The sequence below is a fragment of the Clostridium puniceum genome (genome assembly GCF_002006345.1).
Taxonomy (GTDB): domain Bacteria; phylum Bacillota; class Clostridia; order Clostridiales; family Clostridiaceae; genus Clostridium; species Clostridium puniceum.
Map to the genome: position 1 here is coordinate 1 of NZ_LZZM01000073.1, position 92,911 is coordinate 92,911.

Sequence of the window (92,911 nt, forward strand, 5' to 3'; positions counted from 1 at the left end):
TAAATGCCTTAATTGTGGAGTAGTTAAGTAAAAATCGAAATTTAATTGTTTAAAAAATTTGTATATTGATAATTCATTTGATATAATTGTGTTCTGAAACATTTATGTATAGCTCCTTGCTGTCATTTTTGTGTACAAACTCAATTATAACAAGGATTTATCATAAATGTTTTTTATTTTATTCATTTGTAAAATTATTCAAGCATTTTTGCACTATTATAGATTATTATTTTATTATTCCTGAATCTTGAAGCATCCATTCTATATATATTCCATACCCAGTATCAGGTTTATTAATTAATACATGAGTTACTGCTCCTATAAGCTTATTATTTTGGATAATTGGACTTCCGCTCATCCCTTGAACTATTCCTCCAGTTTTCTCTAATAATTTAGGATCAGTTATTTTTATTACCATACTTTTAGATCCAGGTGTTGGTTGATTTAAAAGTTTTTCAATTTCAATGTCAAATTCTTGGGGCCCTTTTTCATCTATTGTTGTTATTATCTTTGCTTTTCCTACAGATATTTCATCTCTAAACCCAACCTTTAACGGTTTAGTTTCTTTATTTAATACTTGAGTATTTTTAATTTCTCCAAAAATTCCACTTTCAGTATTTTTTTGAATATTTCCTGCTGGCAACTGCTCGTTTATAAAAATTCCTTTTAATTCACCTGGTGCACCTCTTTCACCTTTTTTAATGCTTATTATTGAGGATTCTAATAAATCTCCTTTTCTAATTAGAAACGGCTCATTAGTATCGCAGTCTGTAATTGGATGTCCTAATGCCCCAAATTTATTAGTATTTCTATCAAAAAATGTCATAGTTCCAACTCCAGCTGTAGAATCTCTTATCCACAATCCAATTTTATAATCCTTGTTATTTTCTCTTTTTAAATGAATGTTTTTAGTAAGTTTTTTTCCATTTCTTAAAATATAAACCTCTGCCTCTTCTTTTTCACATGATTTAATTGTTCGTAATAAATCAATAGAATTTTCCATATCTATGCCATTTATCTTTAATATTATATCTCCAATTTCAAGTCCGCCAGATTTTCCTGGACTTTCTTCCTTATTATTATTCACTTGTATATCTGAATATCCAACTATAAGTACACCTTCACTATTTACTCTTACACCAATTGGAATTCCACCTGGATATACCTCCAAATCTTTAATTTTTTGAACTTCTAAAGATTTTAGAGGAATAACACCCAAAAATTTTATTTCATATTTATTTTCATTTTCATTAATTTTATTTATGGTATTTCCTATAGGTGCAATTGATTGCACTGTTTTTTCATTTGCTGTGTAAATTTTATTTGGTATATTTATCAAACTAAATGCGGTAATTAAACTTAGAATTAGGATTGGAGCTATAAGTAGACTAGTTGTACATAAAAGTTTTTTCTTCATCTTTCTCTCCTCCTTTGCTTCTTTTATTTAATTTCCCCAATATACAAAAGTCTTATCCTATAGGAACTTTGTTATTGCAGACAAAAAATTTAGCATATTCTAAAATTTAATATTTTATATAAAAAAAATAAAACCATGGAATCCATGATTTTATTTTTACCAATTTTTATTTGTATATGTATTTATTTTTTAATTTCTATTTTTTTTAATTCACTTAAATTTATCATTTCTTTTACGTTATTTAATGTAGCTTCTGTTACATCATCACCAGCTAACATTTTACTTATTTCAAATTCTTTTTCTTCTTTTAATAAAATTTTTATTTGAGTAAATGTTTTATTGTCTATTACTTTTTTCATAACAAAATAATGATAATCTGATAATACTGCAATTTGTGGTAAATGCGTTATACATAAAACTTGGTGTGTCTTAGATAATTGATACATCTTTTCTCCAACTCTTTGTGCAACAGCACCACTTATTCCTGTATCTATTTCATCAAAAATTAAAGTAGGTATTTCATCTTTTTCAGCAAAAACACATTTTAAGGCTAACATAATTCTTGAAAGTTCTCCACCTGATAATACCTTTTCTAACGGCATAAGCGGCTCTCCAGGATTTGTAGATATATAAAAACATACATCATCAAAACCTTTTTCATTAAAAGCTTCTTGGCTTATAACTCTTATTTCCATCCTTGATTTTTCAAGACCTACAAACGTAAGTTCTTTTAGAATTTTTTCTTCTAAAAACTTACTTTTTTCTTTTCTAAGGTCATGAAGGACTAAAGCCTTCGCTTTCATTTTAGATAAAACTTCGCTTTCCTTTTCTTTAAGTCCTTCAATTATTTTTTCCGAGTTTATTATCTCATTATATTCTTTTTGTATTTTTTCATAGTACTCTAATATTTCTGGTATAGTTGCTCCATACTTTTTCTTATATACATTTATTTCATAAATTCTAGCATTTACCTTATCTAAAGCATCTTGATCAAAAACAATATCTTCAGCCATATCACGAAGTTCACGACTTGCTTCTTCAATTATATAAAATGCCCCTTCAATAATTTCTTTATTCTTTTTTATTTTTTCAAAATGATTTTCCACATTTGATAATTCTTGAATTACCTTAGAAATTGAATCAATCACGCTAAATTCTTCATTTCCACTTAATATTCCACAAGAAACCGCTAAACTCTTATTGATTTTTTCAGCATTTGCTAAAATATTATATTCTTCTTTTAGGCTTTCTTCTTCATTTTCTTTAAGCTTGGCTTTTTCAATATCTTCTATTTGAAATTTCAAATAATCAAGTAATTTTTCTCTATCTTGATTTCCTGAAATTCTACTAATATTTGCTCTTATTTTTAATAAATCATCTCTTAATTCACTATATTTATTTAATGGTTCTATTATTTGAACATCAATGAAATCATCTAAATACGAGATATGACTGCTTCTTTGAAGCAATTCTACATTTTGATGCTGCCCATGAATATCTAAAAGCTTTGCTCTTATCTGTCTTAACTGAGATGTAATTAAACTTTTTCCGTTAACCTTAATTAAATTTTTCCCATTTATATGACTTTCTCTTGAAACAATCAATACATCCTCATACTCAATCTCTAGTTCTTCTAAAACCTTTAATGCTTTATTTCCTTCAATAGTAAATAGAGCTTCTACATATGTTTTTTCTTCACCTGTTCTAATTAAATTTTTAGAAAATTTTCCACCAAGAACAAAGTCTATTGCATCTATCATAATAGACTTTCCTGCACCTGTTTCTCCTGAAAGTATATTAAAACCTTCACTGAAGTTTATCGTCATTTCTTCTATTAACGCAAAATTTTTAATATTTAGTTGAATTAACATTTCATCCCATCCTTATACCTTATGATGACATTCTTTTTCTTATTTTATCTACTAAACCTTCAGCACTTTCTATGCTTCTAACTAAAATAAAAATAGTATTATCGCCTGCTACAGTTCCTGCAATATCTGCACTTTCTAAGTTATCAATAGCCTCAGCTGTAATTGGTGCTGAACCAGTTATAGTTTTTATAACAACCATCTTATCTACATTTTCTACAGAAAGTACAGTATTAGCTAATATGTTGCTTAGTCTGTTAATTATATTTTTTTGTTCTCCTGTAGATACAAAATACTTAGATTTACCACTTGAAGATTGCATTTTTATTAATTTTAAATTTTTAATATCTCTTGATACAGTTGCCTGAGTTACATCAAAACCTTCTTTTTTTAACTCATCTGCAAGTTCTTCTTGAGTTTCAATTTCCTTAGTGCTTATAATTTCTAATATTTTTGTATGTCTTTTTGATTTCAAAATTTTTCACCATCACATTCTTTAGAATTATTCAAAATTTTGCTTCTTAATACTTTAAAATAATCATAATCATCAAATAAAAGCAACTTTACGCTTTTTTCATTTTTGCTTACTTTTATTGAAGTTTCATGATTAACGTTAATAGCTTTTTGACCATCTACCGTTAAATAAACTTTTTCCTCTTCATGATCTGTATATATTTCTATTATACTATCAGCTTTTAATACAATAGTCTGCATGCTTTTTGTATGCGGACATATAGGTGTTATAGTTATAAGTTCTAAATCTGGATATATAAATGGTCCGCCTGCTGAAAAAGAATATGCTGTAGAGCCTGTAGGAGTTGCTATAATAAGTCCATCACCTTTAAATGCAGAATATATTTTACCATCTACAAATATTTTAAATTTAACCATTCTGGATAAAGTCCCTCTTGCTAATACTACATCATTAAGCGCTTTAAGTTCTTCTTTACCATTTTCAGATTCAATTTTACAATTTAACATCATTCTCTCTGCAACTTTATATCTACCTTGTTCAAGTTTATCAAGAGCATTATCAATATCATAAATATCTACACTTGATAAAAAACCTAAATTACCTATATTTATTCCTAAAATAGGTGCTTTAAAGCTATCATTTAATGATCTTGCTATTCCAAGAAGGGTTCCATCACCACCAAGTACAACTAACAAATCAATATCATTTAAATCCTGCTTTTCTATATCAAAAGAACTAAAAACAACAATATCTTTAAATTTAAATTTATCTGTAAATTTCTTTGTAACCATATGCAATATTTCATTATCTTTGTCCTTTGATGGATTAATTGCAATTCCAATATTTTTCATAGCCCCTCCAAAGAAGTTAAATTTCTACATGCGATTCCTCAACTACCGAATCAATATCTTCTCTTTTAAAATTACTTTCTTTATTTTTATCTTTTGTAAAGTATACTAAATATTCTCTATTTCCTTCTGGTCCTTTTATAGGAGAATATCCTACACCTAAAACATTTAAATCTTGTTCAACTAAAAAGTCTATTATTCCATAAACTACTTCTTTATGAGTTTCCTTTTCTCTTATAACACCTTTTTTTCCTACCTTTTCACGTCCAGCTTCAAATTGTGGTTTTATAAGAGCTACAACTTCTCCATCTTCTTTTAAAAGATTTAATGTTGCTGGCATTATCTTTTTTAAAGATATAAAGGATACATCTATAGATGCAAAGTCTAAAGGCTCTCCAATGTCTTCTAAAGTTACATATCTTATATTTGTTCTTTCCATACAGACAACTCTTTCGTCAGTTCTTAGCTTCCATGCAAACTGTCCATATCCAACGTCTACTGAAAATACCTTTCTTGCTCCATTTTGAAGCATACAGTCAGTAAAGCCACCTGTTGATGCACCTATGTCCATACAAACCTTATTTTCTAATGAAAGGTTATATGAATTCATAGCTTTTTCTAACTTTAATCCGCCACGGCTAACATATTTAAGAGTATCTCCTCTATATTCTATATCAGCATCTGAATTTACTTTTTCTCCCGCTTTATCAATTTTTTGTCCATCAACATAAACTTTACCTTCCATTATGCATGCTTTTGCTCTTTCCCTAGAAGTAATTATACCCTTTTCTACTAAAAGTATATCCAGTCTTTCTTTTTTTTCTGCCATTTGTTTCTCCTTTTAATCATATAGATTTACAACAGCTTTACTTATACTTTCACAATCCAGCTTGTATGCTTTATATAAAGTATCTACATTTCCTTGTGGTATAAATTCATCATTATATCCAAGAGATCTAATAGTCCCTTTATAATCTATTTCACTCAAATATTCTTTAACAGATGAACCAAGTCCCCCTTTTAAAATATTATCTTCTATTGTTAAGATATTATATCCTTCTTTTTTAATATTTTCTAGTAAATTTTTATCAATTGGCTTAATAAAGGTTGCATTTATTACCATTGGATTTAATCCTTTTTCATACAATATATCTTTTACAAGCATTGCATTTTGAACCATTTTACCTGTTGCAATAATACATACCTTAGAACCGCGGTTTATTATTTCCCACTTTCCTTCTTCAATTTTTGTAATAGGAGAAAGAGTATTTATTATGTTTCCGCCTCTTGGATATCTAATAGCAACTGGCGCATTTTTATTTATTGCCCATTTTAATAATACTTCAACTTCTTCTAAACATTTTGGCGCAACTATATATATATTAGGAATAATAGATAAGTAAGACAAATCATTAATTCCTTGATGTGTTTCTCCATCTTCTCCAACTATTCCAGCTCTATCTATTGCAAATACTACTGGAAGATTTTGAATGCAGACATCATGTAGTACTTGATCAAAAGCCCTTTGTAAAAATGTAGAATAGACTGCAAATACAGGTTTCAACCCATTACTTGCCATACCAGCAGCTAAAGTAACCGCATGCTCTTCTGCTATTCCTACATCAAAAAATCTATCTTTAAATTTTTCTGAAAAACACTTAAGCCCTGTTCCTTCTGGCATTGCGGCTGTAATAGCTACAATTTTTTTATCTTCTGCACTTAAATTTATTAATGCTTTGCCAAAAGCTTTTGAATAGCTATTCTTTGGAGATACATTTAATTCTCCACTCTCTAGATCAAAAGGACCAACTCCATGATATTTACTTGGGCTTTCTTCAGCCAATGCATATCCTTTTCCCTTTTGAGTTAAAACATGTATTATAACTGGTCCATCTACTTCCTTAGACTTTAAAAAAACTTCAGTCATTGCATTAATGTCATGACCATCAATAGGTCCTATATACTTAATTCCCATATTTTCAAAAAACATAGATGATACTACTAATTGCTTGAGACTATCTTTAACTTTAGAAATTTTTCCTGCAATATTTTTACCTAAGTCTGATTGATTTAAAGAAGCTTGTATATCCGTCTTCAACTTATTATATCCAGGTGCTATTCTAAGCTTGTTTAAATATCTTGAAAGGCCTCCAACATTTTTTGATATTGACATTTGATTATCATTTAAAATAATAATCATATTTGTTTTTCTAAACCCTACATCATTTAATGCTTCAAGTGCCATTCCACCAGTTAAAGCACCATCACCAATAACTGAAATCACACTGTATTTTTCTTTATTTAAATCCCTTGCTCTTGCAATTCCAAGTGCAGCTGATATGGATGTACTGCTATGTCCTGTATCAAAACAATCGTATTTACTTTCATTTCTCTTTGGGAAGCCGCTCATTCCATTAAATTGTCTAAGCTTGTTAAATCCATCTTTTCTTCCAGTTAAAATTTTATAAACATAACTTTGATGTCCTACATCCCATACTATTTTATCTTTATCAAAATTAAAGGCTTTAAATAAACTTAAAGTAAGCTCAACAACACCTAAATTAGATGCTAAATGCCCTCCTGTTTTAGACACACTCTCTATTAAAAATTCTCTAAGTTCATCACTTAAGGCTTTAATATCTTTTTCATCAAGTTTTTTTAGATCTTTTGGGAAATTTAATTTATTTATTAATTTCATGACAATCATTCCCTCTATTAATTTTCTCTATTTAAAAGAGCATATGTTAGCTCAATCAGACATTCAGCGTTAACAGTTAAATTTTTAAGAATTTTAATACATTCTTCACTTAATGTCTTGCATAATTCATTACATTTTTCTAATCCAAAAATTGATATAAAATTAGTTTTATCATTTTCTTCATCCACATGCACATTTTTCCCTAGGATTTTTGCATCTCCAATAACATCTAATATATCATCTTTTATTTGAAAAACTAAGCCTAACTTTTCTCCATATTCTTCTAATGCATTTAAATCTGATTCAGGTGCATTGGCTAAAATTGCTCCTGCAAGCACTGAGCCTTTAATTAATGCACCTGTTTTCTTTGCATGCATATATTGAAGTTCCTCTTTTGAAATTGTTTTTCCCTCGGAAAGAATATCAACGACCTGACCGCCTATCATGCCTTCAGCACCCGCTGCCATCGCAATTCCATGGGCAGCTTTCAATGAATTTTGATTATTCTTTAAAGCGTAATCCATCATAATTATCATAGCTTCATTTAATAAAGCATCTCCTGCTAGAACTGCTATATTTTCTTGAAACTTTACATGATTTGTTGGTTTTCCTCGCCTTAGCTCATCATTATCCATACAAGGAAGATCATCATGAATCAAAGAATAAGTATGGATCATCTCTATAGCAGCCGCTATTGGCATAACTTTTTTGTAATCTTCTTTGTATATATAATAAGATAAGGAAAATAATATAGGACGAATTCTCTTACCACCTATATTTAAACTATAACTGCAAGAATCATATATAATTTTATTATATGTTCCTTTTTCTACGAAATAATTTTCTAAATAATCATTAATATCTTGCTTTAAATTATTTATCTCCATAACTATCTGTAAACTCCACTTCTTTTTCGTCTTTAATTATAGAAATTTTTGATTCATATGAATCTAATATCTTATAAATTTTATTTACAAGTTTAACTCCATCTTCATAAGATTTCATAGAATCTTCAAGGTTTAGCTCATCCGTTTCTAAATTGTTTAATATCTCTTGAAGTTTAGTTAACATATCCTCATAATTTTCTTTTTTAGCCATCTTTTAACTCCTTATTCTAATTACTTCAAAATAAACTTTCGTACTGAAAATGCTTCTTCCACAAAGCTTGTATGATATACTCATTTATAATTGCAACATATGCTTAACAATTTTTAAATTCCACTAAAATTGATCTATTGTTATTCATTTAATATATATTATTTTACTGAATATATACATATCAAATTTTACTTTTTATAAACATGACCAGATGGAATAAATTTTCCGTCTACTTTTCCATCTTTAAGAGAAATATTTAAATCTATTGTTTTCTTTAATTGTTCTTTTGATGTAATAAGATTGTTTTCATTATCCTCTATTATAGCATATCCTTTTGATATAACCTTAATTGGATTATGTGCTGAAAGTAAATTATTGAAATTTACTATTTGATCTTTTTCTATCTTAAGTTTAGTTCTTATTGCAAAATTCAATCTATCTTTTAATTTATCTACTTCTAAATATGAATTGGATATTTTAGCCATTGGAGAATGAATTTTTAATATTCTTTCTGCTCCTGCTAAATCATTTTTACATAGTTTTAACTTACTATCTATTTTCTTATCTAATATTCTAGAAATATCATAAAGTTTAGCTTCTATATCAGAACTTAATGGAACTGCTATTTCAGCACCTTGTGATGGAGTTGCTGCCCTAAAATCTGCTACAAAATCTGAAATTGTAAAATCTATTTCATGTCCTACTGCTGAAATTATAGGTATTTTAGAATTTAAAATAGCCTTAGCTAATTCCTCTTCATTAAAATTCCATAATTCTTCTATAGAACCTCCACCTCTACCTACTATCATTATATCCACAGACTTCTTTTTATTAAAATAATTAATACCTGATATTATTTCTTTATATGCACCAATTCCTTGTACTTTTGCTGGATATAATACTAGGTCAACCAAAGTGCTTCTTCTAGTTGAAACATTTATAATATCTTTAATTGCTGCTCCAGTAGGTGATGTTACTATTCCTATTCTTTTAGGATATTTAGGCAATGACTTTTTATTAGCTTCATCAAAATACCCTGCTGCAGACAATTTTTCTTTAAGCTTTTCAAATTTAACAAATAAATCTCCTAAACCTTGTTTTTCTATTTCATCACAATAAAACTGGAAACTTCCAGTTGCAGGATATATAGACGCTCTTCCCTTAACTATAACCTCCATACCTTCTTCTAAAGCAAATTTTAGCAAAACTGTATTTCCCTTAAACATAACGCAATTTATTTTTCCATTGCTATCCTTAAGTGTGAAATAAATATGTCCGCTACTGTGATATTTCAAATTAGAAATCTCCCCTTTTACAGAGAGATTGCTTAAAATAAAGTCATTGTCTAACATTCTTTTTATGTAATTCGTAACCTCAGATACAGTTAACGTCTTAATATTCATTGTCTTTTAAAGCCTCACATGCATTTTTAATTAAAAGTGTTGTTGTAAGCGCCCCAACTCCACCTGGAACTGGAGTTAAGAATTTACAATTATCAATAACCTTATCAAAATCTACATCACCAGTTATCTTACCTTCAAAAGATGATGTTCCTACATCAATTACTATAGCATGTTCATTTACATAAGTTTTATCAATAAATTTTGGCCTTCCAATAGCAACAACTAATATATCTGCTGCTGTGCAAACATCTTTTAAATTCTTTGTTTTAGAATGACAAATAGTAACTGTAGCATTCTCATTTAATAAAAGCTGTGCCACTGGCTTTCCAACTATATTACTTCTTCCAAGAACTACTACATTCTTACCTGCAATATCTATATTTAAGCTTTTAATTAAAGTAATTACAGAATTTGGAGTACAAGGTAAAAATTTTGGTTCACCCATATATAACTTTCCTTGGCTTTCAAATGTAAGACAATCAATATCCTTACTTGGCGATATTTCTCTAATTATCTTCTTTTCATCAAAATTATTTGGAAGAGGCAATTGTAAAATAATTCCTTGAACATTATCATCTTCATTTAATTTATGTATTTCAGCAATTACATCTTCATCTGTTAAAGTTTCAGGTAAAATCACCTTTACAAAGCCTGCTCCAAGTGATAATGAAACCTTTTCTTGACTTGCCATATAATAAATAGATCCACCATCATTTCCAACTAAAATAGATGCAATTTTAGGAGTTTTAAGATTATTTTCTTTTCTATTATTAATAAAATTTTTGATATCTTCTTTTACCTTTAATGCAACTTCTTTACCATTTATAATTTGACCCATTACAATGCCTACCTACTTTCACTTTATACTCATTTTATTACTTGATTTTATCTAAAACTCCATTTATAAAGCCTACGCTTTTTTCATCTGAATATCTTCTTGTAATTTCTAATGCTTCATTAATAGCAACACTTCTTGGGATTTCTTTATCATATAAAACTTCATATGTTGAAAGCCTTAATATGCTTAAATTGACCTTAGATATTCTGTCTAACTTCCAGTTATGTAAATTTTCTTCGATTACTTTATCAATTTCTTCTTTATTATTTTCTATTCCAATTAACGCTTGCTTAACATAAGTTAAATCAATTTCTTTTATGTCCCCTTCATAGTTATCTACAAAATTTTCTATTGTCACTTCAATTGTATCTTTACTTAGAGTCATTCCAAATAATAACTCCATAGTTTTTTCCCTTGATAATTTTCTATTCATATTATCCTCCTAAAATGTATCATAGTTAATTATATACTTTTATCATTATACACACTTTTGTTTTCTTTTAAACCCTATATTTACCTAATATCTAACTATTAGGTAAATATGCTACCTAGTCTAAGGTCAAATATATATTGTATCATAGACTTATTATTTCTTTCATATGCCTTAACTCACATAGAAACACCCTCTGAAAGCTTCAGAGGGTGAAAATCAAACTAGTTAGATTCACTTTCTTCCTTTTTTGGCAGATAAATATTTTGAACATAAATATTAACAGCTTCCACATATAATCCAGTCATAGCTTCAACAGTCTTTTTAACATTATCTTGAACCTGAGCTACAACCTCCATGATTTTTCTTCCATACTCAACTGCCACACTCATTTCTATAATAGCTTTATCTTCTTCTAATGTTACTTTACTTGCTTTTGCAGTATTTTTTTTACCTTTAAATATATTTGTCAAGTTACTTGCAACTCCCACTTGGTAATCTAATACCCCTTCTATTTCCTGAGCTGCAATTCCAGCTATAACGCTTACTACTTCATCAGAGATCTTAACGACTCCAATATTTTCTTCTCTAACTAAATCTTCCATGTTACTTAACCTCCTAGGTTTTGTAATAACAAAACATGATAATCTTGTGTTTATTATATCAAATATAATTTAACATTACAATTATATTATGGTTTTTATACTATTTTTGAACTTCTATTATAACATCTTTTATTTTTGAAATGTCTTGAACTATTTCTTGTATTGCAACACTTTCATTTTCTTGAAGCCCAGCTGGTGATTTAACTATTACTGTTGCTTTATTTGAGTCTAGTCTGCATAAAACATCTTCATAACCTTTATTTTTTATACTAAGTTCTATTCTTCCTTCATTATCCTTTACCATTGTTTTTTGAGTTAACTCTTTTGTAGCAGCTTCTTTTTGTTCTTTTGATGTATTTGAATCTGAAATTATAGAATTTAAAGTTTGGATTGTTGCTGAATCTTGCTGTTCTCTTGAACTTCTGGATTCATAAAAATAATTTTTTTGATTTAATGCTTCTGTATCTTCTTCATTTACTTTTTCAGTAGACAAAACTTGACTTAAATCTGTCGGATCATTTAATCCCCCATTATTAAGTTTTGCTGCTAGCATTCCTACACATAATATTAATGCTAGTAATGTAAATATAATCCCACATTGTTTCTTTGTCATAATAAATTACCTCCCATCCCTTTTCTATAAAATTATATGCTACTTCTTCATGCTATATACATTAACCTTATCTAAACTTAAGTTATATAGTTTAGATACAGCTTGCTCAATTTCATATTTTGTTTTACTATTTTCAGCTCCTTCCGCAATTATTATGACTCCACAAATTTTCGGCTTATATGTTGTTAATATAAATGGCTCATTATTACCATCAGATGTTGTCATGACAACCTTTGATCCATCCGTATCTTGATTATTCACCCTCTTTCCGCCTTCATTATCACTTTCTTCTGTAGTTGATTTCTGAGTACTCTTATCATAAGCTGGGACTTTTTGTTCCCCTTGTTCAAAAGACATCATTACCTCAACATCACCAATTCCATTCATTTTCTTTAATATATTTTTTAAATCTATTTTTTGTTTTTCTTCATAATTTTTTTCATCTACTTGAACTATTTCATTTCTATCTTTAGCAGTTGATATATTAATAGGATCACCTTGATTATTGTTTCCTGATAATTTATTGCTGATTAAATTTTTACTGTTTGGAACCAGCACATTAACTGCAATTAAAATAAATCCTAAAACTAAACATAAAGCTATTAAATTTTTCAATTGTTTTTGATCTAATATTTTCTTAATTTCTTCAATAATTTTATTTTTCCCCAAAGCTTATACCTCCTATTCCTCTAATTTATATACTTCTATTTTTTCCTTTGGAATCTTTAATTCTTTAGCTGCAAATTCAATTATTTCTGCATATTCTTTATTCACTTCCTTCTCATTATTTTGTTCTTTATCTTTTATCACTATTTTTTTTATCTTATTTATTTTATTTTCACCAACACCTATCTTTAATTTTTTTATCTTTAAAGTTATATTAGTGAAATTTACATCACAATCTATTTCACTCTTAAATATCATATTCTTAAATTGATTTTTAAGTAGACTGTCACAATTTTTATTAAAATTATTTATAAATGCTGTCTTTCTGCTATCTTCCTTCTTTTCATTTGCTTTTAGCATATCTATATTACCTAAATTAGTTTTATCTTTATTTTGAGAAAACACTGCTTCATAACTTTCTATACTACCTGCAATATTTTTTTCTCCATTTGATATAAATTCTATAATTGGATTTAAAATTACACTTATTAATATTAAACCTAAAATAAATTTAATATATTTTTTCATTTTGTTATTAGGTGATATAAGCTCTACAGCACTTATGAATATAAGCATAGTCACAAGGGTTATCACAATATTCTTAAGAGTTTCTATAAACATAAGTCCTATCCCCCAACTATAAATCTTCCAGATGATGCCATAATACCAATCAATATAAAGAACATTAAACTTACAGTTAAAACACATGATGTTATTAATACCATAGAATTTCCTGCTGCTTCCAAGGATTTTGTTATCCTTGAATCGCTTATTGGTTCAATTAATGATGCTGATAATTTATATATAAATGTAATTAATATAAGTTTAATCAATGGATGTAATAGAATTAAAATAATTACAACCAACCCAATGGAACTTATAGCATTTTTTATTACCAGTGAATATCCTGCAACAGATGTAATTGCATCTGAAAAAGCTTTTCCAACTATAGGAATAAAATTGTCTACTGCAAATTTTGCTGTTTTAAGTGTTACTGCATCCATAGTAGTTGCTGTTATTCCTCGAATTGTTAATAACCCTATAAAGACTGTCACTATAATCCCTTGAAACCATATGGTGATCTGCTTAAATAATTTACATAAATTTGTTATTTTGTGCTCTGAAGAGATATTATTTGCAAATTCTAATACAAAAATCATTAGTATCATTGGAATTATAATATTAGAATAAATTTTAGGTATAAATACAACTGCACCAAGTACAATTGGATCTAAGGTTACAGCTGATGTAATTCCTCCTGCAAGAGAAATCATAGTAATAAGTATTGGAAGCAGAGCACTCATAAAATCCGAAATATTGATTATTACTTCTTTTGCAACTGAAATTGAAATTATAAAACTCTTTGAAAGAATCATTATTATCAATGCATAACAGGCATAGAAAGCAACTTGAGATATGCTTTCATCTGAAAATGCATCTTGAAGATTTTTCAGTAGTGAACATATTATTGCTATTGTAACTATTGATAATGTGAGTTTTAAAACACTTTTAACTTCCTTAAAAACAATGCTTAAAACTGCATTTAAAATATTATGAAAAGAAAGATTCCCTGTGCCTTCCTTAATATATTCTTTTATATAATCCACTGGATTGAGAGTATCCATAAGTTCCTCATCTGTTTTCATCTTCTTTATATAATCATATAGGGAATTAATTTCTTCCTTTGCACTTCCTCCTAAATCATCTATACTGATTTCATTTTCGATAACTTGTTTTGCTTCTAATTTATCAGATCCATTTTTACTTTCTAATTTATTGACTCTAAATTTTTTACTTTCTGGTTCATTGGCTACACTTTTTTTAGTTTCTCCTTCACTAAATATATATTTTTTATTATCTAATTCTTTGTTTTCATTTTGTTTATTTTCTATTTGAATATCATTCTTTTCTTTACCTCCTAAATTACTAGCTTCATGTATACTACTGTTTATACTTATATTACTTTCAAATTCACCTGCATAAACATTGTCACCTTCAAAAAATGTATAATTCGGAATTATTTCCATAATCATATTAATTATAAAACCTATTATTAATATAAAAGTAACTCTTCTTATCTTCTTCATAAATAACACCTACATTATCTGTAATATAGAATTTAATACAGCCATAAGTATTGGAATAGCAAGTACTAAAATCATTATTTTCCCTGAAAGATCTATTTGTGCTGCAAGGCTATCTGCATTGGCATCCTTGCACAAAGCACTCGAAAATGATGCTATATATGCTATTGCCAAAATTTTTAATACTATCCCAATATAAACTGTATCTATATTGGCTTTATCAGCAATTTGTCTTAAAAAATCAATTATCTCTTTAAGTGGTTCTATCATAATAAGGAAAATTAATGATCCAGCAGTTAAAGTAAGTAATGTATTCAATTCACTTTTGGAATTCCTAAATAACAATATAACAAATAATGTTACATATGATATTCCTACTATTTTTATTATTAACATAACTACACCTACATTATGAACATAGTTTTAACAGTACTAAATAAATCTCCTATAATTGAAATTATCATTAGAAGAATTATTACAACTCCTGCAATATTAGTAATGGCTGCTATTTCCCCTTTTCCACTACTAGTTAATACCTTATCTAAAACCACCAGAAGTATTCCTGCCCCACCAATTTTAAAAAGAATACTTATATCATGCATTTACCTTCCCCCAATCCTTATTTGCTTCAATTGACAATTGACCATGGGTACTTGTCAATTGATTTTACATCTCTATGAAATTTTTTATATAATTTTTGAATATGCCTTATTAATTTATTTTTCTAAATTAAATACTTGAGAACTTTATATTATAAATATTATTATCATTGCACCTAAACAGATTCCAAGATACCTATAAAGCTTTATATTTTTTTTTGCAATTTCATCAGCTTCTCGTAAATTCATTTTTATCCCTTCAATTGCTAAAGAAAATATCTTTTCTTGTCCATAAACACCTGATTCACCAAGAGACTTAAAGAAATCTACCATTACTTTTTTATCCTCATCATATAAATAAAATTTATTTTCTAACAAAGCAAACTCTTCTATGGCACCTTCATATACACTTTCTACATCACCTTTTACCAACCTATTTGTAATAGCTTTAATAAATATACTGGAAGGTTCACATAACTTATTAGAAATTTTTTCAAAGGCCTCTGGCAAAGGTGTTGTTCCATATACAATTTCATTTTCAAGAATTATTAAGCCTTTTAAAATTTCTTTAAGCTCATCTTGCCTTCTTCTAAAAGTTTCTCCATATGCAAAGCCTATGTAGGTACTTATAATAAATATGCTAATTATAAAAATTATTTTAAGCATATATTTTCACCACCCTTTAGACTAAATACCTTTTCAATTGTTCCAATTCCATGTCTATTACTTAAAATTATAGATCGTTCTAAAATTTCATTGTCAAGCAAATCAGAAAAAACTTTTCGCTTATATAAATCTTCAACTGTAAAGCCGTGGATTGTAGTAATTATATTCACACCTGAATTAAAAGCCATCATAAATGCTTCAATATCACCTTTAGTTCCAATTTCATCGCAAATCAAAACTTCTGGTGAAAGACTTCTAATAGCCATAATAAGCCCTTCTCTTTTTAAACAATTATCTAAAACATCTGTCCTAATTCCTAAATCACTTTGAGGAATTCCAAAATGACAAGCTCCTATTTCGCTTCTTTCATCTATAACAACAACTTTTCGCCCTTTTACACCTAAGGAAGGTATTCCATTTGATATATTCCTTGCTATATCTCTTAAAATTGTTGTCTTACCACATTTAGGTGGTGAAATTATTATGGTATTATAAATTCTATGTTCAGAAACAATAAATCTAATAATCTTATCTGAACATCCTATAACTTCTCTGGAAATTCTTATATTAATAGATGAAATATTTCTTATAGTCTTAACTTCGCCTTTTTCCATAACACATTCACCGGCTATACCAATTCTGTGTCCACCCTTTATAGTTATAAATCCTTGTCGTATATCTTCTTCATAAGCATATAGTGAATAATTAGAAATTTTTTGAATCATACTTTTCAAGTCTTCCTTTGAAGGTATATAATTTATAATGCTTTCCCCATTTTTTGAATAAATTAAAATAGGTTTTTGAATTTTAATTCTAATTTCATATATTTGTTCTTTAAGAAATCTATCCTTAAGTAAATTTCCTATTTCAAGTGGAAAAATCCCTATGATTTCTTCTTCACCTTTCAAAATCCTCATTGCCTCCTCTCGCGTCTTTTATTTAATTAATATGTAATGTTAACCTAAATTATTACTGAAATATAATTAAACACATTTAAAAAAAAGCTATCTTAAATCAAATTTTAAGATAGCCCTTTAATATTTTAACATTTATATATTATTATATAGGTTCTAATTACTAAAATTCATAATTTGCAAATTTAACTTGTTTGCATTGCTAAAGAATATAAAATAAATTTAAATGAATAAACTTTTTTAGAACAATATATTTAATTATCTTTAAGATTTTTATTACAGTAAGGACATGGAATTTCATCATTGTTCGTTAATGTAGATTGTTCCATAAAAACTGGTTTATGACAATGAACACAAGTAATCTCTGTATATTCATCTTCAATGTCGTTTAACTCATCTATAGATAATTCTTCAAACAACTCATCTTGAATGTTACTTAAATCATCATCCATAAATTTAATATTTTCTTCAAGAGTTTCTTGATTTACAGCTAACTCTTCAATTTTTTCATTCATAATTTCTAAAATTGAAGTTACACTATTAAAGCACTCTTTATATTCCTCATTTTCTATTTTAGACAAACTATTTTTTAACTCTTCAATTTTGCTTTTAAGTTCTTCCATAGCTTCCCACTCCCTTTTTACTTATTCTTTATTTATTATAACGTAAATTTAAGATATCTAATATAACCATTATATATAAATAAAGTTGCTAAGCTTTATGCTTAGCAACTCATATATAAATACTAAACTCTTTCCATGTAATCGCCAGTTCTAGTATCTACTCTTATAACATCACCTTCATTAACAAACATAGGAACATTTACTATTGCACCAGTTTCAAGAGTAGCTGGTTTTAATGCATTAGTAGTTGTATTTCCTTTAACACCTGGTTCAGAATGTGTAATTAATAATTCAACAAAGTTTGGTGCTTCTACTGAGAATGCATCCCCCTTAAAGAACTTAATTGTGGCAAACATATTTTCCTTTAGGAATTTTATTGCATCTTCAACTTTTTCATAGTTTAAAGGAATTTGTTCATATGTTTCTTGATCCATGAAATAGTATAATTCTCCATCACTATAAAGGTATTGCATTTCTTTTCTTTCAATTACAGCTTCCTGTAATTTTTCAGTTGGGTTAAATGTTCTATCTGTAACCCCACCTGAAATTACGTTTCTAAGTTTAGTTCTTACGAATGCTGCACCTTTTCCTGGTTTAACGTGTAAGAATTCTGTTACTGTAAATACTGAATTATCATACTCAAAAGTTGTTCCTTTTCTTATATCTCCTGCTGTTATCATTAAATATCCCTCCAAATTTATAAAATAAGACATAAAATATAAAATAAGCTAATACTATTTACTATTATCTTTATTCATATGCCTATTAAAATGTAACTTTATCTTCAAATATTAAGTCTAAATGCTTAATCGTTGACATAACACTCATATTTTATCAAAAGACAGAAATAATTGCAATTATTTCTGCTTACTTTTTAATAAAAATTTATATTTTATTATGGTCAAACACTTTCCTTAGCACTTATTTCTAATACAACAGAATTTTCTCCTCTATTCTTAGTAATAATATAATCTCTTATTTCATAATTTTTAATTTTTGATACTTCATCTAACAGTTCTTGTTTATCACCTTCTATTTTTATCTTAACATACCATTTCCCATTAATTTCATTTGCTGATAAGATATTTTTTTCTTTTAAACAACTTAACTCTTCATTAATTTCCTTTAAACTTTTATATTTAGTTATAGTACTTTTAACATTATATACCGAAACATCTTTTTCCTTATTTGCTTTATTTATAAAAAAAGTTTGTGCAGCCATAAGCATAATCATTATGATTATTAAAACGTACTTAACTATCTTACTCATATAAATTTACTCCTAGTTTATATTTACCGTCATCTTTTAAATTAATATCACTTATTGATATAGACTTAGTACTCAAATTATTAATATCATCTAAACTATTAATTATGATTTCACCTTTATTTTTATTTATATATACCTCTTCTATATCCTCATTAAGAATATTTTCTATCCATAAATTTATTTGATTAAATTCAATTTCATTTGGTTTATTCCTTTCTATATTCATCTTATCAATTGCAGGTACTTTTTTCATATCCTCAACACTTTTTGCAGTGCTAGGAAGCAAAATCAAATTTAATATAAAAAATAGCAAAAGTATTCCCTTTTCTTTTTTATTTATATTAGCCTGCTTTTTTTTATAAAATTTTTCTGGAATAAAATTTTTGCTTCTCATATATTTTTTCATTAATTAATTCTCCTAAATTTATTTTTATAATTTTAAATTCATCTAATGAATTTAAATTCCCTTCTATATTATAATCAAAATATAGCTCTCCAAGATCATTATTTTCAATTATTTTATTAACTACGAGCTTTTTATCTTCATTAACAAAACCATTATAAAATAATCCCTTTTTAAACGACATGTAGTAATAACATTCTTGAAACTTCAATAAAATTCTGCAAGTAAAATTTTCGTTATTCAAAACTTTTCCCATAACATCTTTAGCAATAAATTGAATTGGTTTAACTTCGATATTATTTGCTGTTTCTGATAATTTTTCTATTCTTTTAGCACCTTTTATATAATATATAGCAATAACATTATTAATTTTCTCAAAGTCATATAATATATCTCCATTTTGCAAAAAATCATTATTTATCTTATATTCTACAAATTGATATATCTGATTTCTTTTTATATTGGTAGTGAATTGTTTTGCATAAAGCTCTTCTTCAAGGATTATTATTTTAAGATTAGATTTCAATAAATTATTAATTTCAGTAACCCTATCAAAATCATATTCTTCCCCATTATATATAAAGAAATTTTTCTTTATAATAACTATATCCTTATTCATTTAATACGCTCCTTATTTACTACTTATTTTAAATATAAATATCTTTTTACTTTCCGTTTTTAACCTAATTTTGTTCATCATCATCTTGAAATTTATATGTTGGAACTAATATTAATTTTTCATCTCTAAAAAAATATTTTATTTCTCGCGTTCTATTTACTTCATTATCTTTATGAGTTTTCAAAAACAACTTATCTTTAACCTTATAATATTCTAATATATTATCTTCTATATTCTTTTTAAAATCTTCAGAAAATATATTTTCATCCTCTGCATTTTCTTTATTTGCTTTGCTAATAGTTCTATTGATTTCAGTCATAAACTTGCTAAGGATTTCTTCTTCACTTTTATCTAAATCATATCTGTCTTTATCAAAGTTATATAAAGAGGTTATTTCAAGGTTATTTTTCATCATCCTAAACATAAAACATCCTAGCATGCTCATTAAGTACAATATTATCATTGTACTTATTAAAACAGTTCCTTTCTTTTTTAAATACATCTAATAAATTCCTCCCCCTCCTTATCATATATTATTAAATAAACTAACTTTCCTTTTCTCTTAACTTCAAACCTATCTATATCTTTCAGCATAGTATTTATAGCTTCTGTAACATCGAACCTCATATATTTAACAACAATTTTGCCTTCACTAGATTTAATTATCTTGTTTAAATTATTCGATTTATCATCCTTTGAGAAAAGAATAGACTTATCATCTACTATTATTTGTTCAAGATTTCCTTCTGATATAATAGTATCAAAATTTATATAAAAATTTTGATAATCGTTATATTTAATAGTTAATGCTCTTGCTTCTATATATGACTTATACATTGATACATATAAATTTATTCCTTCCACTAAAATTATAGTTGTTAAAAAAATATATACTAAGGATTCAATAATAGTAAATCCTCCGCTTTTCTCTAAATTAAAATATTTCTTAAACTTCATCCATCCACCAGCTTTTAGTAAATTCCTTTTCTATGGTTACTTCATTTTTTTCATTTTTAATATTAGTTTGAATCTTTAATTTTAAACCTAAATTATCTTCCTCAATCTTAGTTATTTCAATATCTTCTCCTTTCTCAAGCTCCTTAACAGATGAATTTAATAATTCCCTTGAAAAATCTTCATTATATTTAAATCCTATTTTCTCATCACTTAACAGTTCTTCTATTTCTTCTTTAGTCAGATTATATTTAAACTCATTTATCAGATTAGATACATCTCTATTAACTTCTTCTAATAAAATTCTTTCCTTCAATATATATATGTTTTGTATGCCTGTGCTTATAATAAAAGTTGTAGTTAAGGTCAAAATCATAATTGAGGCTGCCACTTCAATTAATATGCTTCCTTGCTTCTTCATACAAATTCACCATCTTTAATTACAATTAAATCCACACCGACACCTATTGTTATATCTTGTTTTTCTCTATGATCATCTACAAGTTGTATAGTTGTCCCCTTAGATATTTTCCCATTAGGAGTTATTGGGATACTTATATACCTATCCACTATTGAAATTTCTTTAGGCAAGTTTATAATCTTTTCTATTTTATCTGCTCCCTCTATAAATCTAATTTCATTTTTCCTAGAATCAACAGTAATTTTCCCATATTTATTTTTTTCCCTGCAAACAGCTTTTCCATAAGAAAATAAATTTTGTATTTCATAAACATACGCTGTATTTTTCATATCGTCTGATAAATTACCTCCAAATTTATTTAAGGATGTTCCTATGCTAAATAAAATAGTTAATATAAATATACTTACTACTGTTTCTATTAATGTAAAGCCATCTTTTTTCATTATCTAATTCCACTTTTCAAATTATTAAATAGAGGAAGTACAAATCCCACTAAAAATATGACTATAAAGCCAGCCATTATAACTACAAATATAGGACTAATAAACCCAAGATATTTTTTTATTTCCTCTGATAATTTATATTCTAAACTAGAAGCTAATTCCCTAAATCCCTCTTCTATAGCTCCAGATTCTTCTCTTATTTTAATTATTGCCAAGGTATATTTTGAAAACATTCCACTTTTCTCTAAAGCTTCTGCAAGAGTTCTTCCTCTTAATATATCTATATTTATGGTTCTTATTTTATTTTGTAAATAAACAAAGCTTATACTATCTTCACAATGCTCTAAACCCTTGGAAATATTTATTCCTGCACTTGTTATTATTGAAAAAAATAACACCATAATATACTCAAAAAACAACTTTATTATATGGAGTTTAGCAAACTTTTCCAAATTGATTTTCTTAGAAAAATATTTAAAAACTATTATAAGTATTAATAGCCATGAACTTATTGTTACCATAGTTAGAAAAGGATTCTCTTTTAAATTATTATTTAATTCATATATAAATTTACAGCTTGCAGGCAATTCTATATTCATAGCCTTATAAATTTCGCAAAAGCTCGGTACTATTTTACTAATAAAAAATATACTAAGTATTATCATTGATGAAATTATAAATAATGGATACATACTTGCATTTTTAATTTCTCTTTTTACAAAAGCACACTTATCATAAAAAATATTTAATCCTTTTAATACTGAATATAACTTTCCTGTATTTTCTCCTATAGCTATTATTCCTATAAAAAATTCAGGATATAAGGCTTTAAATTCAGAAAATCCTTCTGATAAACTCTTACCTTGTTTTATAAGCATTAAAACTTTTAATAAACTATCTTTATATGTTTTATTATGCATAATATCTGAAACCAATTCTAATGCTGTAGTTATTTGTATTCCATCTTTATAAAGCTGAGCTAAATTACCTGTAATTAAAGCTAATTGCTCTTCATTTGCTTTAGGTTTAAATAACTGCATTTCTTGTATAGTAGAAAACTTTAATTTCTCAGCCAATTTAATATGTGGGAAATTCAATTTATACTTTTTGTTAATTTGATTTTTTGTTTCACTATACATTCAGTCTTTCTCCTTCAACAAATTCCAAATAGTCACTATTTGATATTTTCCCTTCCATCAATAATTTTTCCAAATCCACTTTCATATTCTTATTTGATAAATAATCACTATCTTCATGTATTTCCTCTATAGTCTTATTATTTTCCCCACATAAAAAATACACTGCACTTACAATTTGTCTTCCTCCATATCCTGAGTAGTTACACTCCTTACATCCACATTTCTTATAAACCATTCTTTTATTAGATGAATTTTCATGATCTACAATTTTGCATTTATTACATAAAATTTTTATTAATCTTTGAGAGATTATTCCTACTAAAGCATCACTTAATAAATATTGTTTTATTCCCATATTCTCTAACCTTATATACACCTCTCTAGCAGATTTACAATGAATTGTACTATATACCTTATGCCCTGTAATTGAAGCACGTACTGCCATAGTTGCCGTTTCTTCATCTCTTATTTCACCTATCATAATAACATCAGGATCTTGACGTAAAATGCTTCGAAGTCCTGTTGAGAAATTTATATTTAATTTATTATTTAAGCTCATTTGATTAATATTCGGAAGAACTATTTCAACTGGATCTTCTAATGTCGTTATGTTCAAAACTTTTGAATCAGTTTCTTTTAATATTGTACAGAGTGTTGTCGTTTTTCCACAACCAGTCGGTCCGCTAATCAGAATCATCCCATTTTTCAATGCTATTATTTTTCTAATAATTTTAACTTGATCATCTGAAAAACCTAAGTCTTCCAGTTTATAATCAAAATTATCACAATATAAAATTCTTATAACTAACTTTTCACCATATACTAAAGGAATAGATGAAACCCTTAAATCATATTTTGTATTATTATGTTCAACGATAATCTTCCCATCTTGAGGTCTTCTTTTTTCTGTTATATCCATGTTAGCTTTTAATTTTATCTTTGATGCAAGTGTTATATATTCACTTGCATCTATTTTATGAACTAAAACTAAAGTACCATTTATCCTATATCTCACATTAACACAATTCTGCTGAGGCTCTAAATGAATATCACTTGCCTTATCCTTTATTGCATTAAATATTAAAACATCTTCTAAACTCTTGTCTTCCATTCCAAAAATTATATTCTTCAAATCTTCATAATTTTTTTCTTCTATTTCTTTAATAACAATATTTTTATTATATATAAAACTTAAGTACTCCTTAGCATCTTCTGTTTCATCATAAGTTAACACAATAACTTCATTTAAATCTTCCTTTATAGGAATAACCTTATACTTTTCACATATTTCTTTTTTTAAATTTTTTGCAGTGTTTAAATCTACATCTTTAATTTCATATTCTCTAATTTTGAACCCCACCTATCTTATTTGAATTTTTCTATATTATGCTATAGCAAACTGATATTCTATCTAGGATTCTTGACTAAAAATTTAATTAATATTCACATTTAACTCTTATACATAAAAATTCTCTGTTTTCATCATTCCTTCATACTTTTCTGCTATCAAAGCTTAATCTATATTAAAATTTTCTATCTGCTTTTCAACATTAAAAGCTTCATATTCCTAAATTTCTTTAAGATTATATTTTATTCTCTAATAGTTTGAATTTAATCAGATTCTGTAAAATCCAGATTATAATCATCAATTTTTAATCATTCCGCTTCTTTTAATAGTTTTTCATAGTTCCAGTTTACAATTAATATAATTTATTATCCTAACTGCTTTAATTCGTTGTTCTATAAAATCATCTGCTTTTATAACTGGAACAATTTCTAATCCTAATTTTACAGATGCTTTATATTTTGCATAACTAGCTATAATAGCATTTCTTTGTCCACTATTATTGGAATCTCAAATCTAAATTCTTTAGTACTATCAGCAACTTTATCTACTGCAGTATCATTATTCCTTGGATTATTTGAATATTGCGACACTTAAAACATATTGCTTTTCCTTTTATAAATTTTATATTTAGCTTCAATCTTTTCTTCTTAGCTTTACTCATGTTAAATCTTCCTTATACATGTTAAATCTCCTTATATTTGAATTTAAAAAATCAGTATCTTACTTTTATTGAACAAAAAAGTGGCTGCACCATGTCCACTTCATAATAACACTTTTGCCTTTCACACTGTTCAAACCATTGATATAACTAGCCTTTAAATTCAAAAAAATTTATAGTTTACATAAAAAGAACTCTATTTCTAGAGTTCTCAAAAAATTACGCTGTAATATCTATATATGCCTTTACTATGTAGATATTTCTACGTTCTACCTTTAATATTTTAACTAAGTTATTTTCCCATATATACTCAATAGCTTTATTAAAACTTTCAGCACTCAATTTTGCATCGTTACTAGATAATATTACTATTGATTTTTTACCAGAATAAATTATTGGTGTTATCTTTATTTTTTCTAATATTATATTTACGTCATTGCTCATATGCTTCACCTCATATAATAATTATATAAAATTTAATACAGCATTACATCTATATGAAAATTAAACAATTAGATATTATCTATTTAGATTATAGATGAATTCCGCTTTTTCCCAAAAGTATTTTTTGTTTTTATTGACTTATAAGCATATTTAAAATCTCCTGTATCGTCTACATATCTCACAAGTATAAACTTAAAATTTCGACTTCACAGGATATTTTATATCAGGTATTAAGTATTAAGAGTATTATACACTCAATATAATATTCGTTCTTGAATATTATTTTCTGACATGAAAATATGAATTTAATTTAATATTATTATGTATTGGAGCTAAAGCCCCTTTTTTAATTTATTTTTTAGTATTTTACATTACTTTGGTTCTATTCCCTTTTGTATATTTTGCAGCAATTCTTTTGCTGATATTTTAAATAAATTACAATACATTTCCATGCCCTTGTAAATAAAATATTGCTTTTCATTAGATTCTGTATATTTACTTGCCTCTTCTAATAAATCAAATATTATATCTAATCCATTTTTTAATGGATCTTCTTCATCCACTTCCACAGGTATGCATTTAATCTTTTCCTTTAAGATTTTCATCTCTTGTAGCAATTCGTCTAATTCCTTATAAGGCATTGTTATTGTTGCACTTTCTAACATCTTACTTCATCCTTTCTCTTTATATAGTGTAAAATCTATTATAATTATCTCCCACTAAAAACAATGCTATACACTTAACTTCATCCTCTAAATACTCTGTAAATGTTTCACTATTAAAATTATAACTGTCAGTATAGCCAGGTTCATTTTCTGTAAAAAATACTCTTCCTTGATCTCTTGTTTCTATAAAAATTTATTAGCTTCATAAGTTAAAATTCTTTCTATTCCAAATAATTCGCATATCAATATCAAATAAAAGTATTCTGCATTACAATCTTATATATATTAATTCTATATTGCAATTATTCTAAATATTACCCATTTACATTAATCCTCTTTTTGTAACTATGAGCTAATATCCATAAGACAAGTCATTCTAACTTTAAGCTTATGAAGCTATCTCTATACTCTTTTTCATTATTTCGTAAAATAATACTACTTTATAGAATATTGCTTCATAATTATCCATGTTACTTTCCCTTCTTTCTTCACGATTTATTAAAATTTCATATAAAAAATATCACAGATTCATTCTAAATAATGAATCTGCGATATTCTATACGATATAAATTGGGCCGTATATAATTTAATGTTGAAAATTTCTAATTAGCCTTAGACGAACTGTTCTCCGTTCAAAATTTGGGGAACCTTCAATTATATATTCATTCCCCAATTTATATTTATTAATATCTACAATTGATTTTTTTCTTCTCTAAATTAATTATTACTTAATTTAAGTTTATAAGAATATTGCAATATGAAATAACTAATAATAGTATTGTTCACAATAAATTTTTACTAAAAGTTATGTTAGGAGAGTCACTATGTTAGTTTATGCAATTATGTCTATTACATTAGCACTTATATTTTATACAATTGGTGTATGGATTGAAAAAATACAAAAAGAATTAAAAATATGGCACCTATTTACATTTTACTTAGGATTAATATTTGATACTTTAGGTACAACTCTTATGAGTAAAATTGCTATGGGAAGTTTTCAATTTAATTTTCATGGTATAACAGGTTTATTAGCTATAATTTTAATGCTTTTTCATGCACTTTGGGCAACAATTGTTTTAATTAAAAATAATGAAAAAACTAAAGCTAATTTTCACAAATTTAGTATCGTCGTGTGGATTATTGGGTTAGTACCTTTTGTTTCAGGTGCAATTTTAGGCATGTCAAAATAAATTTGGATTTATAAATATTCTTCTTAAATTAAAAAATAATAATTTGTTAGTTAACCTACCATATTCAATATTGTAAAATAAAAACACCACAAGTTCATTTATATAAATTTGTGGCATTTACATTTAATCTATCTCTAAATTTAATTACTACTTTGGCTCAATATAAAAGCTTCTTTGGGTTTACTTTCCCTATATTTCAATAATCTTAAACTCATATATCCACCAAAAATTATTGTATATGTACTTAATCTTAGCCAATCTATCTCTTTTTCATTTAAGAGTATTAGTAAGATATGAACATAAGCTAATAAATAAAATAAATATGCCCATCTTTGCAGTCTTTTCCATTGAAGTCCTTTTATTTTACATCTTACCTTTTTTAAGGATGTTATAAATAATGGTATCATTATAATAAATCCGATAATTCCAACAGCTATATAAGAAAAATATAATATTGGGAATGTACCTTCACTTATAATCTTTGGAAGTTTAAGTATTAAAAATCGAGCGAAATATATAATTCCGTGAGGCAGCATAGTAATAGATCCTAGTATTGCTAATTCTGCTCTAATACTTCTCAAATTCTTTGTAATTGTCCACTTTGAATTTAAAGCTCCTGCATACATTACTAATATAAAAAATGATATTGATATTAATCCTCTTATAGAAGTTTTTTCGAGAGTAAGAAGAAATCCCTCAATTTTCATATTAGATGTTATCCTTAAAATTTCATAAATAGATGTAATAATCGCAATAACTCCTGCACTTAAATAATAAATATAGGAATTCTTTTTAATAGATTTTGTAAAAAGTAGTGCTAAAAGTGTTACTAAAACAAATGTACAAATAAAAATCATGTTTCTACTCCTCAAAATATAATTGATAACGAATTTCATTATTATTATATTTTATTATTTTTATTAAGTCAACCTCAATACTCTTCATTTTCAAATTTAACAAAAAATACCACCATTCATTTCTGAATAACGTGGTATTTTTTAACGAATATTTTACTATAACTTAGTCTCTTCTAAACTCCAAGACGTTAAATATTCCTTTTCTTTAGCCTCTTGACTAACATGTTCATTTAAAGCTTTAAAATTATTGTTATAATAAAAATTCACTGCCTTTTCATTTTTTATAAAAACATCTAATATAAGATAGGGATACTTCAATTTACAATACTTCATTAACTTCTTCCCTATACTTTCTCCTTGATATTCCTTCTTTACAAAAAGTCCTGCTATATAACTTCATTCTATAATATCTATAAAACCTTTTATAATATTATCTTCTTCAAATACATAAATGTCATCATCTGGAAATTTTTACTTTACTATTTCAAAATTTTAAATCCAATATTCTTTTTGTATAAAATTATGAGCTTCTAAATTAGTATCAATCCAGATTTTCATTACATTATCTAGATTATTTAAATTAAAATTTTTAATCATGCTCTTCTCCTTAATTTCTATAATTATTAAAAATAAGAGTTATATCCCCTCATCAAGTTCACCTTTTCTATTAACTTCTATAATCTAAAAACACAAAATCTGTTGAATTTTTAGATACTGTGCTTATACTGCCATCTTGTGCATATGTGTAAACTTGTTCTTCATTAGAACTTGCATTATTAGAACCTACAAATAAGATATTTCCATTTTCATCTACTTTAAGTCCCTTTTTTATTTTAACTACAGTAGGAAAATCATAAACTAGTCTTTTTGCTTTATTATTATTTAATTCATACACTGAATTAATATTATCAGAAATTTTGCCAGTAAAATATATCTTTTCTTTATTTATAATTATGTCTGAAAGTTCCTCTATATTATCTGTTAAAAGCTTAACATCCTTTGTTTTCTTATCTATCATGATTAATTCTTTCTTGTTTTCTAATGTTAATTGTAAGAATATTACATTGTCTATAGTTCCTTTTATAAATGCCAAATATCCTTCTTTAATTTTATAAAGCAACTCTTCTGTATTCTCTTTTATATTATATGTGAATAACCCATTCACTCCATCATTACTGACTCCATAATATACTAAAGTATTAACATCATACCAATCATATAAAGTTCCTGATATTGAAACATTAGATTTCATTTCTATTTCTTTCTTTTCATTTATATCAAATATTTTTAACTTAAGTCCATTATCCTCAATAAAATATGATATATATTTTCCATCTTTAGATAATTTAAGCTGGCTATAACCTGAAGCTTTAATTTCAAACTTTTGTCCACTATTAATCGCATAAGCTTTGCTATCTTCAATTGATATATAGTTTGAGCTGCTTTTATCGTAGGCTAAAATAATATTATTTGTTTTAGTCTGCTCATATTTTCCATTTTCATAATTATATAATTTATAAGTTCCTTCTTCACTTTTTAATACAGCCCCCGCATTTAATTTTATTTCCTCTGTCACATCAGGTGGTTTTGGCTTTTTTTCTGAACAACCTAATATAAACAGAGGAAGAACAATGAAAGCTAAAATACTCAAACACTTTCGTTTTAATGATTTCATCTTACTCCCTCTTCTTTAATAATTTTCTATTAAAATTGAATTTTATTTTGCAATTAGAAATATATATAACTTTACTTACTATTTTTAAATTTGTATATAAATTATTTTGTAACATTACAATGAAATTTCTCCTACAAAAGATACCTCTGCTGGTCCTTTCATATATACATCGTCACTTAAAACTTCTATGACTAATTCTCCACCTGGTGCTTTCACAAAAATTTCTTTTTTATTATCTACAAGCCCTAATCTTTTAGCTACAACAACTGCTGCTGAACATCCTGTTCCACAAGCAAGAGTAGCACCTGCTCCTCTTTCCCATGTATTAACTCTTATATGAGTTTCATCTATTATCTTTACAAAATTAATGTTACTTCCTTCTTTAAATAAATCTAACTTTTCTAATTTAGCTCCTTCTTCTATAACTTTATATTCTCTATCTTTTTCAAATATAACTGTATGAGGTACTCCCATTAATACAGTTGTTATACTATAAGTTTTATCATCCACATTAATTTCATGTTCTATAAGTCTTTCTACATTATTCAAAGGTATATGAACTCCATTATAAGATGGTTTTCCCATATATACTCTTACATATTTAACCTTGGCATTTTCTAATATTATTTCAATTTCCTTAATTCCATCTCCAGTTTTAACAGAAAATTTAGTTCCGCTTGCTATTTTATGCTCATAAACATATTTTCCAAAACATCTTATAGCATTTCCACACATATTAGCTCTTGAACCATCTGCATTTATTATTACCATTTCTGCATTAGCTATGTCTGATTTTCTAACAATAACTAATCCATCACCGCCTATTCCAAAATGTCTATCACAAAGCTTTTTTGCGAGTTTACATTCATCTTTAATTTTATAATCAAAATCTTCAATAAATATAAAATCATTTCCTGCCCCTTGCATTTTAAAAAAATTCATTTTTACTTCCCCCTGATTAACAAATTTAATGTTATCTACTGTGCTAAAGATTCAATTATTACTAAAATATAATACACTAAAATAATTATTAGTTTATACGCATACTTTCATATTTTGCTAATAATTGATAATTATATACCTATAATGTTATACTATTCTTAGATTGGCACATTCAAAAAAATAACACGTCAGTATGCTAGTCCATTTTGTATCATACTGCATAGTCATTATTTCACCTAATAGTACGGATATGAGGTATCCATCCTCCTTGTCTGATGCAAAATATACATCGCATATTTGACTCGTTATTTTCTTTCATGAGCCTTACACTAAGAAAGGATGACACAACATGGCATTAGATGGTATCTACTTATATAGTTTAGTCAATGATTTACAAAAATCAATATTAAATTCTAAAATAGATAAAATAAATCAACCTGAAAAAGATGAAATTATTTTAACTATACGAAAAGATCGTAGTAATATAAAACTTTTGATTTCTGCATCTCCTAGATTTGCAAGAATTCATTTAACAAATTCTATTAAACCAAATCCAATAAAGGCTCCTATGTATTTAATGGTTCTAAGAAAATACATATTAGGAGGCAGAATTATAAGCCTTATGCAAAAAGATAATGATAGAATTATGATAATACAAATTGAAAATAGAGATGAATTAGGTTTTGATAGTGTATACTCCCTTATTGTTGAAATTATGGGACGTCACTCGAATATAACCTTAGTTAGAAATCGAGACAACAAAGTCATGGAATCTATAAAACATATTACACCTGATATAAATAGCTTTAGAGTATTATATCCTGGCGTTAATTATGTTTATCCGCCATCATCTACTAAATTAAATCCTATTTCTGCTACTTATGAAGAACTATCTTCTTATATAAGTAAAAATTCTATTATTTTTGATACTAACTTTTATTCTAATTGTTTTACTGGAATAAGTAAATTATTATCTAGCGAATTATATTATAACACTATTGAATCTAATAATTCACCTACAAGACCAGAAATTTATGAAAATTTTAAGAAATTCACAGATAATTTGCAAGAAAATATCTCTTATAATATATATACAAATAAAATAGGCGTATTAAAGGATTTTTATTGCTTAGATCTAAAGACTTTAAAAGATGAATTTTTGAAGATCCCATATAATAATCCTAATACTTTAATGGATGCTTTTTATCAAAAAAAAGATAAACAAGATAGACTACAAAATAAATCTATCGATTTACAAAAGCTTGTTAATACAAATATTGAAAGATGTAATAAAAAAACCCGTATCCTTAAAGAAACTCTTGTAGAATGTGAAGAAAAAGAGTCTTTAAGAATAAAGGGTGATCTTCTAACATCTTATATCTACACTATAAAAAAAGGCGATAAAGAATGTTCTTTATTAAATTTTTATAATGAAGAGAAAGAAGAATACCTAAAAATAACTTTAAATGAAACAAAAACTCCATCTGAAAATGTTCAGTATTATTATAAGAAATATAATAAGCTAAAAACTTCAGAAGAATATGCTAAGGTTCAGCTTGAAAAAAATATTGAAGAAATAGAATATTTAAGTTCTGTACTTATTAATATATTGAATGCTGATAACTATGTTGAAATTGAAGAAATAAAAAATGAATTAATTGAAACTGGATATGTACGATATAGAAAAAATAATAAAAATTCTAAAAAGCAAAAAACTTCAAAGCCTTTGCATTTTGTTTCTAGTGATGGAATTGATATCTATGTTGGAAAAAATAACTTGCAAAATGATTATTTAAGTTTAAAATTCGCAAATAAGAATCATCTTTGGCTTCATGCAAAAGATATTCCAGGTTCACATGTTATTATTTGTGCTTTTGAAATTCCAGATAAAACCCTCGAAGAAGCTGCAATAATTGCTGGCTTTTACAGTAAGGGTAAAGAGTCCTTGAAAATACCTGTTGATTATACAAAAGTAAAAGAATTGAAAAAGCCAAATGGTTCAAAGCCTGGTATGGTAATTTATCATACCAATAAAACTCTAATTATAAATCCAAATGATTTTAATAGTTTATTCAAATCATAATTTTGATATAAAGCTAGTAAAACTATAAAAGGAAATGTGGTTTTACTAGCTTTTTTATTTTCTTCCTTAGAGATTTCCTTTAATTGTGGTGATAGAATGTTATTAATAATGTATATTAAATAACTTAGATTTTAAGGATTAAATTTCCTATAAAATTCTCGTTTAATGAATATAATAAATAGAGATATGAGCTTTAATCATGAAAACTTAAGCTTATACCTCTATTGCATTGTAAATTAAATAAATAAGTCAAATTTTTTCCAAGCCTCTTCTAATAATTCTACATTAATGTTAAAGAAATCTTTCTTTTCTTTTTCAATATATACAATTAAAACATTAATTAAACTTAACGGCGCTGCAAAGGATTCTATAAATGCTGAACTTTTACTTACAGCTGTTAAGGTTACATCTGAATATGGCACAAGTGGTGATAACATGTTATCTGTAATTGATATAGTTGTAGCACCTTTTTTCTTTAAATGTGTAAAAATTTCTACGGTACTTCTAGCATATTTCTCAAAGCTAATACCTATAATTACATCTTCTTCAGTAAATTCATTAATTTGTTTTGGTATTTGCTCTATATTTTCAATTAAATGAACATTATTAAACATTAAATCAAGATAATATTTAAGGAATGTTCCGAGTGCAGACGAACTTCTTCTTGCAACTATATATACTCTTTTCGCATTTAATAATAAACTAACAGCTTTTTTTAATTCATCTAAATTTAATTCCTCCATAGTCAATTTAATATTATTTAAATCTTCTGAAAATACTTCGTAAATATCTCTTTCTTCACCACAGCTTTTTTCAGAATCTATTTTTATACGTTCAATATTATTTACTTGCTGCTTAATAGATTCTTGAGTATCCTTTAAAAATTCTGGATAACCCTTATATCCTAGAAAGATTACAAATCTAGTAACAGTTGCAATGCTAACTCCAGATAAATTAGCTAATTTTTCTACAGTTAGAAAAGGTGTGCTATTTAGATGTGATAGAATATATTTTGCTATTTTTTCTTGCGCCTTACTCATATTAGGCATTTTTTCTGCCATTTTTTGATATACTTCTGTCATTATTTGAACTCCTTCCCTTTTACAATATTTAAAATTTTTACCAAACTTGTCATATTATTTGCACTATATTATTAAAAACAAATTTTAATTTAACTATTTATTTAAGCCAAAAAAGGTGCTAACAACTTTATCAGATTGTTAGCACCTTTGCCATCAACATCTATTTACGTACATTTTATCATGTGAAAAAAACATTGTAAATATCTTTTCATATTTCTATTTATTTACTTCAATTAATTAATTTTCTAGCTAATAATCTTTAATTAATTAACTTAGAGTTTAATATTCTTTAATTAATTAATTCATCAATTGATTGATTAATGTATCTCCAAAATTCTTAATCTTATTATTATCAAAATATTGATAATAATAACATTTAATTTTACCATTATACAACTTTCTATTTTTAGTTGACTTAACTTCAAAAACTTTTTCAAAAGTTTCAAATGAAGTTAATATGTTAAAATCCCAGCTTTCTAACTTTTTCTTAGTAATACCCATATGCTTATAAAGAAGATTTAATGCTTTTTCCTCTCCTATTCTTTCTCCATATGGTGGATTAGAAACTATAAAACCATATTTCCTAGAAGTTGAAAACTCCATAAAATCTCTTTTTTGAAATTTTATATATTGATCAACTCCAGCTTTTTTAGCATTTTCCATAGCAACCTTAATAACTTTATAATCAATATCATATCCTATTAAATTTATATCTTTATACTTTTCTGATCTTTTAGCGCCTTCTCTCACGCTGCTAAAAACATCCTTACTTACAGATGGCCATGTTTCACACACAAAGTTTCTATTTATTCCTGGTGCAATATTTTGAGCTATCATAGCAGCTTCAATTAATATTGTTCCTGATCCACAAAATGGATCTATTAGTTCAAATTCATCACCCCATCTTGAAATTAAAAGCATTGATGCTGCTAGAGTTTCTTTTAACGGAGCAATTCCTGCAAGCTCTCTATATCCTCTTTTATGTAATCCTGGTCCTGTTGTATCTATTGTTAAGGTAACAATATCTTTTAATATCGATACTTCTATTTTATAAATTGGACCACTTTCACTAAACTTCTCAATTCCATAGCTTTCACTCATGCTCTTTACAACTGCTTTTTTTACTATGGACTGGCAATCTGGAACACTATGAAGTGTTGATTTAATACTCTTTCCAACAACATGCATAACACCGTCTATAGGTATTATTTTACTCCATTCTATTTTTTTCGTTCCTTGGAATAGTTCTTCAAAGGATCTTGCTTCAAACTCAGCCATTTTTATAAGAACTCTATCTGCAGTTCTTAAATGAATGTTAGCTATTGCAATATCCATTTCATCACCTTCAAAGGTTACTTTTCCATTTTCAATCTTTAAATCTTCATATCCTAGTGCTTTTAATTCTTTTGCAGTTATACTTTCTATTCCAAATGTGCTTGTTGCAATTAAATCATACATACTTCTATATTCTCCTCTATTCAAATTAACTACTTGAATTTTTTAGTATTATTTGAATCATATATTTTAACTGAATCTTCTCCATCAGTTTCCTTTAATGAAACTGCTATTATTTCATTTTTGGCTGTAGGAATATTTTTACCCACATAATCCGCTCTAATAGGGAGCTCTTTATGACCTCTATCAATTAATACTGCTAATTGAATAGCTGTTGGTCTGCTTACATCTATAATAGCATCTATTGCTGCTCTTACTGTTCTGCAAGTGTATAAAACATCATCTACAATAACTATTTTTTTATCTTTTATTTCTAAACCTAAATCTAAATTTCTAACTTCCAAATTCTCATTTACAATGGTTAAATCATCTCTATATAAGGTTATATCTACAGAAGCAACAGGAACTTCTTTTCCTTCTATTCCTTTAATATAGCTTGCAATTCTTTGTGCGAGTGGAAATCCTCGAGTCTTAATTCCAAGTAAAACTAAATCCTCCACCCCTTTATTTCTTTCTATAATTTCATGAGAAACTCTTATTAATGTCCTATTTATAGCCTTTTCATCTAATAAAACAGCTTTTAATTTCATATTATCCCTCCATAATCTTAAATAAGTAATAACCTAATTTTATTTCCTAAAATTTTTCGATTAAATTGAAAAACAAATATTGTCCTAATAGCATATAATCAAATTTTCACTTCTGTTTTTTTACAGCTTACCGTATTTATGAATACATTAATTAATCTTGTTATTTAAGTTCATTTCTTAATTTATCTATTAAAACCTTAAAATATTCTGGCAATTCTGTAGTAAATTCAACATATGTATTTTGAGTTGGATGAATAAATCCTAAAGTCTTAGCATGTAGCATTTGCCCATTTAACTTAAATCTTTGTTTTTTAAAACCATAAAGAGGATCTCCAACTAAAGGGAATCCAATTGATGCCATATGTACTCTTATTTGATGAGTTCTACCAGTTTCTAATATACACTTTATTAAGGTATATCCATTGTATCTTTCAATCACTTCATAATGTGTTACTGCTCTTTTTCCACCTTCTACAATTCCTATTTTTAATCTATCTCTTTTATTTCTTGCTAATGATTTATTGATAGTACCCTTTTCATTTTTTAGTCTTCCTTCGACTAAAGCACAATATTCTCTTTTCATGGAATGATCTTTTAATTGTTCTGACAGTTTATTATGAGCTTCATCATTTTTAGCAATTACTAAAACTCCAGATGTATCCTTATCAATTCTATGAACTATTCCGGGTCTTATGACTCCATTTATACTAGATAAATCCTTGCAATGAAATAGCAAGGCATTAACTAAAGTACCATTATAATTCCCAGGTGCTGGATGAACAACCATTCCTTGCGCTTTATTAACAACTATGACATCTTTATCTTCATATAATATATCTATAGGTATATTTTCTGCATCTATTTTTAATATTTCTGGCTCTTTAAATTCTACTTCAATTTTATCAAATGCCTTTAACTTATAATTACTTTTCGGAATTTTATCATTAACCTTAACGCTTTCCTTTTCAATAAGCCCTTGAATAAAAGATCTTGATTTATCAACAAAAACTTGTGCCAAATATTTATCAATTCTCGTTCCTTGGTCTTTTTCTTCAATTATAAAAACATCATTCTCCATAAATCAATATTCCTTTCCTTCAAGTGTATTACTTCAACATTATAATATAATAGTTTCTACTTTACAATTGAAAACTCAATATATTCCTATTATAAACCAACTATAAATGTAAATATTTCACTTAATTAAAACATTTACATTTATACTTTTCTGCTAAGTATTATGTTTTACAATTATTTTATATTATGTTATGCTTAATCAATATAAGTGGGTATTCCACTAGTATTTTCTTATTATACATAATATTTTAACTTATGTTATTTCTTATAAGGGGGATTTTATTTATGGACATTATGACAGTCATGAGCTTAATATTCGCGTTTGCCTGTATAATAGCAGGTTTTATTTTCGAAGGCGGTGCTCCTTTGGCATTAATTCAACCTAATGCATTTTTAATAGTTGTAGGAGGAACAATAGGTGCTGTAGGAATTTCGTTTCCTTCAAAAATAATAAAGAAGCTTCCAAAAATCTTGTCTATTGCTTTTAAAAAAAGAGACTTGGATTTACAAGCACATATCACTTACTTTAAAGGTGTATCGCTTAGAACAAGAAAAAATGGCCTTTTAAGTTTAGACTCTGAATTATCAGATACTAATTTAGACCCTTTTATAAAAAAAGGATTACAAATGGTTGTTGATGGAGTAGAACCATCTACTGTTAAGGGTATTTTAAACACTAAATTAGATAACCTTATATCGAGACATGAAGACTGTATTGAAATGCTATCAGCTGCTGGCGGATATGCTCCTACCATGGGTATTGTTGGAACAATAACAAGTTTGGTTATAGTTCTTAGCAATTTAAGTGATGCTGCTGCAATGGGAGGAAGAATCGCTGTTGCCTTTATAGCAACCTTATATGGTCTTGGTACTGCAAACCTTTTTTGGCTTCCTGTTGCTAGTAAATTAAAAGAACTTAATAAAGAAGAAATTATTGAAAAAGAAATGATTATTGAAGCTGTTCTATTAATTCAAGAAGGAGTTAATCCAAATACTTTAGTTAATAAGCTTTCTAGCTACTTAACTGAATCTCAAGTCAAATTATTAGAAGAAGATGATTAAAAGAGGTATAAATTATGAGACGAATAAAAAAAGAAAAAGATAATACCGAAAGATGGATGCTTTCTTACTTAGACTTTATAACTTTACTTATGATTTTCTTTCTAATGATGTATGCAATTTCTAATGTGGATAACAAGAAAGCTGACGCTCTTGCGCACTCACTAAAAATAGGTTTTAATTCTGGCAACGGAGAAAATGTAGTTGCAGTATCTGATAGTTCTAATACACCTGCTATTGTAGATGAAGAAACTTTAAAGGCTCTGACTGAAGCCGAAAAATTAGCTGATATAAAAAAGAAAGTTGATGAACTTGTAGAAAATTCAGAATTAAAAGGAAGCGTTACAACTTCAATTCAAGAAAGAGGACTTTTAATAAGTTTTAATGATAGTGTACTTTTTAATAGTGGTGATGATGCCGTAAAAAGTGACTGGCATAATAAATTAGTTTCTATATCAAAAGTTTTAAATGGAATAGACAATTATATCCGTGTTGAAGGTCACACTGATAATGTAGCTATTAATACAGAACATTTTCATTCCAATTGGCAGCTATCATCTGATAGAGCCTCAAATGTTGTTGAATTTTTAATTTCTCAGGGAAATATTAAGGCTGAAAGATTATCAGCTGTAGGTTATGGAGAATATAGACCTGTTAAAGGAAATGACACTGAGGAAGGCAGATCTGCTAATAGAAGAGTTGATATATTAATATTAAATAATAAATTTAATGAATCTGAAATACAAAAAAGTAGATAAAAAATTTTTCAAACCAAATACATATAAAGAACAAAATTAGTTCAAAACACTCACAAAATTAAGCGATGGTGGTACTCTCTATTTATTGTGTATCCAATATAAACTCAATAATAAAAAGCATATATATAAAGGCTTTTAGTTCCTTTATATATATGCTTTTTTATTTAGATAAACTTTTTATGCATTTTATAAATAACATCTGTTTTTATTCACCTTGAACAAAAAAGCTTTTTATTTCATTTAATTCATCATTTAATAAAGCACGTTCCTCTGAATCTTCTTGCTTTTCTTCTTCCTTATTTAGTTCTATTTCTTTTTCTATTATTTCATCTTGAACATTTTCTTCTTCTTCTATTGGATCTGAAATGTTATAATTTTTAACAAAATCTTTTTCTAGATCATCAAATGTTTCTAATTGAGTGTTCATAAAGTTTCTATATTTTGCTCTAAATTTAATAAATTCTTGTTTAACCTTTTCATACTCATCATTTATTTGAACAACATCATTATGAGCTTTATCCATAATCTTTTGAGCAGTTTCATTTGCATTTTTAACCATTAATTCTGCTTCTTTTTGAGCTGAATTTTTTGCTTGTTCCGCTGCATTTTGTGCAAGTAACAAAGTATTTTGTATGGTTGTTTCAATTTTTGCATAATGCTCTACTTTTTCATTTAAATTTGCAAGCTTTTCTTTTAAATTTGCATTTTCTTTATAAAGCTCTTCATAATTTTCTACTACTTCATCTAGAAATTCGTCAACTTCATCAGCATTATAGCCTCTTAGCCCCTTTTTAAATTCCTTATTATTTATATCCATTGGTGTTAATTTCATACTTTCACCTCAACTATGTATATTTTTTTATAACAACTTTGATTTTTCCACTTTTGCTATTTCCAATAGAATCACCTATAATGAATTTTCCAAAACCCCTTATTGTAATTCTTTCTTCACCTTTTAGTTCATAACTTTTATCTTTTATCTTAACGTAATTTATTAAAACTTGACCTTGTTCTATCATTGCTGCTGATTTAGCTCTAGATAGATTGGTAATTTTAGAAACAACTCCATCAATTCTTAAAGAAGAAATTAATATAATTTCTTCTTTAAATGTGAATTTAGGTATAAGTTCAACTTTATCAACTACGCTTACTTTACAAACGACCTTAGCGATTTTATCTAAATTGTATATAATAAAACTTTCTATATCTTCATGAACTGGAACATAACAAATATTATCAGCTACTAATAAATCTCCAATTTTATTTCGTTCTATGCCAAGAGACAATATTCCACCTAAAAAATCTCTATGAGCAAGTTTCGAAAATTTTGATGTATTTTCTATCTTTATTAATTTCATTGGGAATGGACTTTCATATATATTGTTAAAAGAAATCATTCTTCTTTCAGCCTCTTGAAAAAATCCATCAATTTCAACTTTAAATACTTTAGTAGATAAATTTTCTTGAAACCAATTCCAAATATTTGGTGGATAAAAATGTTTTCCAAATGTAGGTATATCTTTATCCTTTGCTAACAAATATCTTTCATATAAATTTAATGCATCACTTCTATCATCATCTGTAAAATATCGACTTATTTTTTCCTTCATAATTAAAACAAAATTCCTAATAAAAGTTTTTTTAATACATCAAGAATAAATATTGCAATTATTGGTGAAAAATCTATTGGTAATCCTGGAATTAATCTATCTTGCAGTGTTTTTAGCGGCTCCATCATAGGATAAACAAAATTATGTATTGTGCTAACAACTTTATTATCCCTGATTTGAGGAATCCATGAAATTATAACTTCTAATAATATAGCTAGTTCTAATAGATTAAAAAGTGTAATGATAATATTTATAATCATTATTCCCTCCTATTTTGACCAATTAAACAATGCTTTTGAACTAAGTTCATTTTTTAATTCATTTGTCACTTCAACATTTGAAGGTGAAAGAAGATATACTCCTTTTTCAATTTGTTGCAACTCTCCTCCTAATGCATAACAAGAACCACTTATAAAATCCAATAACCTTTGTGCTATTTTTAATTCTAATACAGTTGTATTTACTAACACTATTCTTCTATTTTTAAGAGCTTCACAGATTTCAGTTGCTTCTTCATAATCTACCGGTTTAGTTATCGTTACCTTTGTAGCTGAAGATGTATGGATATTTACAACCTTACTATTTTTCTTATTTGAAATAACAGGTTCTACTTCTTCTTCCTCAACTATTTCTTTTTCATATTCTTCATCTTCATAGTCATCATACTCCTCATAGTCTTCGAATCCTAATAAAGATTTAACTTTTGATAAAACATTACTCATTGCTTGCTCCTCCTATAATATAATTTCTCTCTCCAAATATTCCTGTTCCTATTCTGACTAAATTAGATCCTTCTTCTATAGCTGTCATAAAATCATGAGTCATTCCCATAGATAATATTTTCATAGTTATATTTTTATATTCTTTTTCTTTAAGATCATCAAATATTTCTTTTGTTCTTTTGAAATATTTTCTGTTACTTTCTTCATCTCCAATTGGAATAATTACCATTATACCACTTACAGAAACATAATTACATTTTTTAACAGCTTCTATAAACTCATATAAATCTTCTTCTAAAATTCCACTTTTACTCTCTTCTCTTCCAATATTGATTTGAATTAATGTATTGGCAATCTTATTAGCTTTTCCAAAAAACTTTTCTATTTCATTTAATAAACTAATGCTGCCTAAAGAATGTATCAAATAAACTTTATCGACTAAGTACTTAACTTTATTACTTTGAAGTTGCCCTATGAAATGCCATTTTACATCATCATGAAAGTTTTCTGATTTTTTTACTAATTCTTGGACTTTGTTTTCTCCAAAATCCCTTATTCCCGCTATATATGCTTCCTCTAATTCTTCTAGTGGTTTTGTCTTAGAAACTGCTAAAAGCTTTACTTCTTCTGGAATTTTAGATTTTAGTTCTTCTATATTTTGCTTAATCCCATAATGTAACACCTTAAAAACGCATCCTTTCTATACTACACTCTAGTTTATATTCTATATGAATTTAAAATTTCCTCTAAAAATATAAATTAAATTTTATTTCTTACTATCATCTCTGACCATATACTTAACATTTGCACTTGCTGTTGTTGGAGGCATAGTTATTTTATCTATCTTTTCAATATTTACATAAAGTTTTCTAAACATAAGCTCTTTAATATGACTTCCATCTTCTAACAACGCCGCCTTTAATTTTTCTGGATCTCCTATAACATAAATATTAAAGGGAGCATATTCCATTCCTCCATCTTCAAACCCCATAAATGCCCAGCTACATACTACTCCGGTCCACGGAACAATTCTATGATTATTAACGCTGATCGCTTCTGCACCAGCTGTTCTAAGCTCATTTAATATTAATTCCATATCATAATAATGTAATAGCTTATTATTAATTTCATCTGGATTTTCTTCAAATGCATTGATTTTTCCATCTTTTATTGTTAATACAATTCCAGATCCTTCAACTTTATTTAATCCAATGAACATTTCATAGTCAATAATTTGAGCTTTCATATCGTCCAAAATTTTATCATCTTTTTTATAATTATTTGTATATTTATTAATTTTGGATTTTTTTTCAATAGTATCTTCTTTTAAATTTCCAATATCTTTATATAAATTTGCTCTTTGTTCAACTGCATTTTGATATTCTGCCGAATTTAACTGACTATAAGATTGAATTCGTTGAAAATTAAAATTCATTGATATTAAAACTCCAAGTATTATTGCTGCAATGAAAACAAAGAAAAAGCCATTATTATTTTTCATCACATCACCTCTCATTAGTTAATATCATTGTTTTCTTTTTCTATAGAATTTTTTTTATATAGATTCTTTCTTCTTATTTTAAGTTCTTCTATTAGTAATCTTCTTATAATTGCAAAATTATCAAATATTCTTCCACCAAATACAATTACTGCTGCCATATAAATTGGTATTCCTAGTTTATCTCCTAAATATGCAAGACCTGCTGCAAGCAATGCATTCCCAAAGAAACCTGATATAAATATATCTGGCTGAAAATTTTTTGAAAGGTTCCCTCTAATTGCTCCGAAAACAGAATCTAAACAAGCAAGTATAGCTACAGACATATATGGGGACAGTTTATCTGATATGTTAACATTAAGTACAAATCCAAGTATTATTCCAATTAATAGTCCTATTACTGCTATCAAATTAACTCGCTCCTATTCTTTTACTAATTTAATAAAGTCACTTTTTAATGATTGTGTTGTCTTCCCTATAAATATGTCATCTTCCGATTTTACTTCATTATTATAGTTAGGAAGCACTCCATAATCTAAAGATCCTGCAAAAGTTACTCCTACATTAAGTCTTCCTTTTTCCCCAATGGCCTTAATAGCTATTTTTTCTTTTGGATAAACTCTTCCCGTAGACCCCACTGCAATGGAATTTCCTGCTATTTTAATTCCTGTTTGAGGAGTTATTCTAATATCATTTATTGATATAGCCTCTGCACCTGAGTACCAAAGTAAGTTTACTATATGAACTAATTCATCTTCACCTAAATCTCTATTAACTTCAGCTGAATTAGCTCCAAATATAGATGACTTAGGAGATATTGTCAAGATTATTCCAGGTCCTTTAACATCGACCACTCCTAAATGCATTCTAGCATTATCTAATTGATTTTTTATATCCGTTCCCATATTACCATCTTTAGCTGCTGTTTCTTCTAATTGCTTAAGTTCATCTGATATCTTAGAATTTGTTGTTATTAATTCTTGCTTCTCTTTTTTTAATGACTCAATTTCTGCAATTATATCATTTTTATCATAATTACTAATTTTAGCTTCAATATTCTTGCCAGATAAAACTTTAAATTGATATGCTAATAAAAATCCTAAAAGCCCACAAACAATTGCTACAAATATTTGCGATCTAGACACCTTCATATCTTTCTACCTTCCTTTTTTATAATATACTGGAGTTCCATTAAAACCTACATCTATATACCCTTCAACAATCCCAATGTTAGGATTTTCGATAATATGCAATAATTTATTCATTTTATCTGGTATATTTTCATCATTTCCAAGTTTTCCTTCAACTTTTCCAATATATATTTTTATATTCATCAAATCAGTCACATCAATAGAGTCTATATTATAATTAGTTGGATTATTTTTTGTAATTTGATAAAAAATATCTAAAAATGCTAACATTCTAGTATTATCTACTGTTTTATTTCCTAATCCAACATCTTTTAAATTTATTCCTATTATATTTACTAATTTTCTATTTTCAACAGTATCTGTTTTTTCAAGCAATAATGATCCACTATCTAAAACATATTTGTATCCATCTTTTTCTACACAATATATTCCTTGCTTTTCAGATACCTTTATATCAACTTGCTTAGGATATACCTTCTTAATTTCAACATTTTCTACATATGGATTTTTTTTAGCTTCATTTATAATATTTTTCTTATTTATAAAGAAAATATTCTGACCGATTAAGTTTTCTGTTCTACTTTTAACATCTTCTCCACTCATTATTGGATTTCCTAAAATAGCAACCTTTTTTATATTGAAGAAATTTGATTTAATTGCAAAAATCACTCCTCCAACAGCTAAGATTATAATTATTATAGCTATTCTTTTTATTAATCTTCTACGTTTTGCTTTTAAAATAAATTTATTATTATTCTTTATCATATACATCCCTATTCTTTGACATGTTACCTATATAATAACATGAATTTTCATATAATATTAATAAAAATTCTTAATATTATCATAACACTTTATAAAGATATTTTCATTAAAATTTACAATAGAATTTTCATACTTACTAAAAATAATTCTATATTGACTGTCAATTCTATAAATATTATGTAAAATCTTAATTTTACCTTTTATTTTTTTGCGCACACTTAAATAGAGGACAAAGAATTTACATTTTAGTTCTTCGCCCTGCATTTATTTTATATTTGTTTCAGTTCTTCTTTTCCTTCAATCTGGCGTGATATATTTAATAATATTCCAACAGCTGTCATGTTGATTACAAGTGCAGTTCCTCCATAACTAATAAACGGTAGTGGAACTCCTGTAACTGGCATTGAACCTGTTACAACAGCAATATTTATTATTGATTGAACTGCTATAACTGAAGTTATTCCTATTGCAAGAAGCGTACCATATGTATCTCTTGCTTTCATAGCTACATTAATGCCTCTCCAAATAAGTATTACAAAGAGAGTTATTATAAATACACACCCTATAAGACCTAATTCTTCACCTATAATAGAAAATATAAAATCATTATGTGGTTCAGGCATATACATAGTCTTTTGCCTTGACTGTCCAAGTCCTAAACCAGTAATCCCACCAGAACCTAATGCATAAAAGGATTGTATTAATTGATACCCATTACCACTTGGATCCTTCCACGGATCTGTAAAGTTAAGAAGCCTTCTCAGTCTATATGGCTCAAATATAATAAAGACAACAGCTGCGCCCCCTATGACAGGAGCTACAATTCCAAATAAATGCTTCAGTTGACCACCAGCTGCAAATAACACTATAAATGTAACAATCATTATAACTGAAGCTATACTTAAATTTTTTTCTGCCAATACTAAGGCTGCATAAAATCCTGATACTCCAAGATAAGGTAATATACCACTGCTAAATTTCTTTACGCCCTCGCCTTTAGCTTCAAGACTCATGGCTAAAAACAATACTGTAATATATTTTGCAAGGTCAGATGGTTGAAAACTTTGTGATCCAATGTAAACCCATCTTTGCGCTCCATTAGTTGCTGGAAAAAAGAATACTGCTATCAATAAAGGAATACTTATAATCATTATTCCTAATGTATATTTCTTTAACTTATGATAATCAAAACACATTGCAAATGCCATTGCAAATATTCCAATAACTGCTGATATTAATTGTTTCTTTAAAAAATACATACTATCTTTATTAGGTGTTGTAAACATTGCAGTATAAGAACTTGCAGAATATACCATAACTACTCCAATCGTCAAAAGTAAAGCTACAGTATAAAATATTCCATAATCTATTTCCCCCATTTTTCTTTTTCCTTTGGACCTAATGACTTTCATACATAAATCCTCCAAACTTACTGAACTAAGGCATATGAAATAATATACCTATATTGCCATAAAACCTATAATACATAAAATTGTTGTAATAATAGAGAATATTATCACTATTTTTACTTCACTCCAACCTACTTGTTCAAAATGATGATGTATAGGAGACATCTTAAAGACTCTTTTACCAGTTAATTTAAATGAAGTAACTTGAATGATAACTGATAAAGTTTCAATTACATATATACCACCAACTATAACTACAAATATCTCCATCTTTAACATTAATGCTAACGTTCCTATAACTCCTCCTAGAGCCAATGAGCCTGTATCTCCCATAAATATCTTTGCTGGGAAAGCATTAAATTTTAAGAATCCAAGTAACGCTCCTGCTAGCGCTATTGAAAAAATTGCTACTTCTTGATTTCCTGTTCTAAAACCAACAATTGCAAAGAAAGTTAAAACTATTACTGTTACAGAAGTTGCAAGTCCATCTACACCATCTGTTAAGTTTACTGCATTAGTTACAGATGCATAATAAACTATTACGAAAGGTATGTAAAGTATACCTAAATTTAATTTAAAATTTATAAATGGAACTAAAATATCTGTTCCTATATAGTTATATCCATACCAAGCTAAAGCTAATGAAAATAAAATCAATAATATCATTTTCTGTGCTGCCTTTAATCCTAGGTTATCTTTATGAATTATCTTTAAAATATCATCTAAAAATCCAATAAATCCAAAAGCAAGGAATGAATATAAGATTATCATTTCTTTGTCCATAAGCTTATGCCCCATAATTAATATAGTAGCAGCTACTGAAATGAAAAATATAAGTCCTCCCATTGTTGGCGTACCTGATTTTTTTTGATGACTTTTAGGTCCATCTTTTCTAATATTTTGACCAAATTTTAATTTGTGTAGTGCTGGTATAAATATTGGTCCAAGTATCATTGAAAATACAAATCCCATTATTAATGGTGCTAAAATTTTTGAGCCTATTATTAAATTTACTATTTCCCCCATCTAGTGTTGCCTAATACATCCAAAATAAAAGTCTATTTAGAAGATGCTTATAATAAGGCAAGTCACCTCCTTCGTTTTATTTTATTGTTTCTATATATTTAATTATTTCTTCAAACCTTGCACTCCTAGATGCCTTAACTAAAATAGTATCATTAGGTTTGATCATATTAGTCAAAGACTCCATTAATTCTTGTTTTGTTTCAAATATCATTGTATTTTCTTTAAAACCTTCTTCATAACACTTTTTAAATTCTCCTGTAGTTAATAAAACATCTGCTTTTCCTCTTGCAAACTCTCCAACTTGAGTATGAGCTTCTTTTGCATAATCTCCAAGTTCTCCCATAGTTCCAAGTACTGCAATTTTTCGAGTCCCAGAATAATTTTTCAATACGTCAAGTGCTGCCTTCATAGAATCTGGATTAGCATTATAAGAGTCATTTATAATAGAAAATCCGTTTTTATTTATAAATTCAAGTCTCATAGATGTTGCGTTAAAATTCTTAAGACCTTCTTCCATTTCTTCAAAAGTAAGTCCAAAATCTTTTGATATTTGTATTCCTATTAATGCATTTAATACATTATGCTGACCAACCATGTTTAAGGTAAATCTATAACTTTGGTCATCTTTAGTAACCACATCAAAAGTTGTAGTTTCAGAAGTCAATTCTATATTTTTAGCATAAAGATCATAACTTTCATCATAACCTATTTTCTCCAAATTAAACTTATCACATTTATCAACTGTTTTTAACATGTTATTTTCACAATTTAATATTAGTGAATTTTTGTCTTCAAAGAAGTCAGTTATACACATCTTCTCTTTAAGTATATTTTCTCTACTCCTTAAATATTCTATATGCGCTACCCCAACATTAGTTATTGCTGCAACATCAGGAATCGCAATGCTTGCAAGTCTGTTTATTTCTCCAAAATTGCTAGTTCCCATTTCTAGAACTGCTATATCATACTCCTTTGAAAGTTCAAATATCATAAGCGGAAGCCCTATTTCATTATTGAAATTTCCTTGTGTTTTAAATACTCTATATTTACCGCTTAAGAATGCTGCTACTAAATCTTTAGTTGAAGTTTTACCAGTAGATCCTGTTATTCCAACAACTTTTATCCCTAACTTCTTTCTGTAAAATCTAGCTAAATCAGCTAAGGCTTCTTTAGTATTTTTTACTTTAATAATAATTCCTTTATTGTTTAACTCTTCTGACTTAAACTTTACTTCATCAACGATTACTATAGATGCACCTTTTTCGATAGCAGTTATAGTATAGTCATTTCCATTAAAATTTCCACCTTTTAATGCAATAAATAAATTATCTTTTTCAATCTTTCTTGTATCTGTAGAAATCCTATTGAAAATCCCTTCATTATTTTTTACTAAAATTTCGCCATTTACAGCTTTAATTATTTCTGATAAATTTAACTCCACTTCATCCACCCCTTTTTTCAGTTAGCGGTTAACAATTAATAGTTAACAGTTGTAGTACAATTTCCTTCTGAAATTTTATTATTATTTCTAGAAATTCTACTTTGTTTGCATAAATTGTTTCAAATCCTTTAAGAGATTTTCTTCTTAATTGTTAACTGTTCCTTGTTCATTAATAACTGCATTAAGTATTTCACTAACAACTTCTCTTTCATCAAAATGTATAGTTTCATTTCTTAGAATTTGATAAGTTTCATGACCTTTCCCAGCAATAACTATTACATCCCCTTGTTTTGCAATATTTATAGCCTTTTTTATAGCTTCTTTTCTATTTTCTATTGCGATATAATTATCTTTATTTAATCCTACTTCAATATCTTTTATAATCTCCATTGGTTCTTCACTTCTTGGATTATCAGATGTTATTATTGTAGTATCTGCGATATCTGTTGATATCTTACCCATTTGTGGTCTTTTCACCTTATCTCTATCTCCACCACAGCCAAATATTGATATTAATCGCCCCTTTGTAAATGCTTTCGCTGTTTTTAATATATTTTCAAGTCCATCTGGTGTATGAGCATAATCTATTATAATTTCATAAGGAAGATTATATTCATTTCCAACTCTTTCACATCTTCCGGGGACAATCGCCTTTTCTATCCCGTCTTTTATACAACTTACATCTATCCCTAATTTAAAACATGTTATAATTGCACCTAATGCATTATAAATATTATATTCACCTGGTATATTTAAAATAAATTGTTCATCTATTTTAAGCTTAACTTTAAATTTAATATTACGACTTCCCATTTCTTCATTAAATGCTTTAAAATTTGAATTATCTTTTACTGAGAATGAATATATATTGTCTGCTTTAAGTTCCTCTAAATCTTTAATAACTTGTTTTCCATAATTATCGTCAATATTAATAATTTTTATTCTTGATCTATCAAATAGTTTAAATTTTGCTTTATAATAATTTTCAAAAGTTTTATGGAAATCCAAATGATCTCTAGTTAAATTTGTAAAAATACCAACTTCAAACTCAACCCCATAAACTCTATCTAATTCTAAAGAATGTGAAGATACTTCCATAACACAGTATTCTACACCTTTATTTACCATTTCAAAAAATAATTCTTGTAATTCTAAAGATTCTGGTGTTGTTCTTTCAGTATGAATTTTTTCACTACCTATATAGTTTGCAATAGTTCCAATTAACGCAACCTTTTTATTATTTGCTTCCAAAATATCTTTTATCATAAAAGCTGTGGTAGTTTTGCCATTTGTTCCTGTAACACCGATTATTTTCATTTTATTACTAGGCTTATCATAATAATTAGCACACATTAAAGCTAATGCTTTTCTTGTATCGCTGCTCTTAATAATAGTAATTTCATTATTTTTTATTTCTATATCATCTTGAATAACTATTATTTTAGCACCATTTTCAATAGCTTTATCAATATACTTATGTCCATCAGTCGCATATCCCTTAATACAAATAAAAACATCGTAAGTCGTAATTTTTCGACTATCATAATTTATTCTATTAATATCTACATCAATTCCACCTTGAATAATCTCATAATCCATTCCATTTAAGATAGATCTTAAATTCATATTTACTCTCTCCTAACTGTGTACTTATTTTTAAAAAAATATAGCATGTGAGCATTTCCCCACATGCTAGTATTTTATCCTCTGTCTTGTTTACCTTAACTAGTTTTTAACAAAATTTATTTCATAATCTAAAATCAAATTAACTCAATATTTTTATCAGTTATTAATCATTTTCAGATAAAAATTAAATATTTAATCCTTATATTCTGAACTTAATGTTAATTTAACTGTTGTTCCTTTAGTTATGAATTCGCCTGCTGCAATATCTTGTTCTGATATCATTCCATTACCTTCAAAGGTAGGTGTTATTCCAAGATTTTTAAGCAACACAGCCGCATCTTCTTTTGAATATCCTCTAACATCTGGCATTGCAACAGTATTATTATAAGTCGCATCCCCAGTTGTGTAAAGATTTATTTTTGATCCTTCTTTTACTGAATATCCTGGATATGGCTTTATATCTACTACAGACTCTCCATTTCCATCTATATTAAAATCTAATTTTGCATTTGTTAATGCTTTTTTCGCATCTGCAATTTTCATCCCTCTGATTTCTGGAATAACTACATCCCTAGTAATTTGTCCTATATTTTCATCCGAAAATTTACTATTTAAATAATTAAATATATCTGTAAACAATGTTTTAGCTGGTGGTACCGCTACTTGAGCTGCATAATATGTTCCATTTTTACGAGGCTCATCAACCGTTATCATAATAGTAACCTTAGGATCATTGACTGGAGCCATACCAACAAATGAAGATATATATGCTCCCTCTTGATATCTACCATTAACAACTTTTTGAGCAGTACCTGTTTTTCCACCAATATGATATCCTTCTATAAATGTTCCTGTTCCAGACCCAGCTGTAACAACTCTTTCAAGATAGCTTCTTAATTCAGCTGTTTTTTCCTTACTTGCAACAGTAGTAGTTTTAGGTTTAAAAGTTTCATCAACTATATTAACATTATTTTCATTATCATGAGTAATTTCTTTCATTAAATGTGGTTGAATTAAATCTCCTCCATTTGCAACTGCATTAAAAGCCGCCATGTATTGAACTGAATTAACCGTATTTGTTTGTCCAAAAGATATTGTTGCAAGATCTGCTTCTGAAACATTTTTAACTGATTTAACAATTCCTTTTGCTTCACCTGGCAAATCAATTCCACTAGCTTGACCAAATCCAAATTTATTAATAGATTCACATAATTTTTCCTTACCAATCATGGCACCTAATTCCATAAAACCTACATTACATGAATTTTGAATTATATCAGGAAATACTTGTGCTCCATGTCCTTGTGGCTTCCAACAGTTTGGATGAATACCACCCACAGCTAATGAACCATTACAGAAAAATTTTGTATCCTTATTAACGATATTTGCTTCCAATCCAGTAATAGCTGTTACAACTTTAAATATTGATCCAGGTTCAAAGGTATCATTCACCAGTCTATTTCTCCACATCTTATCAGTTGATCCCTCAAAGTTTTCTACACCTTTTTGTGGATTATTAGGATCAAAATCTGGTTTATTAACCATTGCCAATACTTCTCCTGTTTTAGGATCCATAACTAAAATTGATACTGCCTTTGATTGAGTATCTTCATAAGCCTGCTCAGCTGCTTTCTCTGCAAAATTTTGAATATTTTCATCAATAGTAAGTGTAACGTCTTTACCAGCTACTGGAGATGTAAATTGTGATATAGTATATGGCAAGTCCCTATTAACACCATCAAGTTCTGTAATCTTTCGTCCAGGAATCCCTGATAAATACGAGTTATATTGAAGCTCTATTCCATTTAACCCTTTATTATCAGTATTAGTATTTCCAAGCACATGTGCTAAAAAATTATTATTAGGATAATATCTTTTTGTATCTGGTGATACTAAAACTCCATTTATATTAAGTTGCTTAACTTTATCCGCCTGTTCTTTTTCTATTCTTCTTATAAGAATAGCAGACCCTGCTTGTAACCCATTTTTTAGTTTAGTTTCAAGTTTTTCTTTTACAAATTTTGTATCTAAATCTAAAGCTTTTGCAATTATAAGTGCAATTTGATCATTGGTTAAGCCGTTATCTTTAGTTGGAAGAGGAATACCAGCACTTTTCATGCTCTCAATTTCTTTCGATGGTATTTCATTTAAATTACGATTTAAATATTTTCTTATAGCATTTAAATCAAAATCAACTCTATAAACATTTGCAGAAACTGCAAGCTCTTTCCCGTTTCTATCAAGAATTCTTCCTCTTATAGCATCTATTTTTACTTCACTAGTCCATTGTTCTTCTGCCATTGCTGCATAATCTGCTTTTTTTACTATCATTATATAAGACAACCTAAGTGTTAAAATCACAAAAACTAAAGTCAATGCAAAAGCCGAAATGCTCATCCTTTGACGCATTTTGGCTCTATCTTTATAATTTTTCTTTTTCAACGTCTATTTCCCCCATGTACTTTCTTTTACATAGACATATTCAAAAATAGTAAACCACCTTGCTATTTTATATGCCTAAAATTCTTTTAAATTTTAAAAAAATTCATTTTTAATATCGTTCTCCATGTGAGTATTAGAATTCATATTCTTACATTAATTATTTTTCTATGGCATATGAAAATAATACGTTATTGATGTAATGATATTTTAAATAATATACAAAGTATATTGCTTACATCTATCTATTAAATGAATTTGCAGATTTCCCACAAATCAAAATAGACTAATATATTAACTTATTATTTTTCGAACATGCCCGATTATTTTATTAAATTAATTAATTTAGAGAACAAAGTTGTTTCTTTAGTATTATTTTCAGAAACATTTGACTTTAAATCTTTAAAATAATTTTCTGAAAAATCAATTTTTACTGTTTCTTCTTTTTTAGGAACAATCATAGATAGCTTTGTTCCTGCATTTTGCTGTATATTGTTTAAAGAAGAAAACTTTAGTAACTTTACTTTTAATGCTTCATTTGCTTCTTCTGTTTGTTTAATTTGAGTATTTAAATCAGTTACCTTTTTTTGCATATTATACACTTTACTATCACTAGAAATAGTAATAAAACCTAAACTTAATATAACTATTGCTATAGTTAAAACATATTTTCTATCGTTTTTTCTTTTATTTCTCATTAAAGCATTTTTACTTTGTAACTTTTTTCTTTTTTGTATTTGCTTATATTTTTTATCCGGTTTTTGTACTCTACGCTTTCTTTCTGGTGCTAAAGCTATACTCCCTTTTATATAATCATATTCTCTTCTCGCCATTTTATTCACATCCCAACTTATTTATAACATAATAAAATAGTAATTATAATTTCTCAATTATTCTAAGCTTAGCGCTTCTACTTCTTGGGTTTTCTTCAATTTCCTTTTCAGTTGGTGCTATCCCTTTTTTTGATATAACCTTAACTACTGGAACTTTCCCGCAAACACAAACTGGGAATTCCCTTGGGCAAGTACACGGATTTTCTAATTCCCTAAATTTTAACTTAACTATTCTATCTTCCAAAGAGTGGAATGTTATAATAGCCATCCTTCCCCCTTTATTTAATTTATTTACTCCATCTTCTATTGTCTTATTTAATATTTTTAGTTCTGAATTAACTTCTATTCTAATAGCTTGAAAAGTTCTCTTAGCAGGATGAGGTCCATCCCTTCTCATCTTTGCTGGAATTGCTGCCTTAATAATATCTACAAGCTCAAAAGTTGTTTCTATTGGTTTTTCTGTTCTTCTGTTAACAATAAAATTTGCAATTCTTTTAGCAAATCTTTCTTCACCATAATCTTTTATTATTTTAGATATCTCATCTTCGCTGTAATTATTTACAATTTGATAAGCCGAAAAATCATTATCTCTATTCATTCTCATATCTAAAGGGGCATCCTGCATATAACTAAAGCCTCTTGAAGCCTCATCAAGTTGATATGATGAAACTCCAAGATCTGCTAAAATTCCATCAACCTTATCAATATTTAATTCATTTAAAATACTATCTATATTATAAAAATTATTATGAACATATTTTACATTTTCAAAATCTTTAAGTCTTTCTTTAGCTGCCTTCAAAGCATCCTTATCTTGATCTATTCCAATTAGAATTCCATCTTTTGACAAATGAGATACTATATGAGATGAATGTCCTGCCCCTCCTAAAGTACAATCAACATAAATCCCATTTTTCTTTATATCTAATGCTTCTATACATTCATTTAATAGTACTGACACATGCTTAAATTCCATAATAAAAACTCCTTTATATTCCTAAATCATTCATCTTTTCTGCAATAGAGTCAAAATCAATATTTGACTCATTGTATTCATTCCACTTTTCCTTGCTCCATATTTCTACTCTTGATAATACTCCAATACTTACTATGTCCTTTTCTATTCCTGCATATTCTTTTAAATTTTGTGGAATCAATCCTCTCCCTTGCTTATCTAATTCAACTTCGCAAGCCCCAGAAAAAAAGAATCTTACAAAAGATCTTGCATCTTTATTTGTCAAAGGCAAAGTTTTTAATTTTTCCTCCAGTATTTTCCATTCTTTAAGTGGATAAGCGTACAAACATCCATCAAGCCCTTTAGTAATAACAAAAGTATTACCTAAATCTTCTCTAAGTTTTGCTGGAACAATTATTCTATTCTTCGGATCTAACCCATGTTGGTATTCACCAATAAACATTATTCTCAGCTCCTATTTTGATAGATTTTAAATTTCTCCTCTATTTCTAACCACTTAACACCACTTCTAACCACTTTTATATCTATTCTATAAAAATATAGTATTTCCTTCTTAAAATCAATATTTTTTTATATTTATAAATAATTTAATAAAAACTATATTAAATTATAATAATTTTACAACTAAAAATGGACAGTATAAAATTATTAATAAAAATTTTATACTATCCATTATATTTAGTTTAGATATTTATTTATTAAAGACTTTCCATTCAAGTATACCTGTAGATGCAGAACCATTTGAAACAGTTTCTATCCTTATTGATTTTGTTGCTATAGGAGTAAATGTTGTAATATTATACTTATTGGTAGCAACTCCTAATCCTAACGGATTATTGACAGTAACCCATTTCTTCCCATTCCAATATTTAATTTGATATGATTTTGGTACATCTATACCTCCACCGTCTTTAAACCAATATATATCGCATTGTGATATTGTATATTGTTTATCAAAATCATATTGAGCCCATTGAGTTCCAGTTTGTGGCCAATTTCCATATACATCATGGTTTCTATCATTTGAATTTGATGGATCAAAACCATCATTTAAAGCACTAATTTTTTCCCACTCTGAACAAAAAGAAGAAGATGCTTTTGCATTTAATGCTATATTTGTTTTTTGTACAGTAGGTTCTCCACTATTATTAGTTGATATTTGTACTTTATAAGGATACTTTATTCCATTAAAATTCTCATCGAAAGAAGTTAAGTCAAGCATTTCATTTGGAGTTGCACAAACCACAAGATAAACTTTTTCTTCATCCCCCTGTAAGTTCAATGTATTAGTACCATTATTCCACATTGTAGAATACCTAGTGGTACCATTCTTTGTTTTCGCTACAATACTAGCGCGCCAGTCCGCACCTGGAACTGATTTATCTCCACTAAAATTAACAACTACTTGTTTGTTATTTAAATCTATGTTAAGTGGAATTATATTATATCCTCCTTGCTGTGGAGTTCTTGAGTCAGGAACCTTATACCATCCGTTATTATCGCTTTCTAAAGTTGTATACACTTTATTATAATTTGCTCTGTCTTCTGCCATCATTATATTAAATTCTTCTATATAGCTAGATTGACGCTTAAAATCAAAGGTCACCATTCGTCGGGCATATCCTCCTAACATATCCTTAACAGAAGCACCAGATAATCTTTCTAATTTCTTAAACATAGTTTGATCTTGAGTATCATGTAACATATTTTTCATTAGTTGCAAACCTAGTCCGCTCATTTTATCTGGATTCTCTGTCACATATAATAAAAATGGCCAAGCATCATAATAATTTTTCATATGAGGAAAATAATAATTTGAATTTAAAACTATTGGTCTAAAAAAGTCTGATTCAGGACCATAAACATTACTACCATATTTATAATAATCACTTCCTAAATATTGATCTCTAAACCAATTTGCCACAGTTTCATACCAAGGTGCTGAAACAACTCCATTTTGATGTTTAGTGATAGCATGTGCATACTCATGAGGAAGCACCCAACTTGGTGGATCAACACGCATAGCTCCTGGATCTGTAACCAAAAAAGCAAACCCGCCATCATCAACAGACATATATGCCCAGTCATCAGTAATTTTAGATAAGCCAGTATTAGCGATATAAAGATTTGTCTTATAATGTCCTCCGTTGTTTCCTACACTAGTATCATCTAAACCCATTTCATTAACATAAAAAGCTCTTATATTTTCTAGATTCTCTAAATTTCCTCGAACAAACGAAGCATTAACAGTTCCTGTCTTATCATTATTTCCCCATATAATCTGAAAATGCTCTGATATTAATCTATTAACTGATTTATCATTTAAATCATAAAATGAATCTCTCGTAAGATATTGTGAAGCCATCGCTTTATTATCAGTAAAGCTCGATGTCAGCTGCACTCCAGCACTTGTTGTCTGACTTGTTTTTAGTTGACTGTCTTTAGATACAGCAGCATTAGCACAAGTGCCAATTGATAAACTCATCAACACTACTAAACCTATTATTTTCTTTGATTTCATTATTTTTCCCCCTTATATTTTGTAAAATATTCTTATTTAAAGTTAATCAACACAGCCATTGAATATAAATGTTAATTCCTGTTTTTATTGCATTTTAAGATGCCTTAATATAAACTTCACTCTTCTTATTAATAGATGTACTAGTTATTCATATTTTATATATTGACATAATTATCCTCTCGCGTAAACTTTAATCTCGCCAAATACAAAAATTTAGTCATAAAAGGACAAAAAATGCTTAAAAACAAATAATATCTGTTTTTAAGCATTTTTTTATATTATTAATTTTATATTTCGAATCTCTTAATCTCTCAATGTAGCACCAAGTTTATATTCTAAAGATCGTAATATTTTTTCATGAACTTTATTTACTTCTTCATCTTTTAATGTTTTATTTTCATCTCTATATGCAATTGCATAAGCAATACTCTTTTTGCCTTCTGGAATTTGCTTTCCTTTATATATATCAAACAACTCAACTTTTTCTACTAGATTTCCACCAGCTTTTCTAATTGTTTCATCAATTTCTTGAACTAAAACAGCATCTTCAACAAGTAATGCTATATCTCTTGTTACTGCTGGGAATTTAGGTAATGGCTTATATTTCTTATCCATATTTGAACTTTCATATAAAAAATCTAAATTTAACTCTGCTACAAAACATGGTACATCAAGTCCATAATTATCACAAACAGCTAAATGAACTTCACCTAAAGTTCCAACTACATTTTTCCCTATAACAAGCTTAGCCGTTTTTCCTGGATGGTAGCTAACATTTTCGCTTTCTCTTTCATACTTAGCATTTTTTATTCCAAGGCCATCTACTATATTTTCAACTGCACCCTTAAGATCTAAGTAATCACAATCCCCATACATACCAATAGTTAAAATATTCTTTTCTGTTGGAAGCTTAGTCTCCTCTTCATTCTTTACATATACTTTTCCCATTTCAAATAATCTAACATAAGAATTATTTCTAGAATAATTCCTTCCTAAACTCTCCATAATAGAAGGAAGTGTTGTTGTTCTCATTACGCTATAATCTTCACCTAATGGATTTTTTATTTTAACTACATTTCTAAGTTCACTGTCTTCTTGTAAATTCACTTTATCAAATACTTTTGGTGATACAAATGAGTAACTTATAGATTGATTAAGACCGCTACCTGTTGCAAGCATAACTACTCTGTTATCTAAAAGACCTTTTCTGTATCTAGGTTCCCTATCTGTAGAAATACTAAATATTGTTGTAGGAATAACATCATAACCATAAATTCTTGCGATTTCTTCTGCTATATCTTCTCTAATTGCAATATCAACTCTAAAAGTTGAAGCTGTTACTATTAAATTATCACCATAAATTTCGGTGAATAAATCAACACTATCTAAGCACTTTTTCATTTCATCTTTAGAAATATCTGTACCAAGGAAAGAATTTACCCATTTAGAATCAACAACTACTATTCCCTCCTCTTTTTTCTTATTGTAAATATCTATAGTTCCTTCCATTACTTCTCCAGCTTCTAATTCACAAATTAAGTTACACGCTCTATTCATTGCAATTTTAGCTAAATTAGGATCAATATACTTTTCAAATCTACTTGAAGCTTCACTTCTTAAATTTAATTTCTTAGAATTAACTCTAATATTAGTTCCATCAAAGTTTGCACATTCAAATATTACTTCTGTAGTGTCTTCCTTTATTTCTGAATTTAATCCACCCATAATTCCAGCAAGACCAATTGTTGTATCACTATCTTTTATACAAAGCATAGAATTATCTAATACTCTTTCCAGTTCATCTAATGTTGTAAACTTTTCGTCAGCCTTAGCTCTTTCAACCACAATTTTGTTAGTTGTAATTTCTCTTTTATCATAAGCATGCATTGGTTGACCGATTTCTAACATAACAAAGTTTGTAATATCAACTAAATTATTTATAGGTCTTACACCCGCTTCAAGTAATCTTTCTTGCATCCACCCTGGTGATGGTTTGATCTTGACATTTTTAATTCCTCTTGCTATAAATCTAGAACAAAGTTCATCTTTAACTTCAACTTTTAATTCATCTGTAATATTAACTGGATTTGATACTTTATATTCTAAACTTGGCATTTTATAAGTAGTTCTAAGTGCTGCTGCAGTTTCTCTTGCCATACCAACAATACTTAAACAATCTGGTCTATTTGAAGTTATTTCAAAATCTAAAATTACTTTATTAAGTCCTAAAATATCTTTAATATCTGCTCCAAGTACTGTATCAGCAGGTAAAATCAACAATCCATAAACTGGTTCATCTCCAGCAGTTCCCAGTTCTTCTTCTGAACAGAACATACCATTTGATACTTCTCCTCTAAGCTTTCCTTTTTTTATTTTAGTTCCATCAGCAAGTGTTGATCCATGAAGTGCAACAGGCACTATATCTTGTTCCTTCATGTTTGTTGCAGCTGTAACTATTTGTATTTCTTCTGTTCCTATGTTAACTTGACAAATACTTAATTTTTCTGCATCTGGATGTTTTTCAATTTTCGTAATTTTTCCTGTTACAACATTTTTAATTACATCCCCTTGAACTATAAGTTCTTCAAGTTGTGAACCAGTTAATGTTAATTTATCTCCTAATTCTTTTGGACTTACATTTATTTCAACATAATCTTTAAGCCAGCTATATGGTACTTTCATATTTTTTCCTCCTCAAAATTTACCTTGTGGTAGTTAGAACTCTTCCCAAACTTTTTCATCTAGACTAATAAGTTCTTCAGATCTTTATATTAGAATTGATCTAAAAATCTAACATCACTTTCATATAATAATCTTATATCATCTATTCCGTAATTTAACATTACCATTCTATCAACACCAAATCCAAAAGCAAATCCGCTGTAAACTTCCGGGTCAATACCACAGTTTCTAAGTACATTTGGATGAACCATTCCACAACCAAGAAGTTCTATCCATCCACTACCTTTACATACTTTGCAGCCTTCTCCTCGACAAACAAAACAAGTTGCATCCATTTCAGCTGATGGTTCTGTGAATGGGAAATGATGTGGTCTAAATTTAGTTTGAACCTTATTACCAAACATCTTTTTAGCAAATAATTCTAAAGTTCCTTTTAAATCTGCAAAAGTAACTCCTTTATCAATAACTAGCCCTTCCATTTGATAGAATATAGGGGAATGGGTAGCATCTACAGAGTCTGATCTATAAACCTTACCTGGAGATATCATCTTAATTGGTGGTTTTTGATTTTCCATTGTTCTAATTTGAACAGGTGAAGTTTGAGTTCTAAGTACTATATTATCATTAATATACAAAGTATCTTGCTCACTTCTTGCGGGATGGTTTTTAGGGATGTTCAATGCTTCAAAATTATAGTAATCTAATTCAACTTCTGGACCTTCTTCAATTGTGAAACCCATTGAAATAAATATTTCTTCCATACTTTGAAGAGTCAAATCTAAAGGATGTCTTTTCCCTATAATTTTCTTCTTTCCCGGAAGTGAAATATCTATAGTTTCACTTGCAAGTTTAGCTTCTCTTTCTTTGTCCTTTATATTCTTTATAGTCGAATCTAATTTTTCTTCTACTAAAGCTTTAGCTTCATTAACTAACTTTCCAACTAATGGTCTTTCTTCAGGAGATAATTCCCCCATGCTTCTTAATATTGTAGTAAATTCACTTTTTTTACCTAAGAACTTAACTCTAATATCTTCTAATTCACTACTTTTAATAGCTGTTTCAATTTGCTTTAATGCAAGTTCTTGTAATTCTTTAAGTTTTTCTTTCATAATTGTTCTCCTTTCAGTAATAAATTCAATTTAAATTAATCTTATGACACATGAAATAACAATAATGACGCAATATACTAGATTGTTATTTATTTTACTATAAGTACATTTAAATAAAACTAAACTTCTAAATTGATTTTATTTATTAATTTTTTGTATAAAAAAATCGTCCCCCTATAAAAAGGGACGAATTAATCCGCGTTACCACCCTAATTGGAACTTGATAAATTTAACAAGCTACCCAACTCAATTAATATTAACGACTTTTCTTGCCGCTAGCTACTACTAATAATTCACAGCTAGAACTCCTGAGCGAACTTCAATATCATATAATTTAAGAAGGCTTGCAGTCTATGACCTTCTCTCCCTTAAAACTCTTTTAATATCTACTCTCTCATTCACAGTTTTTAATTATTAAATTAATACAACTAATTATACAAATAAAAAATAAAAATTTCAATAGTTTATCTCATTTTTATCTATAAATTAGCAAATATCAAACTTATTCATATGTATTCTAAATAAACTATATATATTTAGATACTGTACATGGTTGTAATTTATCAAATTAATTAAAACTCATATATTAAATATCTTATGCTCTATTTAACTAATCCATTCGCTTTTTAATATACCATATTCATATGTATCCTTCCAAATAGGTTCATCCTTCTCATCTTTAAAGAAATATATATTTTGTCTTAAGTGACCTTCTCTACGCATTTTTAACCTTTCTAAAAGCTTCCACGAAGGTGGGTTTTTCGGATCACATCGGGCTATAATACGTCTAACATTAAGTTCTTTAAATGCATACTCCATAACATTTGTGCAACCTTAAGTTGCATAACCTTTTCCTTGATAATTTGAATTAAATACATATCCAATTTCCAAGTATCAAAATCTTGTTTTACAAAATAAATATTACCTATTAATTTATTGGTATCCTTCAAACATACTGCTAAAAACGAAGGATCTGTAATTCTTCTTATAGCTTCCTCTTTACATTTTTCCACTAAAAAAGGTTTATAAGGCTCAAATTTTAGTACTTCTTCATCACCGAAATATTCATATAAATCTTTCCAATCTCCCTTTTTAAATCCCCTTACAATAAGCCTTTCTGTCTCTAATTCCTCCATTTAGCCTACAATTTTATATAAGCATGTTAAAAATACTGTATCATACCCTATCTTGTCTTACCTTTTCATACATTATAACAGAGGTTGCTATTGCAACATTTAAAGATTCAGCATTTCCAGGCATTGGTATTTTAACCTTTGTATCTGCTAAAGCTAATACTTCTTCACTTACTCCATTACCTTCATTTCCAACAGTTAAAATCACTTTTCCACGCAAATCTTCTTGAAAGAAATCTTTATCAGTATCTAATGATGTTACAAGTAAATTAAAACCATCATTTTTTAAACTATTAACAAAAGAGAAATTGTCATCATCATAGTAAATAGGAATGTAAAATATTGATCCCATTGTCGATCTAATTGTCTTTTCATTATATATATCAACCGTTCCTTTAGTTAATATTATTCCTTGAACACCTGCTGCATGCGCAGTTCTAATTATAGTACCTAAATTACCTGGGTCTTGCAGCTTATCACAAAGCAAATAAAAATTTCCATTTGCTTGCATTGGCATTACATTCATATTTGTAACTGCAAGTATTCCTTGTGGATTTTCTGTAGAAATTAATTCTTTAAATAAATTATCACTTATTTCATAAATTTTCATATTTTCATTTATATGATTTGATAAAAATTTATGTATCTTTTCACTTCCATCTTTTGTCACAATTAAATACTCTATATCTACATTTGCTTTAAATGCTTCTTGAACTAATCTAAAACCTTCAATTATATATTGGCTGCTTTTATTCCTATTTTTTCTTTCTTTAAGTTTTTTTGTATTCTTAAACAAGTTATTATCTTTACTTTCAATGAACACCAAAGTCCCACACCTCAAAACTATTTAACTTTTCTGCCTATCATATCTTCAAACCTGCAAAAATCATTACTAGAACCAAGCGCTACTAAAATATAGCTATTTATCTTTTAATGATTTATTTATACCACTCCTCTAAAGGTTTAATCTCAATTATACTATATTCTGAAGACACATGAACTCAAGCGCACCCATTTCAACTAAAAGCATTATTATTACTTTACAAAAATTGTTCTAATGAGTTCCTGTATCTACAGTAACAAGTCCAGTAATACATACTGCTGAAATTGATATAAAAATGGAATCTAAAAAATTTGTATATTCCCATCAACTTACGAAATTGGTTCACTGAGTATAACTCCTCCAATTAATATAACTAATGCAAATCCTATTACAAATATTTGAACCGCATTAAGTTTTAATTTTTTCATTAAAGCTTCTGCTATACTCTCACCCCAAAGGTTAATATATATGTTCTAAAAAATTTTGTTCATTAAGATTTAATTTCTATATTAGAGTGATTGAATAAGACAACCAACTAAATTATGAACTTTCTTAATTAGAACTTATATAATATTATTATATTTTTAATTTTTAAGAATAAATTTAATAATATATTTTATATTGTATATACTCTTATTATTTACATTATAAAATATACCTATAATTCTTGTCATTACTAATATAAAATTTCCATAAAGTATGTTAGCATATATTTTTTTATATAAAACAAAATGCGACCTGAGCCGCATTTTATGTACTAAGCATTTAATTGTTTTTTAGCAACTTCTACTAATTCAGTAAACGCTTTAGGATCATTTATAGCTATTTCAGATAACATTTTTCTATTGATATCTATTCCAGCTAATTTTATTCCGTTCATGAATTTTGAATATGATAAATCGTTCATTCTTGTAGCAGCGTTAATTCTTGCAATCCATACGCTTCTATAATCTCTCTTTTTATTTTTTCTTCCAACATAAGAGTTTCTTAACGCTCTTATTACTGATTCATTAGCAGTTTTATATAACTTACTTTTTCCACCGTAGTATCCCTTTGCAAGTTTTAAAACTTTTTTATGATTTTTACGAGAATTCTTCGCTCTCTTTACTCTTGCCATTACTTAAACCTCCTGTGTTTAACTATATTATAGGTATGGTAATAATTTCTTCATTACTTTTTCTTGTGTCTTTGAAACATATCCAGCTTTTCTAAGATTTCTCTTAGTCTTTGAGCTCTTCTTTGTTAAGATATGACTCTTAAACGCTTTAGCTCTCTTTAATTTTCCTGTACCTGTCTTTCTGAATCTTTTTGCTGCACCTCTATGAGTTTTCATTTTTGGCATGATTTAAATCCTCCTCTCAAGTTATGCCTTTTTAGGCCCTAAAACCATTGTCATATTTCTGCCTTCTCTTTTGGGTCTCTTTTCCATTAGGCAGACATCTTCCAATTTAGATAGAAAATTATCAAGGATCTTTTCTCCCATATGAGCAAGTTCCATTTCTCTTCCTCTAAATCTAACAGTGATTTTAACTTTATCTCCTTCTAATAGGAACTTTCTGGCATTTTTTGCTTTTATATCAATGTCATGTTCCTCAATAGTTAGACTACATCTTACTTCTTTAATGCTTACAATTTTTTGTTTTTTCTTAGCATCTTTTTCTTTCTTAGATTGCTCATATATATACTTACCAAAGTCCATAATCTTACAAACCGGTGGTGTCGCATTAGGAGAAATCATAACTAAGTCTAAGTCTTTTTCTTCTGCAAGTCTTCTTGCTTCTACGGTTGGGATAACACCTAATTGCTCCCCATCGCTTCCAATTACTCTAAGTTCTTTTTCTCTAATTTCTTCATTCATAGAAAAATCTTTATTAATATTTTTCACCTCCGAAAAACTCTATACATAATAAAAAGACGGCCATAAGCCGTCTCATATTATCAATACTTAATGCATAGATATCCAAAACCCATACTAGTAGTAACAAACACTGTAGGGTGAGAAACGGCTGTTTCTTCTTAACAAAATTGAGTATATCATGATTATTAATACATGTCAATGTTTTTTGCTATTATTTTTTTAGGTTTAAATTTATCATCATATTCACAAAAAATCACTTTATCCTCAAATACATTTTTTATTGTATCTAAAAACTCCTTATTTGTACAGTTTTCTTTCCCATAAATAATTATATTTTTAGGTGCATTGGTTATAAGTCCACTTATTAATACATCTTCCATATTTAATTCTATTGCACCTTGCTCTGCTGTAATTTCTTTTAAAAAATCATAATATAAGTTTTTACCTTCTTTATTTTTCACTATATAATTATTATTTTCTTCTATTATTATATTTATTTCTTCTATTTTACTTTCTTGTATCTCTACGAAATATTTTAATAATTTTATAAATTCCTTATACTCCTTTTCTACCATATATATTTCTATTACTTTATCTATAATCTTTTCTATATCCCCTCTAAGTTTTCTCATTCTAAAAGTTATAAAACCATCTATATTAATCTCCTGCTTTTCACTTATACATTCTCTTATTTTCTCTATCATGGAGTTTATTCTATTTAGACAATATGCAGACTGTTCATTTTTAGTCTTTTCTTCACATTTTAATACTTTCATTATTTCATCTTCTGCTTCTAATATTTCATTTTGCTTTAGAAAAAAATAATTATCAGTTAAAAACTCAAACATTTCTTTTTTTCTATAATTATCAATAACTATTCTATATAAAATATTACTAACATATAAGTTAATAATCTCTTTTATTTTTTCGTTATAATATTCTTCTTCACAAATTATCTTAATTATATGAGTTTTTCCTTCTATACTCTCAACAAAACCTATTAAAATATCTTTTTTCTTAAGTAAATCTCTTAGCTCTTGCAAGTCATAAGAAAAATTCAGATCTTCATTATAAGCTAATTTTAAAATAAGCATGGATTTCACTCCCTTCTTAATATTAGTATGTATTAAAAATTTATAGCTATTCAGAATTTATATTTTATTTTATCAGTGTGTATATTCCATTTCTGATATTTAATGATGTTGTTCGTTGACAGATTATATTTTTAAGTTCAAAATATACCATATACCTTAGTTTTAGTAAAAAACAATTATATATAAGTTGTAAAAAATAATCTACTCAAAAATGCGTTACTGCAATTTAATTCCATTAAAAATTTAAAATTGCAACATATATAAATTTAATTAAAGGAGAATTATATGCATTGTTTCATTGATTATAGAGTTACTAATGAAGAATTAGTGAACCTTTCAAAATTAAATATAAATCCAATACTAGTGCCTAAGTGTAATGATGTTTATGAAGCTATAAATGGTCATCCTGATATTCAATTAAATATACTAAAAAATAAATCTTCTGCTCAAATCATCGTTCAAAAAAATATCCGTGAGAATTTTAAGAAAAATCTCAAATCAAACGATATTAAATATATTGTTTCAAATAAGTCATTGTCCAATACATATCCTAATAATATTATTTTAAATTCTTTGATTTTGAAAAATCATTTTATCCATAATTTAAAGTTTACAGATGAAAATCTATTAGAATCCCAAAATTTCAAAACACAAATCAATGTTTCTCAAGGATATACTAAATGTTCTATTCTTCCAGTTCGAGATAATGTATTAATAACAAGTGACAATGGCATTTTTAACATTCTGAAAGACTATAACTTCCATCTTCTTTTGCTTCCTCCTGGAGACATATTATTACCATCATTAAATTATGGTTTTATAGGGGGTGTTGGAGGTATGATTTCTAATGATAAGATGGCTTTCTTTGGTGATTTAGATAGTTACAAATGGGGTGATGAAATAAAAAATTTTCTTTATAAGTATGATGTTTCACCCATTGCATTAAAAAAAGGAAAATTAATAGATAGAGGCAGCTTACTTACCCTTTAACCATGTCCATTATATAATATGATTTCTATTTTTTTGTGTTACTTTTACATACCCTCTATTTCCACAATATATTGTATTGTGAAAATTTTTAAATAAAAAAATCAATGTCATAATTTATAGTGCATTTCTAAATTTAATGGAACACATTATAAAATCTAACCTTGATTTTTTGTATAATTTAAAATTATTATTTCGTTATAAATATTTATATATATAAGTTCTAATTAAGAAAGTTCATAATTTAGTTGGTTGTCTTATCCAATCACTCTAATATAGAAATTAAATCTTAATGAACAAAATTTTTTAGAACATATATATTAAATTTTTCTCTTTTAATTTAGTGAAAACTTATTTACTAAGAATCTAATATTTCCTTGCAGCTATCTTATTAACCTTTTCTTTATTTCTTCTCCTAATCTCTCTACTTTTTCTTTAACAAAATCCCTCATATCTAGTATTTCATTGGTCATCTCTTGAGCTAATCCTTTCATTTCATAACCCATTCTTTCTGCTTTTTTTATCATTTCTTTAGTGAAATTATCCATTTTAACCTTCTCCTTTCATAGAATATTTTTATGATGTTTCAATTTTATATAAAATACTAATAAAGATGCTTTAATATTGAAAATATTTTATCTATATTAATAAGTTTGCCCCTAACATAGAAATATTATTATTAAAAGTTTAACTTTATTATAAATTTCTTTATTTGCCTAAATAGCTTCATATTAGAATAAATCAATTAAGGCATATTCCACAAAATAACAAACATGCTACTATATTGACTTGTTATTTTCTTTCATATAGCTAAATTCTTTAAAATTCTAGAAAATTACTTTGACATAGTAGCTTTCTATCATTTAAACTATTTTAGTATAGATTTAAATAAGAATTATTTTATATTTTAGGAGGCAATTGATGAGCGTACTTATTGTTAAAGATATGAATCATGGTTTTGGTGATAGAGCTATTTTTGAAGATGTTTCATTTAGATTATTAAAAGGAGAACATGTTGGTCTTATTGGTGCCAATGGTGAAGGTAAATCAACATTTATGAATATAGTAACAGGAAAACTTATGCCTGACGAAGGTAATGTTGCTTGGTCAAATAATGTTAGAGTTGGGTACATGGATCAACATGCTGCTTTAACTAAGGGACAAAGCATAAGAGATGCTCTAAAAGAAGCATTTAGATATCTTTTTGATTTAGAAACTGAAATGAATACTTTATATGAAAAAATGGGTGACTGCACTGAAGACGAATTAAATAAAATGTTAGACAGAACAGCTATAATTCAAGATATGCTTGATCACAATGGCTTTTATGTAATTGATCCAAAGGTTGAAGAAGTTGCAAAGGGACTTGGACTTTTAGATTTAGGTCTTGATAGAGATGTGGATGATTTATCTGGTGGACAAAGAACTAAAATTCTCTTAGGTAAATTATTGCTTGAATCTCCTGACATTTTACTTTTAGATGAGCCAACTAACTATTTAGATGAAGAACATATAGAATGGCTTAAAAGATATTTACAGTCATATGAAAATGCCTTCATATTAATTTCACATGATATACCATTTATCAATTCAGTAGTAAACTTAATTTATCATGTGGAAGAAAGAAAACTTACTAGATATGTAGGAGATTATGATGAATTCCAAAGAATATATACAGAAAATAAAAAGAAATTAGAAGCTGCTTATGAAAAGCAACAAAAAGAAATTGCAAAACTTGAAGATTTCGTTGCTAGAAATAAAGCAAACGTTGCAACTGCTAACATGGCTAAATCTAGACAAAAGAAATTAGATAAAATGGATGTAATTGAACTTTCAAAAGAAAAACCAAAGCCCGAGTTTAACTTTAAAACAGCTAGAGCTTCAGGCAAGATTATATTTGAAACTAATGATTTAGTTATAGGATATGACTCTCCTCTTACAAAACCACTGCATTTATATATGGAAAGAGGACAAAAAATAGCCTTAGTTGGAGCTAATGGACTTGGTAAATCAACACTTTTAAAAAGCTTACTTGGTATAATTAAACCACTAAATGGTGAAGTTCATCTTGGGGATTATCAATACATAGGTTATTTTGAGCAAGAAGATAGAACAAGTAACAGCAATACTTGTATAGAAGAAGTATGGCAGGAATTCCCTGGATATACTCAATATCAAATAAGAGCTGCACTTGCTAAATGCGGACTTACTACTAAACAATTAGAATCTCAAATAAGGGTTTTATCAGGTGGAGAAGCTGCAAAAGTTAGACTTTGCAAAATCATAAACAATGAAACAAACATATTAATCCTAGATGAACCTACAAACCACTTAGATGTAGATGCAAAAGACGAACTAAAGAAAGCTCTTAAAGAATATAAAGGAACAATCCTTTTAGTTTCACATGAACCTGAGTTTTATAGAGATATAATAACTGAAACTTGGAATTGTGAAGATTGGACAACTAAAATAATATAATACTGTTTTAACTCCTCTTATAAATAATAATTATATAATAAGCTTTCCAAAAGTTAAGTTTCTCGTTATAATAGTTTAAGAGATAAAAACATAGTTTCTGTTGGTAGTCAGAACCTATATATAATTTAATATAGCAGTAACCTGCCCTCCTGGGGTTGTCCATTCTCTATAAGTTACATTTACAGGAGGATTTCAATTATGATATCACAAATTAATTTAACAGTTCTTTTTAATAAGCCATTTTGGATTGGTGTTTTTGAAATTATTGAAGATGCTGAATACAAAGTATGTAAAGTTACTTTTGGTTCAGAACCAAGGGAGGATGAAATTTTAGAGTTTATATTAAAACAGTTTTATTCCTTGAATTTTAGCAATCCAATTTCAGACTTAAAAAATACGTTTATTGAGAAGAAACTAAATCCTAAAAGAATGCAAAGAAAAATCAGACAAGAAACTACTTCAAAGGGAATTGGAACCAAGGCACAAATAACTTTAAAGCTTCAAAATGAACAATGTAAAGTAGAACGTAAGAAAAAATCCAAAGAACAAAAAGAATTTGAAGAACAAAGGAAATTTGATTTAAAACAAAAGAAAAGATTAAAAAAACATAAAGGTCATTAATTAATTTCTAATTCAATATCCTATTACCAAGTGATGTTTTATTGTTAATGCATAAAAACTTCTACCAATCCTAAATCCATGCATAAGAATAGTAAATTCTATTTATATGCATGTTTTTTACTATTTAATTATATATATAGCCTCAATATATGTGTCGTAACAATTTCATTCATAAACGCCTACACTCTTCTCTTACCAATAAAAAGTGTCTCTTGACATAAAATACTAAAATGTTATCATAAAACTATTGATATAAAAAAGCAATAATACATAAAAGGGGTTATAAAAATGATGACATTGGATAAATTCGAAGAAGCATATGAAATTGTGCAAAAAGTAATATTAAAAACAAAATTGGTTTATAGTGATTATTATTCGGGTATAACTGGAAATAAAGTTTATTTGAAACCTGAAAACATGCAAAAAACTGGAGCTTATAAAATTAGAGGAGCTTACTATAAAATTAGTACTCTTTCTGACGAAGAAAGAAGTAAAGGGCTTATAACTGCTTCTGCTGGTAATCATGCACAAGGAGTTGCCTATGCTGCAAAGGAATTTAACTCAAAAGCAATAATTGTTATGCCAACTACTACTCCACTTATGAAAGTAAATCGTACTAAAGCATATGGGGCTGAAGTTATTTTACATGGTGATGTTTATGATGAAGCTTGCAATTATGCATTAAAACTTGCTGATGAAAAAGGTTATACTTTCATTCATCCATTTGATGATTTAAATGTTGCAACTGGTCAAGGTTCTATTGCAATGGAAATTATAAAAGAACTTCCAACTGTTGATATTATTTTAGTTCCAATTGGTGGAGGTGGACTTGCTGCTGGTGTTTCTACTTTAGCAAAGCTTCTCAATCCAAATATTAAAGTTATAGGTGTTGAACCTGCTGGTGCAAATTGTATGCAATCTTCACTTCGAAAAGGTGAAGTTGTAACTTTACCAGTAGTTGATACTATAGCAGATGGTACTGCTGTTAAAACTCCTGGTTCTAAAATTTTTCCATACGTAAAAGAAAATATTGATGATGTTATTACTATTGAAGATCATGAATTAATTGGTGCATTTTTAGATATGCTTGAAAATCATAAGATGCTTGCTGAAAATTCTGGTTTACTAACTGTAGCTGCTCTAAAACACTTAAATGCCCAAGATAAAAAAGTTGTATCTATTATAAGTGGTGGTAATATGGATGTTATTACTTTTGCTTCTTTAGTTCAACATGGATTAATTGAAAGAGAACGTATTTGCACAATCTCAGTTTTACTTCCAGATAAGCCTGGTGAATTAACAAATGTATCTAAAGTAATTGCAGAAGCTCAAGGTAATATAATAAAGCTTGATCACAATCAATTTGTAAGTATTAATCGTAATAATGCCGTTGAACTTGACATTACTATGGAAACCTTTGGTCATGAGCATAAAGAAGCAATTGTGAAAGCACTTATAAATAATGGCTATAATCCAAGATTAATACAACCTAAAATGATTTATCAATAAAAATAGATACCTCAAATTTGAGGTATCTATTTTTTAGTATACAAAAAAATTCTTATGTATATAAGTTCTAATTAAGAAAGTTCATAATTTAGTTGGTTGTCTTGTCCAATCACTCTAATATAGAAATTAAATCTTAATGAACAAAATTTTTTAGAACATATATATTATATTTCTCGATCTTCTATAACTATAAATTATTTTAAACTGTTAGCTTTTTTATTTTCTTCTAAATACTCTCTAACTTCAGATAAGCTTCCGAATATTTTATATGCTAAATCTTTGTTCTCCTCATCTAAAAATTTCATATCTGGAACATGTATTCCTATCATCTTAGCTGCATGAGCTGCTGTTATTCCTGCATCTGAATCCTCTATTACCATACATTTTTCAGGCTCCATCTCCAAGCCCTTTGCTGCTTTTAAGAAAATTTCTGGATTTGGTTTTGAATTTTCAACTTGATCGCCACCAATTATATAGCTAACCTTATCTTTAATTTTTGCCTCTTCCAATAGTTGAAGTACTCTTTCTCTTCTTGTTGAGCTAGCCACTGCTATTTTATAATTTTGTGTATTTAAATAATCCAAAAGTTCATGAACTCCAGGCTTAACTATAACTCCATTTTTATTAGTGATTTCATAAGCTAAATCAGCTTTTTTCCTATATATAATGTCAAATGGGAAATCAGCTCCATATTCTTCTTCCATTATAGTTTTTATACTTTTAACATTTCTTCCTATTAATTTTAAATAAAACTCCTCATCCATTTTATAATTATATTCTTTAAAAACCTCTTGAAAGCATTTAAAAGATATTCTTTCTGAATCTATTAATACTCCATCCATATCAAAAATTACTGCATCTACTGTTCTCATCTTCATAATCCTCTCTCATGTTAAAATATTATTTACCTCTTTAATATTAACACTTTATTATATGCTTTCCAACTTTTATTCCATCTTATTTTTAATTATTTTGTAAACTCCCTTATTTAAAATAGAAAAAATATCCTAAAATAATTTTAAACAAATTATTTTAGGATATTTATTTCTCAATTTTATTACATTTGCATTATCGCTGTAACAAGAGCAGTAATATCATTCTCACCTGGTATCCAAGTATTATTTTCATTAGTTAAAGTCATTGTCACAGTTTTTTGATCTGCTGTCAAAACTCCGTCAGCAATACCTTTTCCAATAAGTTTAAAGGATTCTTGATACATTTCTGTTTCTGTCATTGATAGATTTGCAAGATATTTTTCTTGTAATTTAGCAATTGCATCATCAGAAATCTTTTTAACATCAAATCCCTTTATTTTAACTTCTACTTTAGCAGTTTTCTTATCCTTTGATACTAATGTAACCTGATATTCTAGCTTAGTTAACCCTGTAAGAATATCATTTTTAAAATTATTCTTAACTTCATCAGTTAATACTTTTTCATCTACTCCAGAAGTACTAAATCCTTGAGTCATACCATCTTCAAATTCTTTTCTAAATTTAGTATAATCGTCTTCCTTTAGTCCAATTTTGTCCATATCAGTTTTATCATTTTTCAGTAAAATATTTAAGAAAATCTTAGTACTTTCTTCTGGTGATGTCTTTGGCTCTCCACAAGCAACTAACATTGTCGCAGTCATGATAGTTACCAAAATCACTGTAAAAACCTTTTTTAAATTTTTCATTACTATTTATCCCCCTAATTTGATATATTTCCTTTTTATTCTACCTTATATTGACTCATATGGCAAATGAAATATTTAGTGTTACATATTTTCCAATAAATCAACTACATCTACTTAGTTAGTGTATATAGGTTTAATTCAGCAAATTAATTAAAATTTATATATTTAATATTACTTTTTAATTTATCATAAATGATTTAGAAATAACATCCTATGCATCTATTATTGTAAATATCCTAATTATTTATATCTTATTTTTCATCTATTCTTTTTTATTTTAACAAGAATATCATTAACCTCTAATTCTTCCTGACATTTCACAGTAAAAATCATTTGTGGACGGGGTGCACTTTCTATCGCTTCACCGTTTTCTTTTCTCATATCGTCAAGCTTTATAAGCTTGTTATCTCCTTTTATAGCTAAAACTTCAACTAAATCTCCATTACAAACTTTATTTCTTTGTTGTACAGTTGCAATATTAGATTTCTTATTATAATTCTTCACAATCCCTACCATATCATAATCCTGTATGTATGCTGAACTTTCATAATTTTGTCTTATTTTTTCATCAAAATAAAAACCAGTTGTATATGGCCTGTGACTAGGTTTCATAAGTTCTTTCATCAATTTAGGGTCATATTTATAATTTTTAGGATCTTCTATGTATTTATCAATAGCTTCTCTATAAGCTTTCACTATAGATGCTACATAATATGAACTTTTCATTCTACCTTCAATTTTAAGAGAATTTATACCTGCTTCAATAAGTTCTGGAATATGTTCTATCATACATAAATCCTTTGAACTCATAAAATAAATTCCATTATCACCTTCATTAACTCTATGATAGTTACCGGGCTCTCTTTCCTCATATAAATGATATTTAAATCTACAAGGTTGTGTACACGTTCCCCTATTAGAATCTCTTCCAGTTATATAATTTGATAATAAGCACTTACCTGAATACCCCATACACATTGCCCCATGTACAAAAGCTTCTATATCACAAGTTTCTGGTAACTCTTTTCTTAGTACTTTTAAATCATTAAGACTCATTTCTCTTGCTGCTACAATTCTTTTAACTCCAACCTTATGCCAAAATAAAGCAGATTTGTAGTTTAAATTGCTAGCCTGAGTGCTTAAATGTATTTCAAGCTTTGGTGCTACTTCATGAGCTATACTTATAATTCCTGGATCAGCAATAAGTACAGCGTCAACACCTATTTCATATAATTCAGTAATATAATCTTCTATACCTACTAAATCCTCATTATGTGGAATTACATTCAATGTAACATGAACTTTTTTTCCCCTTGAGTGAGCATATTCAAGACCTTCTTTTAATTCTTCTATTGTAAAATTATCTGCAGCTGCTCTCAAGTTCAATTTATTTCCCCCAAGATATACTGCATCAGCGCCAAAATTTATGGCTGTTTTAAGCTTCTCTAAATTTCCTGCTGGTGCTAAAAGCTCTGGTTTATTCATTTTTTAATCTCCTTGCTATATATAAAATTTCTATATTATTATCAAAAATTTTTTAATAATTTTGCAATTTTCTTAAACTAATATCTATATTAAATATTAAGCATTTTAATATGGTTTAGAATAAATATTCTAAACCATATTACCATATATATTCTTCAGAATATATAGATTATAATGTTCTATGTAAAATAAAAAAGGAAATTATGTTGCTAATCTTTATATTAAAACAACATAATACTCCTTCTTTCCTTTAATTTATTAAATTAATCCATGCTTTTTAAAGCTATTATAAATACCACCTTCGTCGTGAGTATCTGTAATTTCATCTGAAATTTCTTTTAGCCCTTGCTTTGCATTTCCCATTGCAATAGTTAATTCACAAAACTCAAACATTTCAACATCGTTCATTCCATCTCCAATGGCAATTGTATCTTTAGCATCCATATTCAAATGCTTTAAAAGAATTTCTATTGCAGTTGCTTTATGAACATCTGGTACTCCAAGTTCGCCGCTATCATCACCAAATGCTGGAACTGTACAATGAATAACTTCAAATTCATTTTTAAATTCTTCTTTGATTTGCTGAAAGGAAACATCCTTAGGTTCTAAAAAACAAGCTTTGTTAACATCATTTCTGTATAAGTTTCGTTCAGTGATTAAACATTCAATGAAATGATTAGGATTATTATCTTTTTTATATTTTGCTTCAGGATCATTTTCTATATCTCCATAAATAATTTTCTCTAGCTCCGGAATTAAATTTTTACTTGCATATAATCCACCATTTGATTCAATATAAAAATTTACATTATACTCATTAAAAAAATCTACTAAATGTCTAACATTTTCTTCACTAACTTTTTTATGATAAAGCATTTCATCACCAACTTCTACAAACCCTCCTCCTGCTCCAATTATTCCATCAAAGCCAATATCCATTATGTAATCAAATATTTCTGCTTTTGAACGACCAGTACATAGATAAACTAAATGTCCATTTTTTCTAGCTGCTTTTACAGCTATAGCAGCAGACTCAGGAACTAGTCCATTATCATTACACAGGGTTCCATCTACATCTATAAAAATTATTTTTCTATCTGCCATAAAATTACCTCATTCCATTCTAATTAAAATACTTATGTAGTAAAATTTATAGGTAAATTGAAGGCCACCTAAATAAAATATGTATTTATAAAGGTAGCCTTACATTGATATATAACTCATTATAGTTAATTTTGTAAACTCAAGTATTAATTTTCTGTTATGTTAAATAACAACTATATCTTTCTTAATTACATTATTTTTAATTATATGAATTTATAAACTTAGATCTTCTCCATTTGAACTAATAACCTTCTTATACCAATTAAATGAATCTTTCTTGCTTCTTGTAAGAGGTCCATTACCATCATCATTTTTATCTACATAAATAAAACCATAACGCTTTCTCATTTCTCCAGTACCTGCTGAAACAAGATCAATACATCCCCAAGGAGTAAAGCCAATTAGATTTACCCCATCTTCTTCAACTGCCTTTTTCATTTCCTCAATATGTCTAGCTAAATATTCAATACGATAGTCATCATGAATAGAACCATCTTCTTCTACCTTATCGATAGCCCCCATTCCATTTTCAACAATAAATAAAGGCAAGTTGTATCTTTCTTGTAATCTATTTAATGCAAGTCTTAATCCAGTCGGATCAATTTGCCAGCCCCAATCTGTTGATTTTAAATAAGGATTTAAAACTGAAGTAGACATATTTCCATCTGTTACTTTTTTAGATTCATCTGCAGTTACAACTGAACTTGAATAATATGAGAAACCAATATAATCGACAGTGCCATTCTTTAATATATCATCGTCGCCTTCCTGCTTATCTAGTTTTATACCTAATCTTTCAAATTCCTTTAATTTATATTCAGGATAAAAACCACGACATTGAACATCAGAAAAGAAATGTCTTTGTTGATCATTTTTCATTAACAATAACTCATCTTCTGGATTACAACTTAATGCATAAGTAGACCCATAAGCAGTCATCATACCAATTTTAAAATCAGAATTAATTTTATGACCTAATTGTACTACTTTTGCACTTGCTATAAACTGATGATAAACAGCTTGAGCTTTTGACTGAGGATCATTTTTAATAACTCCTCCAGCAAAAACAGGCATAAAATCCATTATATTAATTTCATTGAAAGTCATCCAATACTTTACTTTACATTTATATCTATTGAAGATTGTGTCACAGTATCGTACATAAAAGTCAATCACTTTTCTATCTAACCATCCACCATAATTATTTGTTAACGTAAGTGGAGTTTCATAATGAGAAATTGTCACAACTGGCTCAATTCCATACTTTAATAATTCATCAAATACGTTATCATAGAATTCTAAACCTTTTTCATTAGGTATTTCATCATCACCGTTTGGAAAAATTCTTGCCCAGTTAATTGATAATCTAAAGCACTTAAAGCCCATCTCAGCAAATAAAGCTATATCTTCTTTATAATGATGATAAAAATCAATAGCTTGATGACTTGGATAATACTCTCCTTCATGACATTCTAATTTTGCTCCATCAGGAATTGATTCAAACGGAAATACGCCTTGTGATTTTTTAGTTCCATCCGGCATAGTATAAGTAATTCTTCTTGCTGACTTATGACTTCCATTTGTCATGATGTCAGAAGTACTTAAACCTTTACCATCTTCTAAATATCCCCCTTCAAATTGATTGGCAGCTGTAGCACCACCCCATAAAAAATCTTTTTTAAATGCCATTTTTATGTTCTCCTCTCTTTTCAATAACTTTAGATAACAAATACCCAAAGATAATTTAAATATATGTTGTTTTTATAGACTTAATATATTATACAGAAACAATATTAACTTTTTGTTTCTATGGTATAATCATATATAATAAATGTCTGAATTTGAATATTTTAATGATATTTTAAAATGAGATTTCATTTTTATTGCTTATTTTGCGTTAAATAATGAAATCCTATTCTAACTTATTATGCTATAGAAAAGAGGATTTTACCTATGTTAATTTCAAATAAACTTGAATCTATGGACTCTTTATCTAAATCTGAAGAAGTTCTAGCCAATTATATTCTTAGTGAAAAGGAAAATATTGAAAATTTATCAACTAAGAACTTAGCAAATGCCACTTATACGTCTCCCTCAACAGTAGTTCGTTTATCTCAAAAATTAGGTTTTAGTGGTTGGAATGAATTTAAAGAAAAGTATCTTGAGGAGCTTCAATATTTGAATAAACACTTTTCTAATGTGGATCCAGACTTTCCATTTGAGGCCCATGATACTTTTATGAATATTGCCTCAAAGGTTGGTCACCTTGCCTCAAACAGTATTGGGGATACCTTATCACTATTAAAAAATGATGAAATAAAAAAAACTGTTCATTTATTATGTAAAGCACAAATAATTAATGTATATGGTATTAGTAATTCTTTACTTATGGCTTATGACTTTAAACATAAGATGCTCCGTATTAATCGCCACGTTGAAATTATGGATTTACCTGGAGAGCAGTTAATTGTAGCTTCAAATTCTTCTCTAGTTAACTGTGCCATATTAATCTCATATTCGGGTGAGTCAAAGGAAGTCTTAAAAATTGCTGAAATTTTAAAATCAAAAAATACACCAATAATTGTGCTAACAAGTATTGGTGAGAATTCATTAACAGCCTTTGCAGATTGTATCTTTTCTATATCAACACGAGAAAATCTATATTCTAAAATTTCAACATATTCTAGTAATAATTCAATTCATTTGATTTTGGACATTTTATATTCTTGCGTATTTAAAATGAATTATAATTATAATTTAAGATACAAATCTAATATTTCAAAAAATATAGATGAAAGATTTTCCAATGGTAACATAATTAATGAGGAATAAATATAATATTTATTCCTCTTTTCAGATTGTACTCAATTAATGAGTACGCTATTTTTGTTGTATTAAGAAGCATAATAGTGAAGCATCACGTTCCTATTTGTGCTTTACTTATAATTACTAACATTTATTCGATTATTATAATTAACTTAGATGCTCATCTAGTATTTAGTTAGAATATTTAAAATTGATTACTCTACAGCGTCAATTTTAATCTTGTTTAACGCCTTCTCCAAATCCTCTAATATTTTCTTTGTAATAGGCGAAAATGGCATAAAAGACAATTCTCTTAGAGATTGATGTCCACTTCTTTCAAGCATATCCTCAGCTAACATCATAGGTAATTTTTCATCAATTATGTTTTTAACCTCTTCATTTGCAGCTAATTCACCTAAACTAACATCTGTGCCATAATATTTAATGTAAGCTATCTCTGGCAAATAGTTAAATTCATATGAACCACTAGTTAATTCTGCAGTTACATTTTCATCACTTTGATTTGGTTTTAATTTAGTATCTTTTAATAAAGTCCCATTTACTTTTACATTTTCCAATTTTGCATTAGGAAGCACTAAAGTTGCCGTTGCATTAAATGGAATGACAACTTTAAAGTTTAGATTTCCTTCTTCCGTGATTTCCCATTGGCTTTCATATACTCCAACAGTTGAATTATAGGTTCCTTTGGCATATTTCAAACGATAATCTGGCATAGGAGTTAAGTTTACATGTCTAAACCCTGGTTTATCCTCCACTGGATTTATTCCAACCATATATCTATACATCCATTCCGCAATTGAGCCATAAGCATAGTGGTTTAATGAATTCATGTCTGTACCACTTATTTTTCCATCTGGAAGTACAGAATTCCAACGTTCCCAAATTGTTGTTGCCCCCATGGTAACTGCATATAACCAGCTTGGACAACCCTTATTTAGTAATAATGTATAAGCTAAATCATTAGAACCATTTTCTGATAATACCTTACAAAAATATGGTGTTCCAACAAAACCTGTTTTCAAATGGTTTTTATCTTTTTTTAGCTTTTCTCTTAAATCATTCGCTACTCTTTCTCTCTTGTCTTCTGGCGTAATATCCATGAACAATGCAATTATTAACGCAGTTTGAGTATTAATTGTAATACGTCCATTTTTACTAAAATATTCATCTCTAATTGCCTGTTTTACTTCATTTGATAACTCTTCATATTCTTTTGCAAGTTCTTCTTTTCCTAAAGCCTTTGCAGCCTTTGAAACAATTCTTGAAGAATAACAATAGTATGCTGAAGATATAAATGGTATATCTGTTCCTCCTGTTGGGAAATTAGGATCTGTACCATCTAATGCTAACCAATCACCAAAATGAAAACCTGTTGTCCATAATCTTTTTCCACCCGAATTATCATCAGCTCTTTTAATATAGTCAACCCAAGATCTCATGCTTTCAAATTGCTGAGATAAAATCTTCTTATCACCATATTGGATATATACATTCCACGGTATTATTGTTGCCGCATCTGCCCAAGCACTTGATCCTCCACCTTGAAGATTTGATGCTGGTACAACCATTGGCACCATTCCATCTGTATCTTCTTGTTCACGATAAAGATCGTACCCATACTTACTAAAGAAAGCAAAAGTGTCCATATTAAAACATGCTGTCCCCGAGAATACTTGTGCATCACCAGTCCATCCCATACGTTCGTCACGTTGTGGGCAATCTGTTGGAATATCTAAAAAGTTTCCTTTTTGTCCCCAAAGAGCATTTAAAAATAATCTATTAACCAAAGGATTACTAGTTTCTATATATCCCGTTACTTCCATGTCGGAATATAATACACAGCCAGTAAAATCATCGCTCTTTAATTCTCCAGGCCATCCTTCTACCTTTACGTATCTAAAACCATAGAAAGTAAAATATGGTCTAACTATAGCTTCTTCGCCATTTGCAATATACTTAAATTCAGCTTTAGCTGTTCTTAAATTATCTCTATAAAAATTTCCTTCTTGAAGAGTTTCACCATATTGTAAAGTTATTTCACTTCCTTTTGAAGCATTAGTCTTAAACTCAATCCAGCCAACCATATTTTGACCTAAATCAAGAACTGTTTCTCCAGCTGATGTTTTAATTACCTCCACAGGTTTCAATCTTTCTTTTATTTTTACTGGTAAACTTAATCTTGCTTTTAATTTTTCAAAACCTAAATCTAATTCTTTTACATTATAATTATTTAAATCATCAAAAGTCGAATCATAAATTTCGCCATCATAAATATTACTATCTAAAACCTTGCTTTTTCTTGCTTTCCATGTTTCATCTGAATTTATTATAAGACTAGTACCATCTTCAAAGTCTATAATTGCTTCACATACTAAAACAAATTCCTCTCCATATATGTTTTCTTCACTATTAAATCCGAAACGTCCTTTATATAATCCATTTCCAAGTGCAACATCTATTATATTTTTCCCTTGAACTAATGTATCTGTAATATCATAAGTTTGATATTGAAGCCATTTATTATAAGCATTAAAGTTTGGAGCAAGATACTCTTCTCCACACTTTTTACCATTAATATTCATTTCATAAAGCCCTAAACCACATATGTAAACACGTGCAGATTTAATCAATTTTTCTAACTTAAATTCTTTACTTAATATAGGATGTATTTTACTATCTAAATCTGGTGTTATCCATTTCCCGCTCCAAGGTTCTTCTAATTTAGCTGTTTCAAACCAAGCAGTTTCGCTAGTTGCAACCTCTTCATTATCAGCCCATACTGTTACTCTCCAGTAATAGCGAATTCTTGGTTTTAATTCTATCTGCAATTCAAAAGCTAGACTATTTATCTCTTCACTTTTTCCACTATCAAAAGCAATTTGTGTAAACTCTTCATCAAGGGCAACTTGAATTTGAGCTGCAACTTGTTTGCTAGCAGTTGTTTCGCATGTTATAAAAGAAAGACTTGGCTTTCCTAAATCAAACCCTAATGGATTTGTAATATGGTTTATTTTTAAATTATTAATTTTCATATACCTATCTCCCTTTAAATTAAATATTGTGTGCTTAATATAATAAATTACGCAAATTTTATTATTTGTTTAAATTCATCATTTCCCATGATGTAAATTCTGGCAATTGTAATCCTAGTTTATCTTGAAGCCATTCTTGTACCATTACTATCCATTTAGAAGTTTATGGATAAATTTGACTTTTAGCCTGAGCAGTGGCTTGATTACAGAGACTCAAACCATGAGGACCTTTTTTAAAAATATGGACTTCAAAAGGAATATTTTTATCCGCAGGAGCATTAGCCATTCTAATTGTATGCTGAACTGGAACTAAGCTATCCTCAGAGGTTGCCCATAAGAACATAGGTGGTGTATTTTCTGTTACGTTAATGTTACATCTTCACGATCTTCATAAAATTTAATTACACCTGTATACATTGCTTTTCTCCTTTACACATTATTTATAAATTTTATTAACTTATTCTTACAATTTACTCGCTATTACATATACTAAAAATTTTTATATCTTTATTCTATTTCAATTATATTACACGTTTACATTGTAATTAATAGCAATATTACTTTAAAATACTATCATTTATTATGATTTATGTTACAATTAAAATATTAAATAGTAAGGAGAAAACATTATGAACCAAAAATATTTAGATATTCATTTAAAAAACTTTAGCGTTATGGAACATAGTAATCTTGAAAGTCTAACAGAAATCTACAGCTTTAAAGACATAAATGATACAATTGAAAACTTTAATAGTATTAAACAATTTTCCTTTAAATCTGAAGAAATTATTGAAATTCCTACCTTTAGCTTAGAAAAATTATCTTTTATTAAACATAACCGTTTTGCTCCAGTTCATAGTCATAAACATAAATTTATTGAAATGTCTTATGTTTATTCAGGTAAAATTAATGAAATTGTCAATGGAACACCTATAACTTTAAAAAAAGGAGATTTAATAATTTTAGATACAAATGTAATTCATTCAGTAGATATTACTGGCTTCAACGATATTATGCTCAATTTTCTTATTAATAAGGAATACTTTAATAATTCTTTTTTTGATCAGCTAGATTCAGAGAATATAATGGCAGATTTTTTACTACATGCTCTTTATGAAAGCCATAAATATAATACATATTTAATTTTTAACACTGAAGAAAATGAATTTATTCATAATATAATATGTAAACTTGCTCAAGAATTAATCGTTCCAAATTTAAATTCCACTGCTATAACCGATAGCTGCCTTATAATATTATTTTCTGAGTTATTAAGAATATACGAATCTCAAAAGATAACAAAAGATAATAATAATTTACCTAAACAAACTAAATTATCTATTGATATTGCAAATTATATTTATTTAAATTATGAAACAACTACACTAGCTTCAGCAGCAGAGCATTTTCACTTTACACCTAACTATTTTAGTAACATTGTAAAAAAATATACTGGAAAAAATTTCAAAGACTTGATTTTAGATGAAAAATTAAAAAAAACTTCTTATCTTTTAAGAAATACAAACTTAACTATTGAAGAAATTATGGAGAAGGCTGGAATTTCAAATATTCAATTTTTTTATAAGAAGTTTAAAGAACATTTTCATGTTACACCTCATAAATATAGAAAATAATTCATGAAAATCGAGGAGACGCAAAACAATTATTTTTGCCGAACTCTCACACACCGTACGTCATGCTGGGCACATCATTAAAAAGGATTGTTGCAAAATGCAACAATCCCTAAGTTCAAATAACTAAATCACACCAATATTCTATATTAATTACTTAAATCTTCACCATTAGTAGAAATAACTTTTTTATACCAATAGAAAGAGTCTTTACGATAACGATCTAAAGTTTTTAAATTGAATTCTTCTCTATCTACATAGATAAATCCATAACGTTTAACCATACCTTCATGAGTTGAAATTAAATCAATAGCAGACCATGGGCAGTATCCCATCATTTCTACTCCATCTGTAATAGACAAACGAAGCTGTTCAATATGTTTTCTTAAATATTCAATACGATATGGATCATGAATGGAACCATCTTCTTCTAATTTATCATAAGCTCCTAAACCATTTTCAGTTACTATTAATGGTAATCTATATCTTGAATATATTTCTCTAGCGGTAGCTCTAAAGCCTTCTGGATCAATTTCCCATCCAAATTGAGTTGTTTGTAAATTAGGATTTTTAAAACTCTTACATACACCAGTTTCATCCATAGCACTTTGCTGATCTTTTTTACTGCTTACATTACCTTCCAAATTATAAGCTTCTACTGTAGCTGTACTGTAATAATTAAAGCCGATAAAATCTGGTTTTCCAGAAGCAAGAATTTCCATATCCCCTTCTTGAATTTCTGGAACAGCATCAATTTCTTCTAAAAATGACCAAACTAAATTGTTATATTTTCCATACACAGCCATATCTAGATATAACCAGTTACGAATTGCATTTAAATTTTGAGCTGCCAAATTGTCTTCTGGTTTACAGCTTGCAGGATAAACTACTGATATGTTAGGTGCTGGCCCAATTTTAGCATCTGGAATCATTTCATGACATAATGCCATAGCCTTTGCTTGAGCAACTAACATATGATGATTTTGTTGGTAAATTTCTTTTCTTATATTTGTGCAGCCTTTAGGTATCATCGTAGTACCAATAACATCCCCCATTAAAGTTAACACATTTTGTTCATTAATAGTTAACCAGTACTTAACTCTGTCACCAAAGTTTTCATACATAACCTTCGCAAAATTTACAAACCAATCAATTGATTCTCTTTTAGACCAGCCACCACGTTTATCTAACACTGCTGGCATATCAAAATGGAACATTGTAACTAAAGGAATAATATTGTATTTCAAACATTCATTTATTAAATTATTATAATACTCTATTCCTTTTGGATTTACTGCTCCTGTTCCTTCTGGAATTAGCCTTGACCAGGAAATAGAAAAACGATAAACCTTAAAGCCCATTTCAGCCATTAAAGCAATGTCTTCTTTATAACGATGATATTGATCAGCACAAACATCTAATTCCGAAGTCCCTTCTGGCACTTTCTTTACATCCTGACAAGATGGTCCTTTGCCATCAATTAAGTTAGCTCCTTCAACTTGATAAGCAGATGTTGAAGCTCCCCATAAGAAATCCTTTGAAAAACTTTTTAAATTTTTATGAAACATACAAAAAACCTCCATTTAAGTCGTACTTTTATTTACAAACTCTATTAAATTTAATTATGTATTTGTTTAATGAATTGTTATTTCATTCCTTATTATTAATATAACATAATTAATTATACATGTGTGTCCTTTAAACTATTTAGTGACAGATGCTTATTATTAGAAATTTGTTTTTTTATAATACACCTTGTTTTTTATAATTTTACCTAATCCTGTTGAATAACTTGAGTTTAGTAATCTAAAGGCCATCTATTCCTATTAATGCCGTTATTTTACCATTTATATTATTTACATATTTATTGTTATCTGCACCTATCTCCGAAAAATATCAAAAATATTCATATGGTGAACAATCTTTATTCCTATATAATTCTGCGCTATTAACAATTTTATCAAATAAATATTTATTTAATTCATTTTGTTAGTGAATATAAATAATAATTTCAAACTTATTATTTTATTTAAGCTGTTAATTTCAAGCCTATTACTCCAACTAAAATCATACCTATAAACAAAATTCGCTTAAGATCTTTTGATTCATCATAAAATAGCATTCCTATAAGAGTTCCTCCTACAGTCCCAATACCTGTCCAAACCGCATACGAAAGCCCCATTGGAAGAGTTTTCATAGCTAATGATAAAAAAGTAAAGCTCAATGCAAATCCAATAAATAGTCTTGCATAAGACTGTATACTTTTATATTTTGCGACTCTATTCATACTATCAACACCAAATACTTCACAACAACCAGCTAAAATAAGGAATATCCATCCCATATTAATTACCTCCTTTCTTATCTGATTCTGATGTAACAAGTTTTAATCCTAATATACCAATTAAAAGTAAAGCAAGAAAGAATATTTTACTCCAGCTAAAAGTCTCATTAAAATAACACATACCAACTAAAACTGTTCCTGCTGTTCCTATTCCTGTGAAAACAGCGTAAACTGTAGCAACTGGTACTTTTTTCATAGCTTGATTCAAAAATAAAAATGATATACAAATAAGTAAACCAACTACAAGCCATCCAATAAAACTATTTGAATGTTTTAATCCAATTACCCATAATATTTCTATAATTCCTGCAAAAATTATAAATGTCCAATTTCTATTCATTAAATTTCCCTCCCTAGATATAGAGTATTTTTATTTATTTTGCCCATTTTAACTATCATTCCTTTATTAATATTTTTGTAAGCTATACTTTTAATTGAAGTTAATCTTAACATTTCATATAATAAAGTATAGTGTTACACGATAGTCAATAGGAGGTTTTACATAATGAATGAAAATAAACAAATTTATTTTACAACTGGTGAATTTGCAAAAATTGTTGGTGTTACAAAGCATACCCTTTTCCACTATGATAAATTAGGGATATTCTCTCCTCAAATTAAGGGAGATAATGATTATAGATACTATTCCACTTTTCAAGTTGAACCTTTTTTCGTTATATCTGCACTAAGAGAATTAGGAATGCCATTAAAAGAAATTAAAGCATATTTAAACATAAAAGCGCCAAAAGAACTAATTTCTCTTTTAAATACACAAAATAAAAAAATAGATAAAGAAATAAATAGACTTATTGCTATAAAAGAACTAATTTCACAAAAAATAAAAACCACTCGGTCTATATTTGACATGAACATGGAAAAAATTTTTATATCAAAAGAAGAAAAGGAAGTGCTTTTTCTTTCAAATGCACTTCCAAATACAGATTACCAAAGTATAGCTTTATCTTTTGCAAACCATATGAAACTTTGCAGTAAAAATAATATTACAGCTCCTTTTTCCGTAGGGCAAATACTTAATCTTAAAAATGCACAAAAAGGTATCTATAATTTGTATAGCTTTTTTTATAGCAAAATTTCCTCTCCATTAATAGATACTAATAGCTATATTAGAAAGAGTGGTAACTATTTAATTGCTTACCATACAACCGGCTATAATTCAATAGGAGAAACATATTTAAAACTTCTTAAATTTGCTAATAAAAATAATTTAATTTTAGATGAATATTTTTTTGAAGATGTTATTTTAGATGAATTATCAGTAGATGGGTATGAAAACTTTGTTATAAAAATTTCTATTTTAATTAAAGAGTAATCATTTCTGATCATTTTTATATAGGATTACGAATGAGAATTGGACTTATGTGAATGCCAAACTAAATCAGATACATATTTGTGCCTCAAATGCTACTTCAAAGCTTGCCTTTGAGGCTAGCATTTGGGGCACATATTTTGTTCTTAGAATCATCCATAAAAATTCCTTAGAAACCGGAACAAAAGTATGTTACTTATTTCAGTGAGTTTATTGTATAAGTCTAAGTTATATATTTTTTATCTATAAGTAAACTTTACAATATGAATTTCATTAAATTATCTGTTTGTTCATCTTCACCCAATTTGAAAATATGTGTATCAAATTTTTCAAATCCTTGCTTTTTATAAAATTTTATCGCATTTATGTTGTTTTCCCATACACCTAACCAAATATAATTTAGATTGTTATTTCTTCCAATTTCTATAGCTTTTTGTATTAACCTTTTACCGATATGCTTACTTTTATATTCTTGTAATATATAAATTCTTTGAACTTCTAATGTGTTATCATGTCTTGTCTCTGTTTGTGCTTTATCAAAATTAAGTTTCATATATGCAACTACTTTTTCATTATTTTCAACTATATAAAATCTTGAAGCATTATTTTTAATTTCACTTTCTAACTGTTCATAACAAAAATTTTCTTCTAAATAATTTTCCATATCTTCTTTTGTATTCTCATTAGAAAACGTTTCATAGAATGTTTTTTCACTTATATATTTAACTTTCTTTACATCTTCTAAACTACATTCTTTAATCAAAAAATTCTCCATAAATTTTGTTCCTCCAACTATATCTATATTTTAAGTAAATTTATAACAAATATAGAAATTTGTTATTATCTAACTACCTCTTTACTTTTCCTTAAATATGTTCTATACAAATTTTTATTACCCTAGTTGTTTTACTTGCCTTCTTAATATATTCTTTTTCTTATTCAATAAAACTTAGCGAATACTTATTTAATAAAATTATTATGCGAGCCCTTATCCATTTACTCTATTAAGTGTTTAACAATACTTCTGAAATTTCATTAAATCTTTCATCAGATATTCCAAGCTTTTTCTTGAATCTTTCATCATTCATTTTTTCAATTATAATTTTGTCTGGAGACAATTCATTAATAATACTCTTTATCTTATTAACAGATTCTTCTGTATCATTATAACCTTTGATAATTGTTACTTCCAAGATAAATTTCCCTTTATATTGTTTGTTAAATAAAGCCATATTTGAAATATATTCTTTAAGTGTGTATCCTTCAATTGGTCTTTGAATTTTTTGAAAATCTTCTTCTGAAACTGCTTTTATCTCTCCAATAACTTCATCGCACTTATTGGCTATTTCTACATATTCATCTCTCCACAATAAATAGCCGTTTGATAACAACCTTACAGGTACTCCCTTATTTTTTATTAGATTAATAATATCATCAATTTTATTGTTTACTAATGCTTCCCCTTTTGAATTAATGTAAACTAATTCTACTTTATTATTTTCTATCATAGTTTCTAATTCCTTTAATGAATTATCCATTTCATTAAAAGACTGCGGTGTATCTACTTTCTTATAAGATCTCCCGATAGGACAAAATATACAGTCAAAATTACAATGCTTTTCAGGCAGTATATTTACTTCCAGTACCCTTTTACCATCTTCAATATAAATCTCTTTATAACTAAAACCACCCATTCTTATCTCCTCCTAAAATTACTCTAAAACTACTTCCTTATTATTAATATCTAGAATTAAAATTTTGCTTGTTCCACCTAAATTGTTTTGCACTGCTTTTGCTAGTTCTTTTAATGCGTTCTCAAATTCTATTAATCTACTTTCATCAGTTAATTCAATGCATAAGAAAGCATTAGTTGTATTTTCAGTAAGCATTGTTCTTACTGCTTCACGCCAGTTCCAGCATCTGCAAATTGCACCTTTATCATCTTTGTAGACTATTTCGTCTTCATATGGAGGTGAGTTCTCATCTGTTCCAAGCGGAATAAATTCCTCATTTCCAATAGCCGTAGTCAATCTTATATCTCCAACAAATTTATCTATATCCTCACCTCCACATGGTAATGCATATCTTAATGAAATAGAATTGTAAATATCAACTAGTGGGTTAATAGTTCCTATATGATTTCCATTGTAGACCCTCTTTAGTAACGCCTCTATGGATGACCTTGCACTTTTCTTTGTTTTAAATTTTTGGAATGCTTCTCTCCAGACTTTTATTACATAGTTATTACTAAATTCTGCATTTTGTAAATACTTTAATGCTTCCTTTTCTGCCTCTAAAATCCTTTCTGCATATTGCTCCTTATCTCCTATAGAATTAATTATGTCATGGCAAATAACAATCCCAATTTTTACATTAGGAAATAAACTCCAAAAAGAATCTTCAATAACAAAATTTTTCATTAGAATCCCTCCTATATTCCTTATTCTGTACTAAATGATTTAGCCTCGTAGATTCGAAAATTGAAAAAATAAAAAAGCCTATGGAAATATTATTAAATATCTCCCAGGCTTTTATCCTTCCGTGTACACAGTCAGCTATGCGTTTTCTCTCGGACCTGCCAATAATAAATTGCGGAACCCTAGAAAACTAAACTATATATTATTATAATTTACAAATGTAAATGTATTTTAGCATAATATAAAACTCAAATCAACAGAATATTATTTCTAACATTTCAGATGTATTTAATTTCTATTTTAATTCAACTTCTGTTTCTAAACATTCTTTTAAACTTCCACCAACATAAATTTTAAACTTGCCCGCTTCTACAATATACTTCATATTGTTATCATAGTAGCCTAACTCTCTTACAGGAATTGTAAAATCTACTTTTTTACTTTCACCCTTTTCTAAAGCTGCCTTTTTAAAGGCTTTTAGTTCTCTCACTGGTCTAACTCTTTTTGCTACAACATCTTGAATATACAGCTGCACCGTCTCTTCTCCATCCATTTTCCCTGTATTGGTAACAATAATAGAAGCTTTCAATTGATTTTCTGATATTTCAGCTTTTAAACTTGAATATTCATATGTAGTATAACTAAAACCATGACCAAAGCAATATACCGGCTCTAAAGGAATATCTAAATATTTTGAAGTAAACTTAGACTTCCCACCTGGGCGACCTGTCGATGTATGATTATAATAGCAAGGACATGCACCAGTGCTTTGAGGGAAGGTTACTGATAATTTACCACTTGGGTTGTATAAACCTAACAAAATTTCTGCTACTGCATTACCTGTTTCTATTCCACCATGCCAGGCTTCTAAAATTGCTGGAATATGTTCTGAAACCCAAGAGATTGACAGTGGTCTTCCATTAACTAATACTGCAACTACTGGTTTACCTGTTTTATATAAAGCTCTTAATAATCCCTCTTGTTCAGCTGGAAGTGAAATATCTGCACGGCTTGCTGCTTCTCCAGACATTTCTTTTGTTTCTCCAACTACAGCTACAATAAAATCTGATTCATCGGCAATTTTTGTTACCATATCAAAGTTAACTTTGTTATCTTTAATACAAGCTTCGTATGTTAAGTAATCAAAGTTTGTTTTCATTCCTTCTAATATACTGATGCAATCTTCATCACAACCATTAATAGCCCAAGGTCCAAGCATCTGCCCCTTACTCTCTGCTAGATTTCCTACCAGTCCAATTTTCTTATTTTTACTTAAAGGAAGTATACCTTCATTTTTTTAAAGTACCATTGATTTTAAAGCTGCTTCTTTTGATTTTTCTCTAAATTCAGCCTTTAATATTGTATTTTTTTCTTTTTCTGTATTTGTCTGGTACGGACTTTCAAATAATCCTTTTTCCATTTTTAATTTTAATACTTTATATACTGCATCATCAATAAAAGATTTTTCTAATTTTTCTTCATCTACTAATTCTTTTAAGTAACTGCTATAAATCTTTGATGACATATCTACAGTTATACCTGCTTCTATTGCTAGTTTTGCTGCTTCCTTTTTATTTTCTGCAAATCCATGGTTAACACATTCTGCTATTGCATTTGCATCACTAACTAACAATCCATCAAATCCACATTCTTCTTTTAATACATCCTGTAACATATAATTATTTACTGTTACTGGCACTCCATTTACATCATTAAAGGAAGGCATTATACTTGCAAGCCCTGCATCAATTGCTGCTTTAAATGGAGGTAAATACACTTCATGCAACTTTTGAATTGACATATCTGTAGTATTATAATCCCTTCCACTTTCTGCTGCACCATAAGCTATAAAATGTTTAGCACAAGCAAGCAATTTATCTTCCTCAGCAGGATTATCACCTTGAAATCCTTTAACCTTAGCTCTCGCAAAAACACAATTTAAATATATATCTTCACCAGCACCTTCACTAATTCTTCCCCATCTAGCATCTCTTGCTACATCTATCATAGGTGCAAAAGTCCAATGGATTCCTGAAGCTGCTGCTTCCTTTGCTGACATTTCAGCAGTTTCCTCCCATAGCTTCTCATCAAAAGCACAACTTTCTGCAAGTGGAATTGGATAAACTGCACGCATTCCATGAATAATATCTGCTCCAAATAATAAAGGAATACCAAGACGTGATTCCTCTAAAGCTATTTTTTGAAGATAATTTATCTTTTCAGCTCCATATAATCCATTAAAGGAACCTATTTTTCCTGCTCTTACTTCCTCTTCTCTTAAATCCTCTTTTGCTGTGCTCATAAGCTTGTGAAATTCTGCTTCGCTTATTCTTCCATCAAACATCATATCTAATAATTCTTCAAAGGATACTTCAAATGCTCCTACAAGTGAAGGACCTAGTTGTTGCAATTGTCCAATTTTTTCTTCTATTGTCATTTGGCTTAGTATAAATTTAATCTTTTCATGTTGCTTTTTTGTAATCATTTGTCTTTCCATCCTATTTATAATTTTTTGTAAATACTCAAAGGTTTTATATTTCTTAAATGTTGTATCTATACAAAACTTTCTTAATTATTCATCACTTTATGAATACTTTTACAAATTAATTATAAATGTCTTTAATCAAGAAATCCTTGTTTTTTTTAATCTAAAAAGAGGTATTTTTTAATTTTTTAGTTTTTAAATTTTTACGATACTCTCTTGGATTAACATCATAAATTTTCTTAAATATTTTATTAAAAGCTTTAGCATCTGGAAATCCATTTTCTATGGCTATATGGGTTATTGATAAATCTGTATTCACTAATTCTTTATACGCACTTTCAAACCTTAAGCTATTTAAGTATTTTATATATGATATTCCCATATACTTCTGAAAATATTTAGATAAATACTGTGGTGTCAAATTAACCTTTTTCGCTACCATATCTAAAGATAAATCCGCTTTTTTATTTTCCTTAATATACTCTATTATCTCGGTTAATCTATTTAAATTCTTTTTACTCTTTATGCTTTCTTTGTCAGGCTTACTTCTACTAAAGTTTGTTACTAATTCAAATAGTATATCAAATAGTAAACTATAGCTTTTTAATACATAACCATCTTTTCCTTCATTATAAATATTATCTATATCTTTTAACATCTTTTTCAACTTAAAATATTTCTCACTATTGTTCGCCTCCAAATTTGAATTACATATAAATGAAATACTATCTATATTAGGATGGTATATTTTTACAAATTCATAAGGAATTTGTAAAAGAACACCATTACCATTTTCTAAGTTTTTTGAAGAATGTATTTCATTTATATTAATAACTAATAGATTGTCGTTACATAATTCATATTTTTGTGAATTAACCCATAAGTTTACTCTTCCAGTAAAAACATAAAATATTTCAATACTACTATGCCAATGCTTAGATATCATGTTTATATGTTTTGAACCTTTATCGTCTAAAAGATTTTTACCATTATACAATTTAATCGGAATATCATCATTAAATTGTATTATTTCATGTTTAAAATCCATATTGTTTCTCCTATTAAAATGTATTATTTATGAAATTATTATTCATTATCAACAGTTTTAAGCTATTTTTCCCACTCAAAATATTAATTCATCTATTAAGTTAAAATACTTATATAACTAGACTTGTGCACTAAATAGGAAAAATTTAAGCTACTAGTCCTAATTTGGAAATAACTGAATCTAAACTTATCCCGTTATCCGCACAGGTGTGTGCAAAACTAACTATTTGTACCAAATAGT

General features: G+C 27.8%; 96 protein-coding genes, 1 pseudogene, 1 riboswitch and 1 other annotated feature. Of the genes and pseudogenes, 11 read left to right on the plus strand and 86 right to left on the minus strand.

Annotation, left to right across the window (positions count from 1 at the left end):
* Positions 1-226: 226 nt before the first annotated feature.
* The 34 genes from spoIVB to CLPUN_RS05865 form a co-directional block, all read right to left on the minus strand.
* Positions 227-1,417 (minus strand): SpoIVB peptidase, encoded by a 1,191-nt coding sequence (gene spoIVB / locus CLPUN_RS05705; RefSeq protein WP_077846362.1) that lies wholly within the window; start codon positions 1,415-1,417, stop codon positions 227-229.
* 182 nt (positions 1,418-1,599) lie between these two features.
* Positions 1,600-3,288: a DNA repair protein RecN gene (recN, locus tag CLPUN_RS05710; RefSeq protein ID WP_077846363.1), complete on the minus strand. Its 1,689-nt coding sequence runs from the start codon at positions 3,286-3,288 to the stop codon at positions 1,600-1,602.
* Between the two features lie 19 nt (positions 3,289-3,307).
* Positions 3,308-3,760, minus strand: a complete 453-nt coding sequence (locus CLPUN_RS05715) for an arginine repressor (RefSeq protein WP_077846364.1) — start codon at positions 3,758-3,760, stop codon at positions 3,308-3,310.
* Positions 3,757-4,611: an NAD(+)/NADH kinase gene (locus CLPUN_RS05720; RefSeq protein WP_077846365.1), complete on the minus strand. Its 855-nt coding sequence runs from the start codon at positions 4,609-4,611 to the stop codon at positions 3,757-3,759. Before CLPUN_RS05720 ends, CLPUN_RS05715 begins: the two co-directional genes overlap by 4 nt.
* A 16-nt stretch (positions 4,612-4,627) precedes the next feature.
* A complete protein-coding gene (locus CLPUN_RS05725) occupies positions 4,628-5,437 on the minus strand; it encodes a TlyA family RNA methyltransferase (protein ID WP_077846366.1) in 810 nt (269 codons plus the stop codon).
* A 12-nt stretch (positions 5,438-5,449) separates the two neighbouring features.
* Positions 5,450-7,306, minus strand: a complete 1,857-nt coding sequence (gene dxs / locus CLPUN_RS05730; RefSeq protein ID WP_077846367.1) for a 1-deoxy-D-xylulose-5-phosphate synthase — start codon at positions 7,304-7,306, stop codon at positions 5,450-5,452.
* Positions 7,307-7,323: 17 nt separating this feature from the next.
* Positions 7,324-8,193 (minus strand): polyprenyl synthetase family protein, encoded by an 870-nt coding sequence (locus CLPUN_RS05735; protein ID WP_077846368.1) that lies wholly within the window; start codon positions 8,191-8,193, stop codon positions 7,324-7,326.
* Positions 8,180-8,404 (minus strand): exodeoxyribonuclease VII small subunit, encoded by a 225-nt coding sequence (locus CLPUN_RS05740; protein WP_077846369.1) that lies wholly within the window; start codon positions 8,402-8,404, stop codon positions 8,180-8,182. The genes CLPUN_RS05735 and CLPUN_RS05740 overlap by 14 nt, the downstream gene beginning before the upstream one ends.
* Before the next feature lie 188 nt (positions 8,405-8,592).
* Positions 8,593-9,807, minus strand: a complete 1,215-nt coding sequence (gene xseA / locus CLPUN_RS05745; RefSeq protein ID WP_077846370.1) for an exodeoxyribonuclease VII large subunit — start codon at positions 9,805-9,807, stop codon at positions 8,593-8,595.
* A complete protein-coding gene (locus CLPUN_RS05750; RefSeq protein WP_077846371.1) occupies positions 9,797-10,645 on the minus strand; it encodes a bifunctional methylenetetrahydrofolate dehydrogenase/methenyltetrahydrofolate cyclohydrolase in 849 nt (282 codons plus the stop codon). Before CLPUN_RS05750 ends, xseA begins: the two co-directional genes overlap by 11 nt.
* Before the next feature lie 37 nt (positions 10,646-10,682).
* Positions 10,683-11,078, minus strand: a complete 396-nt coding sequence (gene nusB / locus CLPUN_RS05755) for a transcription antitermination factor NusB (protein WP_077846372.1) — start codon at positions 11,076-11,078, stop codon at positions 10,683-10,685.
* A gap of 221 nt (positions 11,079-11,299) precedes the next feature.
* Complete coding sequence (locus CLPUN_RS05760) at positions 11,300-11,680, minus strand: Asp23/Gls24 family envelope stress response protein (RefSeq protein ID WP_077846373.1); 381 nt, start codon at positions 11,678-11,680, stop codon at positions 11,300-11,302.
* Positions 11,681-11,780: 100 nt separating this feature from the next.
* On the minus strand, positions 11,781-12,293 hold the full coding sequence (locus tag CLPUN_RS05765) for a SpoIIIAH-like family protein (protein WP_077846374.1): 513 nt from the start codon (positions 12,291-12,293) through the stop codon (positions 11,781-11,783).
* Between the two features lie 39 nt (positions 12,294-12,332).
* Complete coding sequence (gene spoIIIAG / locus CLPUN_RS05770; RefSeq protein WP_077846375.1) at positions 12,333-12,962, minus strand: stage III sporulation protein AG; 630 nt, start codon at positions 12,960-12,962, stop codon at positions 12,333-12,335.
* Between the two features lie 12 nt (positions 12,963-12,974).
* Positions 12,975-13,580: a stage III sporulation protein AF gene (spoIIIAF, locus tag CLPUN_RS05775; RefSeq protein WP_077846376.1), complete on the minus strand. Its 606-nt coding sequence runs from the start codon at positions 13,578-13,580 to the stop codon at positions 12,975-12,977.
* Between the two features lie 5 nt (positions 13,581-13,585).
* Positions 13,586-15,046 (minus strand): stage III sporulation protein AE, encoded by a 1,461-nt coding sequence (gene spoIIIAE / locus CLPUN_RS05780; protein ID WP_242954055.1) that lies wholly within the window; start codon positions 15,044-15,046, stop codon positions 13,586-13,588.
* A gap of 9 nt (positions 15,047-15,055) precedes the next feature.
* The gene (spoIIIAD, locus tag CLPUN_RS05785; RefSeq protein ID WP_077846377.1) at positions 15,056-15,439 is read right to left on the minus strand and encodes a stage III sporulation protein AD; all 384 of its coding nucleotides are present in this window, start codon (positions 15,437-15,439) and stop codon (positions 15,056-15,058) included.
* 8 nt (positions 15,440-15,447) lie between these two features.
* Positions 15,448-15,645, minus strand: a complete 198-nt coding sequence (spoIIIAC, locus tag CLPUN_RS05790) for a stage III sporulation protein AC (protein WP_015392820.1) — start codon at positions 15,643-15,645, stop codon at positions 15,448-15,450.
* 144 nt (positions 15,646-15,789) lie between these two features.
* On the minus strand, positions 15,790-16,308 hold the full coding sequence (gene spoIIIAB, locus CLPUN_RS05795) for a stage III sporulation protein SpoIIIAB (protein WP_077846378.1): 519 nt from the start codon (positions 16,306-16,308) through the stop codon (positions 15,790-15,792).
* Positions 16,296-17,225 (minus strand): stage III sporulation protein AA, encoded by a 930-nt coding sequence (spoIIIAA, locus tag CLPUN_RS05800; protein WP_423237282.1) that lies wholly within the window; start codon positions 17,223-17,225, stop codon positions 16,296-16,298. The genes spoIIIAB and spoIIIAA overlap by 13 nt, the downstream gene beginning before the upstream one ends.
* A gap of 251 nt (positions 17,226-17,476) precedes the next feature.
* Positions 17,477-17,845: a CD1247 N-terminal domain-containing protein gene (locus CLPUN_RS05805; RefSeq protein WP_077846380.1), complete on the minus strand. Its 369-nt coding sequence runs from the start codon at positions 17,843-17,845 to the stop codon at positions 17,477-17,479.
* A gap of 122 nt (positions 17,846-17,967) precedes the next feature.
* Positions 17,968-18,525: an elongation factor P gene (gene efp, locus CLPUN_RS05810; protein ID WP_077846381.1), complete on the minus strand. Its 558-nt coding sequence runs from the start codon at positions 18,523-18,525 to the stop codon at positions 17,968-17,970.
* Between the two features lie 221 nt (positions 18,526-18,746).
* Positions 18,747-19,115, minus strand: coding sequence for a hypothetical protein (locus CLPUN_RS05815; RefSeq protein ID WP_077846382.1), 369 nt, complete (start codon positions 19,113-19,115; stop codon positions 18,747-18,749).
* Positions 19,108-19,521 (minus strand): hypothetical protein, encoded by a 414-nt coding sequence (locus CLPUN_RS05820; protein WP_077846383.1) that lies wholly within the window; start codon positions 19,519-19,521, stop codon positions 19,108-19,110. The genes CLPUN_RS05815 and CLPUN_RS05820 overlap by 8 nt, the downstream gene beginning before the upstream one ends.
* Positions 19,472-20,137, minus strand: coding sequence for a hypothetical protein (locus tag CLPUN_RS05825; RefSeq protein WP_077846384.1), 666 nt, complete (start codon positions 20,135-20,137; stop codon positions 19,472-19,474). Before CLPUN_RS05825 ends, CLPUN_RS05820 begins: the two co-directional genes overlap by 50 nt.
* Positions 20,138-20,201: 64 nt before the next feature.
* Positions 20,202-20,639, minus strand: coding sequence for a hypothetical protein (locus tag CLPUN_RS05830; RefSeq protein WP_077846385.1), 438 nt, complete (start codon positions 20,637-20,639; stop codon positions 20,202-20,204).
* A complete protein-coding gene (locus tag CLPUN_RS05835) occupies positions 20,630-21,094 on the minus strand; it encodes a competence type IV pilus minor pilin ComGF (RefSeq protein WP_077846386.1) in 465 nt (154 codons plus the stop codon). Before CLPUN_RS05835 ends, CLPUN_RS05830 begins: the two co-directional genes overlap by 10 nt.
* Positions 21,084-21,512: a hypothetical protein gene (locus tag CLPUN_RS05840; protein WP_077846387.1), complete on the minus strand. Its 429-nt coding sequence runs from the start codon at positions 21,510-21,512 to the stop codon at positions 21,084-21,086. Before CLPUN_RS05840 ends, CLPUN_RS05835 begins: the two co-directional genes overlap by 11 nt.
* A complete protein-coding gene (locus CLPUN_RS05845) occupies positions 21,509-21,955 on the minus strand; it encodes a prepilin-type N-terminal cleavage/methylation domain-containing protein (protein ID WP_077846388.1) in 447 nt (148 codons plus the stop codon). Before CLPUN_RS05845 ends, CLPUN_RS05840 begins: the two co-directional genes overlap by 4 nt.
* On the minus strand, positions 21,955-23,094 hold the full coding sequence (locus tag CLPUN_RS05850; RefSeq protein WP_077846389.1) for a type II secretion system F family protein: 1,140 nt from the start codon (positions 23,092-23,094) through the stop codon (positions 21,955-21,957). The genes CLPUN_RS05845 and CLPUN_RS05850 overlap by 1 nt, the downstream gene beginning before the upstream one ends.
* The gene (locus CLPUN_RS05855) at positions 23,087-24,454 is read right to left on the minus strand and encodes a GspE/PulE family protein (protein WP_242954056.1); all 1,368 of its coding nucleotides are present in this window, start codon (positions 24,452-24,454) and stop codon (positions 23,087-23,089) included. The genes CLPUN_RS05850 and CLPUN_RS05855 overlap by 8 nt, the downstream gene beginning before the upstream one ends.
* A 458-nt stretch (positions 24,455-24,912) precedes the next feature.
* Positions 24,913-25,032, minus strand: coding sequence for a ParB N-terminal domain-containing protein (locus tag CLPUN_RS29810; protein WP_479723532.1), 120 nt, complete (start codon positions 25,030-25,032; stop codon positions 24,913-24,915).
* Positions 25,033-25,319: 287 nt separating this feature from the next.
* Entirely contained in the window at positions 25,320-25,544 is a 225-nt protein-coding gene (locus tag CLPUN_RS05860) for a hypothetical protein (protein ID WP_077846390.1), read from the minus strand.
* A gap of 371 nt (positions 25,545-25,915) precedes the next feature.
* Positions 25,916-26,209: a hypothetical protein gene (locus CLPUN_RS05865; RefSeq protein ID WP_077846391.1), complete on the minus strand. Its 294-nt coding sequence runs from the start codon at positions 26,207-26,209 to the stop codon at positions 25,916-25,918.
* Between the two features lie 824 nt (positions 26,210-27,033).
* Here CLPUN_RS05865 and CLPUN_RS05870 point away from each other — a divergent pair.
* Positions 27,034-27,402, plus strand: coding sequence for an HsmA family protein (locus CLPUN_RS05870; RefSeq protein ID WP_077846392.1), 369 nt, complete (start codon positions 27,034-27,036; stop codon positions 27,400-27,402).
* A 140-nt stretch (positions 27,403-27,542) separates the two neighbouring features.
* Here CLPUN_RS05870 and CLPUN_RS05875 read toward each other — a convergent pair whose 3' ends face one another.
* From CLPUN_RS05875 to dapF, 4 genes and pseudogenes are all read right to left on the minus strand, one after another.
* Entirely contained in the window at positions 27,543-28,259 is a 717-nt protein-coding gene (locus CLPUN_RS05875; RefSeq protein ID WP_077846393.1) for a ferric reductase-like transmembrane domain-containing protein, read from the minus strand.
* 156 nt (positions 28,260-28,415) lie between these two features.
* Positions 28,416-28,856, minus strand: a pseudogene (locus CLPUN_RS29555) (GNAT family N-acetyltransferase).
* Positions 28,857-28,926: 70 nt separating this feature from the next.
* On the minus strand, positions 28,927-29,934 hold the full coding sequence (locus tag CLPUN_RS05885) for a hypothetical protein (protein WP_077846394.1): 1,008 nt from the start codon (positions 29,932-29,934) through the stop codon (positions 28,927-28,929).
* 114 nt (positions 29,935-30,048) lie between these two features.
* Positions 30,049-30,876, minus strand: a complete 828-nt coding sequence (dapF, locus tag CLPUN_RS05890; protein WP_077846395.1) for a diaminopimelate epimerase — start codon at positions 30,874-30,876, stop codon at positions 30,049-30,051.
* Between the two features lie 349 nt (positions 30,877-31,225).
* On the opposite strand from dapF, the gene CLPUN_RS05895 reads away from it, so the two are divergent.
* Positions 31,226-32,959, plus strand: coding sequence for an Rqc2 family fibronectin-binding protein (locus CLPUN_RS05895; RefSeq protein ID WP_077846396.1), 1,734 nt, complete (start codon positions 31,226-31,228; stop codon positions 32,957-32,959).
* A gap of 236 nt (positions 32,960-33,195) precedes the next feature.
* Here the strand turns inward: CLPUN_RS05895 and CLPUN_RS05900 are convergent, their stop codons facing one another.
* From CLPUN_RS05900 to CLPUN_RS05915, 4 genes are all read right to left on the minus strand, one after another.
* A complete protein-coding gene (locus CLPUN_RS05900; protein ID WP_077846397.1) occupies positions 33,196-34,041 on the minus strand; it encodes a MurR/RpiR family transcriptional regulator in 846 nt (281 codons plus the stop codon).
* Positions 34,042-34,338: 297 nt separating this feature from the next.
* Positions 34,339-35,499, minus strand: a complete 1,161-nt coding sequence (locus CLPUN_RS05905) for a THUMP domain-containing class I SAM-dependent RNA methyltransferase (RefSeq protein ID WP_077846398.1) — start codon at positions 35,497-35,499, stop codon at positions 34,339-34,341.
* Positions 35,500-35,528: 29 nt separating this feature from the next.
* A complete protein-coding gene (gene pyrR, locus CLPUN_RS05910; protein WP_077846399.1) occupies positions 35,529-36,086 on the minus strand; it encodes a bifunctional pyr operon transcriptional regulator/uracil phosphoribosyltransferase PyrR in 558 nt (185 codons plus the stop codon).
* 160 nt (positions 36,087-36,246) lie between these two features.
* The gene (locus CLPUN_RS05915; protein ID WP_077846400.1) at positions 36,247-37,164 is read right to left on the minus strand and encodes an RluA family pseudouridine synthase; all 918 of its coding nucleotides are present in this window, start codon (positions 37,162-37,164) and stop codon (positions 36,247-36,249) included.
* 284 nt (positions 37,165-37,448) lie between these two features.
* On the opposite strand from CLPUN_RS05915, the gene CLPUN_RS05920 reads away from it, so the two are divergent.
* Both CLPUN_RS05920 and CLPUN_RS05925 read left to right on the plus strand, forming a co-directional pair.
* Entirely contained in the window at positions 37,449-38,225 is a 777-nt protein-coding gene (locus CLPUN_RS05920; protein ID WP_077846401.1) for a motility protein A, read from the plus strand.
* Between the two features lie 14 nt (positions 38,226-38,239).
* Entirely contained in the window at positions 38,240-38,980 is a 741-nt protein-coding gene (locus tag CLPUN_RS05925; protein ID WP_077846402.1) for a flagellar motor protein MotB, read from the plus strand.
* A gap of 205 nt (positions 38,981-39,185) precedes the next feature.
* Here the strand turns inward: CLPUN_RS05925 and CLPUN_RS05930 are convergent, their stop codons facing one another.
* The 27 genes from CLPUN_RS05930 to ytxC all read right to left on the minus strand — a co-directional run bounded on the left by CLPUN_RS05930 (position 39,186) and on the right by ytxC (position 65,696).
* Positions 39,186-39,812, minus strand: a complete 627-nt coding sequence (locus CLPUN_RS05930) for a DivIVA domain-containing protein (RefSeq protein ID WP_077846403.1) — start codon at positions 39,810-39,812, stop codon at positions 39,186-39,188.
* Between the two features lie 13 nt (positions 39,813-39,825).
* Entirely contained in the window at positions 39,826-40,590 is a 765-nt protein-coding gene (locus tag CLPUN_RS05935; RefSeq protein ID WP_077846404.1) for a YlmH family RNA-binding protein, read from the minus strand.
* Positions 40,591-40,592: 2 nt separating this feature from the next.
* On the minus strand, positions 40,593-40,850 hold the full coding sequence (locus CLPUN_RS05940; protein ID WP_077846405.1) for a YggT family protein: 258 nt from the start codon (positions 40,848-40,850) through the stop codon (positions 40,593-40,595).
* Between the two features lie 9 nt (positions 40,851-40,859).
* Positions 40,860-41,312: a cell division protein SepF gene (locus tag CLPUN_RS05945; protein ID WP_077846406.1), complete on the minus strand. Its 453-nt coding sequence runs from the start codon at positions 41,310-41,312 to the stop codon at positions 40,860-40,862.
* Positions 41,305-41,994, minus strand: coding sequence for a YggS family pyridoxal phosphate-dependent enzyme (locus CLPUN_RS05950; protein ID WP_077846407.1), 690 nt, complete (start codon positions 41,992-41,994; stop codon positions 41,305-41,307). Before CLPUN_RS05950 ends, CLPUN_RS05945 begins: the two co-directional genes overlap by 8 nt.
* Before the next feature lie 84 nt (positions 41,995-42,078).
* A complete protein-coding gene (locus tag CLPUN_RS05955; protein ID WP_077846408.1) occupies positions 42,079-42,813 on the minus strand; it encodes a DUF881 domain-containing protein in 735 nt (244 codons plus the stop codon).
* Between the two features lie 14 nt (positions 42,814-42,827).
* Positions 42,828-43,220: a small basic family protein gene (locus CLPUN_RS05960; protein WP_077846409.1), complete on the minus strand. Its 393-nt coding sequence runs from the start codon at positions 43,218-43,220 to the stop codon at positions 42,828-42,830.
* A gap of 12 nt (positions 43,221-43,232) precedes the next feature.
* Positions 43,233-43,961 carry a DUF881 domain-containing protein gene (locus CLPUN_RS05965; RefSeq protein WP_077846410.1) on the minus strand — a complete coding sequence of 243 codons (729 nt, stop codon included), beginning with the start codon at positions 43,959-43,961 and terminating at the stop codon, positions 43,233-43,235.
* Positions 43,962-43,967: 6 nt separating this feature from the next.
* Positions 43,968-44,726 (minus strand): cell division protein FtsQ/DivIB, encoded by a 759-nt coding sequence (locus tag CLPUN_RS05970; protein WP_077846411.1) that lies wholly within the window; start codon positions 44,724-44,726, stop codon positions 43,968-43,970.
* Positions 44,727-44,995: 269 nt separating this feature from the next.
* Complete coding sequence (gene spoVE / locus CLPUN_RS05975) at positions 44,996-46,138, minus strand: stage V sporulation protein E (protein WP_077846412.1); 1,143 nt, start codon at positions 46,136-46,138, stop codon at positions 44,996-44,998.
* A gap of 48 nt (positions 46,139-46,186) precedes the next feature.
* Positions 46,187-47,161, minus strand: coding sequence for a phospho-N-acetylmuramoyl-pentapeptide-transferase (gene mraY / locus CLPUN_RS05980; protein ID WP_077846413.1), 975 nt, complete (start codon positions 47,159-47,161; stop codon positions 46,187-46,189).
* A 76-nt stretch (positions 47,162-47,237) separates the two neighbouring features.
* The gene (locus CLPUN_RS05985; protein ID WP_077846414.1) at positions 47,238-48,602 is read right to left on the minus strand and encodes a UDP-N-acetylmuramoyl-tripeptide--D-alanyl-D-alanine ligase; all 1,365 of its coding nucleotides are present in this window, start codon (positions 48,600-48,602) and stop codon (positions 47,238-47,240) included.
* Positions 48,603-48,746: 144 nt separating this feature from the next.
* Positions 48,747-50,228, minus strand: a complete 1,482-nt coding sequence (locus CLPUN_RS05990) for a UDP-N-acetylmuramoyl-L-alanyl-D-glutamate--2,6-diaminopimelate ligase (protein WP_077846415.1) — start codon at positions 50,226-50,228, stop codon at positions 48,747-48,749.
* Between the two features lie 192 nt (positions 50,229-50,420).
* Positions 50,421-52,670, minus strand: a complete 2,250-nt coding sequence (locus CLPUN_RS05995; protein WP_077846416.1) for a stage V sporulation protein D — start codon at positions 52,668-52,670, stop codon at positions 50,421-50,423.
* 320 nt (positions 52,671-52,990) lie between these two features.
* The gene (locus CLPUN_RS06000) at positions 52,991-53,500 is read right to left on the minus strand and encodes an FtsB/FtsL family cell division protein (RefSeq protein ID WP_077846417.1); all 510 of its coding nucleotides are present in this window, start codon (positions 53,498-53,500) and stop codon (positions 52,991-52,993) included.
* Between the two features lie 43 nt (positions 53,501-53,543).
* A complete protein-coding gene (rsmH, locus tag CLPUN_RS06005) occupies positions 53,544-54,476 on the minus strand; it encodes a 16S rRNA (cytosine(1402)-N(4))-methyltransferase RsmH (RefSeq protein WP_077846418.1) in 933 nt (310 codons plus the stop codon).
* Between the two features lie 13 nt (positions 54,477-54,489).
* The gene (mraZ, locus tag CLPUN_RS06010; protein ID WP_077846419.1) at positions 54,490-54,918 is read right to left on the minus strand and encodes a division/cell wall cluster transcriptional repressor MraZ; all 429 of its coding nucleotides are present in this window, start codon (positions 54,916-54,918) and stop codon (positions 54,490-54,492) included.
* A gap of 249 nt (positions 54,919-55,167) precedes the next feature.
* On the minus strand, positions 55,168-56,997 hold the full coding sequence (locus CLPUN_RS28560; RefSeq protein ID WP_242954057.1) for a DUF6055 domain-containing protein: 1,830 nt from the start codon (positions 56,995-56,997) through the stop codon (positions 55,168-55,170).
* Between the two features lie 303 nt (positions 56,998-57,300).
* Complete coding sequence (pheT, locus tag CLPUN_RS06020) at positions 57,301-59,679, minus strand: phenylalanine--tRNA ligase subunit beta (RefSeq protein WP_077846420.1); 2,379 nt, start codon at positions 59,677-59,679, stop codon at positions 57,301-57,303.
* Between the two features lie 89 nt (positions 59,680-59,768).
* Positions 59,769-60,788, minus strand: coding sequence for a phenylalanine--tRNA ligase subunit alpha (gene pheS / locus CLPUN_RS06025; protein ID WP_077846421.1), 1,020 nt, complete (start codon positions 60,786-60,788; stop codon positions 59,769-59,771).
* Between the two features lie 179 nt (positions 60,789-60,967).
* Positions 60,968-61,199 (minus strand) — a binding site (T-box leader).
* A 195-nt stretch (positions 61,200-61,394) separates the two neighbouring features.
* The gene (locus CLPUN_RS29355) at positions 61,395-61,607 is read right to left on the minus strand and encodes a GNAT family N-acetyltransferase (protein ID WP_341424301.1); all 213 of its coding nucleotides are present in this window, start codon (positions 61,605-61,607) and stop codon (positions 61,395-61,397) included.
* Entirely contained in the window at positions 61,565-61,924 is a 360-nt protein-coding gene (locus CLPUN_RS06030; RefSeq protein WP_341424302.1) for a GNAT family N-acetyltransferase, read from the minus strand. The genes CLPUN_RS29355 and CLPUN_RS06030 overlap by 43 nt, the downstream gene beginning before the upstream one ends.
* Positions 61,925-61,964: 40 nt before the next feature.
* Positions 61,965-62,747: a TrmH family RNA methyltransferase gene (locus CLPUN_RS06035; RefSeq protein ID WP_077846422.1), complete on the minus strand. Its 783-nt coding sequence runs from the start codon at positions 62,745-62,747 to the stop codon at positions 61,965-61,967.
* 754 nt (positions 62,748-63,501) lie between these two features.
* Entirely contained in the window at positions 63,502-63,861 is a 360-nt protein-coding gene (gene rplT / locus CLPUN_RS06040; protein WP_077846423.1) for a 50S ribosomal protein L20, read from the minus strand.
* Positions 63,862-63,888: 27 nt separating this feature from the next.
* On the minus strand, positions 63,889-64,086 hold the full coding sequence (rpmI, locus tag CLPUN_RS06045; RefSeq protein WP_077846424.1) for a 50S ribosomal protein L35: 198 nt from the start codon (positions 64,084-64,086) through the stop codon (positions 63,889-63,891).
* 21 nt (positions 64,087-64,107) lie between these two features.
* Positions 64,108-64,629 carry a translation initiation factor IF-3 gene (gene infC, locus CLPUN_RS06050; RefSeq protein ID WP_077846425.1) on the minus strand — a complete coding sequence of 174 codons (522 nt, stop codon included), beginning with the start codon at positions 64,627-64,629 and terminating at the stop codon, positions 64,108-64,110.
* A gap of 158 nt (positions 64,630-64,787) precedes the next feature.
* Positions 64,788-65,696 (minus strand): putative sporulation protein YtxC, encoded by a 909-nt coding sequence (ytxC, locus tag CLPUN_RS06055; RefSeq protein WP_077846426.1) that lies wholly within the window; start codon positions 65,694-65,696, stop codon positions 64,788-64,790.
* 285 nt (positions 65,697-65,981) lie between these two features.
* Between ytxC and CLPUN_RS06060 the strand changes: the two genes are divergently transcribed.
* Complete coding sequence (locus CLPUN_RS06060; protein WP_077846427.1) at positions 65,982-66,686, plus strand: DUF6873 family GME fold protein; 705 nt, start codon at positions 65,982-65,984, stop codon at positions 66,684-66,686.
* 380 nt (positions 66,687-67,066) lie between these two features.
* Here CLPUN_RS06060 and CLPUN_RS27990 read toward each other — a convergent pair whose 3' ends face one another.
* Positions 67,067-67,231, minus strand: coding sequence for a hypothetical protein (locus CLPUN_RS27990; RefSeq protein ID WP_198944294.1), 165 nt, complete (start codon positions 67,229-67,231; stop codon positions 67,067-67,069).
* Between the two features lie 373 nt (positions 67,232-67,604).
* On the opposite strand from CLPUN_RS27990, the gene CLPUN_RS06065 reads away from it, so the two are divergent.
* From CLPUN_RS06065 to ilvA, 3 genes are all read left to right on the plus strand, one after another.
* On the plus strand, positions 67,605-69,161 hold the full coding sequence (locus tag CLPUN_RS06065; protein ID WP_077846428.1) for an ABC-F family ATP-binding cassette domain-containing protein: 1,557 nt from the start codon (positions 67,605-67,607) through the stop codon (positions 69,159-69,161).
* 198 nt (positions 69,162-69,359) lie between these two features.
* The gene (locus CLPUN_RS06070; protein ID WP_077846429.1) at positions 69,360-69,782 is read left to right on the plus strand and encodes a YjdF family protein; all 423 of its coding nucleotides are present in this window, start codon (positions 69,360-69,362) and stop codon (positions 69,780-69,782) included.
* Positions 69,783-70,070: 288 nt separating this feature from the next.
* Positions 70,071-71,291 carry a threonine ammonia-lyase gene (gene ilvA / locus CLPUN_RS06075; RefSeq protein ID WP_077846430.1) on the plus strand — a complete coding sequence of 407 codons (1,221 nt, stop codon included), beginning with the start codon at positions 70,071-70,073 and terminating at the stop codon, positions 71,289-71,291.
* A gap of 194 nt (positions 71,292-71,485) precedes the next feature.
* Here the strand turns inward: ilvA and CLPUN_RS06080 are convergent, their stop codons facing one another.
* The 5 genes from CLPUN_RS06080 to CLPUN_RS06100 form a co-directional block, all read right to left on the minus strand.
* The gene (locus CLPUN_RS06080) at positions 71,486-72,163 is read right to left on the minus strand and encodes an HAD family hydrolase (protein WP_077846431.1); all 678 of its coding nucleotides are present in this window, start codon (positions 72,161-72,163) and stop codon (positions 71,486-71,488) included.
* 185 nt (positions 72,164-72,348) lie between these two features.
* On the minus strand, positions 72,349-72,972 hold the full coding sequence (locus CLPUN_RS06085) for a DUF5105 domain-containing protein (RefSeq protein ID WP_077846432.1): 624 nt from the start codon (positions 72,970-72,972) through the stop codon (positions 72,349-72,351).
* Between the two features lie 258 nt (positions 72,973-73,230).
* Positions 73,231-74,457 (minus strand): peptidase U32 family protein, encoded by a 1,227-nt coding sequence (locus CLPUN_RS06090; protein ID WP_077846433.1) that lies wholly within the window; start codon positions 74,455-74,457, stop codon positions 73,231-73,233.
* Between the two features lie 258 nt (positions 74,458-74,715).
* Positions 74,716-75,561 carry a Cof-type HAD-IIB family hydrolase gene (locus tag CLPUN_RS06095; RefSeq protein ID WP_077846434.1) on the minus strand — a complete coding sequence of 282 codons (846 nt, stop codon included), beginning with the start codon at positions 75,559-75,561 and terminating at the stop codon, positions 74,716-74,718.
* A 213-nt stretch (positions 75,562-75,774) separates the two neighbouring features.
* A complete protein-coding gene (locus CLPUN_RS06100; RefSeq protein ID WP_077846435.1) occupies positions 75,775-77,250 on the minus strand; it encodes a family 1 glycosylhydrolase in 1,476 nt (491 codons plus the stop codon).
* A 264-nt stretch (positions 77,251-77,514) separates the two neighbouring features.
* On the opposite strand from CLPUN_RS06100, the gene CLPUN_RS06105 reads away from it, so the two are divergent.
* A complete protein-coding gene (locus CLPUN_RS06105; protein ID WP_077846436.1) occupies positions 77,515-78,393 on the plus strand; it encodes a MurR/RpiR family transcriptional regulator in 879 nt (292 codons plus the stop codon).
* Between the two features lie 188 nt (positions 78,394-78,581).
* On the opposite strand, the gene CLPUN_RS06110 is transcribed toward CLPUN_RS06105, so the two are convergent.
* Positions 78,582-81,419, minus strand: coding sequence for an alpha-L-rhamnosidase (locus tag CLPUN_RS06110; RefSeq protein ID WP_077846437.1), 2,838 nt, complete (start codon positions 81,417-81,419; stop codon positions 78,582-78,584).
* A 163-nt stretch (positions 81,420-81,582) separates the two neighbouring features.
* Positions 81,583-81,789 carry a prolyl oligopeptidase family serine peptidase gene (locus CLPUN_RS06115; protein WP_278281603.1) on the minus strand — a complete coding sequence of 69 codons (207 nt, stop codon included), beginning with the start codon at positions 81,787-81,789 and terminating at the stop codon, positions 81,583-81,585.
* A gap of 259 nt (positions 81,790-82,048) precedes the next feature.
* Between CLPUN_RS06115 and CLPUN_RS06120 the strand changes: the two genes are divergently transcribed.
* Positions 82,049-83,053: an AraC family transcriptional regulator gene (locus CLPUN_RS06120; protein ID WP_077846439.1), complete on the plus strand. Its 1,005-nt coding sequence runs from the start codon at positions 82,049-82,051 to the stop codon at positions 83,051-83,053.
* 146 nt (positions 83,054-83,199) lie between these two features.
* On the opposite strand, the gene CLPUN_RS06125 is transcribed toward CLPUN_RS06120, so the two are convergent.
* The 3 genes from CLPUN_RS06125 to CLPUN_RS06135 all read right to left on the minus strand — a co-directional run bounded on the left by CLPUN_RS06125 (position 83,200) and on the right by CLPUN_RS06135 (position 85,734).
* Positions 83,200-84,618: a glycoside hydrolase family 1 protein gene (locus CLPUN_RS06125; protein ID WP_077846440.1), complete on the minus strand. Its 1,419-nt coding sequence runs from the start codon at positions 84,616-84,618 to the stop codon at positions 83,200-83,202.
* Positions 84,619-85,079: 461 nt separating this feature from the next.
* Positions 85,080-85,394, minus strand: coding sequence for a DMT family transporter (locus CLPUN_RS06130; protein ID WP_077846441.1), 315 nt, complete (start codon positions 85,392-85,394; stop codon positions 85,080-85,082).
* 1 nt (position 85,395) lies between these two features.
* Positions 85,396-85,734: a DMT family transporter gene (locus tag CLPUN_RS06135; RefSeq protein WP_077846442.1), complete on the minus strand. Its 339-nt coding sequence runs from the start codon at positions 85,732-85,734 to the stop codon at positions 85,396-85,398.
* Positions 85,735-85,899: 165 nt separating this feature from the next.
* Between CLPUN_RS06135 and CLPUN_RS06140 the strand changes: the two genes are divergently transcribed.
* Positions 85,900-86,724, plus strand: a complete 825-nt coding sequence (locus tag CLPUN_RS06140; RefSeq protein ID WP_077846443.1) for a MerR family transcriptional regulator — start codon at positions 85,900-85,902, stop codon at positions 86,722-86,724.
* 253 nt (positions 86,725-86,977) lie between these two features.
* Here the strand turns inward: CLPUN_RS06140 and CLPUN_RS06145 are convergent, their stop codons facing one another.
* From CLPUN_RS06145 to CLPUN_RS06165, 6 genes are all read right to left on the minus strand, one after another.
* A complete protein-coding gene (locus CLPUN_RS06145; RefSeq protein WP_077846444.1) occupies positions 86,978-87,496 on the minus strand; it encodes a GNAT family N-acetyltransferase in 519 nt (172 codons plus the stop codon).
* A 229-nt stretch (positions 87,497-87,725) separates the two neighbouring features.
* Positions 87,726-88,415, minus strand: coding sequence for a radical SAM protein (locus CLPUN_RS06150; protein WP_077846445.1), 690 nt, complete (start codon positions 88,413-88,415; stop codon positions 87,726-87,728).
* Positions 88,416-88,433: 18 nt separating this feature from the next.
* A complete protein-coding gene (locus tag CLPUN_RS06155; RefSeq protein ID WP_077846446.1) occupies positions 88,434-89,141 on the minus strand; it encodes a B3/B4 domain-containing protein in 708 nt (235 codons plus the stop codon).
* Positions 89,142-89,239: 98 nt separating this feature from the next.
* Positions 89,240-89,335, minus strand: a riboswitch (guanidine-I (ykkC/yxkD leader).
* Positions 89,336-89,433: 98 nt separating this feature from the next.
* Positions 89,434-90,423: a glycoside hydrolase family 3 C-terminal domain-containing protein gene (locus CLPUN_RS29360; RefSeq protein ID WP_341424325.1), complete on the minus strand. Its 990-nt coding sequence runs from the start codon at positions 90,421-90,423 to the stop codon at positions 89,434-89,436.
* 12 nt (positions 90,424-90,435) lie between these two features.
* Complete coding sequence (locus tag CLPUN_RS29365; RefSeq protein ID WP_341424318.1) at positions 90,436-91,623, minus strand: glycoside hydrolase family 3 protein; 1,188 nt, start codon at positions 91,621-91,623, stop codon at positions 90,436-90,438.
* A 163-nt stretch (positions 91,624-91,786) separates the two neighbouring features.
* Complete coding sequence (locus CLPUN_RS06165; protein WP_077846447.1) at positions 91,787-92,671, minus strand: AraC family transcriptional regulator; 885 nt, start codon at positions 92,669-92,671, stop codon at positions 91,787-91,789.
* Positions 92,672-92,911 lie beyond the last annotated feature (240 nt).

Coding starts and splice junctions, on each gene's coding strand:
- CLPUN_RS05945 (WP_077846406.1), bottom strand. CDS start 41,312: ATGAGTAATGTTTTATCAAAAGTTAAATCTTTATTAGGATTCGAAGAC.
- CLPUN_RS05940 (WP_077846405.1), bottom strand. CDS start 40,850: ATGATTATAAATATTATCATTACACTTTTTAATCTATTAGAACTAGCT.
- CLPUN_RS05835 (WP_077846386.1), bottom strand. CDS start 21,094: ATGAAGTTTAAGAAATATTTTAATTTAGAGAAAAGCGGAGGATTTACT.
- CLPUN_RS06000 (WP_077846417.1), bottom strand. CDS start 53,500: ATGGCGAGAAGAGAATATGATTATATAAAAGGGAGTATAGCTTTAGCA.
- CLPUN_RS05875 (WP_077846393.1), bottom strand. CDS start 28,259: ATGATTTTTATTTGTACATTTGTTTTAGTAACACTTTTAGCACTACTT.
- spoVE (WP_077846412.1), bottom strand. CDS start 46,138: ATGAAAGTCATTAGGTCCAAAGGAAAAAGAAAAATGGGGGAAATAGAT.
- CLPUN_RS06105 (WP_077846436.1), top strand. CDS start 77,515: ATGTTAATTTCAAATAAACTTGAATCTATGGACTCTTTATCTAAATCT.
- spoIVB (WP_077846362.1), bottom strand. CDS start 1,417: ATGAAGAAAAAACTTTTATGTACAACTAGTCTACTTATAGCTCCAATC.
- CLPUN_RS06080 (WP_077846431.1), bottom strand. CDS start 72,163: ATGAGAACAGTAGATGCAGTAATTTTTGATATGGATGGAGTATTAATA.
- CLPUN_RS27990 (WP_198944294.1), bottom strand. CDS start 67,231: ATGGATAATTTCACTAAAGAAATGATAAAAAAAGCAGAAAGAATGGGT.
- CLPUN_RS05820 (WP_077846383.1), bottom strand. CDS start 19,521: ATGAAAAAATATATGAGAAGCAAAAATTTTATTCCAGAAAAATTTTAT.
- CLPUN_RS05895 (WP_077846396.1), top strand. CDS start 31,226: ATGGCATTAGATGGTATCTACTTATATAGTTTAGTCAATGATTTACAA.
- spoIIIAB (WP_077846378.1), bottom strand. CDS start 16,308: ATGCTTAAAATAATTTTTATAATTAGCATATTTATTATAAGTACCTAC.
- CLPUN_RS05750 (WP_077846371.1), bottom strand. CDS start 10,645: ATGGGTCAAATTATAAATGGTAAAGAAGTTGCATTAAAGGTAAAAGAA.
- CLPUN_RS05905 (WP_077846398.1), bottom strand. CDS start 35,499: ATGTATGATTTAATTGCAACAAGCACATTTGGAATAGAAAGTATAACT.
- CLPUN_RS05850 (WP_077846389.1), bottom strand. CDS start 23,094: ATGTATAGTGAAACAAAAAATCAAATTAACAAAAAGTATAAATTGAAT.
- efp (WP_077846381.1), bottom strand. CDS start 18,525: ATGATAACAGCAGGAGATATAAGAAAAGGAACAACTTTTGAGTATGAT.
- CLPUN_RS05740 (WP_077846369.1), bottom strand. CDS start 8,404: ATGGCTAAAAAAGAAAATTATGAGGATATGTTAACTAAACTTCAAGAG.
- CLPUN_RS05990 (WP_077846415.1), bottom strand. CDS start 50,228: ATGAATTTAAGATCTATCTTAAATGGAATGGATTATGAGATTATTCAA.
- CLPUN_RS06135 (WP_077846442.1), bottom strand. CDS start 85,734: ATGAATAGAAATTGGACATTTATAATTTTTGCAGGAATTATAGAAATA.
- CLPUN_RS05830 (WP_077846385.1), bottom strand. CDS start 20,639: ATGTATTTAAAAAAGAAAGGAACTGTTTTAATAAGTACAATGATAATA.
- CLPUN_RS05840 (WP_077846387.1), bottom strand. CDS start 21,512: ATGAAGAAGCAAGGAAGCATATTAATTGAAGTGGCAGCCTCAATTATG.
- CLPUN_RS05965 (WP_077846410.1), bottom strand. CDS start 43,961: ATGAAGGTGTCTAGATCGCAAATATTTGTAGCAATTGTTTGTGGGCTT.
- spoIIIAE (WP_242954055.1), bottom strand. CDS start 15,046: ATGAAGAAGATAAGAAGAGTTACTTTTATATTAATAATAGGTTTTATA.
- CLPUN_RS06060 (WP_077846427.1), top strand. CDS start 65,982: ATGCATTGTTTCATTGATTATAGAGTTACTAATGAAGAATTAGTGAAC.
- CLPUN_RS06085 (WP_077846432.1), bottom strand. CDS start 72,972: ATGAAAAATTTAAAAAAGGTTTTTACAGTGATTTTGGTAACTATCATG.
- CLPUN_RS05920 (WP_077846401.1), top strand. CDS start 37,449: ATGGACATTATGACAGTCATGAGCTTAATATTCGCGTTTGCCTGTATA.
- CLPUN_RS05870 (WP_077846392.1), top strand. CDS start 27,034: ATGTTAGTTTATGCAATTATGTCTATTACATTAGCACTTATATTTTAT.
- CLPUN_RS05845 (WP_077846388.1), bottom strand. CDS start 21,955: ATGAAAAAAGATGGCTTTACATTAATAGAAACAGTAGTAAGTATATTT.
- CLPUN_RS05860 (WP_077846390.1), bottom strand. CDS start 25,544: ATGAGCAATGACGTAAATATAATATTAGAAAAAATAAAGATAACACCA.
- spoIIIAD (WP_077846377.1), bottom strand. CDS start 15,439: ATGTTAATAATAAAAATAGTAGGAATATCATATGTAACATTATTTGTT.
- CLPUN_RS05815 (WP_077846382.1), bottom strand. CDS start 19,115: ATGAGTAAGATAGTTAAGTACGTTTTAATAATCATAATGATTATGCTT.
- CLPUN_RS06095 (WP_077846434.1), bottom strand. CDS start 75,561: ATGGCAGATAGAAAAATAATTTTTATAGATGTAGATGGAACCCTGTGT.
- ilvA (WP_077846430.1), top strand. CDS start 70,071: ATGATGACATTGGATAAATTCGAAGAAGCATATGAAATTGTGCAAAAA.
- CLPUN_RS05735 (WP_077846368.1), bottom strand. CDS start 8,193: ATGGAGATAAATAATTTAAAGCAAGATATTAATGATTATTTAGAAAAT.
- CLPUN_RS06100 (WP_077846435.1), bottom strand. CDS start 77,250: ATGGCATTTAAAAAAGATTTTTTATGGGGTGGTGCTACAGCTGCCAAT.
- spoIIIAF (WP_077846376.1), bottom strand. CDS start 13,580: ATGTTTATAGAAACTCTTAAGAATATTGTGATAACCCTTGTGACTATG.
- CLPUN_RS05930 (WP_077846403.1), bottom strand. CDS start 39,812: ATGAAATTAACACCAATGGATATAAATAATAAGGAATTTAAAAAGGGG.
- xseA (WP_077846370.1), bottom strand. CDS start 9,807: ATGAATATTAAGACGTTAACTGTATCTGAGGTTACGAATTACATAAAA.
- nusB (WP_077846372.1), bottom strand. CDS start 11,078: ATGAATAGAAAATTATCAAGGGAAAAAACTATGGAGTTATTATTTGGA.
- CLPUN_RS06125 (WP_077846440.1), bottom strand. CDS start 84,618: ATGTTTCATAAAAATTTAAAAAGTTTTTCAAAGGATTTCTTATGGGGA.
- CLPUN_RS06070 (WP_077846429.1), top strand. CDS start 69,360: ATGATATCACAAATTAATTTAACAGTTCTTTTTAATAAGCCATTTTGG.
- CLPUN_RS05885 (WP_077846394.1), bottom strand. CDS start 29,934: ATGAAATCATTAAAACGAAAGTGTTTGAGTATTTTAGCTTTCATTGTT.
- CLPUN_RS06030 (WP_341424302.1), bottom strand. CDS start 61,924: ATGGAGGAATTAGAGACAGAAAGGCTTATTGTAAGGGGATTTAAAAAG.
- ytxC (WP_077846426.1), bottom strand. CDS start 65,696: ATGCTTATTTTAAAATTAGCTTATAATGAAGATCTGAATTTTTCTTAT.
- dxs (WP_077846367.1), bottom strand. CDS start 7,306: ATGAAATTAATAAATAAATTAAATTTCCCAAAAGATCTAAAAAAACTT.
- rsmH (WP_077846418.1), bottom strand. CDS start 54,476: ATGGAATTTAAGCATGTGTCAGTACTATTAAATGAATGTATAGAAGCA.
- CLPUN_RS06155 (WP_077846446.1), bottom strand. CDS start 89,141: ATGAAAAATTTTGTTATTGAAGATTCTTTTTGGAGTTTATTTCCTAAT.
- CLPUN_RS06120 (WP_077846439.1), top strand. CDS start 82,049: ATGAACCAAAAATATTTAGATATTCATTTAAAAAACTTTAGCGTTATG.
- CLPUN_RS06065 (WP_077846428.1), top strand. CDS start 67,605: ATGAGCGTACTTATTGTTAAAGATATGAATCATGGTTTTGGTGATAGA.
- CLPUN_RS06110 (WP_077846437.1), bottom strand. CDS start 81,419: ATGAAAATTAATAATTTAAAAATAAACCATATTACAAATCCATTAGGG.
- CLPUN_RS05925 (WP_077846402.1), top strand. CDS start 38,240: ATGAGACGAATAAAAAAAGAAAAAGATAATACCGAAAGATGGATGCTT.
- CLPUN_RS06140 (WP_077846443.1), top strand. CDS start 85,900: ATGAATGAAAATAAACAAATTTATTTTACAACTGGTGAATTTGCAAAA.
- CLPUN_RS05865 (WP_077846391.1), bottom strand. CDS start 26,209: ATGTTAGAAAGTGCAACAATAACAATGCCTTATAAGGAATTAGACGAA.
- CLPUN_RS05720 (WP_077846365.1), bottom strand. CDS start 4,611: ATGAAAAATATTGGAATTGCAATTAATCCATCAAAGGACAAAGATAAT.
- pheT (WP_077846420.1), bottom strand. CDS start 59,679: ATGAAAGTACCATATAGCTGGCTTAAAGATTATGTTGAAATAAATGTA.
- pheS (WP_077846421.1), bottom strand. CDS start 60,788: ATGAAAGAAAAACTTAAAGAATTACAAGAACTTGCATTAAAGCAAATT.
- spoIIIAC (WP_015392820.1), bottom strand. CDS start 15,645: ATGCATGATATAAGTATTCTTTTTAAAATTGGTGGGGCAGGAATACTT.
- CLPUN_RS05915 (WP_077846400.1), bottom strand. CDS start 37,164: ATGGAGAATGATGTTTTTATAATTGAAGAAAAAGACCAAGGAACGAGA.
- CLPUN_RS06150 (WP_077846445.1), bottom strand. CDS start 88,415: ATGGGTGGTTTTAGTTATAAAGAGATTTATATTGAAGATGGTAAAAGG.
- CLPUN_RS05900 (WP_077846397.1), bottom strand. CDS start 34,041: ATGACAGAAGTATATCAAAAAATGGCAGAAAAAATGCCTAATATGAGT.
- CLPUN_RS28560 (WP_242954057.1), bottom strand. CDS start 56,997: ATGAAATCAAAGAAAATAATAGGTTTAGTAGTGTTGATGAGTTTATCA.
- CLPUN_RS06090 (WP_077846433.1), bottom strand. CDS start 74,457: ATGAATAAACCAGAGCTTTTAGCACCAGCAGGAAATTTAGAGAAGCTT.
- CLPUN_RS05760 (WP_077846373.1), bottom strand. CDS start 11,680: ATGGAAGATTTAGTTAGAGAAGAAAATATTGGAGTCGTTAAGATCTCT.
- recN (WP_077846363.1), bottom strand. CDS start 3,288: ATGTTAATTCAACTAAATATTAAAAATTTTGCGTTAATAGAAGAAATG.
- CLPUN_RS05725 (WP_077846366.1), bottom strand. CDS start 5,437: ATGGCAGAAAAAAAAGAAAGACTGGATATACTTTTAGTAGAAAAGGGT.
- dapF (WP_077846395.1), bottom strand. CDS start 30,876: ATGAATTTTTTTAAAATGCAAGGGGCAGGAAATGATTTTATATTTATT.
- CLPUN_RS05825 (WP_077846384.1), bottom strand. CDS start 20,137: ATGAATAAGGATATAGTTATTATAAAGAAAAATTTCTTTATATATAAT.
- mraZ (WP_077846419.1), bottom strand. CDS start 54,918: ATGTTTATTGGTGAATACCAACATGGGTTAGATCCGAAGAATAGAATA.
- CLPUN_RS29365 (WP_341424318.1), bottom strand. CDS start 91,623: ATGATTACAAAAAAGCAACATGAAAAGATTAAATTTATACTAAGCCAA.
- CLPUN_RS06145 (WP_077846444.1), bottom strand. CDS start 87,496: ATGGAGAATTTTTTGATTAAAGAATGTAGTTTAGAAGATGTAAAGAAA.
- rpmI (WP_077846424.1), bottom strand. CDS start 64,086: ATGCCAAAAATGAAAACTCATAGAGGTGCAGCAAAAAGATTCAGAAAG.
- CLPUN_RS05765 (WP_077846374.1), bottom strand. CDS start 12,293: ATGACAAAGAAACAATGTGGGATTATATTTACATTACTAGCATTAATA.
- CLPUN_RS05955 (WP_077846408.1), bottom strand. CDS start 42,813: ATGAAAAATAATAATGGCTTTTTCTTTGTTTTCATTGCAGCAATAATA.
- CLPUN_RS05970 (WP_077846411.1), bottom strand. CDS start 44,726: ATGATAAAGAATAATAATAAATTTATTTTAAAAGCAAAACGTAGAAGA.
- CLPUN_RS05805 (WP_077846380.1), bottom strand. CDS start 17,845: ATGGAAGAACTTAAAAGCAAAATTGAAGAGTTAAAAAATAGTTTGTCT.
- CLPUN_RS06130 (WP_077846441.1), bottom strand. CDS start 85,394: ATGGGATGGATATTCCTTATTTTAGCTGGTTGTTGTGAAGTATTTGGT.
- CLPUN_RS05935 (WP_077846404.1), bottom strand. CDS start 40,590: ATGAAGGAAAAAATAAGTCGATATTTTACAGATGATGATAGAAGTGAT.
- CLPUN_RS29355 (WP_341424301.1), bottom strand. CDS start 61,607: ATGGAGTATGCATTTAAAGAACTTAATGTTAGACGTATTATAGCCCGA.
- spoIIIAA (WP_423237282.1), bottom strand. CDS start 17,225: ATGAGGATTTTGAAAGGTGAAGAAGAAATCATAGGGATTTTTCCACTT.
- CLPUN_RS06165 (WP_077846447.1), bottom strand. CDS start 92,671: ATGGATTTTAAACATGAAATAATACAATTTAATGATGATATTCCGATT.
- pyrR (WP_077846399.1), bottom strand. CDS start 36,086: ATGAAATTAAAAGCTGTTTTATTAGATGAAAAGGCTATAAATAGGACA.
- rplT (WP_077846423.1), bottom strand. CDS start 63,861: ATGGCAAGAGTAAAGAGAGCGAAGAATTCTCGTAAAAATCATAAAAAA.
- mraY (WP_077846413.1), bottom strand. CDS start 47,161: ATGGGGGAAATAGTAAATTTAATAATAGGCTCAAAAATTTTAGCACCA.